This window comes from Pseudomonas sp. LS.1a (assembly GCF_022533585.1).
Taxonomy (GTDB): domain Bacteria; phylum Pseudomonadota; class Gammaproteobacteria; order Pseudomonadales; family Pseudomonadaceae; genus Aquipseudomonas.
This window is the reverse complement of record NZ_CP092827.1, coordinates 3,282,660-3,395,375: the sequence shown is the minus strand read 5'-3', so window position 1 is coordinate 3,395,375 and position 112,716 is coordinate 3,282,660. Positions and strand designations below refer to the sequence as shown.

General features: G+C 63.9%; 98 protein-coding genes and 5 pseudogenes (2 of these 103 running past the window's edge). 45 read left to right on the top strand and 58 right to left on the bottom strand.

Features of this window, described 5'->3' with window-relative positions; genetic code table 11:
• From glnT to MKK04_RS15560, 5 genes are all read left to right on the top strand, one after another.
• Positions 1–1,315, top strand: partial view of a type III glutamate--ammonia ligase gene (gene glnT / locus MKK04_RS15580; protein WP_015270738.1) — the 3' portion only. 20 nt of this gene lie to the left of the window's left edge; only the last 1,315 of its 1,335 coding nucleotides appear in the window; the start codon falls outside the window, past its left edge; its stop codon occupies positions 1,313–1,315.
• A gap of 67 nt (positions 1,316–1,382) precedes the next feature.
• Positions 1,383–2,288 carry a class II glutamine amidotransferase gene (locus MKK04_RS15575; RefSeq protein WP_241105648.1) on the top strand — a complete coding sequence of 302 codons (906 nt, stop codon included), beginning with the start codon at positions 1,383–1,385 and terminating at the stop codon, positions 2,286–2,288.
• A 27-nt stretch (positions 2,289–2,315) separates the two neighbouring features.
• Positions 2,316–2,990 (top strand): protein glxC, encoded by a 675-nt coding sequence (locus tag MKK04_RS15570; protein ID WP_102689157.1) that lies wholly within the window; start codon positions 2,316–2,318, stop codon positions 2,988–2,990.
• A gap of 15 nt (positions 2,991–3,005) precedes the next feature.
• A complete protein-coding gene (locus MKK04_RS15565; protein WP_207837953.1) occupies positions 3,006–4,331 on the top strand; it encodes an FMN-binding glutamate synthase family protein in 1,326 nt (441 codons plus the stop codon).
• A gap of 150 nt (positions 4,332–4,481) precedes the next feature.
• Complete coding sequence (locus MKK04_RS15560) at positions 4,482–5,786, top strand: ammonium transporter (protein WP_241105647.1); 1,305 nt, start codon at positions 4,482–4,484, stop codon at positions 5,784–5,786.
• 126 nt (positions 5,787–5,912) lie between these two features.
• Here the strand turns inward: MKK04_RS15560 and MKK04_RS15555 are convergent, their stop codons facing one another.
• Positions 5,913–7,325, bottom strand: a complete 1,413-nt coding sequence (locus tag MKK04_RS15555; RefSeq protein WP_241105646.1) for a purine-cytosine permease family protein — start codon at positions 7,323–7,325, stop codon at positions 5,913–5,915.
• Between the two features lie 414 nt (positions 7,326–7,739).
• Complete coding sequence (locus MKK04_RS15550) at positions 7,740–8,192, bottom strand: Lrp/AsnC family transcriptional regulator (RefSeq protein ID WP_015270735.1); 453 nt, start codon at positions 8,190–8,192, stop codon at positions 7,740–7,742.
• 112 nt (positions 8,193–8,304) lie between these two features.
• On the opposite strand from MKK04_RS15550, the gene MKK04_RS15545 reads away from it, so the two are divergent.
• Together MKK04_RS15545 and MKK04_RS15540 are read left to right on the top strand one after the other, a co-directional pair.
• On the top strand, positions 8,305–8,919 hold the full coding sequence (locus MKK04_RS15545; RefSeq protein ID WP_241105645.1) for a LysE family translocator: 615 nt from the start codon (positions 8,305–8,307) through the stop codon (positions 8,917–8,919).
• A 94-nt stretch (positions 8,920–9,013) separates the two neighbouring features.
• Positions 9,014–9,646, top strand: coding sequence for a LysE family translocator (locus MKK04_RS15540; RefSeq protein WP_207838123.1), 633 nt, complete (start codon positions 9,014–9,016; stop codon positions 9,644–9,646).
• A 4-nt stretch (positions 9,647–9,650) separates the two neighbouring features.
• Here the strand turns inward: MKK04_RS15540 and MKK04_RS15535 are convergent, their stop codons facing one another.
• The 10 genes from MKK04_RS15535 to MKK04_RS15490 all read right to left on the bottom strand — a co-directional run bounded on the left by MKK04_RS15535 (position 9,651) and on the right by MKK04_RS15490 (position 18,935).
• Positions 9,651–11,432 carry an ATP-binding protein gene (locus tag MKK04_RS15535; RefSeq protein ID WP_207838125.1) on the bottom strand — a complete coding sequence of 594 codons (1,782 nt, stop codon included), beginning with the start codon at positions 11,430–11,432 and terminating at the stop codon, positions 9,651–9,653.
• A gap of 183 nt (positions 11,433–11,615) precedes the next feature.
• Complete coding sequence (locus MKK04_RS15530) at positions 11,616–12,179, bottom strand: NUDIX hydrolase (RefSeq protein WP_207838127.1); 564 nt, start codon at positions 12,177–12,179, stop codon at positions 11,616–11,618.
• A gap of 21 nt (positions 12,180–12,200) precedes the next feature.
• Complete coding sequence (locus MKK04_RS15525; protein ID WP_063913667.1) at positions 12,201–12,947, bottom strand: GntR family transcriptional regulator; 747 nt, start codon at positions 12,945–12,947, stop codon at positions 12,201–12,203.
• Positions 12,948–13,037: 90 nt separating this feature from the next.
• Positions 13,038–13,427: a carboxymuconolactone decarboxylase family protein gene (locus MKK04_RS15520; RefSeq protein ID WP_207838129.1), complete on the bottom strand. Its 390-nt coding sequence runs from the start codon at positions 13,425–13,427 to the stop codon at positions 13,038–13,040.
• 142 nt (positions 13,428–13,569) lie between these two features.
• Positions 13,570–14,055, bottom strand: a complete 486-nt coding sequence (locus tag MKK04_RS15515; RefSeq protein WP_112252637.1) for a flavin reductase family protein — start codon at positions 14,053–14,055, stop codon at positions 13,570–13,572.
• Positions 14,056–14,067: 12 nt separating this feature from the next.
• The gene (locus MKK04_RS15510) at positions 14,068–15,549 is read right to left on the bottom strand and encodes an aldehyde dehydrogenase (protein ID WP_207838132.1); all 1,482 of its coding nucleotides are present in this window, start codon (positions 15,547–15,549) and stop codon (positions 14,068–14,070) included.
• Entirely contained in the window at positions 15,546–16,379 is an 834-nt protein-coding gene (locus tag MKK04_RS15505) for an alpha/beta fold hydrolase (protein WP_207838135.1), read from the bottom strand. Before MKK04_RS15505 ends, MKK04_RS15510 begins: the two co-directional genes overlap by 4 nt.
• A gap of 68 nt (positions 16,380–16,447) precedes the next feature.
• Complete coding sequence (locus MKK04_RS15500; RefSeq protein ID WP_003258678.1) at positions 16,448–17,044, bottom strand: amino acid synthesis family protein; 597 nt, start codon at positions 17,042–17,044, stop codon at positions 16,448–16,450.
• A gap of 289 nt (positions 17,045–17,333) precedes the next feature.
• Entirely contained in the window at positions 17,334–18,374 is a 1,041-nt protein-coding gene (locus MKK04_RS15495) for an LLM class flavin-dependent oxidoreductase (RefSeq protein ID WP_241105644.1), read from the bottom strand.
• A gap of 75 nt (positions 18,375–18,449) precedes the next feature.
• Positions 18,450–18,935, bottom strand: coding sequence for a flavin reductase family protein (locus MKK04_RS15490; RefSeq protein ID WP_207838140.1), 486 nt, complete (start codon positions 18,933–18,935; stop codon positions 18,450–18,452).
• 317 nt (positions 18,936–19,252) lie between these two features.
• On the opposite strand from MKK04_RS15490, the gene MKK04_RS15485 reads away from it, so the two are divergent.
• Positions 19,253–20,659: a purine-cytosine permease family protein gene (locus tag MKK04_RS15485; protein WP_207838142.1), complete on the top strand. Its 1,407-nt coding sequence runs from the start codon at positions 19,253–19,255 to the stop codon at positions 20,657–20,659.
• 159 nt (positions 20,660–20,818) lie between these two features.
• Here the strand turns inward: MKK04_RS15485 and MKK04_RS15480 are convergent, their stop codons facing one another.
• A complete protein-coding gene (locus tag MKK04_RS15480; RefSeq protein WP_207838145.1) occupies positions 20,819–22,021 on the bottom strand; it encodes an NAD(P)/FAD-dependent oxidoreductase in 1,203 nt (400 codons plus the stop codon).
• Positions 22,022–22,279: 258 nt separating this feature from the next.
• On the opposite strand from MKK04_RS15480, the gene MKK04_RS15475 reads away from it, so the two are divergent.
• Positions 22,280–22,819 carry an RrF2 family transcriptional regulator gene (locus tag MKK04_RS15475; protein WP_207838148.1) on the top strand — a complete coding sequence of 180 codons (540 nt, stop codon included), beginning with the start codon at positions 22,280–22,282 and terminating at the stop codon, positions 22,817–22,819.
• A gap of 118 nt (positions 22,820–22,937) precedes the next feature.
• Here MKK04_RS15475 and MKK04_RS15470 read toward each other — a convergent pair whose 3' ends face one another.
• Complete coding sequence (locus tag MKK04_RS15470) at positions 22,938–23,849, bottom strand: AraC family transcriptional regulator (RefSeq protein ID WP_241105643.1); 912 nt, start codon at positions 23,847–23,849, stop codon at positions 22,938–22,940.
• A 102-nt stretch (positions 23,850–23,951) separates the two neighbouring features.
• Between MKK04_RS15470 and MKK04_RS15465 the strand changes: the two genes are divergently transcribed.
• The 5 genes from MKK04_RS15465 to MKK04_RS15445 all read left to right on the top strand — a co-directional run bounded on the left by MKK04_RS15465 (position 23,952) and on the right by MKK04_RS15445 (position 28,441).
• On the top strand, positions 23,952–24,512 hold the full coding sequence (locus tag MKK04_RS15465; protein WP_046615469.1) for a carboxymuconolactone decarboxylase family protein: 561 nt from the start codon (positions 23,952–23,954) through the stop codon (positions 24,510–24,512).
• A gap of 99 nt (positions 24,513–24,611) precedes the next feature.
• Positions 24,612–25,676, top strand: a complete 1,065-nt coding sequence (locus MKK04_RS15460) for an acyl-CoA dehydrogenase family protein (protein ID WP_207837825.1) — start codon at positions 24,612–24,614, stop codon at positions 25,674–25,676.
• A complete protein-coding gene (locus MKK04_RS15455; RefSeq protein ID WP_207837823.1) occupies positions 25,673–26,494 on the top strand; it encodes an ABC transporter ATP-binding protein in 822 nt (273 codons plus the stop codon). Before MKK04_RS15460 ends, MKK04_RS15455 begins: the two co-directional genes overlap by 4 nt.
• The gene (locus MKK04_RS15450) at positions 26,481–27,686 is read left to right on the top strand and encodes an ABC transporter substrate-binding protein (protein ID WP_207837821.1); all 1,206 of its coding nucleotides are present in this window, start codon (positions 26,481–26,483) and stop codon (positions 27,684–27,686) included. The genes MKK04_RS15455 and MKK04_RS15450 overlap by 14 nt, the downstream gene beginning before the upstream one ends.
• Positions 27,686–28,441, top strand: a complete 756-nt coding sequence (locus tag MKK04_RS15445) for an ABC transporter permease (RefSeq protein ID WP_207837819.1) — start codon at positions 27,686–27,688, stop codon at positions 28,439–28,441. Before MKK04_RS15450 ends, MKK04_RS15445 begins: the two co-directional genes overlap by 1 nt.
• Before the next feature lie 111 nt (positions 28,442–28,552).
• Here MKK04_RS15445 and MKK04_RS15440 read toward each other — a convergent pair whose 3' ends face one another.
• Positions 28,553–29,239: a GNAT family N-acetyltransferase gene (locus MKK04_RS15440; protein WP_063913653.1), complete on the bottom strand. Its 687-nt coding sequence runs from the start codon at positions 29,237–29,239 to the stop codon at positions 28,553–28,555.
• A gap of 79 nt (positions 29,240–29,318) precedes the next feature.
• Positions 29,319–30,260 (bottom strand): N-acetyl-gamma-glutamyl-phosphate reductase, encoded by a 942-nt coding sequence (gene argC / locus MKK04_RS15435; protein ID WP_233693521.1) that lies wholly within the window; start codon positions 30,258–30,260, stop codon positions 29,319–29,321.
• A gap of 108 nt (positions 30,261–30,368) precedes the next feature.
• On the opposite strand from argC, the gene MKK04_RS15430 reads away from it, so the two are divergent.
• On the top strand, positions 30,369–31,250 hold the full coding sequence (locus tag MKK04_RS15430; RefSeq protein ID WP_241105642.1) for a LysR family transcriptional regulator: 882 nt from the start codon (positions 30,369–30,371) through the stop codon (positions 31,248–31,250).
• A 23-nt stretch (positions 31,251–31,273) separates the two neighbouring features.
• Here the strand turns inward: MKK04_RS15430 and MKK04_RS15425 are convergent, their stop codons facing one another.
• Together MKK04_RS15425 and MKK04_RS15420 are read right to left on the bottom strand one after the other, a co-directional pair.
• Complete coding sequence (locus tag MKK04_RS15425) at positions 31,274–31,480, bottom strand: tautomerase family protein (RefSeq protein WP_241105641.1); 207 nt, start codon at positions 31,478–31,480, stop codon at positions 31,274–31,276.
• A 16-nt stretch (positions 31,481–31,496) separates the two neighbouring features.
• Entirely contained in the window at positions 31,497–32,231 is a 735-nt protein-coding gene (locus MKK04_RS15420) for an SDR family NAD(P)-dependent oxidoreductase (protein WP_207837810.1), read from the bottom strand.
• 124 nt (positions 32,232–32,355) lie between these two features.
• On the opposite strand from MKK04_RS15420, the gene MKK04_RS15415 reads away from it, so the two are divergent.
• Together MKK04_RS15415 and MKK04_RS15410 are read left to right on the top strand one after the other, a co-directional pair.
• The gene (locus MKK04_RS15415; protein ID WP_241105640.1) at positions 32,356–33,264 is read left to right on the top strand and encodes a LysR family transcriptional regulator; all 909 of its coding nucleotides are present in this window, start codon (positions 32,356–32,358) and stop codon (positions 33,262–33,264) included.
• A gap of 104 nt (positions 33,265–33,368) precedes the next feature.
• A pseudogene (locus MKK04_RS15410) lies at positions 33,369–33,640 on the top strand (hypothetical protein).
• 126 nt (positions 33,641–33,766) lie between these two features.
• Here the strand turns inward: MKK04_RS15410 and MKK04_RS15405 are convergent.
• A complete protein-coding gene (locus MKK04_RS15405; protein ID WP_207837802.1) occupies positions 33,767–34,417 on the bottom strand; it encodes a TIGR04211 family SH3 domain-containing protein in 651 nt (216 codons plus the stop codon).
• A 204-nt stretch (positions 34,418–34,621) separates the two neighbouring features.
• Here MKK04_RS15405 and MKK04_RS15400 point away from each other — a divergent pair, with 204 nt between their 5' ends.
• Positions 34,622–35,101, top strand: coding sequence for a VOC family protein (locus MKK04_RS15400; RefSeq protein WP_241105639.1), 480 nt, complete (start codon positions 34,622–34,624; stop codon positions 35,099–35,101).
• Positions 35,102–35,256: 155 nt separating this feature from the next.
• On the opposite strand, the gene MKK04_RS15395 is transcribed toward MKK04_RS15400, so the two are convergent.
• On the bottom strand, positions 35,257–37,005 hold the full coding sequence (locus tag MKK04_RS15395) for a BCCT family transporter (RefSeq protein ID WP_241105638.1): 1,749 nt from the start codon (positions 37,003–37,005) through the stop codon (positions 35,257–35,259).
• A gap of 317 nt (positions 37,006–37,322) precedes the next feature.
• Here MKK04_RS15395 and MKK04_RS15390 point away from each other — a divergent pair, with 317 nt between their 5' ends.
• From MKK04_RS15390 to MKK04_RS15375, 4 genes are all read left to right on the top strand, one after another.
• Positions 37,323–37,640, top strand: coding sequence for a hypothetical protein (locus MKK04_RS15390; protein ID WP_207837796.1), 318 nt, complete (start codon positions 37,323–37,325; stop codon positions 37,638–37,640).
• An 8-nt stretch (positions 37,641–37,648) separates the two neighbouring features.
• Entirely contained in the window at positions 37,649–37,849 is a 201-nt protein-coding gene (locus MKK04_RS15385) for a DUF1289 domain-containing protein (RefSeq protein WP_063913642.1), read from the top strand.
• Between the two features lie 50 nt (positions 37,850–37,899).
• Positions 37,900–38,541 (top strand): LysE family translocator, encoded by a 642-nt coding sequence (locus MKK04_RS15380; RefSeq protein ID WP_207837794.1) that lies wholly within the window; start codon positions 37,900–37,902, stop codon positions 38,539–38,541.
• 166 nt (positions 38,542–38,707) lie between these two features.
• Positions 38,708–39,499, top strand: a complete 792-nt coding sequence (locus MKK04_RS15375) for a substrate-binding periplasmic protein (protein ID WP_207837792.1) — start codon at positions 38,708–38,710, stop codon at positions 39,497–39,499.
• 17 nt (positions 39,500–39,516) lie between these two features.
• Here MKK04_RS15375 and MKK04_RS15370 read toward each other — a convergent pair whose 3' ends face one another.
• The 4 genes from MKK04_RS15370 to MKK04_RS15355 all read right to left on the bottom strand — a co-directional run bounded on the left by MKK04_RS15370 (position 39,517) and on the right by MKK04_RS15355 (position 44,747).
• Complete coding sequence (locus tag MKK04_RS15370; RefSeq protein ID WP_233687952.1) at positions 39,517–40,530, bottom strand: XdhC family protein; 1,014 nt, start codon at positions 40,528–40,530, stop codon at positions 39,517–39,519.
• 151 nt (positions 40,531–40,681) lie between these two features.
• A complete protein-coding gene (locus MKK04_RS15365) occupies positions 40,682–42,025 on the bottom strand; it encodes a c-type cytochrome (RefSeq protein ID WP_241105637.1) in 1,344 nt (447 codons plus the stop codon).
• Between the two features lie 17 nt (positions 42,026–42,042).
• The gene (locus MKK04_RS15360) at positions 42,043–44,292 is read right to left on the bottom strand and encodes a xanthine dehydrogenase family protein molybdopterin-binding subunit (RefSeq protein WP_241105636.1); all 2,250 of its coding nucleotides are present in this window, start codon (positions 44,290–44,292) and stop codon (positions 42,043–42,045) included.
• On the bottom strand, positions 44,292–44,747 hold the full coding sequence (locus tag MKK04_RS15355) for a (2Fe-2S)-binding protein (RefSeq protein WP_063913636.1): 456 nt from the start codon (positions 44,745–44,747) through the stop codon (positions 44,292–44,294). Before MKK04_RS15355 ends, MKK04_RS15360 begins: the two co-directional genes overlap by 1 nt.
• 346 nt (positions 44,748–45,093) lie before the next feature.
• Between MKK04_RS15355 and MKK04_RS15350 the strand changes: the two genes are divergently transcribed.
• Together MKK04_RS15350 and MKK04_RS15345 are read left to right on the top strand one after the other, a co-directional pair.
• Positions 45,094–47,280 carry an OsmC domain/YcaO domain-containing protein gene (locus MKK04_RS15350; RefSeq protein WP_241105635.1) on the top strand — a complete coding sequence of 729 codons (2,187 nt, stop codon included), beginning with the start codon at positions 45,094–45,096 and terminating at the stop codon, positions 47,278–47,280.
• Between the two features lie 350 nt (positions 47,281–47,630).
• Complete coding sequence (locus tag MKK04_RS15345) at positions 47,631–48,443, top strand: class I SAM-dependent methyltransferase (RefSeq protein ID WP_207837781.1); 813 nt, start codon at positions 47,631–47,633, stop codon at positions 48,441–48,443.
• Here the strand turns inward: MKK04_RS15345 and MKK04_RS15340 are convergent.
• From MKK04_RS15340 to MKK04_RS15315, 6 genes are all read right to left on the bottom strand, one after another.
• A complete protein-coding gene (locus MKK04_RS15340; RefSeq protein WP_241105634.1) occupies positions 48,430–49,308 on the bottom strand; it encodes a DUF6708 domain-containing protein in 879 nt (292 codons plus the stop codon). The genes MKK04_RS15345 and MKK04_RS15340 overlap by 14 nt on opposite strands.
• A 4-nt stretch (positions 49,309–49,312) precedes the next feature.
• Complete coding sequence (locus MKK04_RS15335; RefSeq protein WP_241105633.1) at positions 49,313–52,303, bottom strand: T6SS effector BTH_I2691 family protein; 2,991 nt, start codon at positions 52,301–52,303, stop codon at positions 49,313–49,315.
• Entirely contained in the window at positions 52,300–53,190 is an 891-nt protein-coding gene (locus MKK04_RS15330; RefSeq protein WP_241105632.1) for a hypothetical protein, read from the bottom strand. Before MKK04_RS15330 ends, MKK04_RS15335 begins: the two co-directional genes overlap by 4 nt.
• A gap of 2 nt (positions 53,191–53,192) precedes the next feature.
• The gene (locus MKK04_RS15325) at positions 53,193–56,183 is read right to left on the bottom strand and encodes a T6SS effector BTH_I2691 family protein (protein ID WP_241105631.1); all 2,991 of its coding nucleotides are present in this window, start codon (positions 56,181–56,183) and stop codon (positions 53,193–53,195) included.
• A gap of 376 nt (positions 56,184–56,559) precedes the next feature.
• Entirely contained in the window at positions 56,560–56,859 is a 300-nt protein-coding gene (locus MKK04_RS15320; RefSeq protein ID WP_063914982.1) for a hypothetical protein, read from the bottom strand.
• Between the two features lie 225 nt (positions 56,860–57,084).
• Complete coding sequence (locus tag MKK04_RS15315) at positions 57,085–59,217, bottom strand: TonB-dependent receptor (RefSeq protein ID WP_207837775.1); 2,133 nt, start codon at positions 59,215–59,217, stop codon at positions 57,085–57,087.
• Between the two features lie 187 nt (positions 59,218–59,404).
• Between MKK04_RS15315 and MKK04_RS15310 the strand changes: the two genes are divergently transcribed.
• A complete protein-coding gene (locus tag MKK04_RS15310) occupies positions 59,405–59,986 on the top strand; it encodes a hypothetical protein (RefSeq protein WP_207837773.1) in 582 nt (193 codons plus the stop codon).
• Between the two features lie 4 nt (positions 59,987–59,990).
• Here MKK04_RS15310 and MKK04_RS15305 read toward each other — a convergent pair whose 3' ends face one another.
• Positions 59,991–60,755: a hypothetical protein gene (locus tag MKK04_RS15305; protein ID WP_241105630.1), complete on the bottom strand. Its 765-nt coding sequence runs from the start codon at positions 60,753–60,755 to the stop codon at positions 59,991–59,993.
• 219 nt (positions 60,756–60,974) lie between these two features.
• Here MKK04_RS15305 and MKK04_RS15300 point away from each other — a divergent pair, with 219 nt between their 5' ends.
• On the top strand, positions 60,975–61,493 hold the full coding sequence (locus MKK04_RS15300) for a DMT family transporter (RefSeq protein WP_233688272.1): 519 nt from the start codon (positions 60,975–60,977) through the stop codon (positions 61,491–61,493).
• Here the strand turns inward: MKK04_RS15300 and MKK04_RS15295 are convergent, their stop codons facing one another.
• On the bottom strand, positions 61,494–62,402 hold the full coding sequence (locus tag MKK04_RS15295; protein WP_207837832.1) for a LysR family transcriptional regulator: 909 nt from the start codon (positions 62,400–62,402) through the stop codon (positions 61,494–61,496).
• Between the two features lie 104 nt (positions 62,403–62,506).
• On the opposite strand from MKK04_RS15295, the gene MKK04_RS15290 reads away from it, so the two are divergent.
• Positions 62,507–62,791, top strand: coding sequence for a zinc-binding dehydrogenase (locus MKK04_RS15290; RefSeq protein WP_442964572.1), 285 nt, complete (start codon positions 62,507–62,509; stop codon positions 62,789–62,791).
• A gap of 3 nt (positions 62,792–62,794) precedes the next feature.
• A pseudogene (locus tag MKK04_RS15285) lies at positions 62,795–63,333 on the top strand (LysR family transcriptional regulator).
• A gap of 99 nt (positions 63,334–63,432) precedes the next feature.
• On the opposite strand, the gene MKK04_RS15280 reads toward MKK04_RS15285, so the two are convergent.
• The 10 genes and pseudogenes from MKK04_RS15280 to MKK04_RS15235 all read right to left on the bottom strand — a co-directional run bounded on the left by MKK04_RS15280 (position 63,433) and on the right by MKK04_RS15235 (position 71,589).
• Entirely contained in the window at positions 63,433–63,762 is a 330-nt protein-coding gene (locus MKK04_RS15280; RefSeq protein WP_063914989.1) for a hypothetical protein, read from the bottom strand.
• Positions 63,763–63,836: 74 nt separating this feature from the next.
• Positions 63,837–64,487, bottom strand: a complete 651-nt coding sequence (locus tag MKK04_RS15275) for a DUF998 domain-containing protein (RefSeq protein WP_233694434.1) — start codon at positions 64,485–64,487, stop codon at positions 63,837–63,839.
• Between the two features lie 205 nt (positions 64,488–64,692).
• Positions 64,693–64,869, bottom strand: a pseudogene (locus MKK04_RS15270) (aldehyde dehydrogenase (NADP(+))); the annotation flags it as partial.
• 179 nt (positions 64,870–65,048) lie between these two features.
• Complete coding sequence (locus MKK04_RS15265) at positions 65,049–65,858, bottom strand: gamma-glutamyl-gamma-aminobutyrate hydrolase family protein (protein ID WP_207837762.1); 810 nt, start codon at positions 65,856–65,858, stop codon at positions 65,049–65,051.
• Positions 65,859–66,277: 419 nt separating this feature from the next.
• Positions 66,278–67,060, bottom strand: a complete 783-nt coding sequence (locus MKK04_RS15260) for an amino acid ABC transporter ATP-binding protein (RefSeq protein ID WP_063914997.1) — start codon at positions 67,058–67,060, stop codon at positions 66,278–66,280.
• 22 nt (positions 67,061–67,082) lie between these two features.
• On the bottom strand, positions 67,083–68,327 hold the full coding sequence (locus MKK04_RS15255; protein ID WP_207837702.1) for an NAD(P)/FAD-dependent oxidoreductase: 1,245 nt from the start codon (positions 68,325–68,327) through the stop codon (positions 67,083–67,085).
• A 16-nt stretch (positions 68,328–68,343) separates the two neighbouring features.
• Positions 68,344–69,054, bottom strand: a complete 711-nt coding sequence (locus MKK04_RS15250) for an ABC transporter permease (protein ID WP_025338833.1) — start codon at positions 69,052–69,054, stop codon at positions 68,344–68,346.
• A complete protein-coding gene (locus tag MKK04_RS15245) occupies positions 69,051–69,770 on the bottom strand; it encodes an ABC transporter permease (RefSeq protein ID WP_004376260.1) in 720 nt (239 codons plus the stop codon). The genes MKK04_RS15250 and MKK04_RS15245 overlap by 4 nt, the downstream gene beginning before the upstream one ends.
• Before the next feature lie 171 nt (positions 69,771–69,941).
• Positions 69,942–70,694 carry a transporter substrate-binding domain-containing protein gene (locus MKK04_RS15240; protein ID WP_233688274.1) on the bottom strand — a complete coding sequence of 251 codons (753 nt, stop codon included), beginning with the start codon at positions 70,692–70,694 and terminating at the stop codon, positions 69,942–69,944.
• Positions 70,695–70,716: 22 nt separating this feature from the next.
• Positions 70,717–71,589, bottom strand: a complete 873-nt coding sequence (locus MKK04_RS15235) for a MurR/RpiR family transcriptional regulator (RefSeq protein ID WP_233688275.1) — start codon at positions 71,587–71,589, stop codon at positions 70,717–70,719.
• Between the two features lie 143 nt (positions 71,590–71,732).
• On the opposite strand from MKK04_RS15235, the gene MKK04_RS15230 reads away from it, so the two are divergent.
• From MKK04_RS15230 to MKK04_RS15190, 9 genes are all read left to right on the top strand, one after another.
• Positions 71,733–72,758: an Ldh family oxidoreductase gene (locus MKK04_RS15230; RefSeq protein WP_207837711.1), complete on the top strand. Its 1,026-nt coding sequence runs from the start codon at positions 71,733–71,735 to the stop codon at positions 72,756–72,758.
• 225 nt (positions 72,759–72,983) lie between these two features.
• Positions 72,984–74,180, top strand: a complete 1,197-nt coding sequence (locus MKK04_RS15225) for an amino acid aminotransferase (protein ID WP_063915003.1) — start codon at positions 72,984–72,986, stop codon at positions 74,178–74,180.
• Positions 74,181–74,530: 350 nt separating this feature from the next.
• Positions 74,531–75,811 carry a serine/threonine transporter gene (locus tag MKK04_RS15220; protein ID WP_207837713.1) on the top strand — a complete coding sequence of 427 codons (1,281 nt, stop codon included), beginning with the start codon at positions 74,531–74,533 and terminating at the stop codon, positions 75,809–75,811.
• A gap of 167 nt (positions 75,812–75,978) precedes the next feature.
• Complete coding sequence (tpx, locus tag MKK04_RS15215; protein ID WP_233688276.1) at positions 75,979–76,479, top strand: thiol peroxidase; 501 nt, start codon at positions 75,979–75,981, stop codon at positions 76,477–76,479.
• 343 nt (positions 76,480–76,822) lie between these two features.
• Entirely contained in the window at positions 76,823–78,145 is a 1,323-nt protein-coding gene (locus MKK04_RS15210) for an MdtA/MuxA family multidrug efflux RND transporter periplasmic adaptor subunit (protein ID WP_233694437.1), read from the top strand.
• Complete coding sequence (locus tag MKK04_RS15205) at positions 78,142–81,240, top strand: MdtB/MuxB family multidrug efflux RND transporter permease subunit (RefSeq protein ID WP_207837719.1); 3,099 nt, start codon at positions 78,142–78,144, stop codon at positions 81,238–81,240. Before MKK04_RS15210 ends, MKK04_RS15205 begins: the two co-directional genes overlap by 4 nt.
• Entirely contained in the window at positions 81,237–84,344 is a 3,108-nt protein-coding gene (locus tag MKK04_RS15200; RefSeq protein WP_207837721.1) for an efflux RND transporter permease subunit, read from the top strand. The genes MKK04_RS15205 and MKK04_RS15200 overlap by 4 nt, the downstream gene beginning before the upstream one ends.
• Positions 84,341–85,828, top strand: coding sequence for an efflux transporter outer membrane subunit (locus MKK04_RS15195; RefSeq protein ID WP_207837723.1), 1,488 nt, complete (start codon positions 84,341–84,343; stop codon positions 85,826–85,828). Before MKK04_RS15200 ends, MKK04_RS15195 begins: the two co-directional genes overlap by 4 nt.
• 275 nt (positions 85,829–86,103) lie before the next feature.
• Entirely contained in the window at positions 86,104–88,194 is a 2,091-nt protein-coding gene (locus tag MKK04_RS15190; protein ID WP_241105629.1) for a putative bifunctional diguanylate cyclase/phosphodiesterase, read from the top strand.
• On the opposite strand, the gene MKK04_RS15185 is transcribed toward MKK04_RS15190, so the two are convergent.
• From MKK04_RS15185 to MKK04_RS15175, 3 genes are all read right to left on the bottom strand, one after another.
• On the bottom strand, positions 88,191–88,451 hold the full coding sequence (locus MKK04_RS15185) for a DUF1652 domain-containing protein (protein WP_207837727.1): 261 nt from the start codon (positions 88,449–88,451) through the stop codon (positions 88,191–88,193). The genes MKK04_RS15190 and MKK04_RS15185 overlap by 4 nt on opposite strands.
• Positions 88,452–88,747: 296 nt before the next feature.
• Entirely contained in the window at positions 88,748–89,428 is a 681-nt protein-coding gene (locus MKK04_RS15180; protein ID WP_267933762.1) for an RHS repeat-associated core domain-containing protein, read from the bottom strand.
• Positions 89,429–89,605: 177 nt separating this feature from the next.
• Positions 89,606–90,253 (bottom strand): DUF1345 domain-containing protein, encoded by a 648-nt coding sequence (locus MKK04_RS15175; protein WP_241105628.1) that lies wholly within the window; start codon positions 90,251–90,253, stop codon positions 89,606–89,608.
• Between the two features lie 251 nt (positions 90,254–90,504).
• Between MKK04_RS15175 and pgm the strand changes: the two genes are divergently transcribed.
• The gene (gene pgm / locus MKK04_RS15170; RefSeq protein WP_241105627.1) at positions 90,505–92,142 is read left to right on the top strand and encodes a phosphoglucomutase (alpha-D-glucose-1,6-bisphosphate-dependent); all 1,638 of its coding nucleotides are present in this window, start codon (positions 90,505–90,507) and stop codon (positions 92,140–92,142) included.
• Positions 92,143–92,351: 209 nt separating this feature from the next.
• Here pgm and MKK04_RS15165 read toward each other — a convergent pair whose 3' ends face one another.
• Entirely contained in the window at positions 92,352–93,287 is a 936-nt protein-coding gene (locus MKK04_RS15165; RefSeq protein WP_241105626.1) for a LysR family transcriptional regulator, read from the bottom strand.
• A 127-nt stretch (positions 93,288–93,414) separates the two neighbouring features.
• On the opposite strand from MKK04_RS15165, the gene MKK04_RS15160 reads away from it, so the two are divergent.
• A complete protein-coding gene (locus MKK04_RS15160; protein ID WP_241105625.1) occupies positions 93,415–94,257 on the top strand; it encodes an amidohydrolase family protein in 843 nt (280 codons plus the stop codon).
• A 123-nt stretch (positions 94,258–94,380) separates the two neighbouring features.
• On the opposite strand, the gene MKK04_RS15155 is transcribed toward MKK04_RS15160, so the two are convergent.
• Complete coding sequence (locus tag MKK04_RS15155; RefSeq protein ID WP_015270679.1) at positions 94,381–94,797, bottom strand: RidA family protein; 417 nt, start codon at positions 94,795–94,797, stop codon at positions 94,381–94,383.
• Positions 94,797–96,116, bottom strand: coding sequence for a flavin-containing monooxygenase (locus MKK04_RS15150; RefSeq protein WP_207837744.1), 1,320 nt, complete (start codon positions 96,114–96,116; stop codon positions 94,797–94,799). Before MKK04_RS15150 ends, MKK04_RS15155 begins: the two co-directional genes overlap by 1 nt.
• A 304-nt stretch (positions 96,117–96,420) precedes the next feature.
• Between MKK04_RS15150 and MKK04_RS15145 the strand changes: the two genes are divergently transcribed.
• The gene (locus MKK04_RS15145) at positions 96,421–97,098 is read left to right on the top strand and encodes a DUF1028 domain-containing protein (RefSeq protein WP_207837746.1); all 678 of its coding nucleotides are present in this window, start codon (positions 96,421–96,423) and stop codon (positions 97,096–97,098) included.
• A complete protein-coding gene (gene argE / locus MKK04_RS15140) occupies positions 97,091–98,251 on the top strand; it encodes an acetylornithine deacetylase (RefSeq protein WP_207837748.1) in 1,161 nt (386 codons plus the stop codon). Before MKK04_RS15145 ends, argE begins: the two co-directional genes overlap by 8 nt.
• A 119-nt stretch (positions 98,252–98,370) precedes the next feature.
• Here argE and MKK04_RS15135 read toward each other — a convergent pair whose 3' ends face one another.
• The 3 genes from MKK04_RS15135 to MKK04_RS15125 form a co-directional block, all read right to left on the bottom strand.
• On the bottom strand, positions 98,371–99,639 hold the full coding sequence (locus tag MKK04_RS15135) for a carbohydrate porin (protein ID WP_233688282.1): 1,269 nt from the start codon (positions 99,637–99,639) through the stop codon (positions 98,371–98,373).
• 126 nt (positions 99,640–99,765) lie between these two features.
• A complete protein-coding gene (locus tag MKK04_RS15130; protein WP_063914359.1) occupies positions 99,766–102,183 on the bottom strand; it encodes a glucose/quinate/shikimate family membrane-bound PQQ-dependent dehydrogenase in 2,418 nt (805 codons plus the stop codon).
• Positions 102,184–102,400: 217 nt separating this feature from the next.
• The gene (locus tag MKK04_RS15125; RefSeq protein WP_233688283.1) at positions 102,401–102,751 is read right to left on the bottom strand and encodes a cupin; all 351 of its coding nucleotides are present in this window, start codon (positions 102,749–102,751) and stop codon (positions 102,401–102,403) included.
• 117 nt (positions 102,752–102,868) lie between these two features.
• Between MKK04_RS15125 and MKK04_RS15120 the strand changes: the two are divergent.
• Both MKK04_RS15120 and MKK04_RS15115 read left to right on the top strand, forming a co-directional pair.
• Positions 102,869–103,149, top strand: a pseudogene (locus MKK04_RS15120) (LysR family transcriptional regulator); the annotation flags it as partial.
• Between the two features lie 72 nt (positions 103,150–103,221).
• Positions 103,222–103,350 (top strand): annotated as a pseudogene (locus MKK04_RS15115) (MFS transporter); the annotation flags it as partial.
• A gap of 117 nt (positions 103,351–103,467) precedes the next feature.
• On the opposite strand, the gene MKK04_RS15110 reads toward MKK04_RS15115, so the two are convergent.
• The gene (locus tag MKK04_RS15110) at positions 103,468–104,079 is read right to left on the bottom strand and encodes a LysE family translocator (protein WP_241105624.1); all 612 of its coding nucleotides are present in this window, start codon (positions 104,077–104,079) and stop codon (positions 103,468–103,470) included.
• Positions 104,080–104,184: 105 nt separating this feature from the next.
• On the opposite strand from MKK04_RS15110, the gene MKK04_RS15105 reads away from it, so the two are divergent.
• Positions 104,185–105,156 carry a GlxA family transcriptional regulator gene (locus MKK04_RS15105; RefSeq protein WP_207837757.1) on the top strand — a complete coding sequence of 324 codons (972 nt, stop codon included), beginning with the start codon at positions 104,185–104,187 and terminating at the stop codon, positions 105,154–105,156.
• A gap of 146 nt (positions 105,157–105,302) precedes the next feature.
• On the opposite strand, the gene MKK04_RS15100 is transcribed toward MKK04_RS15105, so the two are convergent.
• From MKK04_RS15100 to MKK04_RS15080, 5 genes are all read right to left on the bottom strand, one after another.
• Positions 105,303–106,154 (bottom strand): CAP domain-containing protein, encoded by an 852-nt coding sequence (locus MKK04_RS15100; protein ID WP_085623371.1) that lies wholly within the window; start codon positions 106,152–106,154, stop codon positions 105,303–105,305.
• 205 nt (positions 106,155–106,359) lie between these two features.
• Positions 106,360–107,277, bottom strand: a complete 918-nt coding sequence (locus MKK04_RS15095) for an AEC family transporter (RefSeq protein ID WP_241105623.1) — start codon at positions 107,275–107,277, stop codon at positions 106,360–106,362.
• A 133-nt stretch (positions 107,278–107,410) separates the two neighbouring features.
• Positions 107,411–108,274: a LysR family transcriptional regulator gene (locus MKK04_RS15090; RefSeq protein WP_207833183.1), complete on the bottom strand. Its 864-nt coding sequence runs from the start codon at positions 108,272–108,274 to the stop codon at positions 107,411–107,413.
• Positions 108,275–108,403: 129 nt separating this feature from the next.
• Complete coding sequence (locus MKK04_RS15085) at positions 108,404–109,252, bottom strand: ABC transporter permease (protein ID WP_207833186.1); 849 nt, start codon at positions 109,250–109,252, stop codon at positions 108,404–108,406.
• Complete coding sequence (locus tag MKK04_RS15080) at positions 109,249–110,265, bottom strand: ABC transporter substrate-binding protein (RefSeq protein WP_207833188.1); 1,017 nt, start codon at positions 110,263–110,265, stop codon at positions 109,249–109,251. Before MKK04_RS15080 ends, MKK04_RS15085 begins: the two co-directional genes overlap by 4 nt.
• 164 nt (positions 110,266–110,429) lie before the next feature.
• Here MKK04_RS15080 and MKK04_RS15075 point away from each other — a divergent pair, with 164 nt between their 5' ends.
• On the top strand, positions 110,430–112,325 hold the full coding sequence (locus MKK04_RS15075; RefSeq protein ID WP_241105622.1) for a S8 family peptidase: 1,896 nt from the start codon (positions 110,430–110,432) through the stop codon (positions 112,323–112,325).
• Positions 112,326–112,357: 32 nt separating this feature from the next.
• Here MKK04_RS15075 and MKK04_RS26700 read toward each other — a convergent pair whose 3' ends face one another.
• Positions 112,358–112,716, bottom strand: partial view of a methyl-accepting chemotaxis protein gene (locus tag MKK04_RS26700; protein ID WP_370464244.1) — the final stretch only. The gene runs 397 nt beyond the window's last position; only the last 359 of its 756 coding nucleotides appear in the window; its start codon lies beyond the right edge, outside the window — the gene reads right to left on this strand; the stop codon is at positions 112,358–112,360.

Here is a 112,716-nt window from a genome sequence, read left to right as displayed (position 1 = left end):
GCGCACCCTCGATCAGCACGGCATCAAGTACGTGCTGGCACAGTTCGTCGATATCCATGGCTCGGCGAAGACCAAATCGGTGCCGGTATCGGGCCTGAAGATGGTGGCCGAGGAGGGCGCCGGCTTTGCCGGGTTCGCCATCTGCGGCATGGGCATGGAACCGCACGGCCCGGACTTCATGGCCCGCGGCGACCTTTCCACCTTGATTCCGGTCCCGTGGCAGCCGGGCTACGGCCGTGTGGTGTGTGTAGGCCACGTAAACGGCCAGCCCTGGCCCTACGACAGCCGCTACGTGTTGCAGCAGCAGGTGCAGCGCCTGGCCGACAAGGGCTGGACCCTGAACACCGGGCTGGAGCCCGAGTTCAGCCTGTTCCGCCGCGACGAGGATGGCAAGCTGCAACTGGTGGACGCCTCCGACAACCTCGACAAGCCGTGCTACGACTACAAGGGCCTGTCGCGCTCGCGGCTGTTCCTCGAGCGCCTGACCGAGGCGCTGCAGCCGGTGGGCTTCGACATCTACCAGATCGACCATGAGGACGCCAACGGCCAGTTCGAGATCAACTACACCTACAGCGACGCCATGGAGTCGGCCGACCGCTTCACCTTCTTCCGCATGGCCGCCGGCGAGATTGCCAACGACCTGGGCATGATCTGCTCGTTCATGCCCAAGCCCGACCCCAAGCGCGCCGGCAATGGCATGCACTTCCACCTGTCGCTGGCCAGCAGCACCAACAAGAACCTGTTCCATGACCCGTCCGACAGCAGCGGCATGGGCCTGTCGAAGCTGGCCTACCACTTTGCCGCAGGCCTGCTGGCCCATGGCCCGGCGTTGTGCGCCTTCGCCGCGCCCACGGTCAACTCGTACAAGCGCCTGGTGGTCGGCCGTTCGCTGTCCGGCGCGACCTGGGCCCCGGCGTTTGTCGCCTACGGCGCCAACAATCGCTCGGCGATGGTGCGCATCCCCTATGGCCGCCTGGAATTCCGCCTGCCGGATGCCGGCTGCAACCCGTACCTGGTCACCGCCGCGATCATCGCTGCCGGCCTCGATGGCATTGACCGACAGCTGGAGCCGGGCGAGATGTGCAACGAAAACCTTTACAACCTCAGCCTGGAAGAGATCGCCGCACGCGGCATCAAGACCTTGCCACAGTCGCTAAAGGAAGCGGCCGACGCCCTGGAGGCCGACCCGCTGTTCCGCGAGGTGCTGGGCGCCGAAATCGTCGACGAGTTCATCAAGCTAAAGCGCATGGAGTGGGTGGAGTACTGCCGCCACGTCTCCGACTGGGAAATCCAGCGTTACACCGAATTCTTCTGACCGCCCCCCAATCCCTTGGGCGGCCAGCACGAAAGCGGTCGCCCACTGCCTAGTAAGGAGCATCACCATGTGTGGAATCGTAGGTCTGTACCTGAAAAATCCCGAGCTGGAAGCCCAGCTCGGCAAACTCTTCGACCCCATGCTCAAGGCCATGACCGATCGTGGTCCGGACAGCGCCGGTTTTGCCATCTACGGCGATGAAGTGGCTGACGGCTGGGTCAAGCTGACCCTGCAGGCCACCGACATCAACTATCCCTGGACCACCTTGATGGGCCGGCTGGAGGGCCGCCTGGGCTGTTCGCTGGACTGGTTCCAGAACGCCAGCGCCGCCGTGCTCAAGGTGCACTCCGATGAGGCCGCTGTCCGCGCCGCATTGGCCGAGCAGGCGCCCGATGTACGCATCATGAGCGCCGGGCAGAGTATCGAAATTCTCAAGGGCATGGGCCTGCCGGCAGACATTTCCAGCCGCTTCGGCCTGGGCAGCATGAAGGGCAGTCACATCATCGGCCATACCCGCATGGCCACCGAAAGCGCCGTGACCATGGAAGGGAGCCACCCGTTCTCCACCGGTGCCGACCTGTGCCTGGTGCACAACGGCTCACTGTCCAACCACTTCCGCCTGCGCCAGCAACTCAAGCGCGAAGGCATCAGCTTCGAAACCGACAACGACACCGAAGTGGCTGCCGGCTACCTGACCTGGCGCCTGCAGCAGGGCGACAGCCTGGCCCAGGCCCTGGACGGCGCCCTGGAGGACCTCGATGGCTTCTTCACCTTCGCCATCGGCACCCGCAACGGCTTTGCCGTGATCCGCGACCCGATCGCCTGCAAGCCCGCCGTGCTGGCCGAGACCGACGACTACGTGGCCATGGCCTCGGAGTACCAGGCGCTGGCCAGCCTGCCGGGCATCGAAAATGCCAAGGTCTGGGAACCGGCCCCGGCCACCCTGTACGTCTGGGAACGCAAAAGCGCCTGACCTGCCACCGAACCACTGGAGAACCCCATGAAGACGATCGACCTTTCCAGCACCTCGGTGCGTGTCCTCAACCAGTCCTTGCACGGTGAGGTGCAGGACCACGAATGGCGGGTGACCCACCCCGACGGCAAGCACAACCTGGCCGTGGGCATCAACGCCGCCGTGGCCGTGGATATCGAAGGCCACGCCGGCTATTACTGCGCCGGCATGAACCAGCAGGCCAGCGTCACCGTGCATGGCAACGTCGGTGTCGGCGTGGCCGAGAACATGATGTCCGGCTCGGTGCGGGTCAAGGGCAGCGCCTCCCAGGCCGCCGGCGCCACCGCCCATGGCGGGCTGCTGGTGATCGAGGGCGACGCCGGCGCGCGTTGCGGTATTTCCATGAAGGGCGTGGATATCGTCGTCGGCGGCAGCATCGGCCACATGAGCTGCTTCATGGGCCAGGCCGGGCGTTTGGTGGTGTGTGGCGATGCCGGCGATGCGCTGGGCGATTCGCTGTACGAGGTGCGCATCTACGTCAAGGGTTCGGTGCAGTCGCTGGGTTCGGACTGCATCGAGAAAGAGATGCGCGCCGAGCACCTGCAAGAGCTGCAGGAACTGCTGAACAAGGCCGGCCTGGACCACAAGGCCGCCGATTTCAAACGCTACGGCTCGGCTCGCCAGCTGTACAACTTCAAAGTCGACAACGCCAGCGCGTACTGATCCAGGAACATTCCCATGAGCGAGCAATTCCCCCCGGTACTGCGTGAGTCGGCCACCTTCGATCGCCTGACCATCCAGGAAATCCAGCGTGCCGCTGAAACCGGCATCTACGACATTCGCGGTGGTGGCACCAAGCGCCGCGTGCCGCACTTCGACGACCTGCTGCTGCTCGGTGCCAGCGTGTCGCGCTACCCGCTGGAAGGCTACCGCGAGAAATGCGGCACCGATGTGCTGCTGGGCACCCGCTTCGCCAAGAAGCCGATCCACCTGAAAATCCCGGTGACCATCGCCGGCATGAGCTTCGGCGCGTTGTCGGCCAATGCCAAGGAAGCCCTGGGCCGTGGTGCGACCATCGCCGGCACCAGCACCACCACTGGCGACGGTGGCATGACCCCGGAAGAGCGCGGCCAGTCACAGCACCTGGTGTACCAGTACCTGCCGTCGCGCTACGGCATGAACCCCGACGACCTGCGCAAGGCCGATGCCATCGAGATCGTCCTCGGCCAAGGTGCCAAACCGGGCGGTGGCGGCATGTTGCTGGGCATGAAGGTGACCGAGCGCGTGGCTGGCATGCGTACTTTGCCGATTGGCGTCGACCAGCGCAGCGCCTGCCGCCACCCGGACTGGACCGGCCCGGACGACCTGGCGATCAAGATTGCCGAAATCCGCGAGATTACCGACTGGGAAAAGCCCATCTACGTGAAGATCGGCGCCAGTCGCCCGTATTACGACGTCAAGCTGGCGGTGAAGGCCGGTGCCGATGTGATCGTGCTCGATGGCATGCAGGGTGGTACCGCCGCGACTCAGGAAGTGTTTATCGAGCACGTCGGCATCCCGATCCTGTCGGCCATCCCGCAGGCAGTGCAGGCGCTGCAGGAAATGGGCATGCACCGCAAGGTGCAGTTGATCGTCTCCGGCGGCATTCGCAATGGTGCCGATGTGGCCAAGGCCATGGCCCTGGGGGCTGATGCGGTGGCCATTGGCACTGCGGCGTTGATCGCGCTGGGTGACAACCACCCGCGGCTGGATGCCGAACTGAAGAAGATCGGCTCGGCGGCAGGCTTCTATGACGACTGGCAGAACGGCCGCGACCCGGCCGGCATCACCACCCAGGATCCGGAACTGGCCAAGCGCCTGAACCCGGAGGAGGCGGGGCGCCGATTGGCCAACTACCTGCGGGTGCTGGTGCTGGAGGCGCAGACCATGGCACGGGCGTGTGGCAAGTCGCACTTGCACAACCTGGACCCGGAAGACCTGGTGGCGTTGACCGTGGAGGCGGCGGCGATGGCGCGGGTGCCATTGGCGGGGACCGCATGGGTGCCGGGGCAGGCGCAATATTGAGTTGACCGTCGGGGGCCGCTTTGCGGCCCTTCGCGACACAAGGCCGCTCCCACATATGGCCAGCGCAACCCATTGTGGGAGCGGCCTTGTGTCGCGATGGGCCGCAAAGCGGCCCCAGGGCACCCCCACCATTCACACAGGAGTGACTCCATGAAGCAACTCACCCTCGCTGTAATGTTGTTAGCCCTGACTTCCCGGGCCCACGCCGCCGAGCCCACCCTGGACACCGGCAACACCGCCTGGATGATCTGCGCCGCGATGTTCGTGCTGATGATGTGCATCCCGGGCCTGGCGCTGTTCTACGGCGGCATGGTGCGGGCCAAGAACTTCCTTTCGGTGTTCACCCAGCTGTTCGCCGTGGCCGGGGTGATCGGCATCCTCTGGGTGCTGTTCGGCTACAGCCTGGTGGTCGACACCACCGGCATGGTCGACGGCCAGCTGACCTTCAACAGTTTCATCGGCGGGCTGGGCAAGGCGCTGATGCTGGACATCGGTCATGACAGCCTGGTCGGTAGCATCCCGGAAGGGGTGTTCGCGGTGTTCCAGCTGACCTTCGCCATCATCACCCCGGCGCTGATTGCCGGTGGTTTCGCCGAACGGATGAAGTTCAGTGCTTCGTTGCTGTTCATGGCCGCCTGGTTCGTGCTGGTGTACGCGCCGATCGCACATATGGTCTGGGGCGGGCCGGGGGCGTTGATGGTCAACTGGGGCGTGCTGGACTTTGCCGGTGGTACCGCCGTGCATATCAACTCCGGCGTGGCAGCCCTGGCTGCGGCGTTGATGCTGGGCAAGCGCAAGGGCTACCCGCAGGTGGCCATGCCACCGCACAACCTCGGCTTCACCCTGGTGGGCGCCGGGTTGCTGTGGGTGGGCTGGTTCGGCTTCAACGTCGGCTCGGGGCTGGCGGCCAACCAGGCGGCGGGGGTGGTGATGCTGGCGACCATGGTGGCGGCTTGTGCGGGGATTGTCGGCTGGTTGCTGACCGAGAAGGTGATGCATGGTCGGCCGACGGCCCTGGGTGCGGCTTCAGGGGCTTTGGCAGGTTTGGTCGGGATTACCCCGGCCTGTGCATTTGTCGGGCCGCTGGGCGCGCTGGTGATCGGGCTGTTGACCGGGGCCATCTGCTTCTTTGCCGTGACCCGGTTGAAGCAGGCACTGGGCTATGACGACAGCCTGGACGTGTTCGGCCTGCATGGCGTGGGCGGAATGGTCGGCGCGATACTGACCGGGGTATTTGCCGCGCCTGCGTTGGGCGGCTATGTGGAGGGCGCGTCGCCGATCGGGCAGGCACTGGTGCAGTTGAAGGGAGTGGCGTTCACCTTCGTGTATTGCTTCGTGGTGAGCTGGGCGATTCTCGGGGCGATCAAGCTGACCGTGGGGCTGCGGGCCAGCCGGGAAGAGGAAGAGCAGGGGCTGGACCTGGCGGAGCACAATGAGCGGGCTTATAACCTCTGATTGATGTGTTGCCTGTACCGGCCTCTTCGCGGGCTTGCCCGCTCCCACAGGGACACCACAGCTTTCGAGGCCGGTGACATTCCTGTGGGAGCGGGCAAGCCCGCGAAGAGGCCGGTACAGGTTGAATCAGTGCCCCATGGCCACCTTGGCACTCATCTGCCGGCGACGGTAGGCACTGTCACGGCTGGCCAGCCACCAGTACAGCGGCGAAGTGATCGCCAGCCCCACCAGCCACGACAGGTCAGCGCCGTTGATATGCTCGGAAATCGGCCCGACATACAGCGGCGTGTTCATGAACGGGATCTGCACCACGATGCCCACTGCATAGGCGATCAGCGCCTGCGGGTTGTAACGCCCGTAGATGCCGCCATCGACCTGGAAGATCGACTGGATGTCGTAGTCACCCTTGTGAATGGCATAGAAGTCGATCAGGTTGATCGCCGTCCACGGCACCAGCACCACCAGCAGCACCAGCACCATGTCGACGAAGTGGCCGATGAAGTCCGCCGAGGCGAACACCGCCACCACGCAGCAGGCCGACAGCACGATCAGCGACAGCACGGCACGGCTCTTGGCGGTAGGGATCCAGCGGTAGGCGAAGGTTTGCACCAGGGTGATGATCGACAGCACCGCACCATACAGGTTGAGGGCGTTGTGACTGATTACGCTGAGCAGGAACAGCACCAGCATGATCGGGCCGAGGGAACCGGTGGCCAGCTTGACGGCGTCCATGGTGTCCATGCCGGCCGGGATCGCCAGCACCGCCACGGCGCCGAAGATGAACGACAGGCTCGAACCCAGGGCCGAGCCCAGGTAGGTAGTCCAGAACGTCGAGCTGACCTTCACGTCCGCCGGCAGGTAACGCGAGTAGTCCGACACATACGGCGCAAAGGCGATCTGCCACAGCGCCGCCAGCGACACGGTGGCCAGCCAGCCGGCCAGGTTGAACCCGCCGCGGGTGAGGAAGTCGTCGCTCTGCACGTGGCTGAAGATGTAGCCGAAGCCGACCACGATACCGATACCCAGCACCCAGGTGCCGATGCGGTTGAGCACGTGGATGAAGCGGTAGCCGATGATGCCGATGATGCCTGAGCCCAGCGCACCGATGACGATGCCCACCGGTACCGGTACGGCATCGACCACACCGTGCAGCGACTTGCCGGCGAGGACGATGTTGGAGGCGAAGAAGCCGATGTACATGACCCCGGCAATCACTACCACCAGCAGCGCACCAAGCGAGCCGAACTGGGCGCGGCTCTGGATCATCTGCGGGATGCCCATCTGCGGGCCTTGGGCCGAGTGCAGCGCCATCAGTACGCCACCGACCAGGTGGCCGACGAGGATGGCGACGATGCCCCATACCAGGTTCAGGTGGAACAGCTGCACACCCAGTGCGCCGGTGACGATGGGCAGCGGCGCGATGTTGCCGCCGAACCACAGTGTGAACAGATCCCTTACCTTTCCATGGCGGTCTTGCGGGGGCACGTAGCCGATCGTGTGTTTTTCTATGAGGGGTGCCGAATTGGCTGCACTGGTCATGACTGACTCCAAGGCAAGGTAGGGCATCGGGAACTGCCCGGGGGCGTGCCGGCGAAGGGCGACGCGTTCTTGTTGGAGCGATGATGCGGGGCGCGGGGATAACGAGAAATTAGTAAATATGTGCCCATAAACCTTAAAAAACCTAAGGCTGACAAAAGGTTAAGCGGGGGACGGTTGCAAGGAGGGTGCCACGGGGCGGGAGAGCTTGGGTTAGAGGGGTTTGGGCCTTGTGGAGGCGAGAAGCGGTGTGCTTTGGTGGGGCGCCGTGCGCGTTTTCAGGGCAGGTAAAAAGGTCGCCTGTACCGGCCCTTTCGCGGGTGAACCCGCTCCCACAGGTACTGGCATGACTTGATGTCAATGCGGTCGAGGTGGGAGCGGGTTTACCCGCGAAAGGGCCGGCACTGTAGGAAACACCTACATCGGCAATAACCGATCCTGAATCACCTCTTTCATCACCAGGGTCGAACTCAACCGCTTCACATTGGGAATGCTGGTCAACTGCTCGTCATACAGCTTCTGGAACGCCGGCAAATCCTTGGCCACCACATGCAGCAGGTAATCCGGGTCGCCAAACAGCCGCTGCGCCTCGACGATCTGCGGGATCTCGGCCAGCGCTGCTTCAAAGTCCGCTACCGGCTGGCGGGTGACCTCGCGCAGGGTCACGAAGACCAGCGCGGCAAAGTTCAACCCCAGGGCGCTCGGTGCCAAGCGGGCGTGATAGCCAAGAATCGCGCCGGATTCCTCTAGTGCCTTCAGGCGCCGATGGCAGGGCGACAGGCTGAGCCCCACACGGTCAGCGAGTTCGGTCACCGATAGCCGACCATCTTTTTGCAGCTCGGCAAGGATTTTTCGATCTGTCCTGTCCATTGAAAAGGATCTTCCAGTCATTGAGGGCTGGTGGGGAATATACGAAAGAAAATCCCTCGGCGGAATCCGTAATCTTTCGTCATCGCAAAGCAGTGGAAAAAGGAAGATTCAAGTGGCTCTCAGTGTTCTGACGGCGTTTTGGGCCGTGTCGATGCTGTTCGTGATTACCCCCGGAGCGGACTGGGCCTATGCCATTTCGGCCGGTATGCGCGGGCGCTGGGTAATGCCCGCGGTGGCGGGGATGTTGTCAGGGCATTTCCTCGCGACCCTGGTGGTGGCAGCCGGGGTCGGCAGCCTGCTGGCCGGCCACCCGCTGGCGCTGACCTTGCTGACCCTGGCGGGGTGCAGCTACCTGTTGTGGCTGGGTGGCAACCTGTTGCTGCGCCCGGCATTGCCGGCTGCCGGGCAGGATGGGGCGGGGGAGTCGGGTTCGCGCTGGGCATTCAAGGGTTTTTGCGTCAGCGGCCTGAACCCGAAAGTGTTCCTGCTGTTCCTGGCGCTGTTGCCGCAGTTCACCGACCCGCACTCCAGCTGGCCGGTGCCGTTGCAGATCTTGCTGCTGGGCCTGGTACACCTGTGCAGCTCGCTGGTGATCTACTCGCTGGTCGGCTATGGCGCCAAAGCCGTGCTGAGCACCCGGCCGGGGGCGGCGAAGCTGGTTGGCCGGGTGTCGGGGGTAGCGATGATCACGGTGGCCCTCGGCTTGATAGCCGGCCAAATGGGTTGAATGCATTGGCCTCATCGCCGGCAAGCCAGTACAGACGACAGACCAAGCCTCGGATAAACTCGCACCACTTCAACGCACATCCAGGACGTGCTCCATGCCCGAAACCACGCAACTGCTCACCTTCGCCCTTATCTGCCTCGGCATGGTCCTGACCCCAGGGCCGAACATGATCTACCTGCTCTCCCGTTCGATCTGCCAGGGACGCAAGGCCGGGTTGATTTCGCTGGGTGGCGTGGCCCTGGGTTTCGTCATCTACATGTTCTGCGCCGCGCTGGGCATCACCGCCCTGGTGATGGCTGTGCCCTTTGCCTACGACGTGCTGCGCATCGGTGGCGCGCTGTACCTGTTGTACCTGGCCTGGCAGGCACTGCGACCGGGTGGCCGTTCGCCGTTCCAGGTACGCGACCTGCCGGCCGACAGCCCGCGGCGGCTGTTCACCATGGGCTTTGCCACCAGCCTGCTCAACCCCAAGATCGCCGTCATGTACCTGTCGCTGATGCCGCAGTTCATCGAGCCGGGGCATGGCAGCGTGCTGCTGCAGTCGCTGGTGCTGGGGTCGACGCAGATCGCCATCAGCGTTTCGGTCAATGCACTGATCGCGATCATGGCCGGATCGATCGCCGTGTTCCTGGCTGGTCGCCCTTTGTGGCAGCAAGTTCAGCGCTGGTTGATGGGCACGGTGTTGGCAGGTCTGGCCGTGCGCATGCTGGCCGAAGGGCGGCGCTGACCATCTAGGTCGCAGGCGGCGGTTCCTGGGGCAGGTACAAGGTAAAGGTGGTGCCCTGGCCGACGACACTGCTCACCTGCACATCGCCCCCGGACTGCTTGGCAAACCCGAACACTTGCGACAGCCCGAGCCCGGTGCCTTCACCTGGTGCCTTGGTGGTGAAGAACGGGTCGAAGATGCGCTCGAGCAGTTCGTCGGCAATGCCGACACCGCTGTCGCTCACTGAAATCGCCGCGAACGGGCCCGGCTGTGGTGCCTGGCCGCGCAGGGCAGGCAGCCGCTGGTCGACCTGCAGGCGCAACTGCAAGGTGCCTTCGCCGGCCATTGCATCGCGGCCGTTGAGCATCAGGTTGATTACGGCGGTTTCCAGCTGGTTGAGGTCGGCGCGGATATGGCAAGGCGCCTGTGGCAATTGCAGCTCGACCTGGATCCGCGCACCGGTGGCGGTGTCGAGCATGTCGGCCATGGCCTCCAGCCGTGGCCCTGCCTCGAACACTTGCGGGCTCAGGGCCTGGCGGCGGGCGAAGGCCAGCAACTGGCCGGTCAGCTTGGTACCGCGCTCGACGGTGTCGGACATGGTCTTGAGGTAGCGTTCGCGGCGCTGTGCGTCGAGGTTGGGGCGCTGCAGAAAGTGCAGCGACGAGCGAATGATGGTCAGCAGGTTGTTGAAGTCATGGGCCACGCCGCCGGTCAGCTGGCCGATGGCTTCAAGCTTCTGGGTCTGGCGCAGCACGGCTTCGGTATGCAGCAACTGGGTGGTGCGCTCGTCGACGCGCTGTTCCAGGGTGGCATTCAGCGCCTCCAGTGCCGCCATGGCCGCGCGCACTTCGGCGTGGGCCTGCACCCGCTGGATATGCGCCCAGGAGCGCTCGGTGACTTCGCTGATCAGCGCCTGTTCATAATGGGTCCACTGCCGTGGCACCTTGTCGTGGATGGCCATCAGCGCGGTCAGTCGGCCGCCCTTGATCAGGGGCATGCAAATGGTCGCGGTGATGCCGATGGCCTGGAAGCTGGCGGCTTCCTCAGGGGGCAGCTCGCTCAGGTTGTCATGGATGACCAAGGCCAGGCCACTGCGCAGGCGGCTGAGCGCCAGCTTGCCGAAATCGTGCAGCTGGTATTGGCCTAAAAGATGCGGCGAGCCGGGCGCCACGGCGTCGCCGCAGATGGTGAAGCCGTCTTCGTCGGGCTCCATCACCGCGTAGGCGCAACTCGACAGTTGCAGGTGCTCGACCAGCATGCGCGTGGTAATGGCGAGGATCTGGTCCGGTTCGGTGGCGTCGGCCACGGCACGGCCCAGGTCGTCGAGGAAGTTCAGGCGCTGGTTGGCGAGCACGCTGGCGGTGGTTTCGGTGACCGTGTCGAGCATGCCCAGCACCTTGCCGTCATGGTCGCGGATGGGGCTGTAGCAGAAGGTGAAATAGGCCCGTTCGGGGCCGCCGTTGCGGTCGATGATGAGCGGGAAGTCTTCGATGTACACCGCCTCGCCGGCCAGGGCGCGGTTGGCCATGTGGCCGATGTCGGCCCAGGCTTCCTGCCACACGGCGCGGAAGGGGATGCCCAGGGCCGAGGGCTTTTGCCCGAGAATCTGCGAGAACGCGTCGTTGTGCAGGGTGAGCAGGTCGGGGCCCCAAAGCACGGCTTGTGGGAAGCGCGAGGCCAGGCACAGGGCCAGGCTGGTCTTCAGCGGGTCGGGCCAGTGCTGCAGCGGGCCTAGCGGGGTGGCGGCCCAATCGTGATTGCGGATGCGTTCGGCCATCAGCCCGCCGCCGTCTAGCCATTTTGCCATGTGCTCTGCTGGTCCTTTTGCATAAGGCCTTTAGGGTGCATCCAGAATAGACGTTTGGCGAGCGTTTTGGGTGGCTGTACCGGCCTCTTCGCGGGCTCACCCGCTCCCACAGGGATAGCACATTGCTCAAGCTTTGCGCCGTACCTGTGGGAGCGGGCAGGCCCGCGAAGAGGCCGGCACAGGCTAGCGAATGAAGTGCACCTTGCCGGTGTCGTCATTGCCCATGTAGATGCCATACACCCCGGCCTGCCGCTCGAGGATGTAGCGCTCGAGAATTTGCCGGATGGCCGGGTAATAGATTTCGTCCCACGGGATCTCGTCCGGCTCGAAGAACCTGTATGTCAGCGTTTCCGCCCCGTACTGCCCGGTTTCCTCGGTGGCGATGGCGCGGAAGATGATGTACACCTCGCTGATCTTCGGCACGCTGAAGATCGAGTACGGCGAGACGATTTCGGCGCGTACGCCGCTTTCTTCCCAGACCTCGCGCAGGGCCGCCTGCTCGGTGGTCTCGCCGGCCTCCATGAACCCGGCCGGCAAGGTCCAGGTGCCGGGGCGCGGCGGGATGGCGCGCTGGCAAAGCAGGTACTTGCCATCACGCTCGATGATGCAGCCGGCGATGATCTTCGGGTTGACGTAGTGGATATAGCCGCAGCCGTTGCAGTGCAGGCGTTCGTGGGTGTCGCCTGTGGGAACGCCCCGGGCCAGTTCCTTGGTGCAGTGCGGGCAGTAGCGCGGGGCGGTGGGCATGATCAGTGGCCTATGGGTGGCTTATATGCGTGGATCCTTCAGGGCCAGGGGCTCGACCATGTCGCGCACCTTGACGTTGTCATCCTGCTTCTGGCGCAGGTAGTCCAGGGCCACCTTGGCGGCGGCACGGACGTGGTCGACCGAGGCCTGGTGGGCCACCAGCGGGTCGCCGCTCTTGATCGCCTCGACGATCTTTTCCATTTCGCGGTTGCTGGCGCCGCGGCGGTTCTCCTGCGACACCGAGGTGGCGCGCAGGTAGCTGATGCGCGCCTGCAACTGGCGCAGCTGCTGGGCCGCCACCTGGTTGCCGGAGCCTTCCAGCAGCACATCGTAGAAACCTTGTACAGAATCCAGCACCTGTTGCAGCTCGCCTTCTTCGAGGGCTTCGCGGTTAACCTCCAGCGCACGCTCCAGGGCACGGATGTCCTTGGCCTTGGCGTTGAGGGTGAACAGTTGCACGATCAGGCCTTCGAGCACGCAGCGCAGCTCGTAGATGTCGCGGGCGTCTTCCAGGGTGATGATGGCCACGCGCGGGCCCTTGGCGTCGGCGAATTCCACCAGACCTTCGGATTCCAGATGGCGCAGGGCTTCACGCACCGAGGTGCGGCTGACGCCGAGGCGGTCGCAGAGGTCGCGCTCGACCAGGCGATCGCCTGGCAGCAGGTGGAAGTTCATGATCGCGGCGCGCAGCTTGTCGAGCACGATTTCGCGCAGGGTAACGGGGTTGCGGTTGACCTTGAAGCTGTCGTCGAGTGGCTGGCGTTTCATCAAGTGCGCTCTTAAAGAGGCTGCCCGGCCGCAACCGCAAGAGCACCACGAACCTGGGGTGCTCCTTGCGTGGGTTCGAACAGCCCGGTGTTAACGGGTTGGCTCCGCATCGGCTTCAGCGAACGCTTCGCGGGCCAGGCGGAAGCTGTCCACCGCCGCGGGCACGCCGCAATAAATGCCGACCTGGAGCAGGATCTCGCGAATCTGTTCACGGCTCAGGCCATTACGCAAGGCGCCGCGAATGTGCAGCTTGAGCTCGTGGGGCCGGTTGAGCGCGGAAATCATGGCCAAGTTTATCATGCTGCGCTCTTTGAGCGACAAGCCTTCGCGGCCCCAGACGTGGCCCCAGCAGTATTCGGTGACCAGTTCCTGCAACGGCCTGGTGAAGTCGTCGGCGTTCTGGATCGAGCGGTTGACGTAGTCCTCGCCCAGCACCTGGGTACGGATCTGCAGGCCTTTTTCGTACTTTTCATTGCTCATGTGCAGTACTCCGGAATGAAACAGGGTCATCGGTGTCGGGTTCTTCGCGGGCTTGCCCGCTCCCACAGGTACTACACAGTTCTTGAGGCCTGTGCAGTATCTGTGGGAGCGGGCGAGCCCGCGAAGAAGCCAATGAGGTCTATCAGCCCAGCGGGGGCAGGGCGCCCAGCTTGCCCTTGTGGTAGACCATCGGGGTCACCGGCTCGGCCGGCAGCACCAGGTTCTTCACCGCACCGACGATGATCGCGTGGTCACCGCCGTCGTACTCGCGCCACAGTTCGCACTCGATGATCGCCGTGGCCTTGGCCAGCAGCGGGTTGCCCAGCTCGCTCAGGTGCCAGTCGATGCCGTTGGCCTTGTCCTTGCCCTTGCCGGCGAAGGCATAGGCCTCGGCGGTCTGGTCGGCGGACAGCAGGTGAATCGCGAACTGCTTGCTGTCACGCAGGATCGGGTAGGTGTCGGAGGCGTAGTTGGGGCAGAACAGCACCAGCGCCGGGTCGATCGACAGCGCGCTGAACGCGCTGGCGGTGATGCCGACGATGCCACCGTCGGCGTCGAGGGTGGTGACCACCGTGACGCCGGACGGGAAGGAGCCCATCACGTCTTTGTAGATGCCTGGTTCGATCATGGGCGCAATCTCCTAGCGCATGACAAAGGGATCGGGCATAGGCGCGGTGGACAGGTTGATCCACACCGTCTTCAGCTCGGTATAGGCCAGCACCGAATCGATGCCGCTTTCACGGCCGTAGCCGCTGTTCTTGAAGCCACCGATCGGCGCCATGGCCGACACGGCGCGGTAGGTGTTGACCCAGATGATCCCCGAACGCACGTCGCGGGCCAGGCGGTGGGCGCGGCCCAGGTCGCGGGTCCAGATGCCGGCGGCCAGGCCGAACTGCGAGTCGTTGGCGATGGCCAGGGCCTCTTCCTCGGTCTTGAAGCGGATTACTGCGGCAACCGGGCCGAACACCTCTTCCTGCATGATGGTCATCGAGTTGCTGTCGCACTCGAACAGGGTCGGCTCGTAGAACCAACCGTCACCCTCGACCTCGGCACGCTTGCCGCCCATGTGCAGCTTGGCGCCTTCGGCCTTGGCCGCAGCCACCAGGCCTTCGACCACGGCCAGCTGTTGCGCGGTGGCCATAGGGCCCATTTCGCTGGCGTCGTCCTGCGGGTTGCCGATGCGGATGCGCTTGGCGCGGGCGATCAGGCGCTCGACGAACACGTCGAAGATCTCGTCCTGCACCAACAGGCGCGAGCCGGCCACGCAGCTTTGCCCGGAGGCGGCATAGATGCCGGCCACGGCGCCGTTGATGGCGCTGTCCAGGTCGGCGTCGGCGAAAATGATGTTCGGCGACTTGCCACCCAGCTCCAGTGACAGCTTGGCGAAGTTCTCGGCGCTGCTGCGTACCACGTGGCGGGCGGTGGCGGCGCCGCCGGTGAAGGCGATCTTGCGCACCAGCGGGTGACGGGTGAGCGCCGCGCCGGTGCTGGGGCCGTAGCCGGTGACCACGTTGACCACACCGGCCGGGAAGCCGGCCTCGAGGGCCAGGCGGGCCAGTTCGAGGATGGTCGCCGAGGCGTGCTCGGACGGCTTGAGCACGATGGTGTTGCCGGCGGCCAGGGCCGGGGCCAGCTTGATTGCGGTGAGGTACAACGGGCTGTTCCACGGGATGATCCCGGCCACCACGCCGATCGGCTCGTGCACGGTGTAGGCGAACAGGTCGGGCTTGTCCAGCGGCAGGGTGCCGCCTTCAAGCTTGTCGGCAAGGCCCGCCGTGTAATGGAAGAACTCCGGCAGGTAGCCGACCTGGCCGCGGGTTTCACGGATCAGCTTGCCGTTGTCACGGCTTTCCAGCTGGGCCAGGTGTTCCTTGTTTTCGGCAATCAGGTCACCCAGGCGACGCAGCAGTTTGCCGCGCGCGGTGGCGGTGATGCTGCGCCATTCCTTGCTGTCGAAGGCACGCTGGGCGGCCTGCACGGCCAGTTCCACATCGGCTTCGTCGGCGTCGGGCAGTTGCGCCCAGGCCTGGGCGGTGGCCGGGTTGAGGCTGTCGAAGGTCTTGCCGCTCTGGGCATCGCGCCATTGGCCGTCGATGCACATCTGGAAACGAACGAGGGTCATGCAACAATCCCCTTGGCGGATTCGGTGAGGGTGCGGGCTTGCGCGAGGAAGTCCAGCAGCATCTTGTTGACTTCACGCGGTGCTTCCACCGGCATCATATGCCGTTGCTCGGCAAGGACCACGCTGTGCGCGCCAGGAATGCTGGCGGCGAGCTGGCGGGTCATGGCCGGGGTGGAGCCCGAGTCGAGCTCGCCGGTGGCGATCAGCGTCGGCACCTGGATGCTGCCCAGGTCGGCGGCGCGGTACATGTCCTGGGTGGCGAACAGCGAATAGGTGGTGTGGTAGCCCTGCGGGTCGTTGCTCGCCAGCACCTGGCGAATGGCGGCGACCTGCGCCGGGTTGGCAGCCTTGTATTCACGGCTGAACCAGCGGTCGAGCGCGGCGTCGACGTTGGCGTCGGGGCCCAACTGCGCAGCCTGGGCGGCGCGGGCGATAACGCCGGCACTCTGCTCGGGGGTGCGGTTGAACACGCTGTTGAGCACTACCAGTGCAGCCAGGCGCTGCGGGTAGTTGAGGGCGAACGCCCGGGCGACCAGGCCGCCCATGGAGAAGCCGATCACGGTGGCTTGGGCGATCTGCAGGTGGTCGAGCAGTTCGGCGAGCTGTGCGGCATAGCCTTCCAGGCCGATGTCGGCGGGCGGCAGCGCGCTCTGGCCGTGGCCAAGCATGTCGTAGGCGATGACGCGGTAGTCGTTGGCCAGGCCAACGAACTGACCGCCCCACATTTCCTTGTTCAGGCCCACGCCGTGTATCAGTACCACGGGTTGGCCCTGGCCGACGGACAGGTAGCTGGTGCCGGCGGGGGTGCGTTCAGCGACAGGCTGAATCATGGAGGGCGCTCCTTGAAGGTCGGGCGCGGCGGGTAAGCACGCCACGCCCCGGCCCGTCTTGGTTGTTGTTATTGAGCGTTGGCTTTTTCGGCAGCCAGTTCTTCCAGGTCGATGTAGCGGTTGCCGATGCGCGGGTGCAGGCGGCCGCCGTCGGAGGCGCCCAGGACCACGACGATTTCATCGGCGCGCGGGGCGTCTTCGATCTGCATTTCCAGGGTGATGTAGTGCGAACGCAGGCCTTCGTCGTCCTTCTGCATCATCGGGATCTGGATCGAGGTGCCCGGGCCACCGCGCTTGTTGGTGAAGCTCAGGTAGCTCTTGGCCTGTACCGCTTCGCGGTAGTGGTTGCCGAAGCGCAGGGTGTGGATCACCGCCGAGGCGTGTTCGATTTCGCCGTCGGCGCCGACGACTGCGGCCTTGCCGTAGGCTTCGATCTTGTCGGCGCCGCCGATGGCAGCCGTCAGGCGCTCGACCATCAGGGCACCCAGGTCCGAGCAGTTGGCGCGGATTTCCGGCTTCAGATCTTCAACGAAACCGCGACCGGCCCATGGGTTCTTGATCACCACGGCCAGGCCGACCATGGTCACCGGCTTGTCGGTGGCCTTGCCGCCTTCGATGCGGGTCTCTTCGGAGTAGGTGACGATCTTGCGGATTTCGAAACTCATGGGTGGCTCCTGGTGAGGGTTATCAGCTCTTGTTGTCTGATGGTATACCATAATATTTGTTGTGCAAGAGGTGGCTGGAAATTTCTCTTGCGAGGGGACGAAAGGTGGGGCGCGCGTTGGGTATGCCGCGGGTTTTGTGGTGTGTGAAAGATCGAGCGCCTCCCGCGCGGCGCTCGATCTCAACGACACCAAAAATCCGAAGGCGTACATCCCAAAAAAAGCCCGCTCACGCAGGCCTCAGAGGCCCACGGGAGCGGGCACGTCCCGCAATCTTTAAGGCAATGGGAATTCAGGCGAACGCCGGCACCACTTCCTTGATGAACAGCTCCAGCGATTTCTTCTTCTCGGCGTGGGGCAGGCTGTTGTCACACCAGAAGCTGAACTCGTCGACGCCGAGCGCCTGGTAGTACTTGATACGCGCGATGATTTCTTCCGGGGTGCCGATCATGGTGTTCTTGCGGATGTTCTCCAGCTCGAACGCCGGCACTTCGGCGAACTTCGACTCCGGGCTTGGCTCGAGGAAGCCGTTGACCGGGGTGGTCTTGTTGCCGAACCAGGCATCGAAGGTGCGGTAGAAGCGCGAGATGGCCTGGGCGCCGACTTTCCAGCCTTCCGGCTCGGCCGGGGTGTGCACGTGGGTGTGGCGCAGCACCATCAGTTGCGGGCGCGGCACGCCCGGGTTGTTGTCCAGGGCGGCCTGGAACTTGTTCTTCAGGTCCAGCACTTCCTCGTCACCCTTCATCAACGGGGTGACCATGACGTTGCAGCCGTTGGCCACGGCGAAGTTGTGCGAGTCCGGGTCGCGGGCGGCGATCCACATCGGCGGTACGGCGTTGTAAGGTTTCGGCACGCTGGTGGAGGTGGGGAACTTGTACACTTCGCCGTCATGGGCGTAGTCGCCTTCCCACAGCTTGCGCACCACCGGCACCATTTCGCGCAGGGCCTTGCCGCCGTCGGTGGCCGGCATGCCACCTGCCATGCGGTCGAATTCGAACTGGTAAGCGCCACGGGCCAGGCCCACTTCCATGCGGCCCTTGCTGATCACGTCGAGCAAGGCGCATTCGCCGGCCACGCGGATCGGGTTCCAGAACGGCGCGATGATGGTGCCAGCGCCCAGGCGGATCTTGTCGGTGCGCGCAGCCAGGTAGGCCAGCAGCGGCATCGGGCTTGGCGAAATGGTGTATTCCATGGCGTGGTGTTCGCCAATCCACACGGTGCTGAAACCGCCGTTCTCGGCCATCAGGGTCAGTTCGGTCAGGTCTTCGAACAGCTGGCGGTGGCTGACCTGTTCATCCCAACGTTCCATGTGCACGAACAACGAAAATTTCATGGGGCTTTCCTCAACGCTTGAAAGGGGCTGGCGCCTGGCAGGGTTGGCACCAGCGGTCTCGATTCAGAACAGGCTTCAGGCAAAGGCCGGCAGGCTGGCCATCCTGCCGCGGCAGTACACCATCGGCCGTGGCGCCTCCTCAGGGACGATCAGGTTGTGCACCTTGCCGACCATGATGGCGTGGTCGCCACCTTCATATTCGCGCCACAATTCGCATTCGATGACAGCGGTGGCACCGGCCAGGATCGGGTTGCCCAGTTCGCTCAGGGACCACTCGATGCCGCTGGCCTTGTCCTTGCCCTTCCTGGCGAAGGCATAGGCCTCGGCCTGCTGTTCACCGGACAGCAGGTGAATGGCGAAGCGCTTCTGCTTGATCAGCACGGGGTAGGAGTCGGAGGTGTAGTTGGGGCAGAACAACACCAGCGGCGGGTCCATCGATAGGGAGGAGAAGGCGCTGGCGGTCAGGCCGACGACCGAGCCGTCGTCGTCCAGGGTGGTGATGACGGTAACGCCGGACGGGAAGGAGCCCAGGACGTGCTTGTAGACGGTTGCGTCGATCATCTGGTGTACCTCTGAAGGGCTGCGGTGGTCCGCGGTTTTTATCGTTGATGTGTCTGATGGTATACCGTAATACCTATTTTGCAAGCGGAATTTTCACGCCCAGGGGTTTCACGATGAACGGCTCAAAGCCACGTATACCGTGGGCTTGAGCGGCGAGGCGGTTTGCTGCAGGGATTGCGCAAGCGGATCAGTTGGCGTTTTTTCCAGCGGATCAGTGTTGTCAAAAGTTTGGAATACCATAATATGGTCTGCAGCTGAGAGGCCGCCTAGATGCGGTTTCCTTACAAAGATAAAAACGACCTTTCGAGCTGAATCCTATGTCCCAACCGTCGTCGCAACACCAGTTTGTCGAGAATCACACGGTCGATTACGTTCCACCTGCCGAGCGCCACGGGAAGGCGCGCGACCTGTTCACCCTCTGGTTCAGTACCAACATCGCGCCACTGCCCATCGTCACCGGCGCCATGGTGGTCCAGGTGTTCCACCTGAACCTGCTGTGGGGCCTGGTCGCTATCGTGCTGGGCCATCTGGTCGGGGGCGTGGTCATCGCCCTTGCCTCTGCGCAGGGACCGCAGCTGGGGATTCCGCAGATGGTGCAAAGCCGTGGCCAGTTCGGCCGCTACGGCGCCTTGCTGATCGTGTTCTTCACCGCGCTGATCTATGTCGGCTTCTTCATTTCCAACATCGTCCTGGCAGGCAAGACCATCCATGGCATCACCCCGAGCGTGCCGATGCCGGGCGCGATCGTGATCGGTGCCCTGAGTGCCACCGCCATTGGCGTGATCGGCTACCGCTTCATCCACATCCTCAATCGCATCGGTACCTGGGTGATGGGGTCGGCGCTGCTGGCCGGCTTCATCATGATGTTCGCCCAGGAGCTGCCAGCCGACTTCTTCAGCCGTGGCGCGTTCAACCTGTCGGGCTTCATCGCCACCGTGTCGCTGGGTACCATCTGGCAGATCAGCTTCTCGCCGTACACCTCCGACTACTCGCGCTACCTGCCGCGTGAAGTGGGCATTGCCAAGCCGTTCTGGGCCACCTACTTCGGCGCGACCGTGGGCACCATCCTGTGCTTCAGCTTTGGTGCGGTGGCGGTGCTGTGCGTACCGGAAGGCACCGATGCGATGGATGCGGTCAAGCAGGCCACCGGCTGGCTGGGCCCGATCCTGATGGTGCTGTTCCTGCTCAACATCATCAGCCACAACGCCCTCAACCTGTATGGCGCGGTGCTGTCGATCGTCACCGCGATCCAGACCTTCGTCGCCGGGTGGACGCCGAGCATCAAGGTGCGGGTGGTGCTGGCTTCGGTGATTCTGGTGGGCTGCGGCATGGTGGCGCTGAATGCCTCGGCGGACTTCATCGGCCAGTTCATCGGCCTGATCCTGGCGCTGCTGCTGGTGCTGGTGCCGTGGGCGTCGATCAATCTGATCGATTTCTACCTGATCAAGAAAGGCCAGTACGACATCGCCTCGATCTTCAGTGCTGACGGCGGCATCTATGGCCGCTTCAACCACCACGCGATCATTGCCTATGCCTGCGGCATCCTGGTGCAGTTGCCGTTTGCCAATACGGCGCTGTATGTGGGGCCGTATGCCAATATCGTCGAAGGGGCCGACCTGTCGTGGCTGTTCGGCTTGCTGGTGACGGTGCCGCTGTATTACTGCCTGGCGACCCGGGGCACGGCTGCCGGGAAGGCGGGGCGGGTTGTGAGTGTCAGTGACTGATAGAAAACTGCTGCACTCATTGGGGCTGCTTTGCGGCCCTTCGCGGGCGCGCCCGCTCCCACAGGTAGCGCCTTGCCCTTGCAGGCGTCACGCATGCTGTGGGGGCGGGCGTGCCCGCGAAGGGCCACAAAGTGGCCCGGCAGTTCAGAGACCATTGCGTCAAGCGATGGCAATCGACGGGTCGGCAGCGGCCAGGGCCAGGGCGCGATCAGCTGCTGGCGGGTAGATCCACACAGAGTTGATCTGGCGCTTGAGGTCTTTGCCTTCCTGGCCATGCAGTTTCAGTTCGCGCTCCCAACCCTCGCTATACGCCGCGCCCCATTCGCCCAGATCCAGGCAGGTGACGTACTTGGGCTGGCGGTATACCAGCGGCTGCAGGCCTAGCAGGTCGGCCGCGGCGTTGTTGCCGCTGTGGCGGCCCATCGGGATGGCGTGCTGGCAGGTCATCAGGGCGTGGTTGCCCAGCTCGTCCACCGCGGCCCAGGCGGTGTCGCCGGTGGCGTACACATGGTCCTGGCCCAGCACCTTCAGGTGGCCGTCCACTTTCAACCGGCCGAAGTTGTCGCGTTCGCCGGAAACCTGTGCAGTCAGCGGGCTCGCCTTGACGCCAACGGTCCAGATCACGGTGTTGCTGGCGATATGGTCGCCGTTGTCCAGGGTAACGCCACCGGCATCGACGGCCACTACCGAGGCGCCGATCTGCCACTCGACCCCGGCCTGTTCGCTGGCGGCGACGATCGATGGCGTGATACCTGCGCCCAGCGCCGCGCCAACCTGCGCACCGCGATCGACCACCACTACCCGCAGCGCCGCACTGGCACCAAGGATGGCCCGCAGACGGGCAGGCATTTCCGTAGCGGTTTCAATGCCCGTGAAGCCACCACCGCAGACCACCACGGTGTTGCGTGCAGGCGAAGCGGGCAGGGCGGCCAGGCCGACCAGGTGGCGCTCCAGGCGCATGGCCGACTCCATCTGGTCGACATCGAATGCATGTTCGGCCAGGCCAGGCACTGCCGGGCGTGCGACCTGGCTGCCGGCAGCGAGGATCAGGCGGTCGTAGGCGATCCGTTGCCGGAGCCCCTGGGCGTCGGTGTAGCTGACACTGCGCCCTTCGGTATCGATGTTGTCGGCGCTGCCCGGGATGAAGTGAATGCCCACGGCTTCGAACAGCTCGCCCAGCGGGGCCTTCATGCCGTGCACGTCGGCCTCGTAGAAGCGCGGGCGGATGCGCAGTTCTGGCTGTGGAGCGAGGACGCTGATGCTGACGTCGGCGCGCTGGGCCTGGTCGAGCAGGCGTGCGGCGCTGAGGGCGCTCCAGACACCGGCAAAGCCGGCACCGATGATGAGAATGTTCGATTTCATGAGGGTGCTCCGCAAGGTTCGAAGGGGGCTTCGAGGGCGAGTTGTGTGCCGCTCGAATAACTACGACTCTATTAGTCGTAGTTTGTGGGTGCAAGTCTTTTTTACACGAGGGTGACACTGCGCACCGCTGCTTCCTGGCCGGAATAGCCGTATTTGTTGGGTTGAATGGATTGAACAGGCCGACCGGCGGCAGCCGCGCGCTTTGCGGCCCAGGTACTACGGGCGTATCATTTGCGACAAGATTGGTCGGAGATAGATATGTCGCTCTACAGTGCTGGCGTCGAATACGGTATCCATTGCCTGCTGTTCCTGGTGGACGAGCGGGGCGACTCGCGCGAGTCCAGCGTGCGCGACCTGGCGGAGTTGCAGGGAGTGCCCCAGGAGTACCTGGCCAAGGTCTTCACCAAGCTGGCCCGTGCCGGGCTGGTGGCTGCCACCGAGGGCGTGCGCGGTGGCTTCCGGCTGGCGCGGCCGTCGGATGAAATCAGCGTGCTGGATATCGTCAATGCCATCGACGGGCCGAAGAAGATCTTCGACTGCCGCGAAGTTCGCGAACGCTGCAGCCTGTTCGAGGGTTCGCCACCGGGTTGGGCGACCGAGGGCACCTGCGCGATCCATGCGGTGATGCTGGGGGCGCAGAAGCGCATGGAGGAGGCCCTGGCGCAGCAGACCATCCTTGATCTGGCGCGGCGGTTCGGGCGCAAGGCGCCGGCCGAGTTCGGGCAGAAGGTCAATGCCTGGATGGGTGAGCGGCGGGAGGGTAAGGGGGCAGGGGATATTCCGGTCAGTCAGGTGTGAATCTGTTGCCTGCACCGGCCTCTTCGCGGGTAAACCCGCTCCCACAGGACCGTCACAATCTCTGAGACTTGTGCCGTTCCTGTGGGAGCGGGTTTACCCGCGAAGAGGCCAGTCCAGACTAACGCCCCTCATGCTGCCGCCGATACGCCCCCGGCTGTACCCCCACCGCTTTGGCAAACGCCCGGGTAAACGCCGCCACCGACTGGTACCCCACCTGCGCCCCCACCTGCTCCACGGTATGCCCCGCCTGTAGCAACTGGCTGGCATGGCGCATGCGCAACGCCAGCAGTACTTGCCCCGGCGACTGTCCGGCCAGTTCATTGAAACGCTTGAAAAACGCCGACCGCGACAACCCGGTGCAGGCCGCCATGCTTTCCAGCGTCCACGCTTGCCCCGGTTGCTCGATCAACTGCTCCAGCAGCCCGGCAAACGCCGGTTGCCGGGCGAGGGCGACCAGCCCGCCCAGCGATTGCCCGGCATGCACCTGCTGGCGCAGCACATACAGGAACAACAAGTGCGTCAGCCGCTCCAGCAACCCCTGCGATGGCCCGGCGGCGCGCCGGCATTCCTCCAGAATCAGCTCGAACAACGCCCGCGCCGCATGCCCGGCCGGTTCATTGGCGCGCAGCAATATCCAGTCGGCCAGGCCGTCGACGATCAGCGCCGACAAGCCCGGCTTGAAGTGGAAGAAACCACACACCAGCCCCACGCCATCGACCGCCTCGGTGTCCATGGCCTGCATGCGCTGGCGCGGCTGGGCGCAGGCACTGGCCGGGTCCTGGTCGCTGGCCAGGCGATAGCCGAGGTCGCGCAGCAGGAACACCGCATCGCCGGCCTCCAGCCGCAGTGCATCGGGCTGGCCGTCGATGTGCAACCAGCAATGCCCCTGCACCACCAGGTGGAAGCTGGCCCGGCCCATGCCCTGGGTGCTGGCGTGCCAGCCGCCGCAGTAGCGGCCTACATGGAACAGGCTGGCATCGAGCTCCAGGCCTTCTAATAACCAATCGACAAGGTGGCTGGACGAAATCATCTAATGCAAAGACTCAAGAGCAAGGAAAGGCGACTGATGAATATGGAGGGTAGTTCTTATAACCAACAGACTGTAGTGACACCCATCAAAGGAGACCACTCCATGTCCTCGCGCATTACTTTACACACGCTGCAGAGCGCCCCGGAAGCGGCCCGTCCGTTCCTCGAGAACGCGCAGAAGAACTCCGGCTTCATCCCCAACCTGCTGGGCGTGCTGGCCAATGCCCCGGCGGCACTGGAAACCTACGTGACCGTTTCGGCACTCAACGGCAAATCCGAACTGAGCCTGGCCGAGCGTGAAGTGGTGCAACTGATTGCCGCCACCCAGCATGGCTGCGACTTCTGCGTGGCCGGCCACACGGCCGTGGCCCTGAACAAGGCCAAGCTGCCGCAGGAGGTGGTCGATGCCCTGCGTGCCCGTGGCGAGCTGCCCGATGCCCGTTATGAAACCCTGGCCGCGTTCGCCCGCGAAGTGATCGCCACCCGTGGCAATGTCAGCGAGGCCACATACCAGGCCTTCCGAGCGGCCGGCTTCAGTGAAGGTAACGCGCTGGAGGTGATTCTGGGCGTGAGCCTCGCAACCCTGTGCAACTTTGCTAATGTGTTCGCCCAGACGCCGCTCAATGACGAGCTGGGCAAGTACCGCTGGCAGCCATCTGCATAGACCCTGTTTGCTAGCGGCCATGATGCGGTCGTTGCAGGAGCGGCCTTGTGCCGCGAACGGGCCGCAAAGCGGCCCCGGCGTCCCCAAAGGAGCAAGACCATGCAAGATTGTGCATTTCGACACTGGCTGGATGCCAATGCCGAGGCCATTGATCGGGGCCAGTGCGAGCCTCAGCTGGTGCTGGCGCAGATCGCCGAATCGCAGCTGCTGCGCGTCGGTGTCGACCCGGCCCTGGGTGGCACGGGCGGGCAGGTGACCGACGCGGTCGAGGCCATCGCCGCGATCGCCAGCCGCTCGCTGGCAGCGGCGTTCGTCTGCTGGGGCCAGCGCGCCTTCATCGAATACCTGTTGCACAGCCCCAACCAGCCTCTGCGCGAGCGCCTGCTGCCGCGCCTGCTGACTGGCGAACTGGCCGGCGCCACCGGGCTGTCCAACGCCATGAAGTTCCTGTCCGGCATCGAAGCCCTGCAGGTGCGCGGCCGCCCGGCAGAGGATGGCTGGCACCTGGAAGGTCGCCTGCACTGGGTGACCAACCTGCGCAAAAGCGGCTTCGTGGTGGCTGCGGCCATCGAAGACGAAGGCGGTGGCGCCCCGTTCGTGCTGGCCATTCCGTCCGACGCACAAGGCCTGGAGCGTTCCGACGACCTGCAACTGATGGGGCTGCAGTCGAGCAATACCGCGGCACTGGCCTTCCACCAGGTGCAATTGCAGCGTGGCTGGTTACTGCACGAAAATGCCCGCGAGTTCCTGCCCCGGGTACGCCCGGCGTTCCTGGCGCTGCAATGCGGCATGGCCATTGGCCTGGCGCGGCGGGCGCTGGCGGAAGTGCAGGCACACCTGCATGGCCGTGCCTCGTTCCTCGACGAAGCACGCCTGGTACTCAGCGAGCGCCTGGAAAACACCGTGAGCGAGCTCAAGCAGGGCCTGCTCGATGGCCGCTTCCAGCAGCATCCGGCTGCCTTGTTCAAGCTGCGCATCACCCTGGCCGAAAGCGCTGCCGACGCCGTCCAGCTGGAGTTGCAGGCCAGTGGTGGCAAAGCTTACCTCAGCGAGTACGGTGAAGGCTTTGCCCGCCGCTGGCGCGAGTCGGCTTTCGTGCCGATCGTCACGCCCAGCCTGGTGCAACTGCGCGCCGAACTGCAACGCCAGGCGGGCGCGGCATGAGCCCAGTGTTGCTCGAAGCCCGCGACATCAGCCTGGGCTACCCGCGCGAGGGTGGCTGGCAGGCGGTGCTGGCGCAGTTCGACCTGCAGCTGGCACCGGGCGAAGTGGTGACCATCCTCGGCCCCAGCGGGGTTGGCAAGTCCAGCCTGCTGCGGGTGCTGGCCGGCCTGCAACAGCCCCGCAGTGGCAGCGTGACCCTGCACGGCCAGCCGCTGCAGGGCCCGCACCCACGTCTGGCGGTGGCCTTCCAGGACCCGAGCCTGTTGCCCTGGTTGAGCCTGGAGAAGAACGTCGCCTTCGGCCTGGACTTCGCCCGCCAGCCCAAACTGGCCGCTGCCGAACGGCGCGCCCGCATCGACCACGCGATTGCCGCTGTCGGCCTGGCCCATGCCCGCGGCCAGTACCCGGCGCAGTTGTCCGGGGGCATGGCCCAGCGCACTGCGCTGGCCCGCTGCCTGGCCCGCCAGCCCGAAGTGCTGCTGCTCGACGAGCCGTTCGGCGCGCTCGATGAAGTGACCCGGGCCGACATGCAGCAACTGCTGCTGCAACTGATCGCCACCCATAACACGGCGGCGGTGCTGATCACTCACGATATCGACGAAGCCCTGCTGCTGTCCGACCGGGTCCTGCTACTGGGCAACCACCCAGCGCACACCCTCGGCCAGTGGCACATCGACCTGCCGCAACCACGGACGCAGCGGGTCGAGGAACTGGGCGCCTTGCGCATCGAAATCCTCAAAACCCTTCGGCGGGCAAGCCGCACAGTCGAACCCACCCCAACCCCGTTGCCCTCGGAGGCTGTCCATGTGCATGGATGACTGCTGTTCCTCTTCTTCGCGTCGCGATTTCCTCAAGCTTGGTGCCATGCTCACGGCCGCCGGTGCGCTGCCGTTGCTGTCGAGCCTGCAGGCCCGGGCCGCCACCGAGCCGGACGCGCCGGTGCGTATCGGCTACCTGCCGATCACCGACGCCACGCCGCTGCTGGTGGCGCACAACAACGGCCTGTTCGAGGCCGAAGGCATCAAGGCCGAGCGCCCGGTGCTGCTGCGCAGCTGGGCGCAGGTGATCGAGGCGTTCATCTCCGGCCAGGTCAATGTCATTCACCTGCTGTCGCCAATGACCGTGTGGGCCCGCTACGGCAGCAAGGTGCCGGCCAAGGTGGTGGCCTGGAACCATGTGGGCGGTTCCGGCCTGACCGTGGCCCCGGACATCAGCGACATGAAACAGCTGGGCGGCAAGACCGTGGCCATCCCGTTCTGGTATTCCATCCATAACGTGGTGCTGCAGCAGATGCTCAACGACAACGGCCTGACCCCGGTGTCGAAGCCGGCCAATGCGCCACTGGCCGGCAACGAAGTCAACCTGCTGGTGTTGCCGCCATCCGACATGCCGCCGGCGCTGGCCAGCAAGCGCATCGCTGGCTATATCGTCGCCGAGCCATTCAACGCCCTGGCCGAGAACCTCAAGGTCGGCCGCGTGCAGCGCTTTACCGGCGATGTGTGGCGCAACCACGCCTGCTGCGTGGTGTTCATGCACGAGCACGACCTGAACAACCGTCCGGAGTGGTCGCAGAAGGTGGTCAACGCCATCGTCAAGGCCCAGCACTGGACCCGCGACCACCGCGCCGAGGCCGCCGCGTTGTTGTCCAAGGCCGGCCCCAACAAGTACACCCCGCATGAGCCCGCAGTGCTGAGCAAAGTGCTGGCCCCGGCTGCCGAGGACCGTGCCGGTTATATTGCCAGTGGCGCCATTCGCCACCAGCAGTGGGACGAAAAACGCATCGATTTCCAGCCTTACCCGTTCCCCAGCTACACGGAAGAACTGGTCAAGCGCCTGAAAACCACCCTGATCGAGGGTGACCACGCGTTCCTGGCCGGCCTGGACCCGGCGCAGACCGCCCGCGACCTGGTCGACGACCGCTTCGTGCGCAACGCCATCGCTACCGTTGGCGGGCCGTCGGTGTTCGGCATTGCCGACAACTTCGAGCGTAGCGAGGAGTTCGCGGTCTGATGCGCACGCATGTCGTTCATGCCGGCCTGGGTCTGGCCGGGTTGCTGGGGTTGTTGCTGTTGTGGTGGGCCGGTGTTGCGCTGTTCGGCCAGGCCGATGGCCTGTCGGCGCGCTTTTCGCCGGCGGCGACCCTGGCCAGCCTGGTCGAGTTGCTGGGGCAGGGCGAGGTTTACGGGCATATCTGGGTCAGCCTCAAGCGCATCCTGGTCGGGCTGCTGCTGGCGCTGCTGATTGGTGTGCCGCTGGGCTTGCTGGTGGGCAGCTACCGGCACCTGGAGGCGGCGACCACGCCGGCGTTCCAGTTCCTGCGCATGATCTCGCCGCTGTCGTGGATGCCGGTGGTGGTGATGCTGATGGGCGTGGGGGACCAGCCTATCTACTTCCTGCTGGCGTTTGCCGCGTTATGGCCGATCTTGCTGAACACGGCGGCCGGGGTAAGGCAGCTGGACCCGCGCTGGTTGCAGTTGAGCCGCAGTTTGAGTGCGACGCGCCGGGAGACCTTGTGCAAGGTGATCGTGCCCGGTGTGATCGGCCATGTGCTAACCGGCGTGCGCCTGGCCATCGGCATTCTGTGGATCGTGCTGGTGCCGTGCGAAATGCTCGGGGTGAGTGCCGGGCTGGGGTACTTCATTCTCGATACCCGCGACCGGTTGGCGTATTCCGAGCTGATGGCGATGGTACTGCTGATCGGGGTGCTGGGGTTTGTGCTCGATGCCTTTGCGCGTGGGTTGCATCGGCGTTGGGTGCATGGCTGAAGGGCCAGAGGGGCTTCTTCGCGGGCTTGCCCGCTCCCACAGGTATCCTGCCGCCCTTTGGCCTTGTGATACCCCTGTGGGAGCGGGCGAGCCCGCGAACAGGCCCTCGGATCAATGTACGGTCTTGCGCTGCCGTACACACTCCTGCGCCTGAGCGGTCAGTTCGTCCAGCCGCTCATCCCGCATCTGCTCCGCTTCGATCATCGCATCCTCACCTTGCTGGTTGAGCAGGTAGGTATGGATCTGCATCACTTCCGCCGTCTGGTAGATCGGCGCAATATCCAGCCGTCCGATCAGCGCTCCACTAGCCTGCCCGGTACTGCTCATCAGCACCTGCGGCCCATTGGCGGCCACCACCTGCATGCCCATCGCCTCGAACCATGGTACCTGGCTGGCAAAGGCATTCAACTCGACGCAGGCATGGCGTGCCTGCAGGTCGCCCAGCAGCGCACGGGCGATACCCTGGCGGCGATGGCTGGCGCGTACGGCCAGGAACGCCAGGGCGCACGCCTGTTCATCGTCCTCGGCCGGCAGCGACAGGGCAAAGCCCAGCAATTGGTCCGGCGCGTCGGCATCCAGCGCCAGGGTCAGTGCCACGGCCAGGCCGCGGGTGCCGTCCAGCGCTTGCAGGTACTGGTGCACTTCCATGCCGACGCCGTACTGGTACAGCGGGTACAGCGGGTTGTCGGCGCTGATGGCGACACTGCTCAGTTCGCCGACGTGGTGGATCACCAGCTCGCGGATCTGGTTCTGGAAAGATTCAGGCGGCACGCTGTCGAGGCGGCTCAGGATGAACATCGGGGGGCAGGCTCCGGCGGGTAGATAGACAGCCCGCGCCGTGCGGGCGCGGGCTGTACAGTCTAACCGGTTTTGCCGATCAGCCTTGTACCTGTAATGCACCGAGCATCAGGTCGAGGTTTTGCACCGCCGCGCCGGAGGCACCTTTGCCGAGGTTGTCGAACACTGCGGTCAGCAGCACCTGGCCGTGCTCCGGGTTGGCGTAAAGCGCCAGGCGCAGGTCGTTGCTGTCGTTCAACGCCTCGGGGTCGAGGTTCGGCGCTGCGCCGTGCTGGTGCAGGGGCATCAGCTGCACGTAGCGGGCACCCTGGTAGTGCTGCTCCAGGCAGGCCTGCAGCTGCTCGGCACTGACCTGGCCGGGCAGCAGGCGCAACTGCAGCGGGATGCTCAGCACAATGCCCTGGCGGTAGGCACCGTAGCCGGGCATGAACATCGGCCGCGCCGACAGCCCGGCGTGCTGCTGGATTTCCGGCACGTGCTTGTGCGCCAGTTCCAGGCCGTACAGTTGCAGGGCCGGGGTTTTGCCAGCGGTGGGCTGCTCATGCCGTTCGACTGCGGCGCGGCCACCACCGGAATAGCCGGAGATGGCGTGGATGTTCAGCGGGTAATCCGCTGGCAGCAGGCCAGCCTTGACCAGTGGGCGCAGCAGGGCGATGGCGCCGGTGGGGTAGCAGCCGGGGTTGCTGACGCGCTTGCTGTGCGCGATGCGTTCGGCTTGCTGCTCGTCGAGCTCCGGCAGGCCATAGACCCAGCCTGGGGTGGTGCGGTGCGCGGAGCTTGCGTCGATCACCCGCACCTGCGGGTTGTGGATCGTCGTCACGGCCTCGCGGGCGGCCTCGTCGGGCAGGCACAGCAGGGCGATGTCGGCGCTGTTGATCGCCTCGCGGCGGCGTTGCGGGTCTTTGCGCTCGGCTTCGGCCAGGGTCAGCAGGCGCAGATCGCTGCGGCCTTGCAAGCGGGCATGGATCTGCAGGCCGGTGGTGCCTTGGTCGCCGTCGATGAAGACAACAGGGGTGTGCATGGTCAAAGTCCGGTCGGGGAGGGATGGCCTATGCTCGCCTGTGGCTTTGCTAAAGAAAATTTGAATATGATGATCGATATATTCATCTTTTCTGAATGAGTTTGGCCCATGCGTGAAATCAGCCTCGATCGCCTGCGCACCTTGGTGGTCATCTCCGACCTGGGCTCCTTTGCCGACGCCGCCCGCCAGCTAAGCCTGGCGCCGCCCACCATCAGCCTGCACGTGGCCGAACTGGAGGCGCGCATCGGCGCCCCCTTGCTCACCCGTACCCGCGGCCAGGTGCGGCCCACGGCCATCGGCGAAACCCTGCTGGCCCGTGCCCGCCGCCTGCTGGCCGACGCCGACCTGGCGCTGGACGAAGTGCGCCGGCAAGTCGAAGGCCTGACCGGGCGGGTGCGCCTGGGCGCTTCCACCGGTGCCATTGCCCACCTGCTGCCGCAGGCGCTGGAGCACCTGCGCACGGTGCACCCGGGGATCGATGTGCAGGTACAGGTGCTGACCTCCCAGGCCTCGCTGACGCGCCTGCGCGAGGGCACGCTGGATATCGGCCTGGTGGCCTTGCCGCAGGTGGCCGGCAAAGGGCTTAGGGTTACCCCCTGGCGGCGTGACCCGATCCTGGCCTACGTGCCGGCCGACTGGCAGCCGCCGGCCAAGGTTACGCCGGCCTGGCTGGCGCAGCGGGCGTTGATCCTCAACGACAGCAGCACCCAGTTGTCGCGGGTGACCGGGGAGTGGTTCGCGGCGGCGGGGTTGTACCCCGAGCCGCGAATCGAGCTGAACTACAACGATGCGATCAAGAGCCTGGTCGGGGCCGGGTATGGGGCAACGTTGCTGCCGCAGGAGGGGGAGGTAGCCGAGCTGGACCGGCGCATTGCCCGCCGGCCGCTGCGGCCAGGGTTGTGGCGGCAATTGGGCATTGCCTGCCGGGAAGGGCAGGTGGAGCGGGCCACAGGGTATGTGTTGCAGGCGCTGGAGCGGTTACGGCAGTAGGGGCCGCAAAGCGGCCCCAGGGATCACCCCCGCTCACGAGCCCGCACCGCAGTCACGGTCTCCCCGCCAACCCCCCAGTTATCGGTCGGTACCTCCTCGATCACCACAAAGGTACTGGCCGGCGGCTTGCCCAGTACCTGCTGCAGCATGCGGGTCGTCTGTTCGATCAGCTGGCGCTTGTGCTCAGCGTTCACGCCTTCATCGGTCACGCGAATGTGGACATAGGGCATGGTTCTCGCTCCTCTGTTAATGCCAGGTGCCAGCGGTGCTACCGCCATCCACCGGCAGGATCACGCCGCTGACGAAACGTGAGTCGGCCAGGTACAACACCGCATCCACAACATCCTGCGGCGTGCCGGTGCGGCCACTGGGTGACAGCGCGCCCAGCCCCTGCACATTGCCGCCATGCAGCGGCGTATCGATGATCCCTGGCGCCACCGCATTCACTTGCACGCCGCTGGCCGCCAGTTCCAGCGCCAGGCCTTTCACCGCCTGGTTCAGGCCGCCCTTGACCAGCACCGGCAGCAGGGCCGGCACGCGGGTGTCCGGTTGCAAGGCGATGGAGGCGGTGATGGCGATGATCTGACCATGCCCTTGCCTGGTCATGATCCGCGCCGCTTCCTGGGCAGGGTAGAAGAAACCCTTGAGGTTGGTGCCGACCAGGGCGTCGACATCCGCTTCGCTGTACTCGGCAAACGGCTTGGCAATGAAGATGCCGGCGTTGTTGATCAGCAGGTCGACCCCGCCAAAGGCTTGCTCAGCGCTGGCGAACAGGCGCTGCGCCGTGCCCGGCTCGGCGATGTCGCCAGCTACGCCGATGAAGCGCGAAGGGTTGCCGAGGCGGGCGGCGGCCTGCTCCAGGCGGGCCTGGCTGCGGGCATTGCCGACCACGTTGTCGCCGCGTTCGAGGAAGGCCTCGGCCAGGGCGAAACCCAGGCCGCTGGAGGCCCCGGTGATGATGACGGTGCGTGGCGTGTTCATGTGCATGATCTCCAGTGAAGTGAGCCATGGGCTCGATGTGGAGCCACTGTAGGCTGCTACCAGCACTTGAAAAATGAGGCGAAGGGCATTTCAATAGATACATCATGTAATCAATCGAGCCGTCATGACCCGCCATTTCGATGACCTGCAACTGGGCAGCCTGGAGCTGTTCTGCCTGGCCGCCGACAGCGGCAGTTTCACTGCTGCGGCCACGGAGGCCGGCGTTACCCCGGCGGCGGTCAGCCGCAGCGTGGCGCGCCTGGAAGAGCGCCTGGGCGTGCGCTTGTTCGTCCGCACCACCCGGCAGATGCGCCTGTCCGCAGCGGGCCAGGCCTATTACCAGCAATGCCGGCAGGCGCTGGGGCAACTGGTCGAGGCCGAGCGCCAGGTCACGGGCGGGCAGGTCGAGCCGAGCGGCCGCCTGCGCATCAGTGCGCCCACGCCTTATGCCCATCACCGGCTGTTGCCGCTGCTGCCGCGGTTTCGCCAGCGCTACCCGAAGGTGCAGGTGGATGTGCATGTCAGCAACCGCAACGTCGACTTCGCCGAGGAACCGTTCGACCTGGCGATTCGTGGCCGCGAGCCGGCCGATTCACGGCTGGTGGCGCGCCGCCTGGAAGATGCCGAACTGGTGGTGGTGGCCACACCAGGCTATCTGGCCCGTGCCGGCACGCCACAAACACCGCACGACCTGCTGCAACATGAGTGCATCCAGTTCGAGCTGCCAAGCAGTGGCCGCCGGCCGCCGTGGAGCTTTCGCCAGGATGGCCAGCAGGTGGAGATCGAAACCCAGGGTGGGTTTACCTGCCTGGGCGACTTTCTCGCCACCGCCACGCTGGTGCGTCATGGCGGTGGGCTGATGCAGGCTTACCGCTTTACCGTGCAGGACGCGCTGGCCAGTGGCAAACTGGTGGAAGTGCTCGCTGAGTTTGGCGGGACCTCGCGGCCATTCATGCTGATCTACCCCCAGGCCCGGCACATGCCGCTGCGGGTGCGGGTGTTCATCGATTTCCTGTTTGCCGAGGGGGCATAGCCCCTGGGCTGAGGCGAGGCGCCGGGGCGCATGGCCGTCTATGCTGTTTGCTGCGTCGAGCCTGTCATCTCGACGACCCTTCAGGTTTTCCAGGAGAACGCTCCATGAAATCCACGAAATGCATACCTTTGCTGGTGATTGCCTCGGTCCTCAGTTTTGCCGCACACGCAGACCCTGTGAGCAACTGTGCGGCCAAGATCAAGGAGCTTGAAGACATTCAAAGGACCGATGGCCAGGCACTGCACGGTGGCATGGCCACGACTACCACGAGCTGTTGAAGCAGGCCAAGGAGGGGCAGACTGCGGGGGACATGACCAAGTGCCAGGCCTCGGCAGACCGGGCCAAGACCATCTACAACAAGGCGCGCGGGAAGTAGCTGCAGTCCTGCACTGGCCTCTTCGCGGGCTTGCCCGCTCCCACAGGTACTGCACAGGCCTTGGGCCTGTTGGAAATCCTGTGGGAGCGGGCAAGCCCGCGAAGAGGCCAGTGCAGGAGGGCCCAGTCAGAACCAGCGATCGTTCTTCCTGCGCCCACGGGTCAGCGACGGCAGGATCAGCCCCGCCAGCAAGCCCGCGCCGGCAATGCTGCCGCCATACACCATGTAGCGCATCATCACCTGCTTGTTCTCGTCCCCCAGGCGTGCCTGGGTATCGCGCAGCTCCGACTGGCTCTGGTCGAGCTGTTCATTCAGCGCCTTGTTGCGCGCTTCCAGCTCGTCGATCAGTTTCTTGCGTGAATCTAGGGTTTCCTGCATGCCCTGCACGCGGTTCTTCCAGCTGTCGTCGATGTTCTTCAATTGCCCGGTCAGGTCCGCGACCTGGGCATCGAGCTGCGGCAGGCGCTCGCCCTGGCCTGGCACCGACTGCAGGTCGTTGCTGAGAATCCACACCACATCGCCGTTTTGCCCGCGCACCTGGCTGTAGTTGCCCTGGCTGCCGATCAGGGTCAGCTTCTGCCCGGACTTGAGCGTACCGACGATGCGGTGGCCATCGGTCGGTCCACTGCGCACATAGGTGCTCAGGCTGTCGCTGACCCAGCGCGCATCGCTGGCAGGCTCTTCGGCGTGCACCGGTACGGCAAGGGCCACCAGGGCGGCGATCAGGCCGCTGCGCAGGGCAGTGAGGGCGGAAGCAGTTGGGCGGGAATCGGGCATGTTGGGTCTTCGCTGAAACAGGACAAAAGTAGGCCCGGTGACTGGGCCGATGAACCGGTCGGTGAGTTGACCGTCAGCGAAAGACCGTTTTTTTGTCAGCAGGTTCACTACCTGATATCGGAAATGTCTGCAGGATGTTGCAAGGCTCCAACCGGCAACTCCGGGCTAGACTCAAGGGCTCACACTCTTTCATGGAGCAAGACCATGACTGCCAAGAACACCATTTGCCTCTGGTATGACAACGATGCCGAAGAGGCCGCGAATTTCTATGCCAGCGTTTTCCCTGACAGCAGAGTGATTGCCGTGCACCAGGCGCCCGCTGACTATCCATCCGGCAAGCAAGGTGACGTGATTACCGTGGAGTTCAGCGTGATGGGGATTCCTTGCGTGGGGCTCAATGGCGGCAAGGCCTTCACGCACTGCGAGGCTTTTTCGTTCCAGGTCAGTACCGAGGACCAGGCCGAGACCGACCGCTTGTGGGATGCCATTGTCGGCAACGGCGGTGAGGCCAGCGTTTGCGGTTGGTGCAAGGACAAGTGGGGGATTTCGTGGCAGATCACCCCGCGCATCCTCATCGAAGCCATTGGCCACCCCGACCGGGCGGCGGCCAGCCGAGCATTCGAGGCCATGATGCAGATGGGCAAGATCGATGTGGCGCAGATCGAGGCGGCGTTGAAGGGCTGATGCAAGTCCGTTTTCAACGCGTTGGCTGGCACCGGCTGCGCTGGTGTTCGCGGGCACGCCCGATCCCACAGGTTGCCCTGCTGATTCAATGAGTTTGAGGAGCTGGTTTGCCGGAGATGGCGCAATGCGGCTCCAGCTTCCTCTGGTTGGCCCGATCAGTTGCCGGTCACTTCGGCCTCTGCCGTCGTCGCTTTGGCCGAAGCCTTCTTTTCCTGCACCACGATGTAGAACTCTTCGCCATGTTTCACTGCGCCATAAAGTACGGCCTTTTCGATCAGCTCGTTGCCGCGCAGGTGGCGCAGCATCATCGGGTCCTTGCGCAGGTCGCGGTACAGCGCCAGGCATAGCAGCACCATCACCACGACGAACGGCAGGGCCACGACGATGGTCAGGTTCTGCAGGCCAGTCAGCGCCTCGCCAGGGGCGCGTGGGTCGCCGATTGCCAGCATGATCGCCGCCACCGTACCGGTCAGCGCACCCCAGAAAATCACCGTGCGTCGCGATGGCGTGGTGGTGCCGTGCTCCGATAGCGTGCCCATGACCAGTGAGGCCGCATCGGCACCGGAGACGAAGAAGATACCCACCAGAACCATCACCAGCACTGAAGTCGCCGAGGCCAGCGGGTAGCTGTCCAGCAGCTGGTACAGCGCGTGGTTGCTGTTGACCGCACCATTGGCCAGCTGGAAGGCGCCTTCGCGCAGGGCATCGATACTCGCGCCGCCAAAGATGGTGAACCACACCAGGCTGACCAGGCTCGGTACCAGCAGCACCCCGGTGACGAACTGGCGGATGGTGCGGCCGCGGCTGATACGGGCGATGAACATGCCCACGAACGGCGTCCAGGAAATCCACCAGGCCCAGTAGAACACGGTCCAGCCGGCCAGCCAGCTGTTCATCTGCTCACCGCCGCTGGCGTTGGTGCGGGCCATCATTTCCGGCAGCATCTTGGCGTAGATGCCGATCGAGGTTGGCAGCAGGTTGAGCATCAGCAGGGTCGGGCCGACCAAAAACACGAACACTGCCAGCACCAGTGCCAGCACCATGTTGGTGTTGGACAGCCACTGGATGCCCTTGCCGATGCCCGACACCGCCGAGGTGACGAAGGCAATGGTCAGCAAAGTGATGATCGAGATGTAGAACAGCTTGCCAGGGCTTTCGATCCAGCCGTTGTACTCCAGGCCACCGGCGATCTGCAGCGCGCCGAGGCCCAGCGAGGCAGCCGAGCCGAACAGCGTGGCGAAAATCGCCATCATGTCTATCAGGCGGCCGAGCGGGCCGTTGGCATGCTTGCCGATCAATGGCCGAAAGGCTGCAGAAATCAACTGCGAGCGGCCGCGGCGGAAGGTGCCATAGGCAATCACCAGGCCGACGATGGCGTACATGGCCCAGGGGTGCAGGGTCCAGTGGAACAGCGTGGTGGCCATGGCCACCTGCATCGCCTCGCTGGACTGCCCAGTGGTCGTCCCAGGCGGTGGCGACACGTAGTGCGACAGCGGTTCGGCAACGCCGAAGAACATCAGGCCGATGCCCATGCCGGCGCTGAACATCATCGCCACCCAGGACACCGTGCGGAATTCTGGCTGTTCGCCATCACGGCCCAGCGGAACCCGGCCGTATCGGCTGGCGGCCAACCACAGCACGAACACCACGAACAGGGTAGAGGTGAGCACGAAGAACCAGCCGAAGTTGAGAATGACCCAGGATTGCGCGCTGGAGGCGCTGCTGGCGAGGCTGGCCTGATTGAGGAAGCCCCAGAGGACGAAAGCGATTGCCAGGAGGCTGGTGAAGCCAAAGACGATCCAGTCAAGCTTGCCCTCGAAATGCCGGTCCTGGCGTGCTTCTGCGGTTTTCGAGGGGTCCGTCACGCCAAGGTCGAGCGTTTCGGTGATGTGTTCCTTTGCCATGAATGATGAGGCCCCTTTCTGGCTTACCTGCAGGTACAGGCTTGTAGTTTTGTGTGGGCTACCGAGTTCGATGACTGCCTCGGCGGGGAGACTGCTGGCACGATTATCCTGTGCAGGAAACGGCAGCTCCTGTCCCGATAGCGCCCCGGGGCGTCCATTACGCGACCTGCCAGATACTTTTAGTTCTGGGGGCGATGGCCCTTTCTGCCTCGCGTTCTGGTACCCTGATGGGCATTCCCCGGGCCTGCACATCCGAGCACCGTAGAAGCGCTGCTGCTTGTGGGCCTGGCCGCACCAGGAAACGGAGATTCGTCAAAATGGCCACTGACCGTGTGAGCCTGATTCATTTCGATAAATTGAGCATGAGCCCTGCCGCTGCCGATCGGTTCCAGAAAGCCCTCGACGCGCTGGAAGCGCTCAAGCTGCAGGACCGTTACGTGTATCTCATCGCTCCTTATCTGGGTGATATCGCTGACGCCTCCGACCGCGAGCAACTGGCCACCGCCCTGGAGCAGGGCTTGCGCGTGGTCGACGAGCTGCTGGCTGCCAGGTCGGTCAGCAAGGTCAAGGCCGAGGAAGTACGCCAGGTGTTTCACAGTGCCGCCGAGCGTGCACAGGCGGAAATGCCCGGCTGAGTGGTGGCATGGCGAAAGACATCGACAACCCTTGCGTCTCGCTGTGCCAGCTCAACAGCGAGTTGTGCGTGAGCTGCGGCCGCACCCGTGACGAAATTCGCAAATGGCGGGGCATGAAGCGCCCCGAGAAGATGGCCACCGTGCAGCGGGCCGCAACGCGAATGAAGGCTATCGCCAAGAAGGCGGCCAAGCGGCAGAATACAGGTTGAACCTGCGTGTCCCGCGCGCGCCCTTTCCTGATTGTCTGACGAGCCTGAAAATGGATTCTCACTCGCTGTTTGCCTTTACCCTGGTCGCTGCCATCGCGATCGCCAGCCCCGGCCCTGCCACCCTGATGGCCATCAACAACAGCCTCGCCCATGGCCAGCGCAGCGCGATCTGGTCGTCACTGGGCAATGGCTCGGGCCTGTTCTGCCTGTCGGCTGCCGCCATGCTGGGGCTGGGTGCGCTGCTGGCCAGTTCCGAAATGCTGTTCAATGCCGTGAAGATCCTGGGGGCGGGCTACCTGTTCTACCTGGGGGCGCGGCAATTGCTGAAAAAGAGCCCGATGCTGGCGCAAGGCGCCGCAGAGGGTATGGCCAAGGTCCGGCCCACGCCGCTGAAGCTGTACAAGTCGGCATTCCTCACGGCAGTGACCAACCCCAAGGCGACCATGTTCTTCACCGCGCTGTTCCCGCAGTTCATCGACCAGGGGGCGGCGTTGCTGCCGCAGTTCCTGATCCTGACCGGAATTTTCGTCGCGTTGTCGCTGGTTTCTCTGAGCCTGTATGCCGCACTGGCGGCGCGGGCCAAGGGCGTGCTGACCCGGCCGTCGCTGTCGCGCTGGGTGAGCCGGGTGGTGGGCACGACCTTTATCGGTTTTGGCGCGGCGATCCTGGCGATGCGCCGGCAGGGTGCCTGAAATATGAGGGCCGCTTGTTCCGGCCGATGAAAGGCCAACCCAATGGCCATACATGGTCCAGACTGTCTACAGCACGCACAGATGGATGCTGCAGTCGACCACAGGATGTGGCAGCCTTTGGCCACCGCTCCGGGTCTCCGGATGATACATGTGCCGAGGGTTGTCGATGATCGAGCGCTGCTTTCGCCACGCTTTGCCGCTGTTGCAGTGCCTGTTGCTGCTGCCGCTGGCGGCGGTAGCGGATGAGGAATGCCGGCGGCTGACTGCTACCGGCAACCCGGAATACCCTCCTTACCTGTGGCGCGACCCGCAAAACCCCCAACAACTGATCGGTGCCAATGCCGACCTGCTCAAGTACCTGGGCAAGCAACTGGGGCTGGAAATCGAGGTGGTCTACGGCGGGCCGTGGTCGCGCGCCCAGGAAGAAGTACGCACGGGCCGAATCGACCTGATGGCCGGGTATTTCCTGACCAAGGACCGTCAGCAACAGATGGACTTCATTACTCCGGCATTTTTGCATACACCCAGCGTTGTCTGGGTGCGCCAGGACAGTGCCTTTGCCTACCGGCAGTGGGCCGACCTGAAGGGCCGCAAAGGTGGCACGCTGGTCAACAACAGCCACGGCCAGCAGTTCGACGACTACGCCAAGGCCAATCTCACCCTCGAAGCGGTACCCGGTGCCAGGCAGGCGTTCGAAAAGTTGGTGCACAAGCGTAGCGACTACGTGGTGTACGAGCAGTACCCCGGCATGGCGCTGGCGCGCACCTTGGGGATTGCCGACACTGTACAGGTGCTGGAGCCACCGATATCCAGCGAAGGGCTGTACCTGGCACTGTCCCATGAATCGCCCTGCAACCAGCCGCAGCTGCGTGAGGCGCTGGCGAGGGAGATGGAGAAGATCGTTGCCGGGGCGCTGCCGGAGCAGCTGTTGCAGCAAAACCTGGAGCGTTGGCAGTAGCAGCCCGGGATGCGCGCCTACAGGGCCAACTGCTCGGCTTCCTTGGCCCGGGTCACGCTGACCGCGCCGGGCAGGCTGACATTGTTCTTTGCCGCGAGGATCTCGGCCATGACGCTGACGGCGATCTCGGCCGGGGTCTTGCTACCGATATAGATGCCGATAGGGCCGTGCAGGCGCTGCAACGACGCTTCGCTTTCGCCGAAGTGTTCGATCAGCCGCTCGCGGCGCAGCTGGCTGTTGCGCCGTGAGCCGATGGCACCAATGTAGAACGCCGGGCTGTGCAGGGCTTCGAGCAGGGCCAGGTCGTCCAGCTTGGGGTCGTGGCTGACGGCGACAATGGCGCTGCGCAGGTCCGGGGCGAAGGCGCGGACCACGTCGTCCGGCATGCCGGCCAGGCGGTTGACGCCGGCAACGTTCCAGCCTGCGGTGTACTCGGGTCGCGGGTCGCACAGTGAAACGCTGAAGCCATTGAACAGGGCCATGGTCGCCAGGTATTCGGCCAGCGCGCCGGCACCGATCAGCAGCAGGCGGTAGCCGGGGCCTAGGGTGCTGAGCATATGCTGGCCATCGAAGCTGAACAGTTCGGGCGTGGTGGTGGCGGTGAGGCTGGTTTCACCGCTGCACAGGTCGAGCCCACGATGTACCAGCCTGCCGCTGTCGAGGTCGGCGAGCAGCTGCTCGAGGTGTTGCAACGACGGGGCAAATTCCAGCACCAGTTCGAGGGTACCGCCACAGGGCAGGCCGAAGCGGTGGGCCTCGTCGGCGCTGACGCCATAGCGCACCACCTGGGGCAAGCCGCCCGGCATGCCGGGGCCGCCGTAGGCGCTGGTGTAGCGGTGGATAAGGTCGTCTTCGATGCAGCCGCCAGAGACACTGCCGACCACACGGCCGTCGCTGCGCAGCGCCATCATCGAGCCCACCGGGCGGGGGGAGGAGCCCCAGGTGCGGGCGACCGTGGCGAGCAGGGCGCGGTGGCCGGCGGCGAGCCAGTCTCGGGTGGTGCGCAGGACCAGCAGGTCGATGCTTTCCATGGGGACTCCATTAAACCTGATGTTCAAGGGGGGCGGTGCCGGCCTCTTCGCGGGCATGCCCGCTCCCACAGGAGTTGCACTAGTCATGAGACCTGTGCAGTACCTGTGGGAGCGGGTTCACCCGCGAAGAGACCGGTACAGCCACCAGATTTCATCGCATATGCAAAATGATCGGGCTGCTGCTGGCCGGGTCGGTATGCCCACGCAACTTGCCCACCGCCTGCGCATTCACCGCGCCGCCATTGTTCCCCCAGGCGCTGCGCACGAAACCCAGCACATCTGCAATTTCCTGGTCACTTAATTGCTCACGGAAGGCCGGCATGCGATAGGCATCGGGCAACCCGGCCGTCACCACCCGTTGCGAACCATTGAGGGTGATATTGATCGCCGAGGCGTCTTCCTTGGCCAGTGCCGAAGTGGCGCCGGCCAAGGGTGGCATCCATTCGGCCTGGCCCTTGCCGTCCAGGCCGTGGCACGACGCACAGCGGGTTACATAGGTATGCGCCCCAGGGCTATCGAGCCGTGCCGCTGCCGACTGGGCCTGGTATTGCCACGGCGCGCCATCGCGTTGCGGGTCGCCGGGCAGCGACTTGAGGTAGTGGGCGATGGCGGACAGGTCGTCGTCGCTCATGAACTGCGTGGAGTTGTTGAACGCCTCGGTCATCGAGCCGAATACCACTGCATGCCGGTTGCGCCCGGTCTTGAGGAACTGTGCAATCTCGGCCTCGCTCCAGCGCCCCAGCCCGGTGTTGGCGTCGGCACGCAGGCTCGGTGCATACCAGCCATCGAGCAGGGCTCCGGCGAGGAACGGTTTGCCGCTGTCATCCAGGGCCTTTTCGTTGAAGGCCAGGCCGCGCGGCGTATGGCAGCTGCCGCAGTGGCCGGGGCCCTGGACGAGGTAGGCGCCGCGGTTCCACTGTGCATCCTGCCCGGCCTGGTCGGCGTATGGCGTGGTGGCGGCGAACAAGCCATTCCACATGGCAATGGGCCAGCGCCAGTTCAGCGGCCAGGGAATGTCGCTGGCCAGGTTGGCCTGCTGCACCGGTTGTACGCCGCGCATGAAGAAGGCGTACAGTGCCTTGACATCGTCATCGCTGAGCTTGGCGTAGGACGGGTAGGGCATGGCCGGGTACAGCCGCCGGCCACCGGGCGCGACGCCCTGGCGTACGGCACGGTCGAAGTCGGCCAGGCTGTAGTGACCGATGCCGGTGTCGCGGTCGGGGGTGATGTTGGTGGCGTGGATCGCCCCCAGCGGGGTGGCCATTTCCAGTCCGCCGGCGAACGGTTTGCCGTCCGGCAGGCTGTGGCACGCCACGCAGTCGCTGAGCCGGGCCACATACTCGCCGCGGCTGACCAGCGCCGGGTCGGTGGCCGTGGCCTGCGTACCGGCAAACGGCGAGGCGGGCTCGCGGGTGACGTACCAGGCCAGCAGGCCTGCCGCGACCAGGCACGGCAGTGCCAGCCAGCAAGCGGTTCTTGCGAAGCGATGGGTCATGGGGCGTCCTTGTGTGCTCAGCTGAAGGTATGGCGGCTCAATGGCAGGCTGCGCACGCGCTGGCCGGTGAGCTGCGCGACTGCGTTGGCCACCGCCGGTGCCACCGCGGGCAACGGTGGCTCGCCGATACCGCCCATCTTCGCCCCGCTTTCGACAATGCGCACATGTACCCTGGCCATGCGCGACGGCGGCAGGATCGGGTACAGGTCGTAGTTACGCGCGCGCGGCTTGCCATCCACGTACACCGCTTCTTCCAGCAGCGTCTGCGACAGGCCCAGGGCGACGGCGCCGTTGACCTGGTGCTCGATGATGGCCGGGTTGACGATGCTGCCTGGGTCGATGGCCTGCCAGATGTCGTGCACCTTGACCTGGCCGTTCTCGATCGACACTTCGGCAATGACCGCGGCCTCCGAGCCGAACGGCGAGGCCATGGCCACGCCACGCGCCCGTTTGCTGCCATCCTCGGCGGTGAAAGGCCCACGCTTCCAGCCGCCGGACAGTTCGGCGACGGCCTGCAACAGGTTGGTCAGGCGCGGGTTGTCGCGCAGCAGGTGCAGGCGCAGTTCGAACGGGTCCTTGCCGCCTTTGTCGGCCAACTCGTCGAGGAACGACTCATAGAAGAAGTCGTTCAGCGAGTTGCCCACCGAGCGCCAGTAGCCGAGCATGGCCGGGCCTTTGACGTAGATCTGCGCGATGCGCTTGTTGGCGATGGCGTAAGACTTGCCCGACAGCCCTTCGAGCGCGGTCGGGTCGAGCTTTTCGCCTTGCTTGCCGGCGATGGCTTCGGTCGGGCCTTCGGTGGCGCTCACTGCTTCGAGGGCCACCGGCAGGCCGTCGGCATCCAGCCCGGCGCGTAACTTCACCACGGCGACCGGGCGCAGTACATCGCGGAGGAATTCTTCCTCGCGGCTCCAGATGAGTTTCACCGGCCGGCCGACCGCCTTGGCCAAGGCAATGGCCTGCGGGTAGGGGTTGGCCGAGTCGTACAGGAAGTGGCGGCCAAAGAAACCGCCCAGCAGCGGCGAATGCAGGGTGATCTGCGCCGGGGCCAGGCCGGTGCGTTTGGCGATGTCGTCACGGAACATGTCCGGCGCCTGGTTGGGCAGCCACACCTCCAGGGTGCCGTCCGGGTTGAAGCGCGCCAGAGCCGACGGCGGTTCCAGCTGGGCGTGGTTGAGGTACTGGTTGTGGTAGGTGGCCTCGACTTGGGTCTTGGCTCTAGCCAGCATGCCGGCCACATCGCCCTGGTTTTCATCGTCGCGCGCCGGGCCCGTGACCGTGGCCAGGTGTTCGCGCCAACCATCGCTGGAGAAATCGGCCGGCATCGGCCGTACCGGGCTGTCGGCAGCGGGCTCTTTCCAGTCCACCTGGATGGCTTCGACCGCGCGCTTGGCGTGCCACCAGCGTTCGGCAACCACCGCCACGGCGCCCGGCAGTTGATGCACCGAATGCACGCCTTTCATGGCCTTGACCTGGTCTTCGTTGCGCAGGCTGCCGACGGTCATGCCCAGGCGTGGTGCGTGCTGTACGGCAGCGTGGAGCATGCCGTCGACCTTTATGTCGATGCTGTACACGGCCTTGCCAGTGGACTTGTCGTAGGCATCCAGGCGACGTACCGGCTTGCCGATCCAGCGAAACTGGCTGGGGTCGCGCAGCTTGACGCTGGCCGGGTCTGGCACTGGCAGGTCCATGGCACGTCCGGCCAGCTCACCGTAGGGGATGGAACGGCCAGTCGTGGTATGTACCACGTGACCCGGCGTGGTGGAGAGTTCTTCGACCGGCACGCCCAGTTGCTCGGCACCCGCCTGCAGCAGCATGGCCCGGGCCAGGGCGCCCAGACGGCGCATGGTCGGGTAGCTCATGCGCACCGACATGCTGCCGCCGGTGATGCGCATGCCGTTTTCCATCACCACATAGGCTTCCCCGGGCGGCGCGCTGTCGACCACGAAGTTGGCCGGGTCGACGTCCAGCTCTTCACCAACGATCTGCGCCATGGCGGTGAAGGGGCCTTGCCCGCCTTCCATGAATGGGCTGAGCAGGCGCACTTTGCCGTCTGGGCGGATCTCCAGAAACGCCGGTACCTGAGTACCGCGCTCCGGCGTTACCGCAGCCGCTGCCTGCACGCGGGCCGACCCCATGGGCAGGCCGAAACCCAGCACCAGGGCACCGACAGCCGTGCCAGCAAGAAAGCGCCGACGCGACAGGTTGACCGTTTCGCCCAGTTGCAGCTTGAGTAGTTCAACGGGGGTATCGACTGGGGTGTTCATCAGGCCTTCTCCCCTTGCGCCAGTTCATGCACGGCGGCATGGATGGCGTTGTAGGTGCCGCAGCGGCACAGGTTTACCATGGCTGCCTCGATCTGCGCGTCACTGGGCTTGGGCGTGTGCTTGAGCAGCGCCGTGGCCGCCATCACCTGGCCGGACTGGCAGTAACCGCACTGTGCCACCTGGTGCTCGACCCAGGCCGCGACCACCCGTTTGCCGACGGCATCGGTCTCGATCGCCTCGATGGTGGTTACCTCGCGCCCGACCACGCCGGCCACCGGGGTGACGCAGGCACGTACCACGTTGCCGTCCACCAGCACCGAACAGGCGCCGCACTGGGCCAGGCCGCAGCCATACTTGGTGCCGGTCAGCCCCAGGTCATCGCGGATCACCCACAGCAGGGGCGTGTCGGCGTCTGCCTCGACCTGGTAGGTCTTCTGGTTGATGCGTAGTTCCATGGTTCACCTGCCCGTCAACGGTTGCTGTCGCCTGGTTTTTTCTGAGCGGGGAGTACGGTGCTCCCCAGTGCAGAAACGCTAGCACAGCGAGGTGACCGCTGGTCTGCTGGCGGGGCAGGTTCAGAGGATCAGGCAAGCAATTCGGTGGAATACGCAAGTCTGTACCGGTCCTATCGCCAGCAAGCCGGCTCCCACCTCGACCGTATCGACCGCAAGTCATGTGCAGTTCCTGTGGGAGCTGGCTTGCCGGCGATAGGGCCGGTACAGGCAAACAGGACTTCCGGCAGAAAAACCCGGATAATGCCGGCCAATTTCGTTTTGCACGCTTAAATCACGGTAATCCCGCATGGAAATCAAGGTCAATTTTCTCGACAATCTCCGTCTCGAAGCCAAGTTCGACGACTTCACGGTGATCGCCGACCAACCGATCCGCTACAAGGGCGATGGCTCGGCCCCGGGGCCGTTCGACTATTTCCTGGCGTCTTCGGCCTTGTGCGCGGCTTACTTCGTCAAGCTGTACTGCCAGACCCGCGACATCCCCACCGAAAACATTCGCCTGTCGCAGAACAACATCGTCGACCCGGAAAACCGCTACAACCAGATCTTCAAGATCCAGGTCGAGCTGCCCGAAGATATTTCCGAGAAGGACCGCCAAGGCATCCTGCGCTCCATCGATCGCTGCACCGTGAAGAAGGTGGTGCAGACCGGCCCCGAGTTCGTGATCGAAGTGGTCGACAACCTCGACGCCGATGCCCAGGGCCTGCTGATGCCGGTGGCGGACACCAGCACCTACATCCCCGGCAAGGACCTGCCGCTGGAGCAGACCATCGCCAACATGTCGGGCATCCTCGCCGGTCTGGGGATGAAGATCGAAATCGCCTCGTGGCGCAACATCGTGCCCAACGTGTGGTCGCTGCACGTGCGCGACGCCCAGTCGCCAATGTGCTTCACCAACGGCAAGGGCGCGACCAAGGAGGCCGCGCTGGCCTCGGCGCTGGGCGAGTTCATCGAGCGGCTGAACTGCAACTTCTTCTATAACGACCAGTTCTGGGGCGAGGACCTGGCCAACGCGCCGTTCGTGCACTACCCGAACGAGCAGTGGTTCAAACCCGGCCCACGCGATGCGCTGCCGGCCGAGATTCTCGATGAGCACTGCCTGGCAATCTATAACCCGGACGGCGAGCTGCGCGGCTCGCACCTGTACGACACCAACTCGGGCAACACCGCGCGCGGCATCTGCTCGCTGCCGTTCGTGCGCCAGTCCGACCAGCAGGTGGTGTACTTCCCGTCCAACCTGATCGAGAACCTGTTCCTCAGCAACGGCATGAGCGCCGGCAACACCCTGGCCGAGGCCCAGGTGCAGTGCCTGTCGGAAATCTTCGAGCGCGCCGTGAAGCGTGAAATCCTCGAAGGTGAGCTGTGCCTGCCGGATGTGCCGCAGGAGGTACTGGCCAAGTACCCGGCCATCGTTGCCGGCATCCAGGGCCTGGAAGAGCAGGGCTTCCCGGTGCTGGTCAAGGATGCGTCGTTGGGGGGTGAGTTCCCGGTCATGTGCGTGACCTTGATGAACCCGCGCACCGGTGGCGTGTTCGCCTCGTTCGGTGCCCACCCGAGCCTGGAAGTGGCGCTGGAGCGCAGCCTCACCGAACTGCTGCAGGGCCGCAGCTTCGAAGGCTTGAACGACCTGCCGCAACCGACCTTCGAAAGCCACGCGCTGACCGAGCCGAACAACTTCGTCGAGCACTTCATCGACTCCAGCGGCGTGGTGTCGTGGCGCTTCTTCAGTGCCAAGGCCGACTTCGAGTTCGTCGAGTGGGACTTCTCCGGCCACGGCGAGGATTCCAACGTGCAGGAGGCCGCGACCCTGTTCGGCATCCTCGAAGACCTGGGCAAGGAAGTGTACATGGCGGTGTACGACAACCTTGGCGCCACCGCCTGCCGCATCCTGGTGCCGGGCTATTCGGAGATCTACCCGGTCGAAGACCTGATCTGGGACAACACCAACCGCGCCTTGTCGTTCCGTGCCGACATCCTCAACCTGCACAGCCTGGACAACCGCTCGCTCAAGCTGCTGCTCAAGCGTCTGGACAATTGTGATGTGGATGACTACACCACCATCACCACGCTGATCGGCGTGGAGTTCGACGAGAACACGGTGTGGGGCCAGTTGACCATTCTTGAGCTGAAGCTGCTCATCTGCCTGGCGGTGCAGCGCTTCGAGGATGCCAAGGAGCTGGTCGAGGCGTTCCTGCAGTTCAACGACAACACCGTCGAGCGCGGGTTGTTCTACCAGGCGTTGAACGTGGTGCTGGAAGTGCTGCTGGACGACGAACTGGAAATGGACGACTACGAGGCCAACTTCCGGCGCATGTTCGGCAACCCGCGCATGGACGCGGTGCTGCGCTCGGTGGACGGCAGCGTACGCTTCCATGGTCTGACCCCGACCAGCATGAAGCTCGAAGGCCTCGATCGCCACCTGCGCCTGATCGAAAGCTACAAGAAGCTGCACGCGGCCCGGGCCAGGTTCGCCTGATATCTGACAGGTATTCTTTCCTTCGCAGAACGCAAGGCCTTGTGGGAGCGGCCTTGTGTCGCGAAAGGGCTGCGTAGCAGCCCCAGGGTTACTGCGGTGATGCGAATATTGCTGGGGCCGCTGTGCGGCCCTTTCGCGACACAAGGCCGCTCCCACAGGGGGAGTATGAGCCAATAGAGCTCATATGCCTTTCATCTCTGGTGTTTACACCAAATCGATCTTGCTTCACCGCTTATTATTTCTTGCCGCTTCGCCCGCCAGGCGCGTAGCGTTTTGCTCCCATCCCTTGAATCCATGGCGCGTTGACCGCCAGAAGGACCTCGGCCGCGCACAACAAGAAGGCGCAGACCATGAGCACCCCTTTGGATACCAATGCCCTCAAAGCCCGCCAGCAAGCCGCGTGGGCCAGTGGCGACTACGCGGTAATCGGCACCACCCTGCAACTGGTTGGCGAGCGCCTGGCAGAAGCCTGTGACCTGCGCTGGGACGAGCAGGTGCTGGATGTCGCCGCCGGCAACGGCAATGCCACCCTGGCCGCCGCCCGGCGCGGCTGCCGCGTTACCTCCACCGACTATGTGCCCGAACTGCTCAAGCGCGGTGAAGAACGTGCGCGGGCCGAGCATTTCAACGTGGTGTTCCAGACCGCCGATGCCGAAGCGCTGCCGTTTGCCGATGGCACCTTCGATGCTGTGCTTTCCACCTTCGGCGTGATGTTCGCCCCCGACCAGGCTCGGGCCGCGCACGAATTGAGCCGGGTGTGCCGGCGCGGTGGCCGGATCGGCCTGGCCAACTGGACCCCGCAAGGGTTCGTCGGGCAGATGTTCAAGACCCTCGGGCGGCACGTGCCGCCGCCAGCCGGGGCCTTGCCACCTTCGCGCTGGGGCGACGAGGAACAACTACGTGTGCTGTTCGAGGGGGCGCTTGGCGAACTGCAGGTCAGTCGCCAGTACTTCAACTTCCGCTATCGTTCGGCGGCGCATTTCATCGAGGTGTTCCGCACCTGGTACGGGCCGGTGCACAAGGCGTTTGCCTTGCTGGAGCCGGAGGCGGCCGGGGCGTTGGAGCGGGATCTGACCCAGTTGCTGAATGAAAGCAACGTGGGGGGCTCTGCGTCATTGGTGGTGCCGAGTGAATACCTTGAGGTGGTGATCATTCGGGGTTAGCAGGCGCTCCTTCGAAGGCCTCTGCCGGTGGTGGCGCTGCACGGACATTGAAGAGTTTGCAGATGAAGTACCAGCAGATGGCGACGGTCAGGTTGTAAGGGAGCAGCACGGCCCAGAACGGCAGTTGCCAGTTCTTCTTGCCCTGCATTTCGCCGGGTTCGCCGGTTCGCCAGGGGACGTAGTGGCGCCAGGCTTCTGCCGGGGTCAGGCAGATCGCGTGCAGTGGCTTGTGCCACCAGTTGGGTTCGCCAGGTGGGGGAAGATTGTCCGGGCCGTGGTCCATGAAGTGGCGGAGGTATTCCCAGACTTCTGCGACGTGCTTGACGCCGGGTTCGGTGGGTTCGTTGCTGTCGACCCACAGGCAGTCTTTCTGGTGGAGGCTACCGTCCTCTCGGCGAGGGGCGAAGGCGAGGGCATAGCTCGTGCTGAAGGAAGAACCACCGAATTCTCTACGTTTGAACAAGCCGCCTCTGATGTTGTACCAGTCAAAGGTAAACACCTTTCCTATTCGGTTGTAATAGATCTTTTTTGTTAGCCTGTTCAGGTAGATGTCTGAGAGATTTCTTATGAAAAATATTCTGTAGGCTAAAAAGGGTGTGAAAATAAACGGCAAAATAATCTGCAGGGCAAGAAATGCGTAGGCGCCATCAAGTTCATAATTTGTCGAGTCATCTAGAAGGGGTGGATAGGCAAAAAAAGCTGTGGCTATACACATTGCGGTGTACATCTTACCCATGAATACAGAGTCAGTAACCCATGGGTTCCGCAAGCGCAGAAGGGAACTCGTTGTTCCAACCAGTTGTCCTGAGATTTTTGGATCTATGTCGGTTTTTGTTTTGGGGTTGAATAGCCATATGGTTGCCATAGGATTATCTCTCAATAAAAAAGTCGGCGCTGGAGTTGGTGGAGGTAGTCAAGCAGTGATTCAGGTGGTAACTGATTGACAAGTTTGCGCTTCTGGCTTTCTTTCTGTGAGTTTTATAGTGCAGTACGACGCCTGCGGGAGTGATATAGCAGTTTGGTGTGGTCGTGAGTGTTGTTAAATTTCCGTCGGTGTCTTCGACCCTTAATGTGCCAGACCATTCGCTTTGCCCGATCATAAAATTGGGTAGTAGTATGGTGAATTCTATCGTGGGCACGTCCTCGGATACTTGGCTATGTATAATTGTTGCCCGGTCCGGCGTTGGCCATTGGCTGTTAGTGCTAAGTCTTGTTGTGAGCGCTTCCAGGCTGAGTCGCGTTGATTGCTCTAGTGAAAGTGCTATTGGGGCAAAAGTCTCAGCATGCCATGATTCCATTTCTTCATTAATGCTGACGAAGCGAGGAAGCTTTTTCTGAAAGTCTAGGGTCAAACCAGGGCGGATTTCTCCATCGTTTTCTCTATTTCCAAAAATACACCTGCTTGCCCATAGCTCTATCGGGGTATGCAAGCGCTCATGCGCTTTAGAATAGAGATATAGCCCTGCGACTAGTAACGCGCCCCCCGTCAACACGATTCCCGCTGCAGCCCAACCGGCAAAAGGTATAAGGAATGTCGGGCCAGCGATGGCTAAGCTTCCCTCCAACATAAGGACAGAACCTATGGCAGTTGTTGTGCCACCAGCTATATTATAAAAACCGGAAATCGAATCGCCGTTTTGGGATTGATGCCACCCTTTGGTGAAATCAGACAGAAGACCCAGAATTATCGCCGGATAGCCTGATGTTCTTGTGAATAGATGACTACCTAATAGGTTTACAATTCCGTTGCTAAAGCCCATGCCCGGTGCCGTAGCACTTAATCTCAACATTACAGCTTTTTGTGCTGCGCGTACGCTGACTAATGTGGCTGCGGCTGCACCCATCACGCCGAAGAGCGAGGCAGCGAATCCTGCGATGTATTCCGGTGCACCGCTCTGCTGCAGGCTGTTGTAGGCGGTCTTGAGCGAAATCACGTTGAACCACAGCATTCCCGCATTCAATCCACCGCCGCCGCCCGATGTGAGTAACCCGAGAAAGTTAGGTTTTACTCGCGCGGTGGTGGTCAGTTCGATTGACACAGTCCGGCTTCCCGAGATGCGTAGCTCCTTCATCTCTTCAACCTGCGCCATACCGCTCTTCAGGTACTTCTCCACCTCCTGGCTAAACGGATTTTCCGCGATGGCTTGCCCGGTAATACGGTAGCGCGCTGCCAGCAGCCCCAGCGCTTTCTCGGCATTGGCCTCGCGCGCCGCCAACAACACTTGCTGACGCAGGCCATGACTGGCATCCCAGCGGGTCTGCCCACGCAGGCGCTTGAGCACCACGGTGGTGACCGACTGGGCGGTAAGGTCGGTGATGTCGGCCATGGCCGGAAAGCGACCGGCCAACCCTTCGATCACGTTATCGCTGGCGCCGAACAGGCTGCCGATCGAATCCGCCTTGTCCTTGAACGGGTTGAATGGCGCCAGGGCGGTGTACAGCGGGCTGTCGTGCTGGTCCAGCCACTGTTCGAGACGTTTGAGCCGCGGGTCCAGTTCTTCAGTGCCGGGCGCCGGCTGGCCCATCGACTGAATCAGCAACGCCAAGGATATTTCCAGGCCGCGGGCGGAAGTGATTTCGTCGCGGTCGTAGCAGGCCAGGGCCGCAGCCAGGCTGTAGGGGTTATCGACATGCTCGGGTTCGGCGGTCCCGAGCCAGGCGTCATGGTCGTGGCTGGCCTGCAAGGCCTGGTTGCGCAACGCGATGATCCGGCGTTCCAGTTCATCGCGCTCGGTGAGGAAGTGCCGGTACTTGGCGAGGTCGAGGCGCTGTGCCAGGCGGGCGCCGTTGGGTGAGTAGTCTTCGTGGGTGAGGGCCTGAAAACGTGACTCGGACGGCGACAGGGCGGGGCCGCGGCGCTCGGTGCCAAGCCGGAACTCGGCCAGTTCCGGTGAAGGGGCATCCGCCGGGTACAGGCTTTCCAGCGTCTTGTTCAGCAGCATGGCCACCAGGTTGCGGTGGTGGAAATCGTGGCTTTGCACGCTCAGCTGTTCGGCATCCAGTTTGTAGCACGCCGGTACGCGTTCCTGCTCGGGCCCTTGTGCCGGCTTCATGTGCTCCAGCTGTTCGGCGGGCATCAGGTCGCGCAGTTGATGCTGGTAGGCCGACACCGTCAGGCTCAGGTCCAGGGCCATGCCTTCGGCATCGGTGAGCGCCACCACTACCGGTACTTTCGGCTGGGTGTAGGGGTAGTGCCGGCCGATGGCAACGAGGTTGCCGATGGGCAAGGTTTCGGTGATCGGGTCGCTGCTCCAGGTCAGGGGCATGCGCCGCTCGGTGGGCTTGAAGTCTTCGACCCAGGTTTGCAGGGCACTGACCGGCAAGACATGGCGTTGGGTTGAGGGTGCCTGGTTGCCGGCTATCAGTTCGGCCATGTCCAGCTGGCGCATGTGCCGTTGGCGCAAGGCGGCTGAACTGGTGATGCGGGCGGTCATGGCGTTGGTCCACAGGTGCGGGCTGTAGCCGATCCACACTTCCCTGGCGGTATCGGGGCAGGTATCGGCCCACACCCAGCCCAGGGTGCGGCTGGACAGGTAGCGATCACGCCGGTGGTAGTCGTCCAGCCCGCGGTAGCGCAGTTCCTTGTAAAGGCCCGCGCCGACGTACTCGTGAATGACCAGTTTCTGGCCCAGGGCGCCTTGCATGAACACGTAGACATAGCCCGGGCGCAGCGCGCGCAGGGTGTAGGCAGAGTGTTGCAGTGGCCCGAAGCCTTGTTCGAGGTTGAAGCCTGCATCGGCATAGCGGCAGGCGGGCATATCGCCGGTGCGTGGCACGATGGCATAGCGCACCGGCAGGATGGGGATGCGTGCGCTACAGGCTGGGCCGGAGGTGGCGCTGCTGACGGAGGCGTCGTTCATGTACGCTTCCTTTTGACTGAATGTGCCGGGGCTTCTTCAAACGTTTCTGCGGGCGGTGGGGCTGCTCGAACATTGAACAGCCGGCAGATGCCGTACCAGCAGATGGCAAGCGTGATGTTGTAGGGGAACAGCACGGCCCAGAACGGCAGTTGCCAGTTCTTCTTGCCTTGCATTTCGCCGGGTTCGCCGGTTCGCCAGGGGACGTAGTGGCGCCAGGCTTCTGCCGGGGTCAGGCAGATCGCGTGCAGTGGCTTGTGCCACCAGTTAGGTTCGCCAGGTGGGGGAAGTTTGTCCGGGCCGTGCTCCATGAAGTGGCGGAGGTATTCCCAGACTTCGGCGACGTGCTTGACGCCGGGTTCGGTGGGTTCGTTGCTGTCGACCCATAGGCAGTCTTTCTGGTGGAGGCTACCGTCCTCTCGGCGAGGGGCGAAGGCGAGGGCATAGCTGGTGCTGAAGGATGAGCCGCCGTATTCGGTGCGTTTGAAAATTCCACCTCCCGTATTGCTCCATTCAAAAATTAATACCTTACTCAAGCGCTGGTAGTAGATTCTTTGGGTTGAACGGTTGAGGCAGAAACTTGATAAGCCTTTTATAAAGTAAATTCGATAGATCAGAAAAGGGGTGAATATGAAAGGTGCTGTTAAAAACAATAACAGCAATATAGTGTCTTCGGTATATAGGTCTGGGATGCTTGGGAGGAGGTAGGGGTAAAAACCAATCAGTAGTATGATCGTCATTGCACAGTATAATTTCCCCATAAATACGGAATCTGTTACCCATGGATTTCGCAGGCATAAGGTGTTTTTTGATACTTTTACCAGCTGCCCGCCAATGGCAGGTTCATGCCCGGACCCTGACGTTGAATTGAATATCCAGATGGTTGCCATGATCAGCGCTCAAGGCGGAAAGTTGACAGGATCTCATTGTCCTCATCCAACCCTTGATTGACGTTGTAGGCTAGATGCAGTGAGACATGATTTTGGGTGCCTAACGTGTTCTCGAAATGAAGAACTAAGCCAGCACCTGCAATGTGGCCGGTCGGGACGATTGGAAAAACGTCCATTCCTTGGTCGTTACGGAGGGCGCTCAAGCTTCCTGACCATTCACTTACTCCAAGTACGAAGCCAGGCAGCAGCACTGTGAACTCAACGGTTGGTTGAGGTGTGGCTACTTCGTTGCGAGTGATTGCTGTCCAGCTTGGCGGAGACCAGTGATTGTTATGATGCCATCTGGTGTCGACTTTAGTTATACCGAGTGATTGGGCCTGCTCGGCGGATAATAGTTTCGGTCCGTAATGCTCACTATGCCAAGCTTTGATTTCTGCTTGTAGCGAGGTGAAAGCAGGAAGTTTATTTTCATAGTTCAAGGTGATCTCAGGGCGCGCCTCCCCATCGTTGTTGCGATTACCGAAGACGCTACGTGCTGCCCAAAACTCAATTGGGCTGTGAAGTCGCTCATGTGCCTTGGCATGGAGGTAGAGACCTCCTGCAATGATTGCTGTTCCTACGAGAACAAGGGCAGCTGCGGCCCATCCGGCGAAGGGCACAACCGATGTAGCACCCGCAACAGCAAGTCCGGCTTCAAGGACGACAGCAGAGCCAATAGCCATGGTTAATCCGCCAGCAATTGTGTATTTACTGGCAGTAGAGTCACCGTTATTGAACTGGCGAAACCCCTTGGATCCATCAGAGAACAGACTAAATACTATTGCAGGATATCCTGCTAATCGCGCAAACAAGTTACTGCTTAAGAATTTTATAATCCCATTTCCAAAGGCCATCCCAGGGGCGGTTGAACTTAGCCTGAGCATCACTGCTTTCTGCGTTGCCCGCACGCTGACTAATGTCGCCGATGCAGCACCAATCACCCCGAAAATCGATGAAGCGAACCCCATGGTGTATTCCGGTGCATCGCTCTGCTGCAGGCTGTGGTAGGCGGTCTTGAGCGAAATCACGTTGAACCACAGCATTCCCGCATTCAATCCACCGCCACCGCCCGTCGTGAGTAACCCGAGAAAGTTGGGTTTAGCTCGCGCGGTGGTGGTCAGTTCGATTGACACCGTCCGGCTTCCCGAGATGCGTAGCTCTTTCATCTCTTCAACTTGCGCCATGCCGTTCTTCAGGTACTTCTCCACCTCCTGACTGAAAGGATTGTCCCGAATAGCCTGCTCTGTGATCTGGTAACGCGCTGCCAGCAGTCCCAGCGCTTTCTCGGCATTGGCCTCGCTCGCCGCCAACAACACTTGCCGACGCAGGCCATGACTGGCATCCCAGCGGGTCTGCCCACGCAGGCGCTTGAGCACCACGGTGGTGACCGACTGGGCGGTAAGGTCGGTGATGTCGGCCATGGCCGGAAAGCGACCCGCCAACCCTTCGATCACGTTATCGCTGGCGCCGAACAGGCTGCCGATCGAATCCGCCTTGTCCTTGAACGGGTTGAATGGCGCCAGGGCGGTGTACAGCGGGCTGTCGTGCTGGTCCAGCCACTGTTCGAGACGTTTGAGCCGCGGGTCCAGTTCTTCAGTGCCGGGCGCCGGCTGGCCCATCGACTGAATCAGCAACGCCAAGGATATTTCCAGGCCGCGGGCGGAAGTGATTTCGTCGCGGTCGTAGCAGGCCAGGGCCGCAGCCAGGCTGTAGGGGTTATCGACATGCTCGGGTTCGGCGGTCCCGAGCCAGGCGTCATGGTCGTGGCTGGCCTGCAAGGCCTGGTTGCGCAACGCGATGATCCGGCGTTCCAGTTCATCGCGCTCGGTGAGGAAGTGCCGGTACTTGGCGAGGTCGAGGCGCTGTGCCAGGCGGGCGCCGTTGGGTGAGTAGTCTTCGTGGGTGAGGGCCTGAAAACGTGACTCGGACGGCGACAGGGCGGGGCCGCGGCGCTCGGTGCCAAGCCGGAACTCGGCCAGTTCCGGTGAAGGGGCATCCGCCGGGTACAGGCTTTCCAGCGTCTTGTTCAGCAGCATGGCCACCAGGTTGCGGTGGTGGAAATCGTGGCTTTGCACGCTCAGCTGTTCGGCATCCAGTTTGTAGCACGCCGGTACGCGTTCCTGCTCGGGCCCTTGTGCCGGCTTCATGTGCTCCAGCTGTTCGGCGGGCATCAGGTCGCGCAGTTGATGCTGGTAGGCCGACACCGTCAGGCTCAGGTCCAGGGCCATGCCTTCGGCATCGGTGAGCGCCACCACTACCGGTACTTTCGGCTGGGTGTAGGGGTAGTGCCGGCCGATGGCAACGAGGTTGCCGATGGGCAAGGTTTCGGTGATCGGGTCGCTGCTCCAGGTCAGGGGCATGCGCCGCTCGGTGGGCTTGAAGTCTTCGACCCAGGTTTGCAGGGCACTGACCGGCAAGACATGGCGTTGGGTTGAGGGTGCCTGGTTGCCGGCTATCAGTTCGGCCATGTCCAGCTGGCGCATGTGCCGTTGGCGCAAGGCGGCTGAACTGGTGATGCGGGCGGTCATGGCGTTGGTCCACAGGTGCGGGCTGTAGCCGATCCACACTTCCCTGGCGGTATCGGGGCAGGTATCGGCCCACACCCAGCCCAGGGTGCGGCTGGACAGGTAGCGATCACGCCGGTGGTAGTCGTCCAGCCCGCGGTAGCGCAGTTCCTTGTAAAGGCCCGCGCCGACGTACTCGTGAATGACCAGTTTCTGGCCCAGGGCGCCTTGCATGAACACGTAGACATAGCCCGGGCGCAGCGCGCGCAGGGTGTAGGCAGAGTGTTGCAGTGGCCCGAAGCCTTGTTCGAGGTTGAAGCCTGCATCGGCATAGCGGCAGGCGGGCATATCGCCGGTGCGTGGCACGATGGCATAGCGCACCGGCAGGATGGGAATGCGTGCGCTACAGGCAGGGCCGGAGGTGGCGCTGCTGACGGAGGCGTCAGTCATGGGAGCTCCTTGCTCAGTGTCAAACTTTCTTGCTCACGAAATAAAAAATGGCCTGCTTTATTGCTGGTCAGCCTGTTGTTATCTATTTCGTGGGGATGTATTGAAGCGTTATTGACGTATATACCGCGGGTGTACCGTACCCTGGTTTTCTTGATGGGCTGTATGTTGTAGGAAAGTTCTTGTTTTGGGTTGCCACGGATAGGGCGTATCAAGTTTCAATGGCAAGACAATGCCTCGACTGCCGTTTTGAGTCGAGGTCGAAAGTGTAAGAGTATATTTGGGTGACTCGGATGTTGCTCAAGTGCTCCTCATGAAGGAGAAGCAGTGCGGATATATTTGTAAGAAAGGTCTTACTTTATAATTTGTCTATAAATATTTAGTTCTTGCACTTGGCCATCACCACCTGGCAAGTCTTCGGTGTGCCCCCTGACCGGCTTGCATAACGCACGCAGTTGTTCAGCGATTTCTGCCGGGCAATGCTCAGGGTATTGCCCCACGCGAGGCCGCCTTCGCCGGTGGTGGGGACCGCCTTGGCGAAGCAGTTGGAGCCTGTTGCGGGAGTCGCGTAGCGGGCCTTGCTGGTCTTGCTGGAGCAGCCGGCGGTGAGTGCCAGGCTGAAGGCGAGCAGGGTGGTCAGCGCCCAAGGTGTGTATGGGCGATTCGGTTTGTTGCTCATATGCTCTCCTTACTGAGGGGCGGGACGCTGTGATCGCAAGCAAGGTGCTGTCCACACTGTGGGAGCGGGTTTGTCGAGGCGGCGCACCGCCGCGAACACCGGCAAAGTCGGTGCCATTCACTGCGCAGGATATTGCATTCAAGCGAAGCGGTGAACGCTTGCATTGCACCAGATGCAGCGCAAGGCCTTGCACCACAGCAAGGCCTTGCGCCTTGGGGCAGGGGATCAGAACCGGTAGCTGAAGCTGGCTTCCAGCGTGCGCGGTGCACCCGGGGTGATCAGGTCCACCGAACCGTGCGCGGAGGCATAGTAGTCGCGGTCGAACACGTTCTTCAGGCGCAGCGCGGCGTCCCATTGCGGCACGCTGTACAGCAGCGCGGTGTCGAAGGTGGTGTAGCCCGGCATCACCACCACATTGTCGAGTGCGGTGTAGCGCTCGTCGACGTAGTTGGCGCCGGCAGCCACGCGCCATTCCGGGGTCAAGGTACGCACCAGCCAGACGTTGGCGCTGTTACGCGGTGTCAGGGTAGGGGTCTGGCCTTCGTTAGCCACGCCGTTGGTCTTGCTGTTGGACTTGGTGATCTCGGCATCCAGATAGGCATAGCCAGCGTAGATCTGCCACTTGTCGGTGAGCTGCCCGCTGACGGTGGCTTCGAAACCGTCGGTGCGTTGTTCGCCGGCCAGCACGGTCAGGTTGGGGTTGGCCGGGTCGGCCGTCTTCATGTTGGTGCGCTCGAGGCGGAATACCGCTGCGGTCACCGACAGGCGGCTGTCGAGCAGGTCCCACTTGGCGCCGAGTTCGTAGTTGGTGGTTTCTTCCGGCTCCAGGTGCTGGTTGGTCGGGCTGACCGCGAACACCTCGCCCGAAGGCTGGTAGCTGCGGCTGACCGAGACATAGTAGGACTGGATGTTATCCGGCTGGTAGACCAGGCCGGCACGTGGGCTCCAGGTCTTGTCGGTACGGTCGAGGTCGACGTTCTGCGCGCGGTCGTCGTCGTACTCCTGGCCAAAGATGTCATAACGCACACCGACCAAGGCCTTCCAGTGCTCATTCAGTTCGATCATGTCCTGCACATACAGGCCGGTGGTCTGCTGGAAGTTGGTGCCCTTGGACGACAGGTTGGCGCCGTGCTCCGGCACCGGCACCAGGGCGTCGCGGAACACCGGCACCTGGGCAACGTTGTTCTGGCTCAGCACCCGCTGGTGCTTGTCCTGGAAGCCTACTTCCACGCCATACAGCAAGTTGTGCTGCATACCGGCAAGCTGCGCCTGTTGCTTGAGTTCGGTCTGGTTGAACACACCGTACTCGTCTCGGGCCACGTTGCCACGGTTGAGCTTGACCAGCAGTTCGCCGTTGGGCGCGGTGACGAAGCGCGTCGGGCTGCTGTCGGCCAGGGTGTTGTTGCGGTCCAGGTCGTAGCGGTAATACCGGCTGGTGTTGGTCAGGGTGAAGTCGTCATTGATGCGGTAGTCCAGGCTTGCGGTCAGCGAGAACACTTCGCTGCGGGCGTAGTCCTGATCGGCATCGCCGGAGCCGAAGCGCTTGTCGCGATCCACATCCACCGGGCGGTTGCCCAGCGCCGGGATGCCGAAGTCGATCAGGCGCTTGTCGTACAGGTAGGTGGCGCCCAGGTTCAGTTCCAGGTCGTCGGAGAGGCGGAAGTAGGCCGACGGCGCGATGGCCTTGCGGTCGATGTAGCCATCGTCGCGGAAGGTGTCGCTGTCTTCGAAGGCACCGGTCACGCGGTAGGCCTGGTTGCTTTGCGGGTCTGCCCAGCCGGTGTCGAACTGGGTGCGGCGCTTGCCTTCGCTGTCGAAGCTCATGCCGACCTCGCGCTTGGGCGTGAAGCTCGGTTTCTTGCTGATGCTGTTGATCAGGCCGCCCGAAGAGCCACGGCCATAGAGCACGGCGGCAGGGCCCTTGATCACCTCGACCCGCTCGATGTTGGACAGGTCACGGAAGTACAGGGCGTCGTCGCGCACGCCGTCGATGTACATGTCGCCAATGGCGCTGAAGCCGCGAATGGTCACCTGGTCGCGCTGGCCGTCGCCGTTGGACAGACCGATGCCGGGCACATTCTTCAGCACGTCCTCCATGGACTGCGCACCCTGGTCCTTGATTACGCTTTCGGGCACGACGTTGACGGTTTGCGGGATGTCGCGCAGCGGGGCGTCGATCTTCATGGCGCTGCGACTTTCGCTGGCCTTGTAGCTTTGCTGCTCGTAGGCGCTGGTGACGGCAGTGGCGGGCAAGGCGAGGGAACCCTGCGATTCAGGTTGGACAGCCGCGTGAACAGCAGGCACAACCAGCAGACCCAGCATGGAAATGGATGCTGGGGCAACGGACTTTTTTGCCATTACAAATGACTCTTTGTTGTATTTGAGGTAACGAATAGTAATGATTTGTAAATGTAAAGCAAGTGTAAAGAATTCGCATTTGCTTTTGCAAGGTGGCGGCCCGGCAATGTGGCAGCCAAGGGCTATGCTTGTTGGCGCGTGAACATTTCACGCACCGATCCGGTCTTGATTACATGGAAGCAGGCCTATGAATCCAATTCGCTCTCTCGCTCGTGCTGTTGCCCTTGCCACCCTGGCGTCTACCGCCAGCTTCATGGTGCAGGCTGCCGGTATTCCCATTGGCAGCGAGGCGCTGGAAAGCCACGTCACCACGCAGGTCACGGCCATCGACCTGGCCAGCCGCCAGGTCACGGTGAAAGGCCCCGACGACAAGAAGGATGTGACCTTCCAGCTCACGGAAAAGGCCAAGGCGCTGCCCAACCTCAAGGTGGGTGACCAGGTCGACATCTACGTGACCCGTGCGGTGGCCTATGTGCTGAATCCCGAAGTAGGCGGGGCGCCGAAGGCGACTGAAGAGTCCGGCACCATCCGCGCCACTGCGGACAACCCCAACCCGGGCGGCGAAGCGTTCCGCCAGGTCAAGGTGACCTCGCAGATCAAGAAGATCGACCTCAAGGCGCATGAGGTGAGCCTGCTGCCACCGGAGGGCAAGCTGCAGGTGGTCAAGGTCGAGAACCCTGACCTGCAGGCACGCATGAAGAACCTCAAGGTCGGCCAGACGGTCGACGCGATCTACACCGAAGTGCTGCGCGTCGAAACCTCGCGCTGACCATTCATTGGGGCAGGCTACGGGTTGCCCGCGTATGGATCCGCCGTGATGCCTTGCATGACGGCGGATGTCGTTCGAACAGCTGGATCACCCAGTCGGGCCGAGTCTTGCTGGCATCGTTGAGCCAATTGGCAACCGAGTCCTGGGCATACTTGTCGGTTTCGGCCAGGCGGGGCACCAGCAGTGGCTCGGCCGCTTCCGGCATCAGCTTGAGCGCGGCGATGTGCTCGCACCAGACGCCACGCGGGCGCAGTACCTCGATGCAGAAGCGTCGTACCAGTGGGTTGCTGTCGCCGGCATGCCGTGCGAGCAGGGCAAGGGCGCTGTCCAGTTCCCGAGCCAGGTGAGGGCGCAGGGCCATCCAGGCCCATTCGCGCACGCCAAAATGTTCATCGCGGGCAAAACGCAGCTGGGCCAGCAAAGCGGACTCGAGATCGAGCGTGCGCGACAGGTACGCCTGGGCGAAGGCCGCCCAGCTGCGCACCGTATCGGCGCTGTGTGCGCTGCATCGCTCGAACACCTGCTGGCGCTGGGGCGCAGGGGCTGGTTCCAGCCATTGCCCGAGGGTAAGCCCGATGGCCGCGATTTTCTTCGACAGGCCCAGCGAGCGTGTTGCTTCGGCACAGGTAGCCAACGGTCCGATCAGTGTGTCGGGCAGTTGGCCTGCCAATGCCCCGACCAGGGTCGTTTGATCCACTGCCAGGCACTCGGCCAGGTTGCGGGTGGGCAACTGTCCATGGTCGATCAGGGTTGTGCGTTCATCTGTCATCGAATGTGCTCCATCACATACGGTTCTGGTCTGGTTTCAGCCGGCCCCCCGTCGGCTTGGGCTTCTGGGGGCGTGACTGGGCAGCATCCTAGCCGACTCGGCAGGAGCCGCATGCATGGTATCCATGTAGCGAATAGTGTGGGTGCACACTTTCGATTTCCATAGATAGAGAGAATTTGTCGATCATGGTCTGAACATTTGTCGAGAACGAGAATTGCCATGCCCAGCAAAACCCTGTGCCTGCTAGCGCTTCCCTTTGCCCTGGCGTTGCTTGCCGGTGCCGTGCTGCCATTCCAGGCTGCGGGTAATGCCGCCGTCGGCCGGGCGCTGGGGCATTGGTTGTGGGGCGCGTTCACGTCGTTGACGGTAAGTTCGCTGGTGGTGATCGCTGCACTGCTGATCCTCAGGGTGCCGGCGCCGGACATGGGCAAGGCCTTGCAGGGGCCTTGGTGGTTGTGGGTAGGGGGTGTGCTGGGGGCGCTGTACGTAGCCGGTGCCGCTGCGCTTACCCCTAAGCTGGGTGCGGCGGGGTTCCTGGTGCTGGTGGTGGCGGGGCAGATCATCACGGCGGTGGTCGCCGACCACTTCGGGGTGATGGGACTAGGGGGCAAACCGCTCAACCTGGCCAGGCTGGCGGGCGTGGTGCTGATCCTGTGTGGCGTGCTGCTGGTGCAAGGCAGCTGGGCGGCGGGCACGCCGGCCAGTGCCGCGGCCGTGGTGAGACAGCCGGAGGGTTGATCAACGTGTCGGCTGGCTGCAGGCCCATACGGTTTCACGCAGCCAGCGATGCCCGGGGTCGCTGTCCTTGCGGCTGTGCCAGGCCTGCTGGTAGTCGAACGAAGGGATCGCCAGCGGCGGCTCGAACTGGCGCAATGCAGGGTGCTGGTGTAGGGAACCTACGGCGCGGCTGGCCACGGTCAGGATCAGGTCAGTGCCAGCCAGCACCTCGACCGCCGCGCTCCAGTGCGGCAAGGCCAGGGCAATCCGCCGGCGCAGGCCTTGGGCGGCCAGGGCGCGCTCGATTTCGTCAAAGGCATCCGGGCGCATGGCCATCAGCACATGCGGGCGGGCCACCCAGTCGGCCAGGGCCAGGCCACCGCTGGCCGGCAGGACCTGGCGATCGGCAACGCTGATGAAGTTGTCGGCGAACAGTGCTTGGGCGGTGATGGCCTGGGGCAGTTCGGGGAAGATGCCCAGGGCCAGGTCCAGTTCACCGTCGAGCAGCTGGGCCAGCATGGTTTCGCGGCTGGCCTGGCTGATGGCCAGGTCCACCCCGGGCGCGACCTGGCGCAGGTGGCGCAGCAGGGGTGGCAGGATGATCCGTGAGGAGTAGTCGGACAGCGAGAGCCTGAAGCGACGTTGGGACTTCGCCGGTTCGAACTGTGGGGCGGCCAGCAGGCCGTTGAGGTTGCCCAGGGCGTCCTGCAGCGGCTTGGCCAGCGATTGGGCGCGGGCGGTCAAGGCCATGCGGCCGTTCTGGCGCACCAGCAAAGGGTCGTCGAAGTGCTTGCGCAGCTGCGCAAGGGCGTGGCTTACCGCGGGTTGGCTGCGGTGCAGGCGCAGGGCGGCGCGGGTCACGTGCTTTTCGCTCAGCAGCGCGTGCAGGGCGAGCAGCAGGTTGAGGTCGATCTTGCGTAGTTCATCCATGGTACGAATGGTCTTGGTCATCTCTGACGGTTTCGATCAGCTTAACAAATAACCGAGGCTGACGCGTTTCGGCGCGCGCAGAGGGTCCTGCTGACCTTGACTGTATTGCCGTCGGCGATGGGGTACATGGCGTGCAGGTGGGCGACCGGGTCGCCTATGCAATGGGCCCGGTTGGCGGTTACGCCAGCGGCCGCCTGTACCCGGCTGAGCGCCTGGTCAAGCTACCGCCGCAGCTGGATGAGCAGGCCGCCGCCGCCGTGCTGGCGGCGGTCGCCGAGGGTATCATCCAGCCTCGGGTCTGGCGTCGCTACCCGCTGGCCGAAGCGGCCAGGGTCCACGGGGACCTGGAGCAAGGGTTGTCGGAGGGCGCGCTGGTCCTTACTGCCTGACTCCTGACCCTACTGCCTTGTGCCGAGCCTTGCCATGGATGCCTTCGACAGCCGCCGCACCACCCCACGGTGCTGTCCAAGCGCCTGAGAGCACTGGAGGCGCGCCTGGGCATTCGCCTGGTGGAGCGCAGTACGCGGCAGCTGCGCTTTACCGATGAAGGCGAGCGGCTGGTGGCCAGGTGCGCGAGGCCAACCGGCTGATCGCCGAGGCGGAACAGGAAGCGGCCGAAGGGGCGGCGACGGTACGTGGGCGCCTGCGCCTGGCGGAGTGTCAAGGTTGCCGGCAGCTTGCGCAGTAATGACAACGAAGCCCTGCTGGAGGCGACGCGCCGTGGCGTGGGTATTCTGGCCGGAGGAGACTGGCTGATGGGTGAAGACCTCGCCGCCGGGCGCTTGGTGCGGTTGCTGCCGCAATGGCAGCTGAATGTGGCGGCAGGCATCTACCTGGTACGGCCGACCGCGCGCCTCAACACCGCCGCCCTGGGGCCTTCAAGGCGTGGCTGGAAGCACGCTTCGAGGCCGGTGCGCCCTGGCGGCTTTGACACAAGGCCGCTCTCTGGGAACAGCACATAATTCATTGATTTGGCACGCCCTCTGTGGGAGCGGGCATCCCAAAGGGCTGGGCGACCTCCTGCAGCGCGTTATCGCCTTGCTACCGCATGCTGCACGCACTGCTCGTAATAGGTCTGCTTGATCGCTGCAGGTTTGAGCCGCGAGCGGCTGTTATAGGTCTGCTCGGTAATACCGAAGGCGGTCATGCGCATCCACGGTTTGGGAAATTTGCGCACCTGCAGCTTCTTGCGCGTGGCATACAAGGTTACCCCGGAAAGCTTGGCCTGCTGGGCCTCTGCGGCTATCTGCGCGCCCCAGCCGCAGGTGTGGCGATCGTTCTGGCTCAACGCCCGTGCCTGGGCGCCGAAAGCGAGCGTGGCCAGCAGGCAGCCGGCCATCGTTGCTAGAAGTACTCGCATGTTGCTGTCCTAAGCATCTGAAGGAAAACGAAGTTTGCCTTCGCTTGAAGACGCTGGGGGCCAGCAATTTGCCGTCAGGTTGTGGCCATGGGCAACGGGCTGGAGACGGGTGTGCGCAGGCTGGTCCAGGCCAGGCTGGCGACCCAGATCACCGATACACCGTAGTTCAGGCGCTGGTACAGGCCGAACAACTGGCCGTTTTGTGCGGCGTGCCCCATGAGCGCGACGGTGATGATCGCCAGTACCACGCAGGCCAGGGAAAACAGCGCCAGTGCCCAGGACCCGGCAATGCGATTGCCCAGCCAGGCCCACAGGGCACTGGCCAGGGTAAGCGAGAAGAACATCAGCAGGCCGGACAGGTTGTGCAGTTGTTGTGACCGGGAAGGCTGTGCCGGTGCGCAACCTTGGTCGCAGGGAAACCAGCCGGTGCCCAGGCTGCCCAGGCCATGCAGCAGCACCAACGCCGCACTCAGCAACGCCAGCTTCGAGCCACGCCAACGTCGTGCCAGGCCCCAGGCAAACAGCGCAAACAGTATGGCGAGGGGGAAGTTATTGACCAGCGGCGACCAATTCTGGGTCGGCGAACCGACGGCGCCGAGCTGGCTCATGGCCTGTTGCAGGTGGTTGTAGCCGGGGTAGGCTTGGGCGGTGAACCATACGCCTGCCAGCAGCCAAAGGGGGATCAGCAGGCCGCTGGAGAGCAACAGGCGTTCGAGGGGTTTCATGCTGTGGTTTCCTTCCATGGATGAGCGTGAAACCGCACAGTACAGGCTTGCGCCTGCGTGGGGCCAGTATTTCCAGTGTTTTTTCAGTGCTGGGGAGTCGTCTGCGGACACTTACAAATACCGCATTGCGTATCGCCCCGGCGACGCCGGTACAGCCAAAAGAAAGCCCCGCCATGCGCGGGGCTTTGCTGTTTCAGGCAATCAGTCAGATCGCGCCGTCACGCAGTGCCTCGGGCAACAGCGCCTGCGGGTGGTTCTGGTAGCACACCGGGCCCAGGAAGCGGTCGATGGCCAGGGTGCCGACCGACGTGCCGCGTGCATCCGAGGTGGCCGGGTAAGGTCCAGCGTGCACCATCGCATCACACACCTCGACACCGCTCGGGCAGACTTGCTGCGATCAGTCATCGTATCTCTTGGTGGGGTAGGAAAAAACGATCGCGGAGACAGGCACAAGCCCGCCGCCCGTTTCCACGGGAAGTGTTCTGGGACCAGCAGAGGGTGACCGGGGAAAACGGGGGCGGCCTTGCGCCGCCCCGCGATCAAAGCAGAGGAAACTGAAGATCAGGCAGCATGCTGGCGCTTGATCTGCGCCTTGCGTACCTGGGCCCGGCAAGCGTCGCCGAAAGCCTGGAAGATCTTGACCGAATCCGGGTTCTTCGCCGCTTGCCACTCCGGGTGCCACTGCACGGCGAACAGGAACGGCGAAATGCTCGGGGCATGGATCGCCTCGACCAGGCCGTCTTCGGCATGGGCGATGGCCTCGATGCCGGCGCCGAGCTTGTGCAGGCCCTGGCCATGCAGCGAGTTGACGCGAATCTCGTCGGTACCCAGGGTGTCACGCAACCAGCTGTCCGGCTTGATCTTCACGCCGTGCACCTGGGCGTATTGCACCTCGACCGGGTCTTCCGGGTTTTCCCGGTGGTCGTTGAAGCCAGGCTCGGCGTACACCTTCTGGTAGATGTCGCCACCCAGGGCCACGTTGATTTCCTGCATGCCACGGCAGATGCCGAAGATTGGCAGGCCACGCTTGATCGCCGCCTTGACCAGCGGGATGTCGAACAGGTCGCGGTTCTTGTCCTGGCCTTTGCCGGGGGTCTCGTTCTCCTGGCCGTACAGGGCCGGGTCGATGTTGCTGCCGGCGCCGGTCAGGTACACGCCGTCGGCCATGTCCAGATAGGTCTCGAGGTCCTCGATGCCGCAGCAGGTGGGCACCAGCACCGGGACGCAATCGGAAAACTCGACCAGCGGGGTGATGTATTTGTGGGTCATGACCTGGTAGTCATGGCCTTTGCGCTCTTGGCTGCCCATGGTCATCAGGACGACGGGTTTGCGCAGGGAGGGTTGCTTGTTGCCAATGTTGCTGTTGGACATATGTCACCTTGGGACAGGTTCGGCCTGTCGTTGTTGTGCAGGTGCACGGCGCGGGGCCCTGGGTGCAACCTGTAGCCCCGAGCACTGCCGGCTCGTCGGAGGCGACGATTCCGGTCGGGGCTTGTAGATAGCTTGCCAGAGCCGTTCGATATGTCAAACGACCGGGGAGGGCTTTGGGGTGGGGAATGCGCCGGTTTTGGGGGCTGAAACTGATGCGGGCCTGCTGCGGCGTGGGTTTGGCGGGGGTTGTGGTCAATAATATTTAACGATGCAGTTGGGTCTTTGCAGCGGTGCAATGAAGGTGTCGCCTGTACCGGCCTCTTCGCGGGCTCGCCCGCTCCCACAGGTTCACCACAGGTCCCGAAGGCCGAGGTGATCCTGTGGGAGCGGGCGAGCCCGCGAAGAGGCCGGTACAGGTGTCAGTGCAGTATCTGCGCCAGGAACCCCTTGGCACGCTCGGTACGCGGCTGGTTGAAGAACACCTGCGGCGGGCTGTCTTCGATGATCTGCCCGCCTTCCAGGAACAGCACCCGCTCGGCCACCTGCCGGGCAAAACCCATTTCATGGGTGACGCAGAGCATGGTCATGCCGGTGCCGGCCAGTTGCACCAGCACATCCAGCACTTCGGCGACCATCTCCGGGTCCAGCGCCGAAGTAGGCTCGTCAAACAGCATGATCCGCGGCTTCATGCACAGCGCGCGGGCAATCGCCACGCGCTGCTGCTGGCCGCCAGACAACTGGCTGGGGTATTTGTGCGCCTGGCTTTCGATACCAACCTTCTTCAGGTACATGCGCGCCCGCTCTTCGGCGTCCTTGCGCGACAACCCGCGCACGCTGGTGGGGGCCAGCAGGCAGTTGTCCAGCACGCTCATGTGCGGGAACAGGTTGAAGTGCTGGAACACCATGCCGATGTCGCTGCGCACCTGCGCCGCTTCGCGGGTGGTGGCCGCCAGGTCGATGCCATCCACCTTGATGCTGCCCTGCTGGGCCACTTCCAGGCGGTTGATGCAGCGGATCAGGGTCGACTTGCCCGAGCCGGACGGCCCGCACAGCACGATGCGTTCGCCTTCGCGCACCTGCAGGTCGATGTCACGCAGCACGTGGAAGGCGCCGTAGTGCTTGTTCAGGCCTTCGATGCGGATCAGCACCGGGCGCGGGTCGGGTTCGGGGGCAAGGGTGGCAAGGCTCAATGGTGCGGTCATCTTGTTGTTCTCCCGCAGGGGTTCAGTCGAATCGGGTCGCGCTGTAGGGCGCGGGGTCGGTGAAGGGGCGTTCGCCGGTGACCAGCTCGGCCACCAGCCGGCCGCTGACCGGGCCAAGGGTGAGGCCGTGGTGGGCGTGGCCGAAGTTGAACCACAGCCCCGGGTGGCGCGGCGCCGGGCCGATCACCGGGCGCATGTCCGGCAGGCATGGGCGACGGCCCAGCCAGGGGGTATCGTCCAGACGCTCGCCCAGGGCCGGGAACAGCTTGCGCGCCAGGGCTTCGCAACGGCCCAGCTGGATCTGGTTGCCCGGCGCGCTGCTGGCGTCGAACTCGATGCCGGTGGTCAGGCGCACGCCACGGGCCATTGGTGCCAGCACGTAGCCGCCCTGGGTGTCGCAGATGGAATGCTCCAGTTGCGCGCCGTCACGGGTGCTGTAGTGCATGTGGTAGCCACGCTTGATCGCCAGCGGGATCTGGTAGCCCAGGCCGCTGAACAGGTCGGCCGATTGCGGGCCGAGGCAGGCCACCACCTCGTTGGCGGTGATCGGGCCGCGGCGGCTGTCTACCTGCCATTGGCCGTCGACCTGGCGCAGGCTGCGCGCATCGCCATGCAGGAACTGCCCGCCGCGTTGCATGAACAGGGTGGCGTAGCCACGAGTGAGGGCGCCGGGGTTGTTCACGGTCTTGGGGTCGAGCCAGTGGATGCCACCGACCACGCTGGCGTCCAGCTGATGTTCGCGGGCCTGCAACTGCCCGCATTCGAGGATTTCGAACTGCAGGCCATATCGGCTCAGGCCCTTGGCGTCGGCCTTGGCCTGCTCGAACAGCGCCGGGTCGCGGAACACTTCGATCCAGCCTTTGGCCTGCACCAGCGCTTCCAGGCCAGCGGCAGCGATCAGGGCGTCGTGTTCTTCGACGCAGCGCTGCACCAGCGGCAGCATGTCGGCAGCGGCCCCGGCCAGGCGCCCGGGGGCCGACTGGCGCCAATAGCGCCACAGCCAGGGGGCGGCCTTGGGCAGGTGCAGCAGGCTGTAGCGCACATCGGGCTGGCGGTTCAGGCCGTAGCGCAGCAGCGCGCCCAGTTGCCGGGGGAAGGCATAGGGGATCACGCTGGAACGCTCGATCAGCCCGGCGTTGCCGTGGCTGGTGCCGCTGCCTGGTTCGTCGCGGTCGATCAGGATCACCTGGCGCCCGCGGGCCTGCAGGTGCAGCGCGGTGCTGACGCCGACGATGCCGGCGCCGAGGACAAGGGTCTGGCAATGCATGGAACGTATCCTTCGGTCAGTTCAGGTGGCGGCCCAGGCGGGCTTCCAGGTGTTTCAGCAGGCGCCGCACCAGTTCGACAATCAGCAGGTAGAGCACAGCGGCCCACAGGTAGATCTGGAAGTCGAAACTGCGCGAGAAGGCCAGTTTGGTCACGCCCATCAGGTCGTAGATGGTCACCAGCGAGGCGATCGCGCTGGCCTTGATCATCAGGATCAGTTCGTTGCCCAGCGGGCCGATGGCCACCAGCAGCGACTGTGGCAGGATCACCTTGAAGAAGGTGGTCGAGCGCTTCAGGTTCAACGCCCGCGCCGCCTCATGCTGGCCGGGGGCGACGGCCATCAGGCTGCCGCGGAAGATCTCGGCCTGGTAGGCGGCGGTGTTCAGGGTGAACGCCAGCAGGGTGCAGAACCACGCTTCGCGGAAGAACCACCACAGGCCGACGTCCTGCCAGAAGCCCTTGAGCGAACCCAGGCCGTAATACAGCAGGAACAGCTGGGCCAGCAGCGGCGAGCCGCGGAAGAAGTACACGTAGCCGGCGGCCATGCGCTGCAGCAGCAGGCTGCGCGACATGCGCGCCAGGGCCAGCAACAGGCCGAGCACGGCACCCAGGCTGAAGGAAATCGCCACCAGTTTGGCGGTTACCAGCAGGCCATCGAGGAAGCGCGGGCCGTAGCGGTCCAGCAGGTCGGGGTCGAGGACCAGCGCCAGCAGTTGTTCGAAGCTCATGCGCGTGCTCCTTGCAGGTGGCGGTTGCTGCGCCGTTCGATGAAGGCGAACACACGCCCGGAAATGGCGGCGAACAGCAGGTAGCCCAGGCAGGCGACGCCATAGAAGAACATCGGCTCCTTGGTCACGCTGACCGCCAGGTTGGTCTGGCGCATCAGGTCGACCAGCGAGATGGTGGATACCAGCGAGGTGTCCTTGAGCAGCGACAGCCAGTTGTTGGACAGGCCGGGCAGGGCGATGCGGGTCAGTTGCGGCAGCAGCACCTTGAAGAAGCCGGTGCGCTTGCTCAGGCCCAGCGCCGAGCAGGCTTCCAGCTGGCCCTTGGGCAGGGTCTTGAAGGCTGCCAGCCAGATTTCGCTGGAGAACGCGGCGAACACCAGGCTGAAGGCGATCATTGCGGCGAGGAAGGTATTGATCAGGAACTCGCCCTGGTAGCCCATGGCCGCGAGGATCTTCTGCGCGGCGATCTGGCAGCCGTAATAGATGATCAGCAGTGTCAGCAGTTCGGGCAGGCCGCGGAACACGGTGGAGAAGGTGGTGGCCCAGGCCCGCGGCAAGCGCTTGCGCGAGCGTGCGGCAAGGGCGACCACCAGACCCAGTGGCAGGCCGATGGGCAGGCAGGCCAGGGCCAGGGAAACGGTGACCAGCGCGCCGGCCAGCAGCGCCTGGCCCCAGCCTCCGCTGGCGAAGGACAGCAAGGACAATTGATCGAGCATGACAAACCCCTTGGGCGGGTAGTGCGATCTCTGTGGGAGCGGCTTTGCGTCGCGCAAGGGCTGCGTAGCGGCCCCAGGATTCATGCAACTGCACAGATTGCCGGGGCCGCTGTGCGGCCCTTTCGCGACGCTAGGCCGCTCCCACAGGGGTTGCGCAAAACTTCCTGAAGATCAGTTGTAGATATCGAAAGCGAAATACTTGCTGGCGATCTTCTGGTAGGTGCCGTTGGCCACGATCTGTTGCAGCGCAACGTTCAGGCGCTGGCGCAGGGCTTCGTCGTCCTTGCGCACGGCAATGGCAGCATCGGCCTTGGTGTCGGCCACGTCGCCAAGGATCTTGCAGCAGTCCCCGCCATTCTTGGTCATCCACTCGTGCAGCGGGAATTTGTCGGCAATCACGCCATCCAGGCGGCCCGCGGCCAGGTCGGCGTTGGCTTCGTCCATGGTCGGGTACAGTTTCACGTCGGCACCGGCCTTGGCGTAAACGTCTTCGGCGTAGATGGCCTGGGTGGACGACGACTGAGCGCCAACGGTGTAGCCGTCGAAGTTGGTCTGGGCGTCGTTGATCTTGCTGTCCTTGGCTACGGCAACGGTCAGCGGGGTGCGGTAGTAGTGGTCGGTGAAGGCGATTTTCTTGCGCCGTTCTTCGGTATTGATCATCGACGCGACCACTGCATCGTACTTGCGTGCCATCAGCGCCGGGATAATGCCTTCCCAGTCCTGGGCCACCAGTGTGCACTCGACTTTCATCTGCTCGCACAGGGCATGGGTGATGTCGACGTCGAAGCCGTGCAACTGGTTATTGGCGTCGACGTAGTTGAAGGGCGGGTAGGCGCCCTCGGTGGCGAAGCGCAGGGTTTCGGCACTGGCGGCACCCGACAGCAGCAGGGCGCACGCACCCACCAAGGCCATGGTCTTGTTCATCTCGCACCTCATTGCACTCTTGCTATTGTTGTTTTCCCGTCGACCACGAGGTGTAGCCGACGAATTCGTTATGTAGAGCGGCAGTTGCTTCCAAGCGTTTTTCAACATCCGGCCCGAGCTTCTTGCAGACCTCGTTGACCATCAGGTGCACCCACGACAGCATGGTCGAGGTGGACTCCCAGAACAGGTTGAACTCGGTGGGGATGCGGAACACCTCGTCGGCGTTGGCATCGGCCCAGTCACAGAAGGGGTCGGTCACCAGGGTGACCGCAATGCCAGCCTCGCGCGCCTTCTGGCACAACAGCAGGGCATGGCGGGAATAACGGCGGGCTTCGAACACCACCAGGGCGCTGTCTTCGGCGCGCCCCAGCAACACTTCGCCAAAGTGCCCGGCACTGATATCGACCAGTTGCACGCCGTCGCGCAGGTACTGCAGCAGGTGGCTCATGCACATGGCGATGCCGCGCTCGGTCTGGAAGCCGGCGATGAACACCCGGCGCTTGCTCGCCAGGCGTTGCGCAACGCTATGCCAGGCACTGCTCTGGCGATACTCGTGCACGCGCACCAGGGCGGCGATTTCCAGCTCCAGGCTGCCGGCGTTGTCGCTGGCGTCCTGGTTCTGGCGGTAATCTTGCAGGCGGTCACCCACTAACCACGGGCCATCGCCCAGGTCGTTCTGCAGGTCTTGCTTCAACGCCTTGAGGTGGGCATAACCCAAGGAGCGGCAGAAACGGCCGACGCTGGATTCGCTGACGCCCAGCTTGACGGCAATGCTGGCCGAAGTCTGGAACGGCAGTTCATGGAGGTTGGCAAGCATGTAGCTGGCGATCTTGCGGCCCGAAGCAGCGGCCCCTTCCAGGCTGTTTTCCAGGCGTTGCTTGATCGGTTGGCTCATGCTGCGGCTCCAGGGGTCAGGCTTGCGAAAGAAAATGGCTGTTTTCTGTCATCAAGTCAACATTTGACAGATAGCTGTCACATGCAGGAAAGTTTTTGTCGTTGCAACGCTGTAGCCATTCCAATTCCAACAAGGAGCTTCAGATGTCCGCACCTTCCACCAGCACCGTCGTGCGTGTGCCTTTTACCGAGCTGCAGGGCTTGTTGCAGAGCATCTTCCAGCGCCATGGCTGCAGCGAAAGCGTGGCCCGGGTGCTGGCCCACAACTGTGCCAGCGCCCAGCGCGATGGTGCCCATAGCCATGGGGTATTCCGCATGCCCGGCTATGTCTCGACCCTGGCCAGCGGTTGGGTCGATGGCCAGGCCGCGCCGAAGGTCAGCGACGTGGCGCCCGGTTATGTTCGCGTCGATGCCGCAGGCGGCTTCGCCCAGCCGGCGCTGGCGGCGGCCCGTGAACTTCTGGTGGCGAAGGCGCGTAATGCTGGCATCGCCGTGCTGGCGATCCACAACTCGCACCACTTCGCTGCGCTGTGGCCGGATGTGGAGCCATTCGCCGACGAAGGCCTGGTAGCCCTGAGCGTGGTCAACAGCATGACCTGCGTGGTGCCGCACGGTGCCCGCAAGCCGCTGTTCGGCACCAACCCCATCGCCTTTGCCGCACCCTGCGCGGAACATGACCCGATCGTCTTCGACATGGCCACCAGCGCCATGGCCCATGGCGACGTGCAGATTGCCGCGCGCGCTGGCCAGCAATTGCCGGAGGGCATGGGGGTGGATGCCAATGGTGAGCCGACCACCGACCCCAAGGCGATTCTGGAAGGCGGCGCCTTGCTGCCATTTGGCGGGCACAAGGGCTCGGCCCTGTCGATGATGGTCGAATTGCTGGCGGCGGCGCTGACCGGCGGGCATTTCTCCTGGGAGTTCGACTGGTCGGGGCACCCGGGGGCGAAGACGCCGTGGACCGGGCAGTTGATCATCGTCATCGACCCGAGCAAGGCCGAGGGCGAGCGGTTTGCCCAGCGCAGCCGCGAACTGGTCGAGCAGATGCAGGCGGTGGGGCTTACGCGCATGCCCGGCGAGCGGCGTTATCGCGAGCGCGAGGTGGCCGAGGAGGAGGGGGTGGCGGTGACCGAGCAGGAGTTGCAAGGCCTGAAAGAGCTGCTTGGCTGACCCGAACCATTCGCGGGTAAACCCGCTCCCACAGGGTTATCACAGGTTTTGAAAATTGTGCATGACCTGTGGCAGCGGGTTTACCCGCGAAGAATCCAGCACCAATCCTCAGCCATGCAATGTTGCATAGACAACCTTGCACAATAGTTGATGTTCCTGAGCCCGCACTCCGGGTATGCTCAGGGCTGCATTTTCGAACTGTCCTGATCCAAGGAGCTGCACGCTGTGTTCAAACATGTCGATGCCTATGCCGGCGACCCGATCCTCTCGTTGATGGAAACCTTCAAGGCCGACCCGCGCGCCGACAAGGTCAACCTGAGTATCGGCCTGTACTACGATGAGGCCGGCGTGGTGCCGCAACTGGCGGCTGTGGATGCGGTGGAAAAACGCATCGCCGGCCAGGACCACGAAGCCTCGCTGTACCTGCCGATGGAAGGCCTGGCCAGCTACCGCCAGGCGATCCAGGCGCTGCTGTTCGGTGCCGATCACCCGGCCGTGACCGGCGGGCGCGTGGCCACCGTGCAGACCGTGGGTGGCTCCGGCGCCCTGAAAGTCGGTGCCGACTTCCTCAAGCGCTACTTCCCGCAGTCCGAAGTCTGGGTCAGCAATCCGACCTGGGACAACCACCGCGCCATCTTCGAAGGCGCCGGTTTCAAGGTGCACACCTACCCGTACTTCGACCAGGCCACCCGTGGCGTGGACTTCGATGGCATGCTGGCCACCCTGCAGACCCTGCCGGCCAACAGCGTGGTGCTGCTGCACCCGTGCTGCCACAACCCCACCGGTGCCGACCTGGAACAGCACCAGTGGCAACAAGTGGTTGAAGTGGTCAAGGCACGCCAACTGATCCCGTTCCTCGACATCGCCTACCAGGGCTTTGCCGAAGGCCTGGTGGAAGACGCCTACGCCATCCGCGAAATGGCCCGCGCCGGTGTGCCGTGCCTGGTCAGCAACTCGTTCTCGAAGATCTTCTCGCTGTACGGCGAGCGGGTCGGTGGCCTGTCGGTGGTCTGTGACGATGATGCCACTGCCCAGAGCGTGCTCGGCCAGCTCAAGGCTACCGTGCGCCGCAACTACTCCAGCCCGCCCAACTTCGGCGCCCAGCTGGTCGCTGGCGTGCTGAGCGATGCCGCCCTCAATGCCCAGTGGGCCGAGGAAGTCGAAGTGATGCGCAAGCGTATCCTCGACATGCGCCAGGCGCTGGTCGATGCCCTGGCCGTGCTGCTGCCGGGCCAGGACTTCCAGTTCTTCCTGCGCCAGCGCGGCATGTTCAGCTACACCGGCTTCAGCGTCGAGCAGGTGCGTCGCCTGCGTGACGAGTTCGGCGTGTACCTGATCGACAGCGGCCGCGTATGCATGTCCGGCCTGCGCCCGGCCAACCTGCAACGGGTTGCCGAAGCCTTCGCCGCCGTCCAGAAGTAACACCCACGGGGCCGCGGCCTTTGTGGCAGTGTGGCCTTTGTGGGAGCGGCCTTGTGTCGCGAAAGGGGGGGCGCAGCGCCCCCGGCGTTTGCAGCTTCGCCGCGAATATTGCCGGGGTAGCTTTGCGGCCCTTTCGCGACACAAGGCCGCTCCCACACCTCCCAAATCCCCCCTGCAGTCCACCGGCATAACCCGCTTGTAAAGACAAGTGCAACCGCTCCTCGGAAAAGGGCTTCGCAAGTGCAACCTTTCCGTGCACAATCGCGCTCCCTTTTTCGGTTGAGTTGGGCGAAACGTCTATTTCGCCATTCTCAGCCTGTTGCAGTCTTGCGAGTGGAGCTTCACCCGGAATGAATGAGCAGGCCCCAAGCGTTGAACAACGCTTTGCAGAATCGACCCCCGCCACCCTCGGCAGCTGGTCGCGTCACGACACCACCTGGATGCTGGGCCTGTTCGGCACAGCGATCGGCGCCGGAACCCTGTTCCTGCCGATCAACGCCGGCCTCGGCGGCTTCTGGCCGCTGCTGATCCTGGCCATATTGGCCTTCCCAATGACCTATTTCGCTCACCGCGGGCTGACCCGTTTCGTCCTTTCCGGGCGCGATGGCGGCGATATCACCGAAGTGGTCAAGGAGCACTTCGGCATCACCGCCGGCGCCTCGATCACGGTGCTGTACTTCTTCGCGATCTTCCCGATCCTGCTTATCTATAGCGTGGCGCTGACCAACACCGTGTCCAGCTTCCTGGAGCACCAGTTGCACATGCAGCCGCCGCCACGGGCCATCCTGTCGTTCGTGCTGATCCTCGGCCTGCTGGCCATCGTGCGCTGCGGGGAGCAGGCCACGGTCAAGGTCATGAGCCTGCTGGTCTACCCGTTCATCGTTGCCCTGGCGTTGCTGGGCCTTTACCTGGTGCCGCACTGGACCGGTGGCATTCTCGACAGCGCCGCCCAGGTGCCGCCGGCCTCGGCTTTCCTGCACACCCTGTGGCTGGCGATTCCGGTGATGGTGTTCTCGTTCAACCACTCGCCGATCATCTCCGCCTTTGCCGTCGACCAGAAGCGCCGCTACGGCGAGCATGCCGATGAGCGTAGCGGCCAGATCCTGCGCCGAGCCCACCTGCTGATGGTGGTGATGGTGCTGTTCTTCGTGTTCAGCTGCGTGCTCACCCTGAGCAGCGCCCAGCTGGCCGAGGCCAAGGCGCAGAACCTGTCGATCCTGTCGTACCTGGCCAACCACTTCAGCAACCCGACCATCGCGTTCGCTGCGCCACTGATTGCCTTCGTGGCCATCGCCAAGTCGTTCCTCGGCCACTACATCGGCGCCAGCGAAGGCCTCAAGGGCATCATCACCAAGGCCGGCGCTCGCCCGGGTGCCAAGGCCCTGGATCGCGTGGTTGCTGCGCTGATGCTGGTAGTGTGCTGGATTGTCGCCACCCTCAACCCGAGCATCCTCGGCATGATCGAGTCGCTCGGCGGCCCGATCCTCGCGGTGCTGCTGTTCCTGATGCCGATGTACGCCATTCGCCGCGTGCCGTCGATGCGCAAGTACAGCGGTGCTGCCTCCAACGTGTTCGTGGTGGTAGTCGGCCTGGTTGCGCTGACCTCGGTGGTATACGGCCTGCTCGGCTGATACACCGCCTGCAATGACGAATGCCCGGGTCGCTTGTCGCGACCCGGGCATTTTTTTGTCCACAGGAATTGTCCGGCAATAGAACAATTTTACCTGCCCCCATAGGCACCCGACCGCCTTCATGCTTAACTCAGTGTCCTTTTCAAACCCCGCATAAGGATTTCGTCATGGCTCAAGTGACTCTCAAAGGCAACCCGGTTCAGGTCAAAGGCGAACTGCCGAAAACCGGCGCCCAGGCGCCGGCTTTCTCCCTGGTCGGTGAAGGCCTGGCTGACAAGTCGCTGAAAGACTTTGCCGGCAAGCGCAAGGTGCTGAACATCTTCCCGAGCGTCGACACCCCGACCTGCGCTACTTCCGTGCGCAAGTTCAACGCCCAGGCCAACGATGTGGCCAACACCGTGGTGCTGTGCATCTCCGCCGACCTGCCGTTCGCCCAGGCACGCTTCTGCGGTGCCGAAGGCCTGGACAACGTGAAGAACCTGTCGACCCTGCGTGGCCGCGAGTTCCTCGAAAACTACGGCGTGGCCATTGCCGATGGCCCGCTGGCCGGTCTGGCCGCCCGTGCCGTGGTGGTGCTGGACGAAAACGACAAGGTGCTGCACAGCGAGCTGGTTGGCGAAATCGCTGATGAGCCGAACTACGAAGCAGCGCTGGCCGTACTGAAGTAATGGTTGTGGGGCAGGGCGGCTGAATACTGCTCTGGCCCCTTCGCGGGTAAACCCGCTCCCACAGGGATTTCACAGGCTTTGAAACCTGTGCAGTACCTGTGGGAGCGGGTTTACCCGCGAAGGGGCCGGCACAGGCAGCGGAAACCTTTTAGCCCGCTACCTGCTCCAAGCAACACCCTGTAAACGGCCCGGAACACGTTCCGGGCCGTTTTCATTTAAAGTTCAAACCCTTGGCAACGTCAGGCAAAGGTAAACCTCTGGTAAAGGCGCTTTGCTAAAACGATGTCAGTGCTTATCGTTCATCCTCCCCAAGTCGTCATTCCGAACAAGGTTCGTTCAACCCATGCAAGCGTCCAATTCCCGTTCCCCTCGTCGCTGGCTCGTCGGCCTGCTGATCCTGCTGCTGGTGGCTGCACTGGCCTGGTGGCTGTGGCCGGCAGCGACACCTGCGCATAAAGAAGCCAGTGGCGGGCGCGGTGGCAAGGGCATGGGCATGATGGGCGGGCGGCCGGGCTTCGGCGGCTCCAGCGACCCGGTGCCGGTGCGCGTCGAGCCGGTGCGGGTGGGCGACTTCCCGCTGTACTACAAGGCCCTGGGCACAGTCACCGCGACCAACACCGTCAACGTGCGTAGCCGCGTGGCTGGCGAGCTGGTGAAGATCCACTTCAAGGAAGGCCAGCAGGTCAAGGCCGGCGACCTGCTCGCCGAGATCGACCCGCGCCCGTACCGCATTGCCCTGCAACAGGCCGAAGGCACCCTGGCGCAGAACCAGGCGCAGCTGAAGAATGCCCAGGTCGACCTGGCCCGCTATAAAGGCCTGTACGCCGAAGACAGCATTGCCAAGCAAACCCTCGACACCGCCGAAGCGCAGGTGGCGCAGTTCCAGGGGTTGGTGAAGACCAACCAGGCGCAGGTCAACGACGCTCGCCTGAACCTCGATTTCACCCAGATACGCGCGCCGATCAACGGCCGCGTGGGCCTGCGCCAGCTCGACCTGGGCAACCTGGTGGCGGCCAACGACACCACTGCGCTGGTGGTGATTACCCAGACCGAGCCGATCAGCGTCGCCTTCACCCTGCCGGAAACCGAGCTGAGCACCGTGCTGGAGCGCTACCGTAGCGGCGCCAGCCTGCCGGTCGAGGCCTGGGACCGCAGTGACAGCAAGCTGCAGTCCACCGGCGTGCTGGGCAGCATCGACAACCAGATCGACACCACCACCGGCACCCTCAAGTTCAAGGGCCGCTTCGAGAACAAGGACCTGGCCCTGTTCCCCAACCAGTTCGTCAACGTGCGCCTGCTGGCCGACACCCTCAAGCAGGTGACCATGGCCCCGGCGGCGGCCATCCAGTTCGGTAACGACGGCACCTTCGCCTATGTGGTCAACGCCGAGAGCAAGGTCAATGTGCGAAAGCTCAAGGTGGGGGCCAGCGACGGCCAGAACAGCGTCATCCTCGAAGGCCTGAAGGCCGGCGACCGCCTGGTGCTGGAAGGCACCGACCGCTTGCGCGAAGGCACCAAGGTGGAAGTGGTCGAAGACAGCTCGCAAGTGCCGACCACGCCGGGCCAGCAGCTGCAAGGCCAGGAAGCCAAGGGCTCGGCACGCGCTGGTGATGTGCAGCCTGGTGAAGCACAGCCTGGTAGCGCAGCAGGCAAGGCGGGCGCATGAACCTCTCGCGTCTGTTCATCCTGCGGCCGGTTGCCACCACGCTGAGCATGCTGGCCATCGTCCTGGCCGGCCTGATCGCTTACAAGCTGCTGCCGGTTTCCGCTCTGCCGCAGGTGGATTACCCGACCATCCGGGTCATGACCCTGTACCCCGGCGCCAGCCCGCAGGTCATGACCAGCGCCGTTACCGCGCCGCTGGAACGCCAGTTCGGCCAGATGCCGGGCCTGGAGCAGATGGCCTCGACCAGCTCCGGCGGCGCCTCGGTGCTGACCTTGCGCTTCAACCTCGACATGAACATGGACGTTGCCGAGCAACAGGTGCAGGCCGCGATCAACGCCGCCAGCAACCTGCTGCCCAGCGACCTGCCAGCGCCGCCGGTGTACAACAAGGTCAACCCGGCCGACACCCCGGTGCTGACCCTGGCCATCTCCAGCAAGACCATGCCGCTGCCCAAGCTCAACGACCTGGTCGATACCCGCGTGGCACAGAAGCTCGCGCAGATCAGCGGTGTGGGCATGGTCAGCATTGCCGGTGGCCAGCGCCAGGCGGTGCGGATCAAGGTCAACGTCGATGCCCTGGCCGCCAACGGCCTGAACCTGGAGGACGTACGCACCCTGATCGGCGCCTCCAACGTCAACCAGCCCAAGGGCAACTTCGACGGCCCGACCCGGGTGTCGATGCTCGACGCCAACGACCAGCTGCGCTCCCCTGAGGAGTACGCCAACCTGATCCTGGCCTACAACAACGGCGCACCACTGCGTCTCAAGGACGTGGCCGAAATCGTCGACGGCGCGGAAAACGAGCGCCTGGCTGCCTGGGCCAATGAAAACCACGCGGTGCTGCTGAACATCCAGCGCCAGCCGGGCGCCAACGTCATCGAAGTGGTCGATCGCATCAAGGCCCTGCTGCCGTCGATCACCGACAACCTGCCGGCCGGCCTCGATGTTTCGGTGCTCACCGACCGCACTCAGACCATCCGCGCCGCGGTCAAGGACGTGCAGCACGAACTACTGATCGCCATCGCCCTGGTGGTGATGGTCACCTTCGTCTTCCTGCGCCGCTTCAGTGCCACCCTCATTCCTTCGATCGCCGTGCCGTTGTCGCTGATCGGCACCTTCGGCGTGATGTACCTGGCCGGCTTCTCGGTCAACAACCTGACGCTGATGGCCCTGACCATCGCCACCGGCTTCGTGGTCGACGATGCCATCGTGATGCTGGAGAACATCTCCCGGCACATCGAGGAGGGCGAGACGCCCATGCAGGCGGCGCTCAAGGGCGCCCGGCAAATCGGCTTCACCCTGATCTCGCTGACCTTCTCGCTGATTGCGGTACTGATCCCGCTGCTGTTCATGGCCGATGTGGTCGGCCGCCTGTTCCGTGAGTTCGCCATCACCCTGGCGGTGGCCATCCTGATTTCCCTGGTGGTATCGCTGACCCTGACGCCGATGATGTGCGCGCGCCTGCTCAAGCGCGAGCCCAAGGAAGAAGAACAGGGCCGGTTCTATCGCGCCAGTGGCGCCTGGATCGACTGGCTGATCAGGCACTACGGCAGCGCCCTGCAGTGGGTACTCAAGCGCCAGCCGCTGACGCTGCTGGTGGCCGTGGCCAGCCTGGCGCTCACCGTGTTCCTGTACATGGTGGTGCCCAAGGGCTTCTTCCCGGTGCAGGACACCGGGGTGATCCAGGGCATTTCCGAAGCGCCGCAGTCCACATCGTTCGCCGCCATGAGCGAACGCCAGCAGGCCCTGAGCAAGGTGATCCTGCAGGACCCGGCAGTGCAGAGCCTGTCGTCCTACATCGGCGTCGATGGTGACAACGCCACGCTCAACAGCGGCCGCCTGCTGATCAACCTCAAGCCTCATGGCGAGCGTAATGTCACTGCCAGCGAGGTGATCGACCGCCTGCAACCGCAAGTCGACCGGCTGGTGGGCATCCGCCTGTTCATGCAGCCGGTGCAGGACCTGAGCATCGAAGACCGGGTCAGCCGTACCCAGTACCAGTTCAGCCTGTCGTCACCGGATGCCGAGCTGCTGGCGCAGTGGAGCGGCAAGCTGGTGCAGGCGCTGCAGCAGCGTCCGGAACTGGCCGACGTGGCCAGCGACCTGCAGGACAAGGGCCTGCAGGTGTACCTGGTGATCGACCGCGACATGGCCAGCCGCCTGGGCATCAGCGTGTCGCAGATCACCAACGCCCTGTACGATGCCTTCGGCCAGCGCCAGATCTCGACCATCTACACCCAGGCCAGTCAGTATCGCGTGGTGTTGCAGTCCAAGGATGCGGCGGTGATTGGCCCGCAGGCGCTGGAGTCGATCCACGTCAAGGCCACCGATGGTGGCCAGGTGCGCCTGTCGGCGCTGGCGCGCATCGAGCAGCGCCAGGCCCAGCTGGCCATTTCCCACATCGGCCAGTTCCCGGCGGTGACCCTGTCGTTCAACCTGGCCCACGGCGCGTCGCTGGGCGAGGCGGTGCAGGTGATCGAGCAGGTGCAAAAGGACATTGGCATGCCGCTGGGCGTGCAGACCCGCTTCCAGGGCGCGGCGCAGGCCTTCCAGGCATCGCTGTCGAGCACCTTGCTGCTGATCCTGGCGGCGGTGGTGACCATGTACATCGTGCTGGGCGTGCTGTACGAGAGCTACATCCACCCGGTGACCATCCTTTCGACCCTGCCGTCGGCGGCGGTCGGCGCCTTGCTGGCCTTGCTCATCAGCGGCAACGACCTGGGCATGATTGCCATCATCGGCATCATCCTGTTGATCGGCATCGTCAAGAAAAACGCGATCATGATGATCGACTTTGCCCTCGAGGCCGAGCGCCAGCAAGGCATGAGCCCGCGCGATGCCATCTACCAGGCCGCTCTGCTGCGCTTCCGGCCGATCCTGATGACCACCCTGGCCGCGCTGTTCGGCGCCGTGCCACTGATGCTCGCCACTGGTTCCGGCGCCGAGCTGCGCCAGCCGCTGGGCCTGGTGATGGTCGGTGGCTTGCTGGTCAGCCAGGTGCTGACGCTGTTCACCACCCCGGTCATCTACCTGTACTTCGACCGCCTGGCCCGCCGTTGGCGCCCGGCCACTGACGTGAAGCAGGCCGAGGCATGAACCTGTCCGGTCCTTTCATCCGTCGCCCGGTGGCGACCATGTTGTTGAGCCTGGCGATCATGCTGCTGGGCGGGGTCAGCTTCGGCCTGCTGCCGGTGGCACCGCTGCCACAGATGGACTTCCCGGTGATCGTGGTGTCGGCCAACCTGTCCGGCGCCAGCCCGGAAGTCATGGCGGCCACCGTGGCCACTCCGCTGGAGCGCAAGCTGGGCAGCATTGCCGGCGTAACCACGCTGACCAGCAGCTCCAACCAGGGCTCCACACGGGTGATCATCGGCTTCGAGATGGGCCGCGACATCGACGGCGCGGCGCGCGAGGTGCAGGCAGCGATCAACGCCACCCGCAACCTGCTGCCCAGCGGTATGCGCAGCATGCCCACCTACAAGAAGATCAACCCGTCGCAGGCACCGATCATGGTGCTGTCGCTGACCTCGGACGTGCTGCAGAAAGGCCAGCTGTACGACCTGGCCGACACCATCCTGTCGCAGAGCCTGGCCCAGGTACCGGGGGTAGGCGAGGTACAGATCGGCGGCAGTTCGCTGCCGGCGGTGCGGATTGCCGTCGAGCCGCAATTGCTCAACCAGTACGGCCTTTCTCTGGATGAAGTACGCACGGCGGTATCCAACGCCAACCAGCGCCGGCCGATGGGCTTTGTCGAGGACGCCGAGCGCAGTTGGCAGGTGCGTGCCAACGACCAGCTGGAAAGCGCCAAGGACTACGAGCCGGTGGTGATCCGCCAGCAGAACGGCACCATCCTGCGCCTGTCCGACGTGGCGAGCATCACCGACGGCGTCGAGAACCGCTACAACAGCGGCTTCTTCAATGACCAGAGCGCGGTATTGCTGGTGGTCAACCGCCAGACCGGCGCCAACATCATCGAAACGGTCGACCAGATCAAGGCACAGCTGCCGGCCCTGCAGTCGCTGCTGCCGGCCAGCGTGCAACTGAACGTGGCCATGGACCGCTCGCCAGTGATCAAGGCCACCCTCAAGGAAGCCGAGCACACCCTGCTGATCGCCGTGGTGCTGGTGATTCTGGTGGTCTATCTGTTCCTCGGCAGCCTGCGTGCCTCGCTGATCCCCAGCCTGGCGGTGCCGGTGTCACTGGTGGGCACCTTCGCGGTCATGTACCTGTGCGGTTTCTCGCTCAACAACCTGTCGCTGATGGCGCTGATCCTTGCCACCGGCCTGGTGGTGGACGACGCCATCGTGGTGCTGGAGAACATCTCCCGGCACATCGAGGACGGCCAGCCGCCGATGAAGGCGGCCTTCCTCGGGGCCAAGGAAGTGGGTTTCACCTTGCTGTCGATGAACGTGTCGCTGGTGGCGGTGTTCGTCTCCATCCTGTTCATGGGCGGCATCGTGCGCAACCTGTTCCAGGAGTTCTCCATCACCCTGGCGGCAGCGATCATCGTATCGCTGGTGGTGTCGCTGACCCTCACGCCGATGCTGTGCGCCCGTTGGCTAAAACCACACCAGGCCGAGCAGACCCGCCTGCAGCGCTGGAGCGACCAGTTGCACCAGCGCATGGTCGAGGCCTATGACCGCAGCCTGGGCTGGGCCCTGCGTCACAAGCGCCTGACTCTGATCAGCCTGTTGGCCACCATCGCTATCAACATCGCCCTGTACGTGGTGGTGCCCAAGACGTTGATGCCGCAGCAGGATACCGGCCAGCTGATGGGCTTCATCCGTGGCGACGATGGCCTGTCGTTCAGCGTGATGCAACCGAAAATGGAAATCTACCGCCGTGCCTTGCTGGCCGACCCGGCGGTGCAGAGCGTTGCCGGCTTCATCGGTGGCAACAGCGGGACCAACAATGCCTTTGTGCTGGTACGCCTGAAGCCGATCAGCGAGCGCAAGATCGATGCGCAGAAGGTGATCGAGCGCTTGCGCAAGGAAATGCCCAAGGTACCTGGTGGGCGCCTGTTCCTGATGGCCGACCAGGACCTGCAACTGGGCGGCGGCGGCCGTGACCAGACTTCTTCGCAGTACCTGTACTCCCTGCAGAGCGGCGACCTGGCGGCGTTGCGCGAATGGTTCCCGAAAGTGGTGGCGGCGCTGCGTACACTGCCGCAGCTGACTGCCATCGACGCCCGCGACGGTGCCGGCACCCAGCAGGTGACCCTGGTGGTCGACCGCGACCAGGCCAAGCGCCTGGGCATCGACATGGACATGATCACCACGGTGCTGAACAACGCCTACAGCCAGCGGCAGATTTCCACCATCTACGACAGCCTCAACCAGTACCAGGTGGTGCTGGAGATCAACCCGAAGTACGCCTGGGACCCGAGCACCCTCGAGCAGGTGCAGGTGATTACTGCCGACGGTGCCCGCGTACCGCTGTCGACCATCGCCCACTACGAGAACAGCCTGGCCAACGACCGGGTCAGCCACGAAGGCCAGTTCGCCGCCGAAAGCATCGCCTTCGATGTCGCCGAAGGCTACAGCCCCGACCAGGCCATGGCGGCGCTGGAGCGTGCGGTGGCCAAGCTGGGCTTGCCCGAGGAAGTGATCGCCAAGCTCGGTGGTTCTGCCGATGCCTTCGCCAAGACCCAGGAAGGCCAGCCGCTGATGATCCTTGGCGCGCTGGTGCTGGTTTACCTGGTGCTGGGTATCCTTTACGAGAGCTACATTCACCCGCTGACCATCCTCTCGACATTGCCCTCGGCCGGCGTCGGTGCCTTGCTGGCGTTGTACGTCACCGGCGGCGAGTTCAGCCTGATCTCGCTGCTGGGGCTGTTCCTGCTGATCGGCGTGGTGAAGAAAAACGCCATTCTGATGATCGACCTGGCCTTGCAGCTGGAGCGCCACCAGGGCCTGACACCGGAAGAGTCGATCCGCCGGGCCTGCCTGCTGCGCCTGCGGCCGATCCTGATGACTACCCTGGCGGCCATCCTCGGTGCCTTGCCGCTGCTGCTGAGCCGCGCCGAAGGCGCGGAAATGCGCCAGCCGCTGGGCCTGACCATCATTGGCGGCCTGGTGTTCAGCCAGATCCTCACCCTTTACACGACACCGGTGGTCTACCTGTACCTGGACCGCCTGCGTCACCGTTTCAACCGTTGGCGCGGCGTGCGCACCGACGCCGCCCTGGAAACCCCGCTATGACTTTTGCCCAGACCCCACTTCATCGCGCCCTGCAGACGCTGACCCGTGGGCGTGGCTCGCGCCTGCTCAGCGCCGGGTTGTGCGTCGCCTTGCTCAGCGCCTGCACCCTGAGCCCGGACTACCACCGCCCGGAGCTGAGCAGCACGGCGCAGTTCAAGCACGCCGAAGGCTGGACCCAGGCCACGCCGTCCGATGCCATCGCCCGCGGCGCCTGGTGGGAAATCTACGGCGATGCCGGGCTCAATGCGCTGGTCGAAGAGCTCAACCGCAGCAACCAGACCGTGGCGCAATCGGAGGCTCAGTACCGCCAGGCCCAGGCGCTGGTGCGCAGCAGCCGGGCGGCGCTGTTCCCCAGTCTGGACCTCAGCGTCGGCAAGACCCGTTCGGCACAGGGCACCGGCAGCTCCAGCTCGAGCCTGTCCAATAACAGCAGCGGCATACGCAACACCTACAACGCCCAGCTTGGCGTCAGCTGGGAAATCGACCTGTGGGGCAAGCTGCGCGAGACCCTCAATGCCAACCAAGCCAGTGCCGAAGCCAGCCTGGCCGACCTGGCCTCGATCCGCCTCAGCCAGCAGTCGGAACTGGTGCAGAACTACCTGCAGTTGCGGGTGATCGACGAGCAGAAGCGGCTGTTGGAAGCCACTGTGGCAGCCTATGAACGTTCGCTACGGATGAACGAAAACCAGTACCGCGCCGGTGTCGCCGGCCCTGATGCGGTGGCCCAGGCGCGTACCCAGCTCAAGAGCACCCAGGCTGACCTGATCGACCTGATCTGGCAGCGCGCCCAGTTCGAGAACGCCATTGCCGTGCTGCTGGGCAAGACCCCCGCCGACTTCGCCCTGGCCGACAGCAAGGCCATTCCGGCGCTGCCGCAAATTCCGGTGGCCTTGCCCTCGCAGTTGCTGGAGCGACGCCCGGACATCGCTGCAGCTGAACGCAACGTGATGGCGGCCAACGCCAATATCGGCGTGTCGCGGGCGGCGTATTTCCCGGACCTGAGCCTGAGCATGAGTGGCGGTTATTCCAGCAGCAGCTTCAGCAACTGGATCGAACTGCCCAACCGCTACTGGTCGGTGGGCCCGCAGCTGGCGCTGACCTTGTTCGACGCCGGCAAGCGCAGTGCCGAGGTGGACCGCACGGTGGCGGTGTATGACCAGACCGTGGCGCAGTACCGCCAGACCGTGCTCGACGGCTTCAAGGAAGTGGAAAACCTGCTGGTGCAGTTGAAGGTGTATGGCGATGAAGCGGTAGTGCGCCAGGAGGCACTGGATGCCGCCCGCGAGTCGTTGCGCCTGACCGAGAACCAGTACCGCGCCGGGCTCATCGGCTACCTGGATGTGGTCAACGTGCAGACCACGGCGCTGAGCAACGAGCGCAGTGTGTTGAACCTGCTGCAGGGGCGCCTGGTGGCCAGCGTGCAGCTGGTTGCCGCGCTGGGCGGTGGTTGGGATGCGGAACAGGCGTTTGCCGAGCAGGATTGAAATATTCGCAGTGCTTTGTGGGAGCGGCCTTGTGTCGCGACAGGGCCGCAAAGCGGCCCCAGGTTCTCGACACAATGGCTGATATTGCTGGGGCTGCTTCGCAGCCCTGTCGCGACACAAGGCCGCTCCCACAAAAGAGAATGCATTTCTGCGAGGCCGTATGGCGTCTTCCCTTTGGGTCCTTTCCCATTCGCAAAAACCCCGTGCGTTTCGCTTAAGCTTGAGTACAATCGTCAGCTTTTTCCGGGCCTCCCGTCCCGCCGCTGGAACTCCCAATGCTGACCGGTAGCTACTCCTTTTCGCTGGTGTTGATTTCGCTGTGCGTGGCGATCCTGGCGTCCTATACCGCCCTTGACCTGACAGGCCGCATCGCCATGGCCAAAGGCCGGGCTGCCTGGCTGTGGATGGTGGGGGGCGCGCTGGCCATGGGCATCGGCGTGTGGTCGATGCACTTCATTGGCATGCTCGCTTTCAGCCTGCCCATAGACCTGGGTTACGACCTCGCCCTGACCGCGTTCTCGCTGCTGATTGCCGTGTTGTCCTCGGGCTTTGCCTTGTGGCTGGTCAGCCAACCGAGCCTGCCGGGACTGCAGTTGGGGTTTGGTGCGCTGATCATGGGCGCAGGCATCGCCTGCATGCACTACACCGGTATGGCCGCGCTGCGCATGCTGCCGGGCATCGACTATGACCCGACGCTGTTCGGTGCTTCGCTGCTGATTGCCGTGGGCGCCTCGGCAGCGGCCTTGTGGATCGCCTTCCGCCTGCGCGCGCACACCCCCTATGTGCGGCAGATTCGCGGCCTGGCGGCAGTGGTGATGGGCTTTGCGATCGTCGGCATGCACTACACCGGCATGGCGGCGGCGAACTTCCCCGAGGGCAGTTTCTGCGGTGCACTGGCGGGCGGCGGTTTGCAAGGCGATGGTCTGGTCTACCTGGTGTTGATCACCACCCTGGCCGTACTGGCAGTGGCCTTGCTCACCTCGGTGCTGGACGCCCGCCTCGAGGCGCGCACCGCCGAGCTGGCCCGCTCGCTGACCCTGGCTAACCAGGAACTGACCCAACTGGCCTTGCACGACACGCTCACCGACTTGCCTAACCGATCCCTGCTGGCCGACCGCATCGAGCAGGCCATCGCCAAGGTGGCGGAGCAGGGCGGCTGTTTTGCCTTGATGTTCATCGACCTGGATGGCTTCAAACCGGTCAATGATGCTTTTGGCCATCACATCGGTGACCTGCTGCTCAAGGCCGTGGCGGCGCGCCTGCGCGGTCACCTGCACAGCCAGGACACGCTGGCGCGCATCGGCGGCGACGAATTCGTGCTGCTGGTGGAACTGCGTGAGCCGAACGATGCCATGGATGTGGCAGTCAAGCAGGTCAACCTGGTGTCACGGCCGTTCCGCGTGGCCGAGCATGACCTGCAACTGACGGCGAGCCTGGGCATCGTCCTGTACCCGGGCAATGGCCAGGACCAGCACGAGCTGCTGCGCAATGCCGACGCCGCCATGTACCACGCCAAGAGCGCCGGCAAGAATGGCTACAGCTTCTTCGACGTGTCGATGAACAGCAACGCCCGCCAGCAATTGCAGCTATTGCAGGACCTGCGCCAGGCCCTCGAGCAGCGTCAGTTCCGCCTGCACTACCAGCCCAAGTTCGACGCCCAGGCCTGCCAGCCGATCGGGGCCGAGGCCTTGTTGCGCTGGGAGCACCCGCAGCAGGGCTTGTTGCTGCCTGACCGCTTCATTGGCCTGGCGGAAAAGACCGGCCTGATCATCCCCATTGGCGAGTGGGTGCTCATCGAGGCCTGCCGGCAGATGCGCGAGTGGCTGGACCAGGGGTACCAGGGCTGGCGCATGGCGGTGAACCTGTCGGCCATCCAGTTCTGCCATGCCGGGCTGGTCGAGAGCGTGGCCCGGGCCCTGCAGCAGAGCAACCTGCCGGCCAACTGCCTGACCCTGGAAATTACCGAAACCACTGCCATGCACGACGCCGATGCCAGCCTCACGGTGCTGCAGCAGTTGTCCGACATGGGCGTGGACTTGTCCATCGATGACTTTGGTACTGGCTATTCCAGCCTGATGTACCTCAAGCGCCTGCCAGCCAACGAGCTGAAGATTGACCGCGGCTTCGTGCGTGAGCTGGAGCAGGACAGTGACGATGCGGCGATCGTCTCAGCCATCGTCGCGCTAGGCCAGGCGCTGGGCCTGCGCATCGTTGCCGAAGGGGTGGAGACCGACAAGCAGCAGGACTTCCTGACCCGCCTGGGCTGCGATTCGTTGCAAGGCTACCTGCTGGGCCAGCCGGTGCCAGCCGAGCAGTTCATGGGCAAGTTGCAGGCCATGCGCCAGGAGAGTACGGCAGTGGGCTAGACCGCGTCACGCAGGGTGAAGGCGGGCATGAAGGCATCCATCTCCGCCTCGACGGCCTCGATGATGCGCTCTACATCGGCGGCGGCCATGATCGCCGAGCAGGGGATGCCGGCAATCGCCAGCAGGGTTTCACCGGTGGCGCGGTCAAACAGCCGTGCAACCATGCTGCGTGGCGCATCCATGCTGGCTTCGAAGCCCAGCGGGTGGAAATGCCAGCGCATCACCTGGCAGGCGTTGGGGAACGTCATCTTGTTCATGCCAGCCTCCTTGTCCTACCTGGACGTGGTGAGTGGGTGGCCACATCGATGCGGCCGCCGGGAAACTAACCATAGCACCTGCCACGCGCGATTCTCGGCGGCAAACAAGACAAATGTGTTAATGCATGACAGCGGTCACATCCTTGTCACGGAAGCTGTCCGGCGGGGGCTGCCAGGCAAACGTTTTCCTTGCACGATTGCAGCGGCTACCGGGGGAGGTAGCTAGATTTTCTGGTGAGGCTGTCGTTCAGTATTTTCCGACGAGCGGCGCGGCGGTCATTGGGTATTTCCCTTAATCAACGCCTGCGAATATGAGTGCGTTGTTCTCCCAATTGGTTCGGTGATTGAGTGTCAGCTCTCGGTGCTCGCGGAGTTGGAGGTTCAAGTGTCAGGTGCAGGGTGTTGACCCTCATGGAGAGCTCTGTTGGCACCGCAGCAGCAGCAGCGGTTATTACTTCGCGGCCTGCTTCAAAAATCGGGGTTAGCTGCCTGCCCGCATCACGCAAAGTGTCCGCGACAACTTCATCAACCATTCGAATTAGCGCTTCGGTAGCGCGATTGAAATGACGTGAAGCCGTCACCGTCGTTCGAGCAACGGCACGAAGCAGGTAACGGAATATCGGAAATTGACCGCTTGGATCATGCCTGTTGATGGGGTCTCCCAGGCAGTAGCTGTAAGGATTCGCTCCCCCTTTGTCAAAAGGAGACAGCATGTCAGGAGATGTAAAGCGGAAAACTTCGGGTTTATAAACCCGTCGTCCATTGCCCAATGGATATCCGCCAGACGTCTCATCGAAGTGTTGACCGACGAACGCTGCCATGAGCAGGGCAGTCCCTATGCGGCCTCCTCCAAAGGGAGGGTATTGATAGGCTGACGGTGCTGCGGAGCTCCCTATGACCGATTCTGCCGAATCCAAATGAAAGAGCTGTACCTTCCTGTTGCTTGATTGCTGCCCGATCGCGACTGCCTGAGCCATTACTAGTCGTTCAGCCCTCGACCCAATCAGACTACACAGACGGTTTGATTGATAGAAATGTCTGGTAGGGCTTGGTGGTTTCTCAAGAGCCGTCATGTTATCGACCTGTGGAGGTTGGTGGGCTTTTGATTTTTTCTATTGGTTAACCTGGCGTCTACTGGCAAAACTGGCAGGTCATCAACCTGATAGCCCAGCTGCGATGTTGATGGTGAATCCTAGAATCGCGGTATTGAAAACAAACCCCACCAGCGAATGCGCCAGCACTACCCGTCGCAGCCCCCGCCCGGCAACGCCCACGTCGGAGGTTTGTACCGCCACGCTGATGGTGAACGAGAAGTAGTGGAAGTCCCAGTAATCGGGGTTGCGTTCGCCATCGACGAAGCGCAGCGGCGGTTCGTGGTTTTGTCCGGTATAGAACAACCGTGCGTAGTGCAGGCTGAAGATGCAGCCGATCAGCAGCCAGGAGCCGGCTACGGTCAGGCCGGTGTAGAGGTAGTGCAAGGCCAGGGCGCTGCCTTGCAGGCCTCGGCTGGACACCAGTTGCAGGGTGACGGCGGCAAGGCTGGCGATGGCGGCGATGCATACGGTGAGCAGGACCAGGCCGGCGTTTTCGTCTTCGACGCGGGCGACCTTGCGCACCTTCTCTGCGCTGGCGCTCCAGCTCAGGTAGAGCACCAGCAGCAGGTACAGCCACACGCCCAGGTTCCAGCCGGCGAGGATGTGCTGCACGCTGTCGCTGGCGGGGATCAGCCAGCCGCCGAGCAGGCCGACCACGGTGGCGATGCTCAGGCGCGGGTGGGTGTGGGTCAGGCGGTGGAAAGCCATGTGGCCTCGTTTTCGGGTGTATGGGTACCACTCTAGACGGTCATTACAGAGATGAGGGACATGCGCGGGTCCATTGTGGGAGCGGGCGAGCCCGCGAAGCAGGCACCGCGTTGGATTCTTCGCGGCTAAAGCCGCCCCACAGGGTGTGCGGTGCGCTCACTGATTCTTTGCTGCCGCCCATCGCGCGCTCTTGCAACTCTCAGTACACTGCACGCTCCAACACCAACATTCGTTGAACTCGAGGTTTCTGCATGACGCTCAGTCCTTTGGCAGGCAAGCCGGCTCCGGCCAGCGTGCTGGTCGATATTCCCCGACTGCTCACCGCCTACTACACCGGCCGCCCCGACGCTGCCGTGGCGGCCCAGCGCGTGGCCTTCGGCACCTCGGGGCACCGGGGCACTTCGCTTGAATTGAGTTTCAACGAGTACCACGTCCTGGCCATTACCCAGGCCATCTGCCTGTATCGCCAGGAGAAGGGCATCGATGGCCCGCTGTTCATCGGCGCCGATACCCACGCGCTGTCGGCACCGGCCACCGCCAGCGCCCTGGAAGTACTGGCGGCCAATGGCGTGCAGGTGATGCTGTCCAAGGATGACGAATACACGCCGACGCCGGCCGTATCCCACGCCATCCTCTGCCATAACCGTGGCCGCGAGCAGGGCCTGGCCGACGGCATCGTCATCACCCCGTCGCACAACCCGCCGCAGAGTGGTGGCTTCAAGTACAACCCGCCCAATGGCGGCCCGGCCGACAGCGACGTGACCAAGTGGATCGAGGCCAAGGCCAACGAACTGCTGGCCGCTGACCTGGCGGGCGTCAAGCGCATGGACCATGCCCAGGCGCTGCGGGCATCCACCACCCGGCGCCACGACTACGTGAGCAACTACGTGGCCGACCTGGAAAACGTCATCGACTTCGACGTCATCCGCGGCGCCAAGCTGCGCCTGGGTGTCGACCCGCTGGGCGGGGCAGGGGTGCGCTACTGGTCGGCGATCGCCGAGCATTACCAGCTGGACCTGGAAGTGGTGAACACCGAGGTCGACCCGACCTTCCGCTTCATGACCGTCGACTGGGACGGCCAGATCCGCATGGACCCGTCCTCGCCATACGCCATGCAGGGCCTGATCGGCCTGCGCGAACGCTTCGACGTGGCCTTCGCCTGCGACCCGGACCACGACCGCCATGGCATCGTCACCCCGGATGGCCTGCTGCAGCCGAACAACTACCTGGCCGTGGCCATCGACTACCTGTATCGCCACCGCCCGCAATGGCGCAGCGATGCCGCCGTCGGCAAGACGGTGGTGTCCAGCGGCCTGATCGACCGCGTCACTCAGCGCTTGGGCCGCGAGCTCTACGAAGTGCCGGTGGGCTTCAAGTTCTTCGCCCAGGGCCTGTTCGACGGCTCGTTGGGCTTTGGTGGCGAGGAAAGTGCGGGGGCTTCGTTCCTGCGCCGTGATGGCTCGGTCTGGGCTACCGACAAGGACGGGCTGATCCCGGCCTTGCTGGCCGCCGAAATGACCGCCCGCACCGGGCGCAACCCGAGCCAGGCCTACGCCGACCTGACCGAGGCGCTGGGCAAGCCGTTCGCCACCCGTGTCGAAGCCAAGGCCGATGCCCGGCAGAAGGCTTTGCTGAGCAAGCTGGCGCCGGAGCAGGTGAAGTCGACCGAGCTGGCGGGTGAGCCGATCGTGCAGATCCTCAGCCATGCGCCGGGCAACGGCCAGGCGATTGGCGGGCTGAAGGTGATGACCGCCAATGGCTGGTTCGCCGCGCGCCCGTCGGGCACCGAGGACATCTACAAGATCTACGCCGAAAGCTTCATCGACGAGGCGCACCTGCAGCGCCTGGTGCAGGAAGCACAGGTGCTGGTGGATGCGGCGATTGCCTGACAGGTAACAAACCGCTTGGTTCTGCGGCATGGTGTAAATTGGAAATAGTCCTATTTACACCGCCGCAGGGCTTTCCCCATGATCGACGCCGCAACTGTATTGGCCTCAAGGGCTGTGCTATCCCTGTGGGAGCTGGCTTGCCGGCGATGAGGCCTGACAGGTTACACAAGACAGTTGCTCCCCCGGGAATCGCGTCTGCCCCAAAGGCCTCAGCCTACAATCGCCCGCCCAAGCTTCTGCGCCTGGCCCTGCAACACCCGCATCAAATGCATCGCTGCATGTGACGGCGGCTCGAACCGTGAATAGACAAAGCTGATATCGAAGTGAATCTCGTCGGTCAGTGGTACCACCGCGAGCCCGCTGTCCTGCGCGACGAACTCGTCGATCACGCTGATGCCCATGCCTTGCTTGACCAAGGCAACTGCCTCGTTGGCATTGGTAAACGACAACAGGGATTTCAGCTGCACCCCGCAGCGCCCGATATGCTCGGCCAGCAGTTTGCCAAACGGCATGTCGGGCCGGAACAGCAGCAAGGCATGGCCCTCCAGCTGTTGCAAGGTCAGTTCGGGTTGCCCGGCCAGAGGGTGGCCGGGTGGCATCACCACCACCATGCGCCCACGCATGAACGCCTGCGAATGCAGGTGGTCATGCACCACCGGCAGGGCGGCAATAGACAGGTCGACCTTCTTCGACAGGATCTGGTTGGGCATTTCGCCCATTAGCGAGGTCTGCCATTCGATGTTCAGCGACGGTGACTCACGCTTGAGCTGGGCCAGGGCGATCGGGATGACTACCGTGGACAACGACGCGCTGCACGAGATGCGCAGCTTGCGCTGGCCGCCGGCGGCCAGTGCCACGGCGCACTCGTTGACCTCCAGCGCTGCCTGGTACACTCGCTCGACTTCGCGGAACAGCACCTGCGCTTCTGCCGTCGGCACCAGGCGGTTGTTGATGCGCTCGAACAGCGGGTAGGCCAGGCGCCCTTCGATGTACTGGATCAGCTTGCTCACCGCCGGCTGCGACACATACAGCAGCTTGGCCGCCGCGCTGATCGAACCGGTCAGCATCACTGCCCGGAACACTTCCATGTGCCGCAGTTTGAACACCATCGGGCTGGCGTCCGTGCCTTCGTTGCCAGGCAACATGTGTATTACCTTAGGTTATGGTCTGCGCCATCTGGGTATGAGCGCCACCTTTGCACTACGCAGTACTCTGAGCCCAGCCTGATCGCCCTTGTGGCTTACGATAACAACATCTGCCGGGGAGTGCTGCGTGAGCATCTTTGATGAAGCGAAGATTGATTGCCATAACCATCTGTTTGACCCTGCGCGTTTCCCTTACCACCCCGATGCTCCCTATGCACCTTCCGGTCAGGAGGTTGCCACCCAGGAACAGTTCAGCCGTGTGATGGACGCCTACGGTGTACAGCACGCCTTGCTGGTGGGGGCCAACAGCGGCTACCACACTGACAATCGCTGCCTGCTGCATGCGCTGGCCAGCGGGCAGGGGCGGTTCAAGGGCATAGCAGTGGTCGAGCCGGATATCGGCCTCGACGCGCTGGCCGCACTGCAGGCGCAAGGGGTAGTCGGTATCGCCTTCAACCCCGCGCTGTACGGGGTCGCCAGCCTCAAGGGCGTTGAAGGGCTGTTCGGCAAGCTCGCCGAACTCGATCTGTTCGCGCAGGTCCAGGTGTGCAAAGACCAGTTGCCGGACCTGCGCGGCCTGCTGCAGGGCTCACGTGCGCGCCTGCTGATCGACCATTGCGGCCGGCCAGAAGTGGCGGCTGGTGTGCAGCAGCATGGTTTCCGCGCCCTGCTGCGGCTGGCCGATAGTGGCCGGGCCTGGGTGAAGCTGTCGGGTATGCAGAAGTTCGCCGCGGCCGATGCATTGCTGGAGCAAAGCCGTGCCTACGTGCACGCGCTGCTCGAAGCCTTTGGTGCGCAGGGTTGTGTATGGGGTTCGGACTGGCCGTTCATTCGCCAGCGCTCACGAGTGGACTACGGTCCGCTGCTGAAATTGGCGGAACGCTTGATGCCGGACGCCCGGCTGCGTCGCAGTGTGATGTGGGACACCCCACGACGGCTGTTCGGCTTTACCACGGGCGGCGTGAGCTGAAGTTGTTTTGCATTTATCGCCAGGTCTTGCGCTGACTCTTTCAGGAGCGGCCTTGTGTCGCGATGGGCTGCGCTGCCCATCGCGACATAAGGCCGCTTCTGCAATTGACCGCATAAGAACCGATCAGACCGAATCAGGCACCACCGCGATCACGTCGATCTCCATCAGCCATTCGGCCTGGGCCAACCCGGCTACCACCAGCCCGGTGGAAATCGGGAACACCCCCTTGAGCCACTTGCCCACCTCCTTGTACACCGGCTCGCGGAAGCGCGGGTCGGTGATGTAGGTGGTGGTCTTGACGATGTGCGACAGGTCCGAGCCGGCTTCTTCGAGTAGTTGCTTGACGTTCTTCATCGCCTGCTCGGCCTGCGCCCGTGGGTCACCCAGGCCCACCAGGTTGCCTTCGAAGTCGGTGCCGACCTGGCCGCGCACGTAGATAGTGTTGCCGGCGCGCACCGCCTGGCACAGGTCGTTGTCCAGGGTCTGGTTGGGGTAGGTGGCCTTGGTGTTGAACATGCGGATGCGGGTATGGGTAGGCATCAGTGGGCTCCGAGGGTGCTGACGTTGCTGATCTTGGGCTGTTGCTGCTCATCCGCTGCGCGTTGTTCGCGGTCGCGGTAGGCGGCATAGGTGCGTTGCGTGGCGATGTGGCCGGCGACGTGCTTGGCGTCGTGCCACACGCCCCAGATGAACGACGAGCCGCGGCGCGACAGCCACGGCAGGCCAAGGAAGTACACGCCCGGCTCGCGGGCCACGCCGCGTTGGTGCTGGGGCTTGCCGTTGGCGTCGAAGGTGTCTACTTGCAGCCAGCTGAAGTCGACGCCGTAACCGGTGGCCCAGATGATGCTGGTGACGCCGGCCTTGGCCAGGTCCAGCTGCTGCAGCGGGTTGCGCATGCACTCCGGGTCTGCCAGGCGTTTGCGGGCTTCGGGCTCTTCCGGCAGGTCCAGGCCATTGCGTTCGATGTAGGCATCGGCGGCATCGAGCAGGGCCAGGTAGTTGTCGTCGCCGCGGTTGATGTTTTCGACCAGGTTGTCCTGGAAGCGCGCCACGCCGTTGTCGAACGACTGGGTCAGGCCGACCAGGGTCATGCCCTGGTGGGCGAGGGCGCGGAAGTCCACGGTGTGGCCGCCACGGGCGCCACTGACGGCAATGGTCACGTGCTCGCGGCCAGGCTTGGCGATTTCCGCATCCCACTCACCCAGCACGCCCAGCCACCAGCAGAAGTCGCGGTTGCGGTAAGCGCGTGGCGGGCGATCGTGGGCGCCGACCGAGAGGTACACCTGGCGCCCGGCACGCATCAGTTCTTCGGCGATCTGTACGCCGGAGGAACCGGCGCCTACCACCAGCACAGCGCCTTCGGGCAGTTGCTCGGGGTTGTAATAGGCGGCGGAGTGGATCTGGTGCAGGTTGCTGTCTTTCGGCGCGATGGCCGGGATCACCGGCTTCTGGAACGGCCCGGTGGCGGCGACCACGCGGTTGGCGCGAATCACGCCTTCATTGGTTTCGATGGTAAAACCGGGGCGGTCGCTGTTGCGCAGCACTTTCTTCACTTCGATGCCGGTGCGTACGGGCAGGTTGTACTTGCGTACGTACTGCTCGAAGTAGTCGGCCACCTGATCCTTGCCGGCGAAGGCATCGGCGTCGAGGTTGAATTCCAGCCCCGGGAAGCGGTCGTGCCAGGCCGGGCCGTTGGCTACCAGCGAGTCCCAGCGGCCAGTGCGCCAGGCCTCGGCGATACGCTTGCGCTCCAGCACCAGGTGCGGCACGCCAAGCTTGCTCAGGTGTTCGCTCATGGCCACGCCGGCCTGGCCGGCGCCGACGACGAGGGTGTCGATTTCGAGGTTGTTCAGTGTCATGTCCGAGCCCTTGTTCAGGCGGTTTTTGTCAGGTCGGTTTGGAGGACCGCCGTTGCCTGGGGCCAGACTAGGGATGCTGTGGAAATGGCGAAAATAGTATTTAGCTGGGGCTTGCCGATAAAACGGCGAAGGCCTTGAATCCTGCCGCCTGCAGCGGTTCCAGGGGCGGTTTTGCCGGCGCTTTTTTCAAGCGCTTCGTGGTCATAGTTTTTTCCTCGGCAAACCCTCGGAAAAAGGTCGTTTCGCCTGCCGGAAGGTTCCACCCAGAATGCCGTACATCGCACAGCACAACAGGAACCATGACATGACTTTTTCCATCATTGGTCGTTGCCAGGAAACCGGCCAGGTCGGTATTGCCATCAGCTCTTCGAGCATCGCCGTGGGCGCCCGCTGCCCGTGGGTACGTGCCGGTGTGGGCGCGGTCGCCACCCAGAACATCACCTTGCCGGCGCTGGGCCCGCAGATTCTCGATGCCCTGGAACAGGGGCAGTTGCCACCTGCCGCAGCGCTGGACCGGGTGCTGAGCGCCAATGGCTGGAGCGAGTACCGCCAGGTCACGGTGATCGACAGCCATGGCCAGGTGGCGCTGTTCACCGGTAAGGAAGCCCTGGGCACGCACCACGCCGTGGTCGGTGAGCAATGCGCGGCGGCAGGCAACCTGTTGGCCTCGACCCAGGTGATCGAGGCAATGGTACAGGCCTTTGAACAAGCCGGCGGGCATCTGGCCGACCGCCTGCTGGCCGCCATGCACGCGGCAATGGCCGCAGGCGGCGAGGCCGGGCCGGTGCACTCGGCGGCGTTGAAGATCGCCGGCGAGCTGACCTGGCCGTTGGTGGACCTGCGCGTGGACTGGGCCGAGACGGACCCGATCGCTGCACTCGATGGCCTGTGGCAGGCGTACCGGCCGCAGATGCAGGATTACGTCACCCGTGCCCTCAACCCGACTGCCGCGCCAAGCTACGGGGTGCCGGGCGATGAATGAATTTGCCAGCCGCGCGCTGCTGGCCCGGCTGATCGGCTTTGCCACGGTCAGCCGGGATTCCAACCTTGAACTGATTGCCTTCATCCGCGACTACCTGGCCGGGTTGGGCGTGCAGAGCGAGTTGTTCCATAACCCGGAGGGTACCAAGGCCAACCTGTTCGCCACCATCGGCCCCAGGGACGTTGGCGGCGTGGTGCTGTCCGGGCATACCGATGTGGTGCCGGTGGACGGCCAGGCCTGGACGGTCGAGCCGTTTGCCCTGAGTGAACGCGACGGGCGCCTGTATGGCCGTGGCACGGCTGACATGAAGGGCTTCATCGCTTCGGTACTGGCGGCTGTGCCCGCGTTCCTTGCCCAACCGTTGCGCCTGCCGGTGCACCTGGCGTTCTCCTATGACGAAGAAGTCGGCTGCCTGGGTGTGCGCTCGATGCTGGCCGCGCTCGAGCAGCGTCCGCACAAGCCGCGGCTGTGCCTGATTGGCGAGCCCACCGAGCTCAAGCCGGTGCTGGGGCACAAAGGCAAGCTGGCGATGCGCTGCCAGGTGCAGGGTGCGGCCTGCCACTCGGCGTATGCGCCCTATGGGGTGAATGCCATCGAGTATGCGGCGAAGCTGATCGGCAAGCTGGGTGAGATCGGCGATGCCCTGGCATTGCCGGCGCATCACGACGAACGCTTCGACCCACCGTTCTCCACTGTGCAGACCGGTGTGATCAAAGGGGGCAGGGCACTGAACATCGTGCCGGCGGAATGCGAGTTCGATTTCGAAGTGCGGGCCTTGCCGGGGTTCGAGGCGCAGGCAGTGGCCGACCAGCTGCAGACCTATGCCGAGGCTGAATTGCTGCCGCGTATGCGCAGGGTCAATGCGACCAGCGCCATTCGCCTGCAGCCGTTGAGTGCGTATCCGGGGCTGGCCACGCCGGCGGATAGTGAGGCGGCTCGCCTGGTGGCGTTGCTCAGTGGCTCGGATCAGTTCGGTACGGTGGCGTTTGGTACCGAAGGCGGGCTGTTCGACCAGGCAGGGATCCCGACTGTTGTGTGTGGGCCAGGGAGCATGGACCAGGGGCACAAGCCGGATGAGTTCGTCAGTGTCGAGCAGTTGCGGGGGTGTGATGCCATGTTGCTGAGGCTGGTGGACTACCTCAGGCAGGGTTGATTGCGCTGGCCTCTTCGCGGGTAAACCCGCTCCCACAGGATCTCGTCAGTCTCAAGGCCTGTGCAGTACCTGTGGGAGCGGGTTCACCCGCGAATGGGCCGCAGCGCGGCCCCGGGTATTCAGAAGGTAGCCTTGACCTGCAGGCCAACCACCAGCGCGTTGTCGATGTCCTTCCCGGAGAACGCGCCCGGTTCGATGATGTACTGCACATCCGGGCGCAGGTTCAGCCACGGCGTGGCCTGGTAGCCATAGCTCAGCTCGACCAACTGCTCGGCGCTGTCGATGTCGGGGAACGGCTGCCCGGCATTGAGCGCGGCATCTTCCAGCACGTCGCGGCTACGCGGGTTGGGCACGGCACGGCCATAGCCCAGCGCCACGGTATCCTTCGGGCGGCTTGCGAACGGCTTGTACAGCACCACGCCGGCGCCATACCACTTGGTGAACGGTGAGGCAGCCTTGCTCGACGCCGAGTACTGGCCGAAGGCATGCAGGCTGCGGCCCGGCGAGCCCTGGTCGTTCCACACGGCCTGGTCGACCAGCAGGTAGTGGCCGCCACGGCCGGACACTTCCTCGTCGCTGCCGATGCGTTTCACGTCGGAGCTGTCGTAGTAATAGCCCAGTTTGTACTCGCCAGGCAGCTCGCCCTGCAGCTTGTACACCAGCTCTACCGGTACCACGGTGCCGGTGGTGTGCTTGGGGCCCAGGTGCCAGGCGCGGCTGGAGTTGCCGTTGCTTTCCGGGTCGACGTTGAACGCTGCCACACGCAGCTGCCAGGACGGCGACAGGTCGTACTTCACCCGCACGCCCAGGTGGGCATTGGGGTAGTTGGTCCAGCCACTGCCGCCAGACATGTTCAGCGGGTGGCCGCAGAAGCCGGCGTTCATGAAGTTGCACAGGATGCCGCTGTCCAGGCCACCGAGGTCGTTGCCCATGGCCATGTAGCCGAGCTTGACGTTGAGCGCCGGGGTGAACAGGGTACGCTCGTAGCTCAGTTCGGTCAGGCGGGTGTACAGGCCGCCGAAGTTTTCCTGGATCGGCAGGCGGTTGCCCACCAGGTCTTCCGAGGCGCTATTGCCGCGGCGGTCGTTGATGGTCAGCTGGACCTTGCCGCCGTTGTCCAGGCCATACAGTTTCGACAGGTCGAACTGCACGCCCAGTTTCAGGTTTTGCGAGTAGCGCGCCGAACGGTGCAGGCCGCCATGGGCGTTGTAGGCGGTTTCGCCGCTGTAGTCGCCGGTGAACCTGACGCCGTCTTCTTCCAGCTGGTGACGCAGGCCGCCCCAGTCACCGGTCAGGGTGCTGCGGGTCATCAGGTCGCCGTCGGCCAGGGCAGAAGTGCTGGCCAGGGCCAGGAGCAGGGTGGGTGTGATGCGAATTGCGGATGGCATTGCTGAATCTCGGGTTGTCTTCTTGGGCCTCTTCGCGGGTGAACCCGCTCTCACAGGGACTGCACCATCAGTAAGGGCAGTGCTTATCCTGTGGGAGGGTTTACCCGCGAAGAAGGCGACGCGGTCTTACGGCAAGGCGTAAGAAATCACGTAGTCGCCACGGTCAGTCGACTGGCGCGCGCCGCCAGCAGTGATCACCACGTACTGTTTGCCGGTCTTCGGCGAGACGTAGGTCATCGGGCCGCCCTGGCTGCCCACTGGCAGGCGAGCTTTCCAGATTTCGTTGCCGTTGCTGCTGTCGTAGGCGCGCAGGTAGAAGTCCTGGGTGCCGGCGATGAACACCAGGCCGCCCTGGGTCGACAGGGTGCCGCCGAGGGTCGGCAGGCCGATCTTGATCGGCAGGTGCATGCGGATGCCGAGCGGGCCTGTGTCTTCAACGGTGCCTACCGGTACCTGCCACGCCACCTGGCGGGTTTTCATGTCGATGGCGGTCAGGGTGCCGAATGGCGGCGCCTGGCACGGAATGCCGGCCACCGACAGGAAGCGGTTCTTGTTCACCGCATACGGGGTGCCCTTGAGCGGTACTGCGCCCATGCCGGTGTTCAGCGCTTCGCCACCGGAAGCAGCATTGCCCTTGTTCTGCGACGGGATCATCTGGATCCACAGGCCCAGGCGCATGTCGTTGACGAAGATGAAACCATGTACCGGGTCGGTGGAGATGCTGCCCCAGTTCATGCCACCCAGCGACCCCGGGAAGCTCAGCGACAGGTCGGTGCCTGGCGCGGTGTACAGGCCGTCGTAGCGCATCTTCTTGAAGTTGATGCGGCACAGCAGCTGGTCGTACGGGGTCGCGCCCCACATGTCCGACTCGGTCAGGGTCTGCGCGCCGATCTGCGGCATGCCCACCGACTTCGGCTGGGTTGGCGAGTACGGCTCGTCAGGGATGTTGCCTGGCTTGACCGGTACTTCGTCGACCTGGGTCAGTGGCTTGCCGGTGGCACGGTCGAGCACGTAGATCTGCCCGGCCTTGGTGCCGATCACCACCGCAGGGACCGACTGGCCGTCGTCCTTGGTGAAGTCGATCAGGCTCGGCTGCATTGGCAGGTCGAAGTCCCACAGGTCGTTGTGCACGGTCTGGAACACCCACTTCTGGTTGCCGGTGGTGGCGTCCAGGGCCAGTACCGAAGCGCCGTAGGTATGGTCCAGCTTGCTGCGTTCAACACCGTAGATGTCGGTGGACGACGAGCCCATCGGCAGGAACACGGTGTTCATCGCCGGGTCGTAGGACATTGGCGCCCAGCTGTTGGGGGTGCTGCGCACATAGGTGCTGTCGCCCTGCGGCGCCTGGCGATCCTCCGGGTTGCCAGGGTCGAAGGCCCAGCGCATTTCACCCGTGATCACGTCGAAACCACGGATCACGCCGCCTGGCATGTCGGTCTGGACGTTGTCGGCGACGCGGCCGCCGACCACCACCGTGGTACCGGCCATCAGCGGTGCCGAGGACAGCTGGTAGTAGGAGTCCGGTACATTCCCCAGGCCGGCCTTGAGGTCGACCTGGCCGTTGTTGCCGAAGCCCTGGCAGAACTCGCCGGTGTCGGCGTCGACGGCGATCAGGCGGCCGTCGATGGTGTTGGTCAGCAGGCGACGCTGGCAGTTGGCACCGGCCGGTACGCTCGCAACGGTGATCGGCGAACTGTTCGGCTGGGTCGGCTGGGCGATGGCGGCTGTGGCGTCGAAGTAGGCCATGCCACGGCAACGCTGCCAGACCTTGGACTGGGCGTTGATCGCGTTCTTCCACAGCTCCTTGCCGGTGTCGGCATCGAGGGCGATCAGGTTGTTGTGCGGGGTGCAGATGAACACCTTGTTGCCGACCTGCAGCGGGGTCAGCTGGTCCTCGGCACCGTTGCCGTCGCTGAGGGCCACGTCACCGGTGCGGTAGGTCCAGGCCACTTTCAGCTTGTTGACGTTGTCGCGGTTGATCTGGTCCAGCGCGGCGAAGCGGCTGCCACCTTCGGTGTTGCCGTAGTGGGCCCAGTCCTTCTGCGCTTTGTCGGCCTCGACCGGGGTCATGCCCGGGCCTTTGCCGGTGGGGGCGACGCTGGGGTGGGCAACGAACATGTTGCCGGCGGCGATCACCAGCACCACGGCCATCACCCCGGCAACGCCATAGGCACCACGGCCGGTGCTGGCGCCGTTGGCACGGGCCAGCAGCGGGTAGACCAGCGCCACCACCATGCCGATTGCGCCGAACATGAACAGGCGCGAGAACAGCGGCCAGAACACCAGGCCAGCGTCGACCAGCGCCCAGATGGCAGTTCCGACCAGGAACGCCGCGTACAGCCAGGCGCCAGCCGGCTTGCGGCGAGCGATAAGGACACCGGCGATGGCCATGGCCAGGCCGCCGGTCAGGAAGTACCAGGAACCGCCCAGGCCGGCCAGCTTGACGCCGCCCGCAGCCAGGAGCAGGCCGAGCAGGGCGATGATCACGCCCAGGCCGACCAGGATGATGTTTGTGGCGCCAGAGGCGCGCGGTGTTTCTTTCATGCCAGGGATCTCAGCAGGTGGAATGCGCGCAGTGTAATCTCTTAGCTTGCTAATTAACAAGTTGGTACATAATTTTGTGGGGCGGATTGTCGCAGGGATGAACTCGTCAAGGTGTGGCTAAAAGTCTAGATCAGGTGCTTAAAATTGCAGTAATCAGGGTGTTCATGCCGGTTGTGTAACCTGCATTCGACTTTAGCCGGACAGGGAATGACCGGGTTCACGCTGGCCATGGAGTGGCGCTGCTGTAGAACACCGCCAGCCAGACGGTGGCTGTGCCGGGAGCGGTCCATTCCACGCGGTGGCGATAGTGCGGCGGGATGTCCAGGCAATCGCCCGGCGCCAGCAGGCGGGTGTGGCTCTCGTGCTCGAAGCGCAGGCCGGCGGCTCCACTGAGCAGCACGATCCATTCACCTTCGGCCTGGTCGTACCAGAAACCAGGCGGGCTGGCCTGGCCGCTGGAAACAATGCGCTCAACGCGCACGCCCGGGCGGCTGAGCAGCTCGTCGACCTGTTCGGCGCAGGTGGGGTCGCAAGGGGGCAGGGTGGTCAGCAGGTTGGTCGGTGTCATGGAAAGCCTCGTCTGGATGGGGGTAGTTCCACTATGGACGCAATTGCCGCGCACCGCGCTTCCTGACCCGCCCGGCTGTTTGTAAGAGCTTTCCGAGATTTGAAAGACGGGCAGCAAATGGACAAACTCCTGGCGATGAAGATGTTCGTGGCCACCGTCGATGCTCAGGGCTTTTCTGCCGCCGCCCGCCGGCTTGGGCTGGCGACATCGTCGGTGACGCGCCTGGGCGATGCCCTGGAAACGGCGTTGGGCGCCACCTTGCTCAACCGCTCCACCCGCCAGTGTGCTTGCCGGTGGAGTTCGGCAGGCGGGTCATCGCCCCGCACCTGGGGCCGTTTCTGGCGCAGCATCCGGCGCTGGAGCTGGACATCGACCTCAGCGACCGCCTGGATGACCTGCCTGCGCTTTCGCTATGGGCAGAAAGGGCGACCCTGGCGCGGCCAATGACAGCATCAACGCCCTGTACCTGCGGGGCGCAGGGGTCGGCGGTGGCCAGTGCGCTGTTCAGCCAGTTTGGCTGGCAAGGTGTGGCGCTGGTGGGGGCGGGGTTACCGGGCGTGGCCTTGCTCATCTTCCTGGCCAACGCGCGCCGGGGTTGAACGGTAGCAAGCGGAGCCAGCAATTTTGCAGTGATGCGAAGATCCTGGGGGCGCTTCGCACCCCTTTCGCGACGCAAGGCCGCTCCCACAAAAAACTGCACACGCCTGTATCAGACGCTATCGCCCAAGCGGCAACGCCACACCAATCAAGGCAAACAGGCTGCCGCAGCAGCGGTTGAAGCCTTTGCCGCCCTTGGCCAGCCATGGCCGGATGCGAAACGCCAGGCGCGCTAACAGGTATTCAACCAGGAACTCGACGCTGGCAAAGGTCGCCGCCATTACCACGAACTGCAACAGCAACCCACGCTGCGGGTCGATGAACTGTGGCAGGAAAGCGCCATAGAACAGCAGCACCTTGGGGTTGGCCATGGCCGACAGCAGGCCCTGGCGGAACAGGTCGGCATTGCCCAGCCGCGCGCTTTGCGCGGTCAGTTCCAGGTACAGGCCCGGGCTGCGCCACAGCTGGATACCCAGCCAGATCAGATAGGCACCACCCACCCATTTGAGCACGCTCAGCACCGAGGCCGAGGTCTGCAGCAACGCGCTGAGGCCGAACATGGCCAAGGCGATCAGGGCGCTGAAGCCAAATACCCCGCCAACGATGGTGAACAACGTCCGGCGTGTGCCATACAGCGCACCGTGGGTCAGGGCCAGCAGGCTGTTGGGGCCAGGGGTCAGCGACAGGCCGATGCTGGCCAGCAGGTAGATGAGCCAGGTGTCGAGTGCCATGGTGGGAAATGCCTTGTTGATAAGGAGGACGCCAGTCTATGGCGCCGGTTTCGTTCAGGAAGGGTATGATCTGGACATTTAATGGTTGTTTCTGGACGCAACGCCATGCTGCCCGATATCCGCTTGCTGATCTTGCCGTTACCGGATTTTGCCTTGCTCCCGTTCGGTGCCTTTCTCGACAAGTTGCGTTTCAGCGCCGACGACGAGGACTACAGCCAGCAGCGCTACTGCAGTTGGACCGTGGCAGGGCTAAGCCTCGACCCGGTGCCGTCGAGCAGTGGCGCGGTGGTACAAGTCGAGGCCATGGCTGGCCAGCTTGAGCTGGACAGTTTCGACTACCTGGTGGTGTTCGGTGGGCGCAATGCCATGGCCACTGCCGCGCTGGCGCCTCGCTACAAGGCCTTGCTCAGGAAGGCCGGCAAAGCGGGCGTCAAACTGGTGGGCGTCGACAACGGCGCCTTCCTGTTGGCCGCCTGCGGATTGCTGCAGGGGCACAAGGTGGTGGTGCACTGGCGCCACGAAGCCGAATTTCGTGCGGCTTTCCCTCACCTACAGGTGCTGAGTGAGCAGCTGTATTGCATCGACGGTAGCCGCATCACCTGCGCCGGTGGCACCGCGGCCATCGACCTGGCCGTTGCGCTGTTGTCACGCGCCTGCGGGCGGACCCGGGCGCTCAAGGGCCTGGCCGACATGCTGGTGGACGAAACCCGCGATAGCCGCCATGCCTTGCGCTCGCTGGAGCAGGGGACCGGGCAGGGGCGGCAGGTGCAGCGCGCGCAGGCGTTGATGCGTCATCACCTGGGTACGCCGTTGGCGGTGGAGCAACTGGCGGCGGAGCTGGGCATCAGCCGGCGCCAGCTGGACCGGCAGTTTCACGCCAGCCATGGCATGAGCGCCAAGGCCTGGTGGCTGGAGATGCGCTTGCAACAGGCGCGCTGGCGCTTGCTCAACTCCAGCCACAGCCTGGCGCAGATTGCCGATGAAGTGGGCTTGGGCGATGCCAGTTACCTGGGCAAGTGCGTGCGGCGACGGTTTGGTTGCACGGCCCGTGAACTGCGCTGTCACGTAGAAAGCTGAATTCACCAGCGGTCCACGTACCCTGTGGGAGCGGGTTTACCCGCGAAGCAGCCACCGCGCTGCATGGCACCGGCTGCGCCGGTGTTCGCGGCTGAAGCCGCTCCCACAGGGACCCTGCTAATTCAATGAGTCCTATGAAAGCGGGTTTACTGCGGCGTCCCGAACAACCCGGTCCAGTAAATCCCCGCATCACTCTTCGGGTCCACCGCATACGCAGCGCCCAGTTCACGGAAGTCCGGGTTCATCAGCGTCGCGCAATGCCCCGGGCTATCCAGCCAGCCATCGACCACCTTGCGCGCAGTGTCACGCCCGGCGGCGATGTTTTCGCCGATCTGCTGGTACAGGTAGCCGGCCAGTTCTGCCCGGTCACCGGGGGTGCGGCCATCCTTGTCGATGTGGTCGAAGAAGTTCTGGTTGGCCATGGCCCGGGTGTGGTTGGCGGCGACCCCGGCCAGCACCGTGCTCCAGCTCAGCGCGGGGGCGGCGGCGAAGGGCTGGCCACCGCATTGGCGCGGCACCTTGCGCGCGGCATTGATTTCCTGCAGCACCTTCTGCCCCTCGGCCTGCCAGTCGCCCAGGCGGCCGCTGAGCAGCGGCCGCGCCAGCACGATGCGCCAGTCGCGGCCTTCCTGGCTGACGCCGATATCGACGAACTGTGGGTCGAGCACCACCTGGCAGAAGCTCTCTTCGATGGCATGCATGGCAGCGCGCGCATCACGCGGCCCCGACAGGCTGATGGCCTGCACGTTGACCATTGGGTAGGCGGCGCGGGTCATGGCCTGCTGCAGGTCGCGGGTACCCTCTGGCGACAGCGCCAGACGGGTATCGCTGTTGAGCGGCGGCAGCTCCAACGACGCTTCGCCACCGCAGGGCTGGGCCTTGCTGCGGTAGACATTGATCGAATCGATCAGTTGCGCCTCTTCGCCGGTGGCAGCCAGTGCCCCGGTCGAGACGACCAGGCCCAGCGACAAGGCGGCAACGGATGACAGGACGCGCATGTGGATCTCCCTATGACTGGCAGCGTCGTGGTTTGCGCTGCTCATCCTACACAAGCCCAGGGCTTTTGGCCCGGGATCGTGCAAAGCAATGAAATCGCCGGCATTCGTTGCTGGCGGCAAAAGAGGGAGTAGACCACTGGTCGGCGGAAAAGTGCGATGACTTGGTAATCGTTCGTATCACACCCTACCTTGCAGCCGTCACAGTCTAGCCAAGCGCAAGCATGAGTACCAAAGGCAGGGTGGCGGCAGCCACCACGGTCTGCAGGGCGATGATGGTGGCCATCAGCGGTGCGTTACCGCCCATTTGCCGGGCCATCACATAGGAAGATGACGCGGTCGGCAGTGCCTGGAACAGCACCGCTACCACCGCTGCCTGGCCACCCAGGCCAAGCATGCGGCACAGGGCCCAGGTGGTCAGCGGCATGATCAGGAACTTGAATGCCGACGCCGCCATCAGCGGGTGCACCTGTTGGCCCAGGCGGGCGCCACCCAGGGCGGCGCCGACGCACAGCAGGCCCAGCGGCAGGGCGGCCTGGCCCAAGGCCTTCACCGTAGGTTCGATACCTGCTGGCAAGCCTAGCCCGCTGGCGCGCAGCAGCAACCCACCGGCGCAACCAACGATCAAGGGGTTGGCGAAGATCGCCCGCAGCACTTTGCCTGGTGAGCTATGGCGGGCGCTGAAACGGGCGAACACGAGTACGCAAAGCAGGTTGACCAAGGGCACGATGGCAGCGTTGGCCACCGCCGCCAGGGCGATGCCGGCGCTGCCGTAGATACCGGCTGCAAGGGTGGCGCCGATGTAGTTGTTGAAGCGGATGCCGCCCTGGAACACCGAGGTGAAGTCGGCGCCATCGTGGTTCATTGCACCCTGGTAGAGCACCAGCAGCACGGCCCCGGCCAGGGTCGAGAGCATCAGCACGGCGACCATGCCCAGCACTGGTACGCCATCGAGGTTGGCGGTGGCCAGACCGTGGAGGAACAGCGACGGCAGCAATACGTAATAGCTCAGGCGCTCGGCGCCGGGCCAGAAGTTATCGGCGAGGTAGCCGCGCAGGCGCAGGAAAGTGCCCAGGGCAATCAGCAGGATGATCGGCAGCAGGGTGGTCAGCAGCAAGTGGAGCATGATCGACGTTCCGTGGTCGGGTACGGGGCACAGACTACTGGTGCGGATCGATCTGTAAAAACGTTGTTTTCTTTACTGACTGTTGAGGAAAAATGCATGTTTGCTCTGGGGGCGCTTTGCGCCCCCGGCAGTCTCACGCCTCCAGCGCAGTCTTCAATACCGCACTCAAATGCCGCCGCTGGCTCTTCTCATGCTCCAGCAACACCACCCGCCGAGTCAGTTGCGGTTCGCCAAACGGCAGGCAGGTGGCCGGTGGCAAACGTTGCAGGTCGTCATCGGCCATGGGGATGATCGCCACGCCCAGGCCCATCACCGCCATGCGCGCCAGCGCTTCCTGGCTGTCCAGCTCCATCTGCTCGCTTACCTGCAAATGCTGCCGGCGCAGTTCCTGCTCGATCTGTCGCCCGGCCCAGGCACGCTTGTCGAAACGCAGGAACGGCTGGCTGGCCAGCAGCTGCGGCACGCTTTGCCCGGCCAGCTCGGGGCTGGCGATGGCCCAGAAGCGGTCTTCGAACAACGGCGTGAAGTCCAGGCTTTGCGGGTAGGGGCTGACCGGTTCGGTGGTGATCGCTGCATCGAGTTCGCCGTCTTCCACCCGCCGTGCCAGCTCTGCCGACATGCCTGAGGCCACGCTGACATGCAGCTGTGGGTGGTGCGCCTTTATCCACACCAGCGCCTTGGGCAGGCGCCGGGCCAGCACCGTGTGGATCGCCCCCAGGCGCAGGCGGCCGCGCAGGCTCGGCCCGCTGGCCAGGGCGTCGGCCAGCTCGTCGTAGGCCCCCAGGATGGTCTCGGCGCGGGCCACCGCCAACTGGCCGGCTTCGGTCAGCGCCACCTGCCTGCGGCTGCGGTCGAACAAGGTCACCTGTAGCTCGTCTTCGAGGGTCTTGATGTGCAGGCTCACCGCCGAAGGAGTGAGGCTGAGCAGGTCGGCGGCACGGGCGAAGGTGCCGTGGCGGGCGATGGTCACCAGGGTGCGCAGGGCTTTGAGGGACATGCGGATGGGTCCGGTTTCAAGCTGACAGGGCTGCATTGTCAGGCCCGGCCCTATCGCCGGCAAGCCAGCTCCCACAGGTACTTCACCGGTGGTGTCTGGCCGGCGACAGGGCCGGGCAGGCAACGCTGTTCAACGTGCATTACGCCCATAGGCCTGGCTGATCCTGTCGATCACCATGGCCAGGGCGACAATCGCCAGCCCGGCCTCGACGCCTTGACCGACATTCAGGGTCTGGATCCCCGCCAGCACGTCCTCGCCCAGCCCGCGGGCGCCGATCATCGAAGCCACCACCACCATCGACAGGGCCATCATCACCGACTGGTTGAGCCCGGCCATGATGCTCGGCAGCGCCAGCGGCAGGGCGATGCGCCGCAGCCGCTGCCAACGGCTGGCCCCCAGGCCATGGGCGGCTTGCAGCAGCGAAGGGTCGATCTGGCTCAGGCCCAGTTCGGTCAGCCGCACCAGCGGTGGCAGGGCATAGATCAGCGTGGCGAACACGGCGGGCACCTTGCCCAGGCCGAACAGCATCAGCACCGGGATCAAGTAAACGAAGGCGGGCAGGGTCTGCATCACATCCAGCACTGGCAACAGCAGCTTTTTCGCCAGCGGCCGAGCAGCCAGCAGGATGCCCAGCGGCACGCCCACCAGCACGCAGAGGCCGGTACTGACCAGCACCAAAGCCATGGTCTGCAGCAGTTTGTCCCACAACCCGAGCATGCCGATCAGGGCCAGCAGCGCCACCAGTACCGCGCTGCGCAGCAAGCTGCGGCTGGCATGCCAGGCGAGCAGGCCTGTCAGCAATAGCAGCAGCCACCACGGCAGCAGGCGCAGCAGGGTTTCCAGGCCGACCAGCAGTTGCAGCAACTGGTCAGAGAGGCTGCGCAGGTGATCGCCGTAGTTCAGCACCAGCCAGTCGACCAGCCGGTTGACGCTGTCGGCAAAGGAGAACTGCAGGCTTTGGGGGAAGCCGCCGCTCACAGGCTGCCCTCGACCTTGGTGGCAATGTCCGCAGGCAACCAGGCTTTCCACACCTCGCGGTTATCGCGCAGGAAGGTGAGGGCAGCATCGCGGGGCGGCGTGCGTTTTTCGCTCATGTCGGCCAGTGCCTTGTTGAGGCGGTCGATGGGCAGGTCGACCCGCTCGAACACGCTCACCAGCTCCGGGTAGCCGTCACGAAAGGCCTTGGACACGCCAATCGACAATTTGGCCGGCAGCGAGCGGCTGCCCTTGGGCTTGGGGTTTCCGGCATCGGTGAGGGTCGCCCAGGCCTGGGCATCGAACGGCGGCTCTTCCAGGCGTATGAGTTTGTAGCGGCCCATCAACGGGGTCGGGTTCCAGTAGTAGAACAGCACCGGTTGGCCACGGCGGATGGCCGAGCCGATTTCGGCATCCATGGCGGCCCCGGAACCGCTGCGGAAGTTGGTATACAGGTCGCTCAGCCCGTAGGCCTTGAGTTTCTGGCTGTTGACGGTCTCGGATGTCCAGCCGCTGGGGCTATTGAGAAAACGCCCTTTGTCGGGCGACTCGGGGTCACGGAACACCTGCGGGTAACGCTTGAGGTCATCGACGCTACGCAGGTCGGGTGCCATGGGCTTGAGCTTGCGCGTGGCATCGCCTTCGACCACATAGGCCGGTACCCACCAGCCTTCTTCGGCATGCTTGACCGTGTCGCCCAGCGCGAACACCTGTCCGGCCGCTTCTGCCTTGACCCAGGCAGGGCTGCGCCCGGCCCATTCCTCGGCGATCACTTGCAGGTCGTTGCGTGCCAGCGCCACTTCCATGCTGACCGTGCTGCCGGGCAGGGTGTCGGTGGGGTAGCCATACCCACGCTCGACGATCAGGCGCAGGATTTCGGTGGTGAGTGCGCCGCTTTCCCAGCCGATGGCGCCAAAGTGGATGGGCTCGCTGCGCTCTGCCGACGCGGCGCTGTCGGTGCTGGCCAGGCCTACGGCGAGCAGCAGGCCGGCCAGCAGCGTTGGAATTTTCTTCATCAGGGCCCTCGTCGGTTGCCGTGGGGTAGGTGCGGGCAAGTGTAGACGACCCCTCCCGCGCCTTGCCGACGGCGGTAGGGAACGGGCTCCTGCTGCCAGCGGGGGCCGCGGTTTGCAAAGGTGCGTAGTGCCGTTTGGCAAGCCCATTTTGCGAGGCATTCCTGATGACGCTGGACTTGAATTTCGTCTATTACCGCAACTTCCGATTTGATGGAAAGCTACACGTTCGTTGCAGTGGCGCAGACCTGCACAAGGTCGGTCGCATTCGCTACGAACTGGAACGGGCCGGCCCTGATGGCCCGGTGTCCTTCAGAGGGGTTTCGGCCTATTCCCAGGCCCACACCGGCAATCTCAGTGACCACGGCTGCCCAGCCACATTACTCGCCGAGGAGGAGGCGGGGGTCTACACCATTCGGCCAAGGGTGGTGTTGCGGGATGAACATGCGCGGGCGATGAACCGGCCTGTCGGAGGGACCGGTGTCATCGACATGCCGCCGCTGGTACTCGACATCAAGGCTGAGGAACTCAACCGCAGTGTGCTGGACAAGGTTCCGTTGCCCTCTGATAGTGGGCGTCGCAAGCGGGCGTTGGCGTCCGCGGACGTGGCCGACCCTGCGCTGCCCCTATTGGCACCAGGCACCTCGTACCCGACCCTGGTCATCGAGTTCAGTGTCGGGGGGTATGAGCACTTCCTTCGAGACCTGGAGCCCGCTTCGGGCTCTGCCCTGTCGCGTTACTGGCCGAACCTGAAGTCGGTGATCGCGCCCAGGCCTGTCCTGGACAAACATGAACTGGACGATGACAGGCTTCAGGTACTCCGTCAGTACTATTACCTCGACCAGCCTGACAGCATGCTCAATGACACCTATCTGGCATTGCTCAAGTCGTTGGCCGCGCTGGATTACGTAGTATCCATGCAGGTGTTGCCGGTAACGTCGGAACCAAACCTTGTCGCATTCGTGCTGGCGGGGCTGTTGGCAACCTTGCTGACAGGTACTGCAGTGGTGGCAGGCAGCAGGGCTGATGAAAATGCCCAACCCACGCCCGACTTCGAACCACGCCAGAACTACCTCGACGAGCCCGGCCCCCGCTGGAAGGGCCTTAATGCACGCAAGGCCTGGGCCGGCAAGGTGACGGGCAAGGGCGCGCGGATTCACTTCAGCGACGGTGGTTTGCATGTTGGGCATGAAGACCTGCGTGGCAACCCGGCTTTGAGCGTCGTGTCGCTTGAGCCAAACCATGATCCGCGCCATGGCACTGCTTCAGTGGGTATCATTCTGGCGAAGCGTAACGGGTTCGGCGCCACGGGGATCAGCCATGACAGCGAGCTGTACCTGTACAACAACCGCGCGAGAGATGCCCAGGGCAATTTCCAGGCGCTCAAGGATCTGCTGCGCAATGTAGAACCCGGGGACATCGTCGGCATCAATCGCCAAGCTGCAAATGTCGACGTGCTGAGCACGCGGCTGCCGTCCTTGCACGACAAGGCCTGGTGGACCGTCATGCAGCAGTTGAGCCAGCGCGGTGCGGTGGTGGTCAATGCCGCGGCCAATGGCAGCAGCAAGACCCTTGCAGAACGAAATACCTTTGAAGGGCACGGCGTGGATCTGGCCAATTGGCGCTACTTCAATGACCACGGCGATTCGGGCACCATTCTGGTGGGCGCCAGCCGCTCGTATGATGGCAAGCCCCATACCTACTCCAACCACCATTACCCTTACCGCATGCTCAATGCCTGGGGCGATAGCGTAGTCACGCTTTCCTATGGGGACTTGCAGGACTTGTCTGGTGAGGGCAGGGACTACACAGACAGCTATGCTGGCACTTCCAGTGCTACGCCGATGGTGTGCGGCGCGCTGAGCCTGATTCAGTCCTACGCCCTGGAGCAGCATCACGTCTATCTCAATGGCAACCAGATGCACCAGTTGGTCATGGAGTCTGGTTACGACGATGCCACCTTACCGGATACCGATGTGATGCCGATGGGCGCCCGACCCAATGTGCATGGTGCGTTGGTACTGCTGGACCGCATCCTCGGCGGCGGCCGGTTCGCGGCCTGAGCCAGGGCCGGCAGGTGCCGGCCCTGAGCCATTCACACGCGGAACTGGTCCATCAGCGCCTGCTGCTGGTTGGCCAGACTGTTCAGCGACTGGCTGACCCGCGCCGACTCGTTGGCCTGCCCCGACAGCGACTCGGTGACATCACGGATGGTCGCCACGTTGCTGTTGATTTCCTCGGCCACCGCGCTTTGCTCCTCGGCGGCCGAAGCGATTTGCAGGTTCATGTCGGTGATTACCGTCACTGCCTGGCCGATGCGCTGCAGCGCGGTGACGGCCTGGCCAACCTGCTGCACGCCGCCCTGGGCCTGGCGGTGGCTGTTGTCCATGGCACCGACCACCTCGCGGGTACCGTTCTGCAATGCCTCGATCACCTGGCGGGTTTCTTCCACCG

What these genes read in the sequence shown, in the direction of transcription:
- MKK04_RS15525 (WP_063913667.1), bottom strand. Translation starts at nt 12,947, where the DNA reads ATGAAACGCCAGCCACTCGACGACAGCTTCAAGGTCAACCGCAACCCC.
- MKK04_RS15560 (WP_241105647.1), top strand. Translation starts at nt 4,482, where the DNA reads ATGAAGCAACTCACCCTCGCTGTAATGTTGTTAGCCCTGACTTCCCGG.
- MKK04_RS15280 (WP_063914989.1), bottom strand. Translation starts at nt 63,762, where the DNA reads ATGCGAGTACTTCTAGCAACGATGGCCGGCTGCCTGCTGGCCACGCTC.
- MKK04_RS15255 (WP_207837702.1), bottom strand. Translation starts at nt 68,327, where the DNA reads ATGCATTGCCAGACCCTTGTCCTCGGCGCCGGCATCGTCGGCGTCAGC.
- MKK04_RS15325 (WP_241105631.1), bottom strand. Translation starts at nt 56,183, where the DNA reads ATGACTGACGCCTCCGTCAGCAGCGCCACCTCCGGCCCTGCCTGTAGC.
- MKK04_RS15200 (WP_207837721.1), top strand. Translation starts at nt 81,237, where the DNA reads ATGAACCTGTCCGGTCCTTTCATCCGTCGCCCGGTGGCGACCATGTTG.
- MKK04_RS15175 (WP_241105628.1), bottom strand. Translation starts at nt 90,253, where the DNA reads ATGGCTTTCCACCGCCTGACCCACACCCACCCGCGCCTGAGCATCGCC.
- MKK04_RS15240 (WP_233688274.1), bottom strand. Translation starts at nt 70,694, where the DNA reads ATGAACAAGACCATGGCCTTGGTGGGTGCGTGCGCCCTGCTGCTGTCG.
- MKK04_RS15130 (WP_063914359.1), bottom strand. Translation starts at nt 102,183, where the DNA reads ATGAAAGAAACACCGCGCGCCTCTGGCGCCACAAACATCATCCTGGTC.
- MKK04_RS15080 (WP_207833188.1), bottom strand. Translation starts at nt 110,265, where the DNA reads ATGAAGAAAATTCCAACGCTGCTGGCCGGCCTGCTGCTCGCCGTAGGC.
- MKK04_RS15075 (WP_241105622.1), top strand. Translation starts at nt 110,430, where the DNA reads ATGACGCTGGACTTGAATTTCGTCTATTACCGCAACTTCCGATTTGAT.
- MKK04_RS15575 (WP_241105648.1), top strand. Translation starts at nt 1,383, where the DNA reads ATGTGTGGAATCGTAGGTCTGTACCTGAAAAATCCCGAGCTGGAAGCC.
- MKK04_RS15185 (WP_207837727.1), bottom strand. Translation starts at nt 88,451, where the DNA reads ATGAACAAGATGACGTTCCCCAACGCCTGCCAGGTGATGCGCTGGCAT.
- MKK04_RS15445 (WP_207837819.1), top strand. Translation starts at nt 27,686, where the DNA reads ATGCGCACGCATGTCGTTCATGCCGGCCTGGGTCTGGCCGGGTTGCTG.
- MKK04_RS15220 (WP_207837713.1), top strand. Translation starts at nt 74,531, where the DNA reads ATGAATGAGCAGGCCCCAAGCGTTGAACAACGCTTTGCAGAATCGACC.
- MKK04_RS15090 (WP_207833183.1), bottom strand. Translation starts at nt 108,274, where the DNA reads ATGTCCCTCAAAGCCCTGCGCACCCTGGTGACCATCGCCCGCCACGGC.
- MKK04_RS15360 (WP_241105636.1), bottom strand. Translation starts at nt 44,292, where the DNA reads ATGAACACCCCAGTCGATACCCCCGTTGAACTACTCAAGCTGCAACTG.
- MKK04_RS15340 (WP_241105634.1), bottom strand. Translation starts at nt 49,308, where the DNA reads ATGGCAACCATATGGCTATTCAACCCCAAAACAAAAACCGACATAGAT.
- MKK04_RS15355 (WP_063913636.1), bottom strand. Translation starts at nt 44,747, where the DNA reads ATGGAACTACGCATCAACCAGAAGACCTACCAGGTCGAGGCAGACGCC.
- pgm (WP_241105627.1), top strand. Translation starts at nt 90,505, where the DNA reads ATGACGCTCAGTCCTTTGGCAGGCAAGCCGGCTCCGGCCAGCGTGCTG.
- MKK04_RS15530 (WP_207838127.1), bottom strand. Translation starts at nt 12,179, where the DNA reads ATGCCCACCGCCCCGCGCTACTGCCCGCACTGCACCAAGGAACTGGCC.
- MKK04_RS15105 (WP_207837757.1), top strand. Translation starts at nt 104,185, where the DNA reads ATGCTGCCCGATATCCGCTTGCTGATCTTGCCGTTACCGGATTTTGCC.
- MKK04_RS15190 (WP_241105629.1), top strand. Translation starts at nt 86,104, where the DNA reads ATGCTGACCGGTAGCTACTCCTTTTCGCTGGTGTTGATTTCGCTGTGC.
- MKK04_RS15470 (WP_241105643.1), bottom strand. Translation starts at nt 23,849, where the DNA reads ATGATTTCGTCCAGCCACCTTGTCGATTGGTTATTAGAAGGCCTGGAG.
- MKK04_RS15570 (WP_102689157.1), top strand. Translation starts at nt 2,316, where the DNA reads ATGAAGACGATCGACCTTTCCAGCACCTCGGTGCGTGTCCTCAACCAG.
- MKK04_RS15165 (WP_241105626.1), bottom strand. Translation starts at nt 93,287, where the DNA reads ATGTTGCCTGGCAACGAAGGCACGGACGCCAGCCCGATGGTGTTCAAA.
- MKK04_RS15400 (WP_241105639.1), top strand. Translation starts at nt 34,622, where the DNA reads ATGACTGCCAAGAACACCATTTGCCTCTGGTATGACAACGATGCCGAA.
- MKK04_RS15485 (WP_207838142.1), top strand. Translation starts at nt 19,253, where the DNA reads ATGTCCCAACCGTCGTCGCAACACCAGTTTGTCGAGAATCACACGGTC.
- MKK04_RS15520 (WP_207838129.1), bottom strand. Translation starts at nt 13,427, where the DNA reads ATGAGCAATGAAAAGTACGAAAAAGGCCTGCAGATCCGTACCCAGGTG.
- MKK04_RS15100 (WP_085623371.1), bottom strand. Translation starts at nt 106,154, where the DNA reads ATGCGCGTCCTGTCATCCGTTGCCGCCTTGTCGCTGGGCCTGGTCGTC.
- MKK04_RS15330 (WP_241105632.1), bottom strand. Translation starts at nt 53,190, where the DNA reads ATGGCAACCATCTGGATATTCAATTCAACGTCAGGGTCCGGGCATGAA.
- MKK04_RS15315 (WP_207837775.1), bottom strand. Translation starts at nt 59,217, where the DNA reads ATGGCAAAAAAGTCCGTTGCCCCAGCATCCATTTCCATGCTGGGTCTG.
- MKK04_RS15150 (WP_207837744.1), bottom strand. Translation starts at nt 96,116, where the DNA reads ATGACACTGAACAACCTCGAAATCGACACCCTCGTCGTCGGCGCCGGC.
- MKK04_RS15505 (WP_207838135.1), bottom strand. Translation starts at nt 16,379, where the DNA reads ATGATTCAGCCTGTCGCTGAACGCACCCCCGCCGGCACCAGCTACCTG.
- MKK04_RS15095 (WP_241105623.1), bottom strand. Translation starts at nt 107,277, where the DNA reads ATGCTCCACTTGCTGCTGACCACCCTGCTGCCGATCATCCTGCTGATT.
- MKK04_RS15510 (WP_207838132.1), bottom strand. Translation starts at nt 15,549, where the DNA reads ATGACCCTCGTTCGTTTCCAGATGTGCATCGACGGCCAATGGCGCGAT.
- MKK04_RS15465 (WP_046615469.1), top strand. Translation starts at nt 23,952, where the DNA reads ATGTCCTCGCGCATTACTTTACACACGCTGCAGAGCGCCCCGGAAGCG.
- MKK04_RS15305 (WP_241105630.1), bottom strand. Translation starts at nt 60,755, where the DNA reads ATGACAGATGAACGCACAACCCTGATCGACCATGGACAGTTGCCCACC.
- MKK04_RS15535 (WP_207838125.1), bottom strand. Translation starts at nt 11,432, where the DNA reads ATGGCAAAATGGCTAGACGGCGGCGGGCTGATGGCCGAACGCATCCGC.
- MKK04_RS15515 (WP_112252637.1), bottom strand. Translation starts at nt 14,055, where the DNA reads ATGATCGAACCAGGCATCTACAAAGACGTGATGGGCTCCTTCCCGTCC.
- MKK04_RS15320 (WP_063914982.1), bottom strand. Translation starts at nt 56,859, where the DNA reads ATGAGCAACAAACCGAATCGCCCATACACACCTTGGGCGCTGACCACC.
- MKK04_RS15425 (WP_241105641.1), bottom strand. Translation starts at nt 31,480, where the DNA reads ATGCCCTATGTCCACATTCGCGTGACCGATGAAGGCGTGAACGCTGAG.
- MKK04_RS15415 (WP_241105640.1), top strand. Translation starts at nt 32,356, where the DNA reads ATGACCCGCCATTTCGATGACCTGCAACTGGGCAGCCTGGAGCTGTTC.
- MKK04_RS15480 (WP_207838145.1), bottom strand. Translation starts at nt 22,021, where the DNA reads ATGAAATCGAACATTCTCATCATCGGTGCCGGCTTTGCCGGTGTCTGG.
- MKK04_RS15260 (WP_063914997.1), bottom strand. Translation starts at nt 67,060, where the DNA reads ATGACCGCACCATTGAGCCTTGCCACCCTTGCCCCCGAACCCGACCCG.
- argC (WP_233693521.1), bottom strand. Translation starts at nt 30,260, where the DNA reads ATGCACACCCCTGTTGTCTTCATCGACGGCGACCAAGGCACCACCGGC.
- MKK04_RS15125 (WP_233688283.1), bottom strand. Translation starts at nt 102,751, where the DNA reads ATGACACCGACCAACCTGCTGACCACCCTGCCCCCTTGCGACCCCACC.
- MKK04_RS15250 (WP_025338833.1), bottom strand. Translation starts at nt 69,054, where the DNA reads ATGAGCTTCGAACAACTGCTGGCGCTGGTCCTCGACCCCGACCTGCTG.
- MKK04_RS15110 (WP_241105624.1), bottom strand. Translation starts at nt 104,079, where the DNA reads ATGGCACTCGACACCTGGCTCATCTACCTGCTGGCCAGCATCGGCCTG.
- MKK04_RS15205 (WP_207837719.1), top strand. Translation starts at nt 78,142, where the DNA reads ATGAACCTCTCGCGTCTGTTCATCCTGCGGCCGGTTGCCACCACGCTG.
- MKK04_RS15380 (WP_207837794.1), top strand. Translation starts at nt 37,900, where the DNA reads ATGGATTCTCACTCGCTGTTTGCCTTTACCCTGGTCGCTGCCATCGCG.
- MKK04_RS15195 (WP_207837723.1), top strand. Translation starts at nt 84,341, where the DNA reads ATGACTTTTGCCCAGACCCCACTTCATCGCGCCCTGCAGACGCTGACC.
- MKK04_RS15275 (WP_233694434.1), bottom strand. Translation starts at nt 64,487, where the DNA reads ATGAAACCCCTCGAACGCCTGTTGCTCTCCAGCGGCCTGCTGATCCCC.
- MKK04_RS15475 (WP_207838148.1), top strand. Translation starts at nt 22,280, where the DNA reads ATGTCGCTCTACAGTGCTGGCGTCGAATACGGTATCCATTGCCTGCTG.
- MKK04_RS15180 (WP_267933762.1), bottom strand. Translation starts at nt 89,428, where the DNA reads ATGGCTCAGGCAGTCGCGATCGGGCAGCAATCAAGCAACAGGAAGGTA.
- MKK04_RS15335 (WP_241105633.1), bottom strand. Translation starts at nt 52,303, where the DNA reads ATGAACGACGCCTCCGTCAGCAGCGCCACCTCCGGCCCAGCCTGTAGC.
- MKK04_RS15405 (WP_207837802.1), bottom strand. Translation starts at nt 34,417, where the DNA reads ATGCCCGATTCCCGCCCAACTGCTTCCGCCCTCACTGCCCTGCGCAGC.
- MKK04_RS15550 (WP_015270735.1), bottom strand. Translation starts at nt 8,192, where the DNA reads ATGGACAGGACAGATCGAAAAATCCTTGCCGAGCTGCAAAAAGATGGT.
- MKK04_RS15420 (WP_207837810.1), bottom strand. Translation starts at nt 32,231, where the DNA reads ATGAACACGCCACGCACCGTCATCATCACCGGGGCCTCCAGCGGCCTG.
- MKK04_RS15375 (WP_207837792.1), top strand. Translation starts at nt 38,708, where the DNA reads ATGATCGAGCGCTGCTTTCGCCACGCTTTGCCGCTGTTGCAGTGCCTG.
- MKK04_RS15365 (WP_241105637.1), bottom strand. Translation starts at nt 42,025, where the DNA reads ATGACCCATCGCTTCGCAAGAACCGCTTGCTGGCTGGCACTGCCGTGC.
- MKK04_RS15565 (WP_207837953.1), top strand. Translation starts at nt 3,006, where the DNA reads ATGAGCGAGCAATTCCCCCCGGTACTGCGTGAGTCGGCCACCTTCGAT.
- MKK04_RS15295 (WP_207837832.1), bottom strand. Translation starts at nt 62,402, where the DNA reads ATGGATGAACTACGCAAGATCGACCTCAACCTGCTGCTCGCCCTGCAC.
- MKK04_RS15555 (WP_241105646.1), bottom strand. Translation starts at nt 7,325, where the DNA reads ATGACCAGTGCAGCCAATTCGGCACCCCTCATAGAAAAACACACGATC.
- MKK04_RS15385 (WP_063913642.1), top strand. Translation starts at nt 37,649, where the DNA reads ATGGCGAAAGACATCGACAACCCTTGCGTCTCGCTGTGCCAGCTCAAC.
- MKK04_RS15370 (WP_233687952.1), bottom strand. Translation starts at nt 40,530, where the DNA reads ATGGAAAGCATCGACCTGCTGGTCCTGCGCACCACCCGAGACTGGCTC.
- MKK04_RS15145 (WP_207837746.1), top strand. Translation starts at nt 96,421, where the DNA reads ATGACTTTTTCCATCATTGGTCGTTGCCAGGAAACCGGCCAGGTCGGT.
- MKK04_RS15155 (WP_015270679.1), bottom strand. Translation starts at nt 94,797, where the DNA reads ATGCCTACCCATACCCGCATCCGCATGTTCAACACCAAGGCCACCTAC.
- MKK04_RS15540 (WP_207838123.1), top strand. Translation starts at nt 9,014, where the DNA reads ATGCCCGAAACCACGCAACTGCTCACCTTCGCCCTTATCTGCCTCGGC.
- MKK04_RS15350 (WP_241105635.1), top strand. Translation starts at nt 45,094, where the DNA reads ATGGAAATCAAGGTCAATTTTCTCGACAATCTCCGTCTCGAAGCCAAG.
- MKK04_RS15455 (WP_207837823.1), top strand. Translation starts at nt 25,673, where the DNA reads ATGAGCCCAGTGTTGCTCGAAGCCCGCGACATCAGCCTGGGCTACCCG.
- tpx (WP_233688276.1), top strand. Translation starts at nt 75,979, where the DNA reads ATGGCTCAAGTGACTCTCAAAGGCAACCCGGTTCAGGTCAAAGGCGAA.
- MKK04_RS15460 (WP_207837825.1), top strand. Translation starts at nt 24,612, where the DNA reads ATGCAAGATTGTGCATTTCGACACTGGCTGGATGCCAATGCCGAGGCC.
- MKK04_RS15390 (WP_207837796.1), top strand. Translation starts at nt 37,323, where the DNA reads ATGGCCACTGACCGTGTGAGCCTGATTCATTTCGATAAATTGAGCATG.
- MKK04_RS15345 (WP_207837781.1), top strand. Translation starts at nt 47,631, where the DNA reads ATGAGCACCCCTTTGGATACCAATGCCCTCAAAGCCCGCCAGCAAGCC.
- MKK04_RS15265 (WP_207837762.1), bottom strand. Translation starts at nt 65,858, where the DNA reads ATGTCCAACAGCAACATTGGCAACAAGCAACCCTCCCTGCGCAAACCC.
- MKK04_RS15490 (WP_207838140.1), bottom strand. Translation starts at nt 18,935, where the DNA reads ATGATCGACGCAACCGTCTACAAGCACGTCCTGGGCTCCTTCCCGTCC.
- MKK04_RS15210 (WP_233694437.1), top strand. Translation starts at nt 76,823, where the DNA reads ATGCAAGCGTCCAATTCCCGTTCCCCTCGTCGCTGGCTCGTCGGCCTG.
- MKK04_RS15500 (WP_003258678.1), bottom strand. Translation starts at nt 17,044, where the DNA reads ATGAGTTTCGAAATCCGCAAGATCGTCACCTACTCCGAAGAGACCCGC.
- MKK04_RS15450 (WP_207837821.1), top strand. Translation starts at nt 26,481, where the DNA reads ATGTGCATGGATGACTGCTGTTCCTCTTCTTCGCGTCGCGATTTCCTC.
- MKK04_RS15310 (WP_207837773.1), top strand. Translation starts at nt 59,405, where the DNA reads ATGAATCCAATTCGCTCTCTCGCTCGTGCTGTTGCCCTTGCCACCCTG.
- MKK04_RS15300 (WP_233688272.1), top strand. Translation starts at nt 60,975, where the DNA reads ATGCCCAGCAAAACCCTGTGCCTGCTAGCGCTTCCCTTTGCCCTGGCG.
- MKK04_RS15440 (WP_063913653.1), bottom strand. Translation starts at nt 29,239, where the DNA reads ATGTTCATCCTGAGCCGCCTCGACAGCGTGCCGCCTGAATCTTTCCAG.
- MKK04_RS15495 (WP_241105644.1), bottom strand. Translation starts at nt 18,374, where the DNA reads ATGAAATTTTCGTTGTTCGTGCACATGGAACGTTGGGATGAACAGGTC.
- argE (WP_207837748.1), top strand. Translation starts at nt 97,091, where the DNA reads ATGAATGAATTTGCCAGCCGCGCGCTGCTGGCCCGGCTGATCGGCTTT.
- MKK04_RS15235 (WP_233688275.1), bottom strand. Translation starts at nt 71,589, where the DNA reads ATGAGCCAACCGATCAAGCAACGCCTGGAAAACAGCCTGGAAGGGGCC.
- MKK04_RS15430 (WP_241105642.1), top strand. Translation starts at nt 30,369, where the DNA reads ATGCGTGAAATCAGCCTCGATCGCCTGCGCACCTTGGTGGTCATCTCC.
- MKK04_RS15245 (WP_004376260.1), bottom strand. Translation starts at nt 69,770, where the DNA reads ATGCTCGATCAATTGTCCTTGCTGTCCTTCGCCAGCGGAGGCTGGGGC.
- MKK04_RS15230 (WP_207837711.1), top strand. Translation starts at nt 71,733, where the DNA reads ATGTCCGCACCTTCCACCAGCACCGTCGTGCGTGTGCCTTTTACCGAG.
- MKK04_RS15135 (WP_233688282.1), bottom strand. Translation starts at nt 99,639, where the DNA reads ATGCCATCCGCAATTCGCATCACACCCACCCTGCTCCTGGCCCTGGCC.
- MKK04_RS15395 (WP_241105638.1), bottom strand. Translation starts at nt 37,005, where the DNA reads ATGGCAAAGGAACACATCACCGAAACGCTCGACCTTGGCGTGACGGAC.